This window comes from Nostoc sp. (assembly GCF_036917755.1).
In the GTDB taxonomy this organism is placed as follows: Bacteria; Cyanobacteriota; Cyanobacteriia; order Cyanobacteriales; family Nostocaceae; genus Nostoc.
Genome location: NZ_JBALFC010000036.1, coordinates 1 through 115,343, shown reverse-complemented (window position 1 = coordinate 115,343; position 115,343 = coordinate 1). Strand labels below are relative to the sequence as shown.

General features: G+C 42.3%; 114 protein-coding genes, 1 tRNA gene and 1 pseudogene (1 of these 116 running past the window's edge). 32 read left to right on the top strand and 84 right to left on the bottom strand.

Annotation, left to right across the window (positions count from 1 at the left end; translation table 11 throughout):
• Window positions 1–525 carry the 3' end of an ATP-binding sensor histidine kinase gene (locus V7L05_RS10085; protein WP_335164024.1) on the top strand. 5,118 nt of this gene lie to the left of the window's left edge, so only the last 525 of its 5,643 coding nucleotides appear in the window; its start codon lies off the left edge, out of view; its stop codon occupies window positions 523–525.
• A 192-nt stretch (window positions 526–717) separates the two neighbouring features.
• Here V7L05_RS10085 and V7L05_RS10080 read toward each other — a convergent pair whose 3' ends face one another.
• The 11 genes from V7L05_RS10080 to V7L05_RS10035 form a co-directional block, all read right to left on the bottom strand.
• Window positions 718–2,265 carry a flavin-containing monooxygenase gene (locus V7L05_RS10080; RefSeq protein WP_335164023.1) on the bottom strand — a complete coding sequence of 516 codons (1,548 nt, stop codon included), beginning with the start codon at window positions 2,263–2,265 and terminating at the stop codon, window positions 718–720.
• Window positions 2,266–2,281: 16 nt separating this feature from the next.
• On the bottom strand, window positions 2,282–3,922 hold the full coding sequence (locus tag V7L05_RS10075; RefSeq protein WP_335164022.1) for a tryptophan halogenase family protein: 1,641 nt from the start codon (window positions 3,920–3,922) through the stop codon (window positions 2,282–2,284).
• Window positions 3,923–3,989: 67 nt separating this feature from the next.
• Window positions 3,990–4,685: a hypothetical protein gene (locus V7L05_RS10070; protein WP_335164021.1), complete on the bottom strand. Its 696-nt coding sequence runs from the start codon at window positions 4,683–4,685 to the stop codon at window positions 3,990–3,992.
• A gap of 727 nt (window positions 4,686–5,412) precedes the next feature.
• Window positions 5,413–5,658, bottom strand: a complete 246-nt coding sequence (locus tag V7L05_RS34660) for a zinc ribbon domain-containing protein (protein ID WP_442937848.1) — start codon at window positions 5,656–5,658, stop codon at window positions 5,413–5,415.
• A gap of 101 nt (window positions 5,659–5,759) precedes the next feature.
• Window positions 5,760–6,446, bottom strand: a complete 687-nt coding sequence (locus tag V7L05_RS10065) for a PHP domain-containing protein (RefSeq protein ID WP_335164020.1) — start codon at window positions 6,444–6,446, stop codon at window positions 5,760–5,762.
• A gap of 496 nt (window positions 6,447–6,942) precedes the next feature.
• Window positions 6,943–8,079, bottom strand: a complete 1,137-nt coding sequence (locus V7L05_RS10060; RefSeq protein ID WP_335164019.1) for an AIR synthase related protein — start codon at window positions 8,077–8,079, stop codon at window positions 6,943–6,945.
• A 62-nt stretch (window positions 8,080–8,141) separates the two neighbouring features.
• Complete coding sequence (locus V7L05_RS10055; RefSeq protein WP_335164018.1) at window positions 8,142–8,369, bottom strand: hypothetical protein; 228 nt, start codon at window positions 8,367–8,369, stop codon at window positions 8,142–8,144.
• Window positions 8,370–8,593: 224 nt separating this feature from the next.
• Window positions 8,594–8,929 carry a hypothetical protein gene (locus V7L05_RS10050; protein ID WP_335164017.1) on the bottom strand — a complete coding sequence of 112 codons (336 nt, stop codon included), beginning with the start codon at window positions 8,927–8,929 and terminating at the stop codon, window positions 8,594–8,596.
• Between the two features lie 359 nt (window positions 8,930–9,288).
• A complete protein-coding gene (locus V7L05_RS10045) occupies window positions 9,289–9,891 on the bottom strand; it encodes a superoxide dismutase (RefSeq protein ID WP_335164016.1) in 603 nt (200 codons plus the stop codon).
• 651 nt (window positions 9,892–10,542) lie between these two features.
• Window positions 10,543–12,150, bottom strand: coding sequence for a bifunctional pantoate--beta-alanine ligase/(d)CMP kinase (locus tag V7L05_RS10040; RefSeq protein WP_335164015.1), 1,608 nt, complete (start codon window positions 12,148–12,150; stop codon window positions 10,543–10,545).
• A 315-nt stretch (window positions 12,151–12,465) separates the two neighbouring features.
• Window positions 12,466–13,554: a septal ring lytic transglycosylase RlpA family protein gene (locus V7L05_RS10035; RefSeq protein WP_335164014.1), complete on the bottom strand. Its 1,089-nt coding sequence runs from the start codon at window positions 13,552–13,554 to the stop codon at window positions 12,466–12,468.
• An 898-nt stretch (window positions 13,555–14,452) separates the two neighbouring features.
• Between V7L05_RS10035 and glsA the strand changes: the two genes are divergently transcribed.
• The gene (gene glsA / locus V7L05_RS10030; RefSeq protein WP_335164013.1) at window positions 14,453–15,418 is read left to right on the top strand and encodes a glutaminase A; all 966 of its coding nucleotides are present in this window, start codon (window positions 14,453–14,455) and stop codon (window positions 15,416–15,418) included.
• Between the two features lie 86 nt (window positions 15,419–15,504).
• On the opposite strand, the gene V7L05_RS10025 is transcribed toward glsA, so the two are convergent.
• The 5 genes from V7L05_RS10025 to V7L05_RS10005 form a co-directional block, all read right to left on the bottom strand.
• Complete coding sequence (locus V7L05_RS10025) at window positions 15,505–16,026, bottom strand: GNAT family N-acetyltransferase (RefSeq protein ID WP_335164012.1); 522 nt, start codon at window positions 16,024–16,026, stop codon at window positions 15,505–15,507.
• 43 nt (window positions 16,027–16,069) lie between these two features.
• A complete protein-coding gene (locus V7L05_RS10020; protein ID WP_335164011.1) occupies window positions 16,070–16,885 on the bottom strand; it encodes a DUF1838 domain-containing protein in 816 nt (271 codons plus the stop codon).
• 288 nt (window positions 16,886–17,173) lie between these two features.
• Window positions 17,174–18,358: an AbrB family transcriptional regulator gene (locus V7L05_RS10015; protein WP_335164010.1), complete on the bottom strand. Its 1,185-nt coding sequence runs from the start codon at window positions 18,356–18,358 to the stop codon at window positions 17,174–17,176.
• Between the two features lie 181 nt (window positions 18,359–18,539).
• A complete protein-coding gene (locus V7L05_RS10010; RefSeq protein WP_335164009.1) occupies window positions 18,540–18,878 on the bottom strand; it encodes a hypothetical protein in 339 nt (112 codons plus the stop codon).
• A gap of 108 nt (window positions 18,879–18,986) precedes the next feature.
• On the bottom strand, window positions 18,987–20,345 hold the full coding sequence (locus tag V7L05_RS10005; RefSeq protein WP_335164008.1) for an aromatic ring-hydroxylating dioxygenase subunit alpha: 1,359 nt from the start codon (window positions 20,343–20,345) through the stop codon (window positions 18,987–18,989).
• A gap of 362 nt (window positions 20,346–20,707) precedes the next feature.
• Between V7L05_RS10005 and V7L05_RS10000 the strand changes: the two genes are divergently transcribed.
• Window positions 20,708–21,373, top strand: a complete 666-nt coding sequence (locus V7L05_RS10000; protein ID WP_335164007.1) for a GUN4 domain-containing protein — start codon at window positions 20,708–20,710, stop codon at window positions 21,371–21,373.
• Here V7L05_RS10000 and V7L05_RS09995 read toward each other — a convergent pair.
• Complete coding sequence (locus V7L05_RS09995; protein WP_335164006.1) at window positions 21,370–22,173, bottom strand: SAM hydrolase/SAM-dependent halogenase family protein; 804 nt, start codon at window positions 22,171–22,173, stop codon at window positions 21,370–21,372. The genes V7L05_RS10000 and V7L05_RS09995 overlap by 4 nt on opposite strands.
• A gap of 115 nt (window positions 22,174–22,288) precedes the next feature.
• On the opposite strand from V7L05_RS09995, the gene pirA reads away from it, so the two are divergent.
• Entirely contained in the window at window positions 22,289–22,444 is a 156-nt protein-coding gene (gene pirA, locus V7L05_RS09990) for an arginine synthesis PII-interacting regulator PirA (protein WP_300423941.1), read from the top strand.
• Between the two features lie 71 nt (window positions 22,445–22,515).
• On the opposite strand, the gene V7L05_RS09985 is transcribed toward pirA, so the two are convergent.
• Both V7L05_RS09985 and V7L05_RS09980 read right to left on the bottom strand, forming a co-directional pair.
• Entirely contained in the window at window positions 22,516–23,286 is a 771-nt protein-coding gene (locus V7L05_RS09985; RefSeq protein WP_335164005.1) for a Uma2 family endonuclease, read from the bottom strand.
• A gap of 552 nt (window positions 23,287–23,838) precedes the next feature.
• Entirely contained in the window at window positions 23,839–24,300 is a 462-nt protein-coding gene (locus V7L05_RS09980; RefSeq protein WP_335164004.1) for a pentapeptide repeat-containing protein, read from the bottom strand.
• 570 nt (window positions 24,301–24,870) lie between these two features.
• Between V7L05_RS09980 and V7L05_RS09975 the strand changes: the two genes are divergently transcribed.
• Window positions 24,871–26,520 carry a metallophosphoesterase gene (locus V7L05_RS09975; protein ID WP_335164003.1) on the top strand — a complete coding sequence of 550 codons (1,650 nt, stop codon included), beginning with the start codon at window positions 24,871–24,873 and terminating at the stop codon, window positions 26,518–26,520.
• 381 nt (window positions 26,521–26,901) lie between these two features.
• Window positions 26,902–27,843: a glycosyltransferase family 2 protein gene (locus V7L05_RS09970; protein ID WP_335164035.1), complete on the top strand. Its 942-nt coding sequence runs from the start codon at window positions 26,902–26,904 to the stop codon at window positions 27,841–27,843.
• A 45-nt stretch (window positions 27,844–27,888) separates the two neighbouring features.
• On the opposite strand, the gene V7L05_RS09965 is transcribed toward V7L05_RS09970, so the two are convergent.
• The 8 genes from V7L05_RS09965 to V7L05_RS09930 form a co-directional block, all read right to left on the bottom strand.
• A complete protein-coding gene (locus V7L05_RS09965) occupies window positions 27,889–30,669 on the bottom strand; it encodes a ParA family protein (protein WP_335164002.1) in 2,781 nt (926 codons plus the stop codon).
• Window positions 30,666–31,130, bottom strand: coding sequence for a hypothetical protein (locus V7L05_RS09960; RefSeq protein ID WP_335164001.1), 465 nt, complete (start codon window positions 31,128–31,130; stop codon window positions 30,666–30,668). Before V7L05_RS09960 ends, V7L05_RS09965 begins: the two co-directional genes overlap by 4 nt.
• 44 nt (window positions 31,131–31,174) lie before the next feature.
• Window positions 31,175–33,661 (bottom strand): ATP-dependent DNA helicase RecG, encoded by a 2,487-nt coding sequence (gene recG / locus V7L05_RS09955; RefSeq protein ID WP_335164000.1) that lies wholly within the window; start codon window positions 33,659–33,661, stop codon window positions 31,175–31,177.
• A gap of 89 nt (window positions 33,662–33,750) precedes the next feature.
• On the bottom strand, window positions 33,751–34,611 hold the full coding sequence (locus V7L05_RS09950; protein ID WP_335164034.1) for a hypothetical protein: 861 nt from the start codon (window positions 34,609–34,611) through the stop codon (window positions 33,751–33,753).
• Window positions 34,612–34,844: 233 nt separating this feature from the next.
• Complete coding sequence (gene tsf, locus V7L05_RS09945; RefSeq protein ID WP_335163999.1) at window positions 34,845–35,789, bottom strand: translation elongation factor Ts; 945 nt, start codon at window positions 35,787–35,789, stop codon at window positions 34,845–34,847.
• Window positions 35,790–36,177: 388 nt separating this feature from the next.
• The gene (gene rpsB / locus V7L05_RS09940; RefSeq protein ID WP_300415762.1) at window positions 36,178–36,972 is read right to left on the bottom strand and encodes a 30S ribosomal protein S2; all 795 of its coding nucleotides are present in this window, start codon (window positions 36,970–36,972) and stop codon (window positions 36,178–36,180) included.
• A 337-nt stretch (window positions 36,973–37,309) separates the two neighbouring features.
• Window positions 37,310–38,071, bottom strand: coding sequence for a Uma2 family endonuclease (locus V7L05_RS09935; RefSeq protein ID WP_335163998.1), 762 nt, complete (start codon window positions 38,069–38,071; stop codon window positions 37,310–37,312).
• A 50-nt stretch (window positions 38,072–38,121) separates the two neighbouring features.
• Window positions 38,122–38,922, bottom strand: coding sequence for an HAD family hydrolase (locus V7L05_RS09930; protein WP_335163997.1), 801 nt, complete (start codon window positions 38,920–38,922; stop codon window positions 38,122–38,124).
• Between the two features lie 105 nt (window positions 38,923–39,027).
• On the opposite strand from V7L05_RS09930, the gene V7L05_RS09925 reads away from it, so the two are divergent.
• Window positions 39,028–39,846, top strand: a complete 819-nt coding sequence (locus tag V7L05_RS09925; protein WP_335163996.1) for a hypothetical protein — start codon at window positions 39,028–39,030, stop codon at window positions 39,844–39,846.
• A 160-nt stretch (window positions 39,847–40,006) separates the two neighbouring features.
• Here the strand turns inward: V7L05_RS09925 and V7L05_RS09920 are convergent, their stop codons facing one another.
• The 3 genes from V7L05_RS09920 to V7L05_RS09910 all read right to left on the bottom strand — a co-directional run bounded on the left by V7L05_RS09920 (window position 40,007) and on the right by V7L05_RS09910 (window position 43,531).
• Window positions 40,007–40,714: a DevA family ABC transporter ATP-binding protein gene (locus V7L05_RS09920; protein ID WP_335164033.1), complete on the bottom strand. Its 708-nt coding sequence runs from the start codon at window positions 40,712–40,714 to the stop codon at window positions 40,007–40,009.
• A gap of 121 nt (window positions 40,715–40,835) precedes the next feature.
• Entirely contained in the window at window positions 40,836–41,990 is a 1,155-nt protein-coding gene (gene devC / locus V7L05_RS09915) for an ABC transporter permease DevC (protein ID WP_335163995.1), read from the bottom strand.
• 116 nt (window positions 41,991–42,106) lie between these two features.
• Window positions 42,107–43,531 (bottom strand): HlyD family efflux transporter periplasmic adaptor subunit, encoded by a 1,425-nt coding sequence (locus tag V7L05_RS09910; RefSeq protein WP_335163994.1) that lies wholly within the window; start codon window positions 43,529–43,531, stop codon window positions 42,107–42,109.
• A 376-nt stretch (window positions 43,532–43,907) separates the two neighbouring features.
• On the opposite strand from V7L05_RS09910, the gene V7L05_RS09905 reads away from it, so the two are divergent.
• On the top strand, window positions 43,908–44,084 hold the full coding sequence (locus tag V7L05_RS09905) for a hypothetical protein (RefSeq protein WP_335163993.1): 177 nt from the start codon (window positions 43,908–43,910) through the stop codon (window positions 44,082–44,084).
• A 442-nt stretch (window positions 44,085–44,526) separates the two neighbouring features.
• Here the strand turns inward: V7L05_RS09905 and V7L05_RS09900 are convergent, their stop codons facing one another.
• From V7L05_RS09900 to psbP, 4 genes are all read right to left on the bottom strand, one after another.
• Window positions 44,527–45,264, bottom strand: coding sequence for a phycocyanobilin:ferredoxin oxidoreductase (locus V7L05_RS09900; protein ID WP_335163992.1), 738 nt, complete (start codon window positions 45,262–45,264; stop codon window positions 44,527–44,529).
• A gap of 151 nt (window positions 45,265–45,415) precedes the next feature.
• Window positions 45,416–46,009 carry a Maf family protein gene (locus tag V7L05_RS09895; protein ID WP_335163991.1) on the bottom strand — a complete coding sequence of 198 codons (594 nt, stop codon included), beginning with the start codon at window positions 46,007–46,009 and terminating at the stop codon, window positions 45,416–45,418.
• Window positions 45,936–46,154, bottom strand: coding sequence for a hypothetical protein (locus V7L05_RS09890; protein WP_335163990.1), 219 nt, complete (start codon window positions 46,152–46,154; stop codon window positions 45,936–45,938). The genes V7L05_RS09895 and V7L05_RS09890 overlap by 74 nt, the downstream gene beginning before the upstream one ends.
• Window positions 46,155–46,700 (bottom strand): photosystem II reaction center PsbP, encoded by a 546-nt coding sequence (gene psbP, locus V7L05_RS09885; RefSeq protein ID WP_335163989.1) that lies wholly within the window; start codon window positions 46,698–46,700, stop codon window positions 46,155–46,157.
• Window positions 46,701–47,384: 684 nt separating this feature from the next.
• Here psbP and V7L05_RS09880 point away from each other — a divergent pair.
• The 3 genes from V7L05_RS09880 (at window position 47,385) to V7L05_RS09870 (ending at window position 50,199) form a co-directional block, all read left to right on the top strand.
• Entirely contained in the window at window positions 47,385–48,539 is a 1,155-nt protein-coding gene (locus V7L05_RS09880; protein ID WP_335163988.1) for a transposase, read from the top strand.
• A gap of 104 nt (window positions 48,540–48,643) precedes the next feature.
• On the top strand, window positions 48,644–49,480 hold the full coding sequence (dapB, locus tag V7L05_RS09875; protein WP_335163987.1) for a 4-hydroxy-tetrahydrodipicolinate reductase: 837 nt from the start codon (window positions 48,644–48,646) through the stop codon (window positions 49,478–49,480).
• Window positions 49,481–49,512: 32 nt separating this feature from the next.
• On the top strand, window positions 49,513–50,199 hold the full coding sequence (locus tag V7L05_RS09870) for a phosphate ABC transporter permease (RefSeq protein ID WP_335163986.1): 687 nt from the start codon (window positions 49,513–49,515) through the stop codon (window positions 50,197–50,199).
• 203 nt (window positions 50,200–50,402) lie between these two features.
• On the opposite strand, the gene V7L05_RS09865 is transcribed toward V7L05_RS09870, so the two are convergent.
• The 3 genes from V7L05_RS09865 to V7L05_RS09855 form a co-directional block, all read right to left on the bottom strand.
• A complete protein-coding gene (locus tag V7L05_RS09865; RefSeq protein WP_335163985.1) occupies window positions 50,403–51,794 on the bottom strand; it encodes a right-handed parallel beta-helix repeat-containing protein in 1,392 nt (463 codons plus the stop codon).
• 100 nt (window positions 51,795–51,894) lie between these two features.
• Window positions 51,895–52,524: a precorrin-8X methylmutase gene (locus V7L05_RS09860; RefSeq protein WP_335163984.1), complete on the bottom strand. Its 630-nt coding sequence runs from the start codon at window positions 52,522–52,524 to the stop codon at window positions 51,895–51,897.
• A gap of 138 nt (window positions 52,525–52,662) precedes the next feature.
• Window positions 52,663–53,472, bottom strand: coding sequence for a TPM domain-containing protein (locus V7L05_RS09855; RefSeq protein WP_335163983.1), 810 nt, complete (start codon window positions 53,470–53,472; stop codon window positions 52,663–52,665).
• Between the two features lie 361 nt (window positions 53,473–53,833).
• On the opposite strand from V7L05_RS09855, the gene V7L05_RS09850 reads away from it, so the two are divergent.
• The 3 genes from V7L05_RS09850 (at window position 53,834) to V7L05_RS34655 (ending at window position 54,597) form a co-directional block, all read left to right on the top strand.
• Entirely contained in the window at window positions 53,834–54,154 is a 321-nt protein-coding gene (locus V7L05_RS09850) for a DUF2281 domain-containing protein (RefSeq protein ID WP_335163982.1), read from the top strand.
• Window positions 54,154–54,372, top strand: coding sequence for a type II toxin-antitoxin system VapC family toxin (locus V7L05_RS09845; RefSeq protein WP_335163981.1), 219 nt, complete (start codon window positions 54,154–54,156; stop codon window positions 54,370–54,372). Before V7L05_RS09850 ends, V7L05_RS09845 begins: the two co-directional genes overlap by 1 nt.
• A gap of 93 nt (window positions 54,373–54,465) precedes the next feature.
• Window positions 54,466–54,597, top strand: a complete 132-nt coding sequence (locus V7L05_RS34655; protein WP_442936976.1) for a PIN domain-containing protein — start codon at window positions 54,466–54,468, stop codon at window positions 54,595–54,597.
• 34 nt (window positions 54,598–54,631) lie between these two features.
• Here V7L05_RS34655 and V7L05_RS09835 read toward each other — a convergent pair whose 3' ends face one another.
• The 4 genes from V7L05_RS09835 to V7L05_RS09820 form a co-directional block, all read right to left on the bottom strand.
• Window positions 54,632–55,228, bottom strand: coding sequence for a hypothetical protein (locus tag V7L05_RS09835; RefSeq protein WP_335163980.1), 597 nt, complete (start codon window positions 55,226–55,228; stop codon window positions 54,632–54,634).
• Window positions 55,229–55,317: 89 nt separating this feature from the next.
• Complete coding sequence (locus tag V7L05_RS09830) at window positions 55,318–55,857, bottom strand: DUF948 domain-containing protein (protein WP_335163979.1); 540 nt, start codon at window positions 55,855–55,857, stop codon at window positions 55,318–55,320.
• A gap of 11 nt (window positions 55,858–55,868) precedes the next feature.
• Window positions 55,869–56,219 carry a YtxH domain-containing protein gene (locus V7L05_RS09825; RefSeq protein ID WP_335163978.1) on the bottom strand — a complete coding sequence of 117 codons (351 nt, stop codon included), beginning with the start codon at window positions 56,217–56,219 and terminating at the stop codon, window positions 55,869–55,871.
• A gap of 308 nt (window positions 56,220–56,527) precedes the next feature.
• Complete coding sequence (locus V7L05_RS09820) at window positions 56,528–56,863, bottom strand: hypothetical protein (protein ID WP_335163977.1); 336 nt, start codon at window positions 56,861–56,863, stop codon at window positions 56,528–56,530.
• Between the two features lie 731 nt (window positions 56,864–57,594).
• On the opposite strand from V7L05_RS09820, the gene V7L05_RS09815 reads away from it, so the two are divergent.
• Window positions 57,595–58,587 carry a metal ABC transporter solute-binding protein, Zn/Mn family gene (locus V7L05_RS09815; protein ID WP_335163976.1) on the top strand — a complete coding sequence of 331 codons (993 nt, stop codon included), beginning with the start codon at window positions 57,595–57,597 and terminating at the stop codon, window positions 58,585–58,587.
• 265 nt (window positions 58,588–58,852) lie between these two features.
• Here the strand turns inward: V7L05_RS09815 and V7L05_RS09810 are convergent, their stop codons facing one another.
• A complete protein-coding gene (locus V7L05_RS09810) occupies window positions 58,853–59,383 on the bottom strand; it encodes a DUF4330 domain-containing protein (protein WP_335163975.1) in 531 nt (176 codons plus the stop codon).
• A 397-nt stretch (window positions 59,384–59,780) separates the two neighbouring features.
• Between V7L05_RS09810 and V7L05_RS09805 the strand changes: the two genes are divergently transcribed.
• The gene (locus V7L05_RS09805) at window positions 59,781–60,644 is read left to right on the top strand and encodes a M48 family metallopeptidase (protein WP_335163974.1); all 864 of its coding nucleotides are present in this window, start codon (window positions 59,781–59,783) and stop codon (window positions 60,642–60,644) included.
• Between the two features lie 77 nt (window positions 60,645–60,721).
• Here the strand turns inward: V7L05_RS09805 and V7L05_RS09800 are convergent, their stop codons facing one another.
• On the bottom strand, window positions 60,722–61,477 hold the full coding sequence (locus V7L05_RS09800) for a metallophosphoesterase family protein (RefSeq protein ID WP_335163973.1): 756 nt from the start codon (window positions 61,475–61,477) through the stop codon (window positions 60,722–60,724).
• Between the two features lie 596 nt (window positions 61,478–62,073).
• Window positions 62,074–65,217 (bottom strand): plasmid replication protein, CyRepA1 family, encoded by a 3,144-nt coding sequence (locus V7L05_RS09795; RefSeq protein WP_335163972.1) that lies wholly within the window; start codon window positions 65,215–65,217, stop codon window positions 62,074–62,076.
• A gap of 411 nt (window positions 65,218–65,628) precedes the next feature.
• On the opposite strand from V7L05_RS09795, the gene V7L05_RS09790 reads away from it, so the two are divergent.
• From V7L05_RS09790 to V7L05_RS09780, 3 genes are read left to right on the top strand one after another with little or no spacing between them, the layout of a single operon-like run.
• Window positions 65,629–65,922, top strand: coding sequence for a DUF2281 domain-containing protein (locus V7L05_RS09790; RefSeq protein ID WP_335163971.1), 294 nt, complete (start codon window positions 65,629–65,631; stop codon window positions 65,920–65,922).
• Entirely contained in the window at window positions 65,919–66,293 is a 375-nt protein-coding gene (locus V7L05_RS09785) for a type II toxin-antitoxin system PemK/MazF family toxin (protein ID WP_335163970.1), read from the top strand. Before V7L05_RS09790 ends, V7L05_RS09785 begins: the two co-directional genes overlap by 4 nt.
• Window positions 66,294–66,353: 60 nt before the next feature.
• Window positions 66,354–66,566: a type II toxin-antitoxin system VapC family toxin gene (locus tag V7L05_RS09780; protein ID WP_335163969.1), complete on the top strand. Its 213-nt coding sequence runs from the start codon at window positions 66,354–66,356 to the stop codon at window positions 66,564–66,566.
• 179 nt (window positions 66,567–66,745) lie between these two features.
• On the opposite strand, the gene V7L05_RS09775 is transcribed toward V7L05_RS09780, so the two are convergent.
• From V7L05_RS09775 to rpmI, 10 genes are all read right to left on the bottom strand, one after another.
• A complete protein-coding gene (locus V7L05_RS09775; protein WP_335163968.1) occupies window positions 66,746–67,126 on the bottom strand; it encodes a hypothetical protein in 381 nt (126 codons plus the stop codon).
• On the bottom strand, window positions 67,104–67,355 hold the full coding sequence (locus tag V7L05_RS09770) for a hypothetical protein (protein WP_335163967.1): 252 nt from the start codon (window positions 67,353–67,355) through the stop codon (window positions 67,104–67,106). The genes V7L05_RS09775 and V7L05_RS09770 overlap by 23 nt, the downstream gene beginning before the upstream one ends.
• A 3-nt stretch (window positions 67,356–67,358) precedes the next feature.
• Window positions 67,359–67,694 carry a DUF6883 domain-containing protein gene (locus V7L05_RS09765; protein WP_335092080.1) on the bottom strand — a complete coding sequence of 112 codons (336 nt, stop codon included), beginning with the start codon at window positions 67,692–67,694 and terminating at the stop codon, window positions 67,359–67,361.
• Window positions 67,695–67,859: 165 nt separating this feature from the next.
• On the bottom strand, window positions 67,860–69,386 hold the full coding sequence (gene bchB / locus V7L05_RS09760) for a ferredoxin:protochlorophyllide reductase (ATP-dependent) subunit B (RefSeq protein ID WP_292760706.1): 1,527 nt from the start codon (window positions 69,384–69,386) through the stop codon (window positions 67,860–67,862).
• 475 nt (window positions 69,387–69,861) lie between these two features.
• Entirely contained in the window at window positions 69,862–70,431 is a 570-nt protein-coding gene (locus V7L05_RS09755; RefSeq protein ID WP_335163966.1) for a peptidylprolyl isomerase, read from the bottom strand.
• 120 nt (window positions 70,432–70,551) lie between these two features.
• A complete protein-coding gene (locus V7L05_RS09750) occupies window positions 70,552–72,534 on the bottom strand; it encodes a primary-amine oxidase (RefSeq protein ID WP_335163965.1) in 1,983 nt (660 codons plus the stop codon).
• Between the two features lie 249 nt (window positions 72,535–72,783).
• On the bottom strand, window positions 72,784–73,308 hold the full coding sequence (locus V7L05_RS09745) for a tetratricopeptide repeat protein (protein ID WP_335163964.1): 525 nt from the start codon (window positions 73,306–73,308) through the stop codon (window positions 72,784–72,786).
• A 124-nt stretch (window positions 73,309–73,432) separates the two neighbouring features.
• A complete protein-coding gene (locus tag V7L05_RS09740; protein WP_335163963.1) occupies window positions 73,433–74,248 on the bottom strand; it encodes a transporter substrate-binding domain-containing protein in 816 nt (271 codons plus the stop codon).
• Window positions 74,249–74,260: 12 nt separating this feature from the next.
• On the bottom strand, window positions 74,261–74,617 hold the full coding sequence (gene rplT / locus V7L05_RS09735) for a 50S ribosomal protein L20 (RefSeq protein ID WP_229545555.1): 357 nt from the start codon (window positions 74,615–74,617) through the stop codon (window positions 74,261–74,263).
• A gap of 19 nt (window positions 74,618–74,636) precedes the next feature.
• A complete protein-coding gene (rpmI, locus tag V7L05_RS09730) occupies window positions 74,637–74,834 on the bottom strand; it encodes a 50S ribosomal protein L35 (protein ID WP_292760699.1) in 198 nt (65 codons plus the stop codon).
• A 323-nt stretch (window positions 74,835–75,157) separates the two neighbouring features.
• Here rpmI and V7L05_RS09725 point away from each other — a divergent pair, with 323 nt between their 5' ends.
• The gene (locus V7L05_RS09725) at window positions 75,158–75,472 is read left to right on the top strand and encodes a thioredoxin family protein (RefSeq protein WP_335163962.1); all 315 of its coding nucleotides are present in this window, start codon (window positions 75,158–75,160) and stop codon (window positions 75,470–75,472) included.
• 153 nt (window positions 75,473–75,625) lie between these two features.
• On the opposite strand, the gene V7L05_RS09720 is transcribed toward V7L05_RS09725, so the two are convergent.
• Window positions 75,626–75,859, bottom strand: coding sequence for a hypothetical protein (locus V7L05_RS09720; protein ID WP_335163961.1), 234 nt, complete (start codon window positions 75,857–75,859; stop codon window positions 75,626–75,628).
• Between the two features lie 11 nt (window positions 75,860–75,870).
• Here V7L05_RS09720 and V7L05_RS09715 point away from each other — a divergent pair, with 11 nt between their 5' ends.
• Complete coding sequence (locus V7L05_RS09715; RefSeq protein WP_335163960.1) at window positions 75,871–76,047, top strand: hypothetical protein; 177 nt, start codon at window positions 75,871–75,873, stop codon at window positions 76,045–76,047.
• On the opposite strand, the gene V7L05_RS09710 is transcribed toward V7L05_RS09715, so the two are convergent.
• Window positions 75,999–77,849: a S8 family peptidase gene (locus V7L05_RS09710; protein WP_335163959.1), complete on the bottom strand. Its 1,851-nt coding sequence runs from the start codon at window positions 77,847–77,849 to the stop codon at window positions 75,999–76,001. The genes V7L05_RS09715 and V7L05_RS09710 overlap by 49 nt on opposite strands.
• Before the next feature lie 112 nt (window positions 77,850–77,961).
• Here V7L05_RS09710 and V7L05_RS09705 point away from each other — a divergent pair, with 112 nt between their 5' ends.
• The gene (locus tag V7L05_RS09705) at window positions 77,962–78,396 is read left to right on the top strand and encodes a hypothetical protein (RefSeq protein WP_335163958.1); all 435 of its coding nucleotides are present in this window, start codon (window positions 77,962–77,964) and stop codon (window positions 78,394–78,396) included.
• A gap of 161 nt (window positions 78,397–78,557) precedes the next feature.
• Here V7L05_RS09705 and V7L05_RS09700 read toward each other — a convergent pair whose 3' ends face one another.
• The 3 genes from V7L05_RS09700 to V7L05_RS09690 all read right to left on the bottom strand — a co-directional run bounded on the left by V7L05_RS09700 (window position 78,558) and on the right by V7L05_RS09690 (window position 85,791).
• Window positions 78,558–81,455 (bottom strand): choice-of-anchor D domain-containing protein, encoded by a 2,898-nt coding sequence (locus tag V7L05_RS09700; RefSeq protein ID WP_335163957.1) that lies wholly within the window; start codon window positions 81,453–81,455, stop codon window positions 78,558–78,560.
• A 1,594-nt stretch (window positions 81,456–83,049) separates the two neighbouring features.
• On the bottom strand, window positions 83,050–84,831 hold the full coding sequence (locus V7L05_RS09695) for a calcium-binding protein (protein WP_335163956.1): 1,782 nt from the start codon (window positions 84,829–84,831) through the stop codon (window positions 83,050–83,052).
• Between the two features lie 747 nt (window positions 84,832–85,578).
• A complete protein-coding gene (locus tag V7L05_RS09690) occupies window positions 85,579–85,791 on the bottom strand; it encodes a hypothetical protein (protein ID WP_335163955.1) in 213 nt (70 codons plus the stop codon).
• A 244-nt stretch (window positions 85,792–86,035) separates the two neighbouring features.
• Here V7L05_RS09690 and thiD point away from each other — a divergent pair, with 244 nt between their 5' ends.
• The 3 genes from thiD to V7L05_RS09675 all read left to right on the top strand — a co-directional run bounded on the left by thiD (window position 86,036) and on the right by V7L05_RS09675 (window position 88,451).
• Window positions 86,036–86,857 carry a bifunctional hydroxymethylpyrimidine kinase/phosphomethylpyrimidine kinase gene (gene thiD / locus V7L05_RS09685; RefSeq protein ID WP_335163954.1) on the top strand — a complete coding sequence of 274 codons (822 nt, stop codon included), beginning with the start codon at window positions 86,036–86,038 and terminating at the stop codon, window positions 86,855–86,857.
• Window positions 86,858–87,145: 288 nt separating this feature from the next.
• A complete protein-coding gene (locus V7L05_RS09680) occupies window positions 87,146–87,754 on the top strand; it encodes a hypothetical protein (protein WP_335163953.1) in 609 nt (202 codons plus the stop codon).
• Between the two features lie 358 nt (window positions 87,755–88,112).
• The gene (locus V7L05_RS09675) at window positions 88,113–88,451 is read left to right on the top strand and encodes a P-II family nitrogen regulator (protein WP_300418920.1); all 339 of its coding nucleotides are present in this window, start codon (window positions 88,113–88,115) and stop codon (window positions 88,449–88,451) included.
• A 183-nt stretch (window positions 88,452–88,634) separates the two neighbouring features.
• Here V7L05_RS09675 and rdgB read toward each other — a convergent pair whose 3' ends face one another.
• The 6 genes from rdgB to V7L05_RS09645 form a co-directional block, all read right to left on the bottom strand.
• Entirely contained in the window at window positions 88,635–89,213 is a 579-nt protein-coding gene (gene rdgB / locus V7L05_RS09670) for an RdgB/HAM1 family non-canonical purine NTP pyrophosphatase (protein ID WP_335163952.1), read from the bottom strand.
• A gap of 86 nt (window positions 89,214–89,299) precedes the next feature.
• Entirely contained in the window at window positions 89,300–90,739 is a 1,440-nt protein-coding gene (locus V7L05_RS09665) for a phosphoglucomutase/phosphomannomutase family protein (RefSeq protein WP_335163951.1), read from the bottom strand.
• A 451-nt stretch (window positions 90,740–91,190) separates the two neighbouring features.
• Window positions 91,191–91,670 (bottom strand): plasmid segregation centromere-binding protein ParR, encoded by a 480-nt coding sequence (locus V7L05_RS09660; protein ID WP_335163950.1) that lies wholly within the window; start codon window positions 91,668–91,670, stop codon window positions 91,191–91,193.
• Between the two features lie 5 nt (window positions 91,671–91,675).
• The gene (locus V7L05_RS09655; RefSeq protein ID WP_335163949.1) at window positions 91,676–92,824 is read right to left on the bottom strand and encodes a ParM/StbA family protein; all 1,149 of its coding nucleotides are present in this window, start codon (window positions 92,822–92,824) and stop codon (window positions 91,676–91,678) included.
• Between the two features lie 238 nt (window positions 92,825–93,062).
• Entirely contained in the window at window positions 93,063–93,686 is a 624-nt protein-coding gene (locus V7L05_RS09650) for a DedA family protein (RefSeq protein ID WP_335163948.1), read from the bottom strand.
• Window positions 93,687–94,402: 716 nt separating this feature from the next.
• Window positions 94,403–95,485: a Gfo/Idh/MocA family oxidoreductase gene (locus V7L05_RS09645; RefSeq protein WP_300418931.1), complete on the bottom strand. Its 1,083-nt coding sequence runs from the start codon at window positions 95,483–95,485 to the stop codon at window positions 94,403–94,405.
• Window positions 95,486–95,824: 339 nt separating this feature from the next.
• On the opposite strand from V7L05_RS09645, the gene queC reads away from it, so the two are divergent.
• A complete protein-coding gene (queC, locus tag V7L05_RS09640) occupies window positions 95,825–96,502 on the top strand; it encodes a 7-cyano-7-deazaguanine synthase QueC (RefSeq protein ID WP_335163947.1) in 678 nt (225 codons plus the stop codon).
• 395 nt (window positions 96,503–96,897) lie between these two features.
• Here the strand turns inward: queC and V7L05_RS09635 are convergent, their stop codons facing one another.
• Complete coding sequence (locus tag V7L05_RS09635) at window positions 96,898–98,292, bottom strand: hemolysin family protein (protein WP_335163946.1); 1,395 nt, start codon at window positions 98,290–98,292, stop codon at window positions 96,898–96,900.
• A 15-nt stretch (window positions 98,293–98,307) separates the two neighbouring features.
• Between V7L05_RS09635 and V7L05_RS09630 the strand changes: the two genes are divergently transcribed.
• The gene (locus V7L05_RS09630; protein WP_335163945.1) at window positions 98,308–98,493 is read left to right on the top strand and encodes a hypothetical protein; all 186 of its coding nucleotides are present in this window, start codon (window positions 98,308–98,310) and stop codon (window positions 98,491–98,493) included.
• On the opposite strand, the gene V7L05_RS09625 is transcribed toward V7L05_RS09630, so the two are convergent.
• Window positions 98,461–99,162 carry a hypothetical protein gene (locus V7L05_RS09625; RefSeq protein ID WP_335163944.1) on the bottom strand — a complete coding sequence of 234 codons (702 nt, stop codon included), beginning with the start codon at window positions 99,160–99,162 and terminating at the stop codon, window positions 98,461–98,463. The two genes, V7L05_RS09630 and V7L05_RS09625, sit on opposite strands and share 33 nt — an antisense overlap.
• A gap of 293 nt (window positions 99,163–99,455) precedes the next feature.
• Here V7L05_RS09625 and V7L05_RS09620 point away from each other — a divergent pair.
• Window positions 99,456–99,528: transfer RNA gene (locus V7L05_RS09620), tRNA-Ile, on the top strand.
• Window positions 99,529–99,632: 104 nt separating this feature from the next.
• Here V7L05_RS09620 and V7L05_RS09615 read toward each other — a convergent pair.
• Window positions 99,633–100,067: a hypothetical protein gene (locus tag V7L05_RS09615; protein ID WP_335163943.1), complete on the bottom strand. Its 435-nt coding sequence runs from the start codon at window positions 100,065–100,067 to the stop codon at window positions 99,633–99,635.
• Window positions 100,068–100,167: 100 nt separating this feature from the next.
• Between V7L05_RS09615 and pyrE the strand changes: the two genes are divergently transcribed.
• The gene (pyrE, locus tag V7L05_RS09610; RefSeq protein WP_335163942.1) at window positions 100,168–100,791 is read left to right on the top strand and encodes an orotate phosphoribosyltransferase; all 624 of its coding nucleotides are present in this window, start codon (window positions 100,168–100,170) and stop codon (window positions 100,789–100,791) included.
• A 342-nt stretch (window positions 100,792–101,133) separates the two neighbouring features.
• Here the strand turns inward: pyrE and V7L05_RS09605 are convergent, their stop codons facing one another.
• Complete coding sequence (locus V7L05_RS09605; RefSeq protein ID WP_335163941.1) at window positions 101,134–102,042, bottom strand: AAA family ATPase; 909 nt, start codon at window positions 102,040–102,042, stop codon at window positions 101,134–101,136.
• 19 nt (window positions 102,043–102,061) lie between these two features.
• Between V7L05_RS09605 and V7L05_RS09600 the strand changes: the two genes are divergently transcribed.
• A complete protein-coding gene (locus V7L05_RS09600) occupies window positions 102,062–102,235 on the top strand; it encodes a histidine kinase (protein ID WP_335163940.1) in 174 nt (57 codons plus the stop codon).
• Here V7L05_RS09600 and V7L05_RS09595 read toward each other — a convergent pair.
• The 3 genes from V7L05_RS09595 to surE all read right to left on the bottom strand — a co-directional run bounded on the left by V7L05_RS09595 (window position 102,232) and on the right by surE (window position 105,799).
• Window positions 102,232–103,290, bottom strand: a complete 1,059-nt coding sequence (locus tag V7L05_RS09595) for a bifunctional riboflavin kinase/FAD synthetase (RefSeq protein WP_335163939.1) — start codon at window positions 103,288–103,290, stop codon at window positions 102,232–102,234. The two genes, V7L05_RS09600 and V7L05_RS09595, sit on opposite strands and share 4 nt — an antisense overlap.
• A 528-nt stretch (window positions 103,291–103,818) precedes the next feature.
• Entirely contained in the window at window positions 103,819–104,715 is an 897-nt protein-coding gene (locus V7L05_RS09590; protein WP_335163938.1) for an MBL fold metallo-hydrolase, read from the bottom strand.
• Window positions 104,716–105,001: 286 nt separating this feature from the next.
• On the bottom strand, window positions 105,002–105,799 hold the full coding sequence (gene surE / locus V7L05_RS09585; protein ID WP_335163937.1) for a 5'/3'-nucleotidase SurE: 798 nt from the start codon (window positions 105,797–105,799) through the stop codon (window positions 105,002–105,004).
• A 351-nt stretch (window positions 105,800–106,150) separates the two neighbouring features.
• Here surE and V7L05_RS09580 point away from each other — a divergent pair, with 351 nt between their 5' ends.
• Window positions 106,151–106,396, top strand: coding sequence for a GUN4 domain-containing protein (locus tag V7L05_RS09580; protein ID WP_335163936.1), 246 nt, complete (start codon window positions 106,151–106,153; stop codon window positions 106,394–106,396).
• A 171-nt stretch (window positions 106,397–106,567) separates the two neighbouring features.
• On the opposite strand, the gene V7L05_RS09575 is transcribed toward V7L05_RS09580, so the two are convergent.
• From V7L05_RS09575 to V7L05_RS34645, 6 genes and pseudogenes are all read right to left on the bottom strand, one after another.
• Window positions 106,568–107,203, bottom strand: coding sequence for a restriction endonuclease subunit R (locus V7L05_RS09575; protein WP_335163935.1), 636 nt, complete (start codon window positions 107,201–107,203; stop codon window positions 106,568–106,570).
• Window positions 107,204–107,610: 407 nt separating this feature from the next.
• Window positions 107,611–108,111: a cupin domain-containing protein gene (locus tag V7L05_RS09570; protein WP_335163934.1), complete on the bottom strand. Its 501-nt coding sequence runs from the start codon at window positions 108,109–108,111 to the stop codon at window positions 107,611–107,613.
• Window positions 108,112–108,377: 266 nt separating this feature from the next.
• On the bottom strand, window positions 108,378–109,766 hold the full coding sequence (gene hisS / locus V7L05_RS09565) for a histidine--tRNA ligase (protein WP_335163933.1): 1,389 nt from the start codon (window positions 109,764–109,766) through the stop codon (window positions 108,378–108,380).
• A 113-nt stretch (window positions 109,767–109,879) separates the two neighbouring features.
• The gene (locus V7L05_RS09560) at window positions 109,880–110,326 is read right to left on the bottom strand and encodes a DUF3598 family protein (protein WP_335163932.1); all 447 of its coding nucleotides are present in this window, start codon (window positions 110,324–110,326) and stop codon (window positions 109,880–109,882) included.
• Between the two features lie 105 nt (window positions 110,327–110,431).
• Window positions 110,432–110,533, bottom strand: a complete 102-nt coding sequence (locus tag V7L05_RS34650; protein WP_442937849.1) for a hypothetical protein — start codon at window positions 110,531–110,533, stop codon at window positions 110,432–110,434.
• A 182-nt stretch (window positions 110,534–110,715) separates the two neighbouring features.
• Window positions 110,716–110,809: pseudogene (locus tag V7L05_RS34645) on the bottom strand (hypothetical protein); the annotation flags it as partial.
• Window positions 110,810–110,932: 123 nt separating this feature from the next.
• Here V7L05_RS34645 and V7L05_RS09545 point away from each other — a divergent pair.
• Entirely contained in the window at window positions 110,933–111,070 is a 138-nt protein-coding gene (locus V7L05_RS09545; protein WP_335163931.1) for a hypothetical protein, read from the top strand.
• 9 nt (window positions 111,071–111,079) lie between these two features.
• Here the strand turns inward: V7L05_RS09545 and V7L05_RS09540 are convergent, their stop codons facing one another.
• The 6 genes from V7L05_RS09540 to V7L05_RS09515 form a co-directional block, all read right to left on the bottom strand.
• The gene (locus V7L05_RS09540; RefSeq protein WP_104907658.1) at window positions 111,080–111,286 is read right to left on the bottom strand and encodes a hypothetical protein; all 207 of its coding nucleotides are present in this window, start codon (window positions 111,284–111,286) and stop codon (window positions 111,080–111,082) included.
• Window positions 111,287–111,293: 7 nt separating this feature from the next.
• Window positions 111,294–111,584, bottom strand: a complete 291-nt coding sequence (locus V7L05_RS09535) for a GIY-YIG nuclease family protein (protein ID WP_335163930.1) — start codon at window positions 111,582–111,584, stop codon at window positions 111,294–111,296.
• A 92-nt stretch (window positions 111,585–111,676) separates the two neighbouring features.
• Window positions 111,677–111,943, bottom strand: coding sequence for a type II toxin-antitoxin system RelE family toxin (locus V7L05_RS09530; protein ID WP_335163929.1), 267 nt, complete (start codon window positions 111,941–111,943; stop codon window positions 111,677–111,679).
• Entirely contained in the window at window positions 111,940–112,149 is a 210-nt protein-coding gene (locus tag V7L05_RS09525) for a hypothetical protein (RefSeq protein WP_335163928.1), read from the bottom strand. The genes V7L05_RS09530 and V7L05_RS09525 overlap by 4 nt, the downstream gene beginning before the upstream one ends.
• A 15-nt stretch (window positions 112,150–112,164) precedes the next feature.
• The gene (locus tag V7L05_RS09520) at window positions 112,165–114,426 is read right to left on the bottom strand and encodes an N-6 DNA methylase (RefSeq protein ID WP_335163927.1); all 2,262 of its coding nucleotides are present in this window, start codon (window positions 114,424–114,426) and stop codon (window positions 112,165–112,167) included.
• Window positions 114,401–114,715 carry a type I restriction enzyme HsdR N-terminal domain-containing protein gene (locus V7L05_RS09515; RefSeq protein WP_335163926.1) on the bottom strand — a complete coding sequence of 105 codons (315 nt, stop codon included), beginning with the start codon at window positions 114,713–114,715 and terminating at the stop codon, window positions 114,401–114,403. Before V7L05_RS09515 ends, V7L05_RS09520 begins: the two co-directional genes overlap by 26 nt.
• Between the last annotated feature and the right edge of the window lie 628 nt (window positions 114,716–115,343).

Genomic DNA, 115,343 nt, shown 5'->3' with positions numbered 1-115,343 from the left:
TCGGAAATGAAGCCTGTAAATATTCATGAAGGCATCGATAGTACCCTAATGATTTTGCAGCACCGACTCAAGGAAAAGAGCGTAGAGGCAAAGCGGCTTGTCGATAGACATCGCCCGGAAATTGAGGTCTTTAAAGAATACGCACAACTGCCGGATGTTATTTGCTATGCTGGTCAACTCAACCAAGTATTTATGAATATTTTAACTAATGCGATCGATGCTTTAGATGAGTACGATAATGAAGGAGATTCTCCAAGCAAAAATCCTCAGATTCATATTCGTACTGAACTAGGAGAATTAAACACGCTGAAGATTCGGATTGCTGATAACGGTCACGGCATGACTGCACAGGTGCAGGAGAAAATATTTAATCCTTTTTTTACCACTAAACCAATAGGAAGTGGTACGGGTTTGGGGTTGTCAATTAGCTATCAAGTAGTGGAGAAACACAAGGGTCAGTTAAGTTGTTATTCCACTCCTGGAAAGGGGACTGAGTTTGTGATTGAGATTCCAATGCAACAGTGAGACAAGCTGCCTATACTGGAAAATTTACAATCCGGTTTGGTTGAGAACTTCACCGAACCGGATTATACTATTTTAGATTTTAGATTTTAGATTTTAGATTTTGGATTGTGGAAGAGTCGCTGGTAATCGCTTTTTGACGCTCCATTTGTCGCAATCGTCGCAATCATTGTTCAAATTGGTATTAAAAAGATATCAACGATCGCTTCTCACCTCTGCACTTGCCGCGATCGCCGAATCATTGAGAGATGGATGTTGTTTTACCTGTAATTCTTGGCCCAGATGCTTGTAGGCAGATGGATCTATTGGCATTAGAAACTCCTCAAGCAAGTTCCCTGATTGACGCCGGGTTCTCAGACCCATATCCCGAAGCAACTCATCAATGTAATGGAATGTAAAAGGAATTATACATGCTCCACTAACGAAAGCATACGGCCTATCTTTCTTCCTCCATTCCAACTCTGCTGTTACATCCTCTAGCATCTGTTGCGGGGATGGTAAAGGTATACTTCCTTTGACATACTCTGATAACCACCTAGCACCAATTTCTGCTGATAACTGGGCACAGAAAGTATAGTTATAACCAACAAAACCCATCTGTGGAACATGAGGGTGAATCAGATGGCGGTAAAGATGGATAGTGCCTTGCTGATCAAATACGTGCTTGTGGTACTTCTCTTCTAAAAAGGGGATATCCTGAAGAAATCCTGTGCCAAAGATCACAATATCTGCCTGTACTTGCTCACCGTTATCCAATTCTACGCCACTAGCAAAAAACTTGTTGATCTTTGTCTTAACAGCACGAATTTTACCTGAGCGTACATACTCAAAAAAGCCTTTATGAACCAAGCCGATACTACAGCCGATCAATTTGTTCATCGGTTGTTTGGGTACCATCCCACAAGCATCAAGCGGAAATTGTAAGCGCAGGATAATCTCATTTAGTCGCCAGAATACCCACACAAGTGGCTTCCCAAAACTATGCAGCCACTTTTCCCATCCTCGAAGTTTATGATAGGGCATCCAAGTTTCTCCAAACCGAGTCAGGAAAACATACTTGATGTTTAACAGACCGAGAAAGAAGTTGGGAACTTTCCACAGCGCTTGACGGAACACAAGGGTACATTCTTTGGCCTTGCTAGCTGCGAGATTTGCAAGATCGGTGGCTGACTTGCCAAAACCGACAACAACCACTCGCTTGCCCTCAATTACAGAGCTGTCATTAAAGTCGTTAGTATGTATTATCTGACCTCCGGCGGCAATGAACTCTTCCATTCCCGGCAAGTTCGGAATGTAGGGAATATCACAAATGCCATTGCACACAATCACAAAGTCGAACTCGTAATTTTGTTTTCTGATCTCCTTACCATCTTCTTGAAAGCTAACACTAACGATCCATCCAGGAGTTTTTCCTGATTTACGCTCTACTTTAGTTACTTTCGCACCGAAGTGAATTTTTTCTGCTACGCCAAAGTATTGGGCATAGGATTCAAGGTAAGCGCATATTTGCTCTCCTGAAGGCCATTCTGGATAAGAGGCTGGCATCGGATAATCTGAGAAAGCATATGTGTCTCTGGGATTTTGGATCAACAGTCCTGGGTAAATCCTCGACTTTTCCCACACACCACCAAGTCCCTGCCGTTTCTCGAACAATGTAACTTCGTAACCTTCCTCAAGAAATGTCTTTGCTGAGACTAATCCGCTAACTCCAGATCCAATCACGCATACTTGTTTGACTGTCATCTTGGGTTGTCCTAAATTATGAAATTGGTACAGGAATCTGCTGTGGCTGATCGCTAACCACGCTTAGATACTCCGACTGTTCTTGTGACTTAATTATATGAGTTAAGTATTCATACTGAGACGGCAAGGTTGAAGTTAGGTAATTGGCTCTTTCCTTAATTTCCCTAAATGCAGCCTGGGCATTGTGATTTCCGATATGCTCTAAAATGGGAAGACTGCTTTCAGGCATATAGTTTAGCCCCATCAACATTACCGAATAAGAGTAAGACTCGAAGCCGTGGTATTTCGGGTTGATACTCTTATTGCTTGGCAGTCTATTTTTCCATAATCTTAATTTTTCCTGTAGTTCTTCTGAGACTTTGATATTGTTCTTAGTTGCTCTCCAAAACTCTGTGTCGGTGCGATCGCTAGCATAGTAATGAAGTGTCAAAAATTCTCGCACACCATCTATGCAGTTAGCGATAACTTTGTTATAGCTGTGAATTAGCTCTTCATTGAAAGATTTGCTGGGAAAGTGGTTAACTAACTCTTCAATTCCATGTTGAATAAAGAAGATGCCAGTAGATTCTAGTGGTTCCACAAATCCACTAGAAAGACCAATTGCTACACAGTTTTTCACCCATGAGTTTCTGTTACGTCCAATCCGCATCTTGATATGAGATGCCTTACGATTATCAGCAACGGCTCCTAAATGCTGGCGAAATTCCTGTTCTGCTTCCTCTGGAGAAATGAATGCGCTCGAATAAACATACCCTGTACCATTTCTGCCATACAAAGGTATATTCCAGACCCAACCAGACGAAAGTGCAGTTGCTGTGGTGTAAGGGTTGATGCCATCTTTTTTGAGATCAGTTGGTATCTGCATTGCGATCGCGCGATCGCACAACAGCGACTCTGAATAAGAAATGAATGGCTCACCAAGCGCTTTGTTGATTAAAAGACCACTGAAACCAGTACAATCAATGAAAAGGTCGCCACTGAGAATGCCATGCTCTTTGGTTGTGAGGCTATCTATACTCCCATCTTCAGTTAAATTGATATCCACCACATCATCAACAATTTGCTTCACTCCCCTTTCCATTGCATAATCTTTCATGAATTTTGCGAGTAGATTCGCGTCAAAATGATAGGCATAGGGGTACTGAATCTTTAAATTATCCAGGATGTTTTTCTTGACAAGATGCTCCTGAGAAAATTCATTTTGAACTTTGTTATCAAAGACTTTACCATCAAGATATTTAGGAGAACTTTGATGGTCACACAGCCAGGGAATTAGAAAGCAGGCATAATCAAATGCTTCTTGATCTTTCTTCATTTTCAGCCACCATTCAGAGAGATCAAAGCCGTCAATCACCTCATATCTCTGGAAAGGATGGTAGAAGTCTTGCCCTTTCGCATTCCAGTTGACAAACTTAATTGCCATCTTATATGTGGCATTACACTTTGGCATCCATTCATATTCTTGTAGTCCAAGAAAATCAAAGAATACTTTGATGGTACTAAAAGTTGCTTCTCCAACTCCAACTTTTGTGATGTTAGATGATTCCACCAGAGTAATATGAATATTTCTATCTAGTGCTTTACTCAAATAAGCTGCTGTCATCCAACCTGCTGATCCACCACCAACAATTACAACATTTTGTACATGCTTTGACATATCTAAAGTTCCCTTTTAAGTCTCAAATTAAGTATGGAAGTCAATTTCAAAAAGCTTGTTCAAGAATTTATGCAGCTTTCAATTCTTGCTCGATTTTATCGGTTTCAGCATATACCAAAAGGTCATTTGTAAATTGCGTGAAAGCTGTAAATAAGTTCTCAACCAATTCAAAAGCTTCTTGTCGAGTTACTTCTGATAGTTGAATATGTTGGACAATTTCTTCTATTCCAGATCCACCTGTCATATGACCAGTTTCAACATCCAGATGAAAATCGGCAAAATATCGGCATGGTTTTTGGGTAATTGCTTTAATTTCTTTGCCAATCTCTGCTGCCATTGAAAACATTATGTTACCCGTCGCTTCGGTAACTTCAATAACTATGATTTTCTGAATGGGAGTAGCTTGTGAACTATATCGATAGAGTTGATAATTTAACCAGCGAGCATTCTTAGTTTCTTCACTCCAAAGAAATTTTAATGCCTCACTAAATTTTAATGATTTATCAAGTTCTAGGTTCTTCAAATCTTCCAAAAACCACAGCCAATGATGGTCATCTTCATAAGTATGCTTGTTAATTAGTGTCTGAATTGGGTCACTAGTTGGTTCTACTCGCAAAAAATACTTATTCAGTTCTCCGAAATTCATAATAAAATGAGCAGCACATGGTGCCCAAGCTAACCTTTGTCTGGGATTTATAGTTTTGTTTTGCATAAAATTAAACAAGGGCAGTTGAGCATATTCTTGTTTTTTTTGTTGAATCAACGCTAGTACTTTTTGCATGTTTATTGCACTCAATTTCAATGTTTAATATTAGAGCGAAAGGAACTTTCCCACTTTGTTGCAGGGATATCAAAGTATTGAAAGCACAAATTCAATTGCCAACTAGCAACCAACTAATTCGGATCAGGGAAGATAAGAGGGGCGAGGGTAATTGTATTGATAGTCATTAGCTCAAAACCCACTACCTGAGTAGTAAATAATGTCTAATTTATTACATTCTATTGAAGCTAATGCTAGATTGTAACCAGCTAATATACTGTTATTTTTTGACTGCAACTATGACATTTCTATGTAATTTTTGCAGAGGAAACTTAGGTTTTTTGTTATTTACTCATATATACAAGCATTTCATCTGTCTTTATACTGAGAAACATAATTATCCAAAATGTAATAAACGTAACTAATAAATTACAGACAGGTGATTACTACCTACTGAGAAACGTCAATTATGTAACTTTGATTTTACGTTTAGTAATGGCACAACGCGATGGGCAAACTAGATGCTGCTGGAAAAGTGTGCGATCGCCACCATCAAAGAAATGGGCAAGTTTGATCTAGCCCAGAGCTGTACGGTCAGATTTCTGGCATTATGAAAAACCAGATTGATTGGATATTTTAGAAGTTTATTTTGCTATTGCGTGATAAAGCGGACTATCTGCTACATAAAAGCTAGACATTACTTGACGTTTCAACGGGAGCATGAGAGCGGTTATCCCTCAACGTCCAGACACGGTAAAGCCTTCCGTGCATATTTTTCTAAATTTTGAGATGCATTTAAATCTCGGTCGGCAATGTGCTGACATTTTTGACACACATAAATCCGCTCAGACAGACTAATTTCTTGCTCACAGACCGCTACAGTGAACGTAAGGAAAAAGCTGCCAAAGAGACAATCAGCGCAGAAGAATTTTGCGGAGCCGGAGACGCTCCACCTGTGGTCAATTAATTTGACCAAGCGATTTTTCTTGTTTGACCTTTAAGACGGGCTTAAACCCGATTCCCAAGCCTCGTAAATTGGCATTCGCGTAGCGTGTCCTTTTAGGACAAGGTATTGCTTTACAAGCGTTGTAGCAGGCTCAAACCGTGGGTATCAGTACCACAAGTATTGAAAAGAAAGTATTCATTAGCCAACTTTTGCACTTGTTCTGATTCCACTATGCTGGGTTTCCAAGGGTTAGGGTTATTGTAGGCGTAGAAAGTTTCCACGCCATCGATACCCTTTTGGGACGCAGCTGGAATTAAGTCGAAATGCGATCGCTTGTAACGAGCGGGATGAGCCAAAATCGCCAATCCCCCAGCTTCATGAATGGCGGCAATCACGTTACTTGCCTGATATTCTTGCCCTGTAGTCGCCCTTCTTTGCAGATAGGGTTTTATACTAGGGTGTTCTGTTTCAAAAGCGTAAGCCAAAATGTGAACTTCTATATCCAAAAGGTTGGCATTGATTTCCACGCCACTCCACAGGTGAGGAGTGCTTGCACCAGGATTACTCCACTTCCAATCTTCTAACCAAGCAAGTGCAGCTTGATAGCCGATAATACCATGATGATCGGTGATCGCTAACCCTTTTAGTCCAATCGCGATCGCCTGCTCCATCAATCCACTCGGCTGCAATCTCCCATCCGAGTAAACAGTGTGCATATGAAAGTTGAATAACCTTGGACAACTATGTGCATCAATGTTATGAAATACTTGCTTCAAAAGTTCTGCTGAAGCAGTAGTCTGGGCAAAATTTACAACCATAACCCCCTCGGAACAAAAATGTATATTTTAACACACTAAAACGCTACATCTACAGATAAGAAACACCCAACAATAAAAATTAGTGTTGGCTGCTACTTTCTCAGCTTTGTCAGCAAATTTTTCAATATGTTAAGACTACGTTAGCAAATCTTAATCTAAGTGGACATGAGTATTTTCGACTACTTTGTTTTTAAGTAGTAATAAATATTGCATCTAAAATTTCATAAATCCACTTGTAGGATCTGTGTTAAATTACTTAAATACTAAAGGCTTAGTAGAGTAATTATCTTTAATAAGTCGGAAATGCAACTCTATGTTTTGTGTAAAAAATATTATTTATCTCAATAATTTCACTAGTTTTATCTAACCAGTAATAACTTGTGCTGCATCTACGCCCGCCGCAGGCATCGCAAAAGTCAGAAAATCCTGTGAGTCTACAATAGCTCCCAGAAAACTGGCGATGTCTACGACGGGCTATGCCTACGCTTGCGGCTGATTATACCCCTCGTGTAATCCCAAAAGAATCTCCCTTCAAGGTGACTCCAAGCGGTTTTACCACCACCTCTCGGCTAAGGGATGCTTCAACCCTTCCGGCAATCACGGCCGAGAGCTGATGTTCTCTTGCCAATAGAACAATCCTCTCTGCATCCTGCTCCGACTCTGTATAAAATGCAAATCCTGCACCGTAATTGAACACAGAAAGCATCGTCGTTGCCCCGCCCTCAAGATGACCCTCAACAAACGTAAATATCTCCGGCACTGGCAGCATCGTTTCGATGACATACCGGAGCGGCTTCACCGAGCGCATCAGCTTTTGCCATCCATGACCAGTGATATTCTCCATCGCTGTGGGACGAATTCCCTCACCAAGTACCGCCTGTACAAGCGGCGTGTAGAGATATGATGCGGCATTCATTGCTTCCCAGAACTCCTGCCCACTCGGAAGTTTTGTTCTGTAGCCTTCAGGGAGCGACTGGGCAAGTTTTCGCAGTGGGGTAAAGCCGTTTTCGTGGGGTCCCGAACTCTCGACAAGAACAATGGTATTTCCGACATCCAGACGCGAGCTATCAATAGGAGCGACACCAACCGGCATAACCCCAAAAACCGAGCCGGCAATGTCGAGCCGGCCTGGAATCATCTTAGTTTTTAATTGAGGAGTTTCCCCTGAGAGATAGACACACCCGACTCGTTTGCACCCTTCAACTACTCCATCCAGAAACCCATCAAGGAAAGCGGGGGTAAAGATCGTTTCAGGAGTACTCGACGGCAGATAAAGACCCAGAAGTATAGTCTGCATCCCAGAAGTTGCCGCGTCGTTCGTAAGACACGAGATAATCTTGATACCGATGTTCCACCAGAATCGTCGAAGCTCCTCTTCAGAAAGGTCGTCAGGCCGGGTATCGTCTGCGGTGCCCAGTCCTTCGGGGACAAGTGTCATAGAAAGTTCTCTAGCCCCCGCCTCTAGAAACGGAGCGAGGTTAAAGCTGAAAGCGTTAGCGCTTGCTCCCAGACCCGACGCAGGCACGATGCCATAAGCGCTTGCAAAGCCAAGTGTGCGTTTTGCGGCATCGATGAAGCGTCGTTTTGCGGCATCGAGAGTATCGTAATCGACTTGATCGAGAGCTTGAGCCATCAGGTTGCGTTTTAAGTTAAAAGTTAGGAGTTAGGAGTTAGGAAAACTCATAACTCCTGAGTTTAAAATACCTCATCTTCAATACCACGCCACCATTCTCCCAAATTCATCAAGTCTTGGTAAATATCTTCTAATTCTTTGGTATAGACATCGTTTGTAAGGGTGGCTCGACGCTCTTGCAATTTTTTGAGGCGCAGTTGTACCAATAGCCAAGGTTTAGTGATGCTATTCGTTGCTTCGATGTATTGCGCTAGTTCTTTACTACTGTGCGATCGATCATTTTTTGACATTTGCTCGAATTTAATAAAATCTATATTTGATAAGGGTTTCAACTTTCCTAGATAATTTTTCATCTCCTTTTTTATTTGGAATTTATAGTTCAGATGAACTATTAAGTGGCGATGTCTACGATGGGCTACGCCGACGCTATTCTAGGAAAGCCTGAAACTCCAATTCTATCGTCAGTAAGAAAGAAACCTCTAAAAAAATTATTAGTTGAGTGCAGCTGCGATGTCTACGACAAGGCTTTCGCCAACGCATCCCCAAGTTTACGTAATGTTCTCTCTCGTGCAAAATCAGCCGCAGACCGTGCCGACTCTGCCAGAATTATGTCAGTGTTTGGCGTTAGCTTCAAAGCCCCACCTAAATAACCCAGTGCCTTAACATAATTATCAGATAAATTGGTCGAGGCTAACCGCTTTACAGTTTGGTAATCGCCATTTGCAAAGGCAGATAAAGCCTTGGCGTGTAAATCATTTCCGGGTTCGGGAACATCCAAAACATTCAGGATTGCCTCAATAGCTTTATTTACCTGTTCTAGTGTCAGTTCTTGTTGTACAGCTTGCACCATTGTTTTTACTCCTAAGTCCAGTTTTCAAAATTTTCAGATATAACCAGGACTTACGCAAACAATAGCTGAAAAGAATGATTTTTAGGTAGGGGCAATTCATGAATTGCCCCTGAGCGCGTGTAGTTTTGCGTAAGTCCTAATAACCTGGGGTAAATAGAGTGTGTCCAAGTTGCGATCCAAATGCTCTTTTACAATTCGTGACACAAAACCAACCAAAAACAGCCACGATACTAGTTCGTGACTGCTAACAAGATTGGTCAATTAACTGATTGTTTTTACTTTACATATCTGGCACAAGCCACGTAAACGCAAAGCAGGTTGCCAAAAAGCATTGCAACCAGTTCAAAATTGGCAATTGATTAAGCTTTCGCCAAATTTTCAGCAACAAAGTCCCAGTTCACCAAATTTTCTAGGAAATTCTTGATGAACGCTGGACGGGCATTTTTGTAGTCAATGTAGTAGGCGTGTTCCCAAACATCCAAAGTTAAGAGTGCCTTCTGCCCATGAGCTAGAGGGTTCTCTGCATTTGGTGTCTTAATCACCTTCAGCGTACCACCATCATCAATCAACCAAGACCATCCGCTCCCGAATTGAGTTGCGGCGGCGTTAGAGAACTCTTCCTTGAATTTATCGAAGCTACCAAAATCTTTATCAATCTTGGCTGCGACTTCACCTGTAGGTGCGCCGCCACCTGCGGGTTTCAAGGAATTCCAAAAGAAGGTGTGGTTCCAAACTTGAGCAGCGTTGTTAAAGATTCCCACTTTAGAGGAGTCTTTGAAGGAAATTTTGATCACCTCTTCCAGAGACTTATCGGCAAGTTCAGTACCTTCAGTGAGCTTGTTCAGGTTATCTACATAAGCTTTGTGATGCTTGCCATAGTGATACTCGAAAGTTTCAGCTTTCATGCCATATTGCTCTAAAGCATCCTTCTCAAAGGGTAGTGGTTCTTGTACAAATGCCATTGTGTGTAATCCTCTCTTTATGGGTTTTCAGTCTTAAACTATTGCAGAAGCTTAGGAAATTAACAGCTTTTGTTTCTGGCAGTTTTATGCCTTTAATGATGAAACATGAAACTTAACATCGTCATTCTACTACTAAAGTGAAGATCAAGTGAAGAGGGAAATAAAGTACTTAAATGATAAGTCAAATAGCTATGAATTCATGAATAGGAATAAAAATGGCTAATATTTCACCGCCAGAGACGGATAATTAATTAGCATTAAGGAATTAAAGCTTTCATACTTCTACCTTTAGTAGGATTAATTGCGATATGAAAAATCACTCGAAAGCAAGATGATTTAATACTTAAATAATCTAATATTTTTAGTACAAGGCTTGATTTTAAATAAAGATAGCCAATAGTAAAATTATCAGACAGAATTCAGGAGTTAGGAGTCAGAATTCAGAATTGAATTCTGTGTGGCTGGCAGATGAATAAACGGGTTTAATACCCCCACTAAATCGGAGATTTAGAGGTCTTGATTCTGGCTCCTGAATTCTGACTTCTGAATTCTTCTTCAAATGCAGTTTTGAGGATGGTAAGTGAATAATCACTCACCCACCACCCTTTGACCACCCTTTGAAACTAAAAAACTAACAGCAAATAGTGGTGATTACCACTGAGATAAACGCTGCTGGTAATAGTTAACGATTTGTGCCGTGACTTCAGACACGTCTAAACCATCGGTTTGAACTTCGATCGCATCTGCTGCTTTTTGTAAAGGCGAAACTTTGCGTGTACTATCTTTCCAGTCACGTTCGGCAATGTCCCGTTCTAGCTGCTCTAAACTCACTTCGGGTTGACCTTGTTTGTTAAAGTCTTGCTGGCGACGACGGGCGCGTTCACTTACAGAAGCGGTTAAGAAGATTTTCACTTCGGCATCGGGGAATACATGAGTACCGATATCCCGGCCTTCAGCTACTAAACCACCTCTTTTACCCCAGTTTTGCTGTTGTTTAACCAGTGCTTGACGTACAGCGCTTTGTGCCGCGATCGCCGATACTTGAGATGTTACCTCAATGGTGCGAATTACCTGGGTAATATCAGTACCGTTAATCCAAACCCGCACGCTCGATTGTAAATCGGGGTTAGGAGTAAGTTCAATTTTACACTGGTTAGTTAATTCGGCGATCGCACACTCATCATCAATAGCAATCTCCTTTTGCAGTACTAGCCAAGTAACAGCACGGTACATCGCTCCTGTATCTAAATACACTAAACCCAGGCTTGCTGCCACTTGACGCGCCACTGTAGATTTACCAGCACCGGCTGGGCCATCAATGGCGATAATGGGTTGGCGATCGCGCAATATGGTATTGTCAATCAAGCGTGTAGCACCAACACGAGCTGCGATCGCCAACATTCCTTCCTCCTCAACTTTTTCTAAAGACATCAACGTAGTCGGTTCAACCAATTCAATATATTCCACTAAAACCGTGCTGACCATTGCCACTTCTTGCTGTACCACTGCTATCAACTTGCTGCTATTGCGATCGCCTGCTTTAAACGCAGCTTCAGCCCGTCGCAAGCCGCGATATAATACCACTGCTTGCTCTTTTGCCGTTGCAGTCAAATATTGATTACGAGAACTGAAGGCAAGACCCGAAGCTTCCCGCACTGTTGGACAGGCAACAATTTCTACTGGCAAATTTAAGTCAGCTACTAAGCGTTTAATAATTGCCAGTTGCTGACCATCCTTTTGACCAAAGTAGGCACGGTCAGGCTGTACCAAGTTGAAAAGTTTGGTCACAATCGTAGCGACACCCTGAAAGTGACCTAGCCGAGAACGACCACACAAGCCTGTTATCATAGCAGATGGTGGGATAACTTGTGTAACCCTTGATTCTTCTATACTTTTCTGGGGAACTGCCATTTCTTCAGGAGTCGGTGCAAAAATGGCATCTACCCCAGCTTGTTCGCAAAATTGTTGGTCTTGCTCGAAAGTGCGGGGGTAGCGTTGATAATCTTCATTGGGAGCAAATTGCAGGGGATTGACGAAAATACTCACAATCACCGTAGAATTTTCTTGCCGCGCCCGTTGAATTAAGCTTAAATGACCTTGATGCAAATTTCCCATCGTTGGCACCAGACCGACTGCCGTCTGATACCATCCAGTCATCTCATCTAGTCTCAGATCCTCAGTAACTGCAATCAGCTTGTTTTCTGAGCAGCGTTTAGTTAAATAGCAGCGTAAAGCTGCGACTGTTGTCAGCAGGCGCACAAAAATACCCCTAGTTCTTATCGATCCCTCCCCCGTTAGTGTATATCTGAAATACAAGGAAGAGATGATTGAGCTAGGGGAATTGTTATGGGGAGTGGGGAGTGGGGAGTGGGGAGTGGGGATGAGGGGGATGAGGGAGATGAGAGGGATGAGGGGGATGAGGGGGATGAGGGGGATGAGGGAGATAGATAACTCTTAACTCCTAACTCCTAACTCCTAACTCCTAACTTTCCACTCCCTACTCCCTACTCCCTACTTCCTACTCCCTACTTCCTACTCCCTACTCCCTACTCCCTAATAACTACTCCCTAATAACTACTTTAAGACCTCAATATGTACTGGTGCTACGCCACTACCCATCATTCCCAAAATCCGAGCCGCGCCAGCAGACAGATCAAGGATTCGACCCCGAACATATGGACCCCGGTCATTAATCCGCACCACTACAGAACGACCATTGCGGGTGTTGGTTACACGAACTTTTGTACCAAAGGGTAAGCTACGATGGGCGGCAGTCATGCCTTCTGGATTGAACCTCTGACCGCTAGCAGTACTATTACCAGAACCATCATACCCGTAATAGGAAGCTATGCCTCCAAAAGAGATTCGCACTCCGCCGATGGAAATCTGTTGTGGCAATTTGGGTATTGATACTGGTAAATTCGCAATTTCTTTTAAGGGAGATGCATTGCCTAGTAGTCTTCGCAGACGATTGGTTGCTTGCAATGCATCTTGCGCCAGATTGTTAGTGGTACCTGCTAATCGCGTACCTTCGTTGATTTCGACCAATTCTTCGCCATTAATTTTGATTATATAGCGATCGCCATTTTGCTGGAGGGGGGCGCTTTTGTTTTGCGCTTGATTGGCAGTAGATTTTTCCCCTGCTTTCCAACTTACGGTAATCTTAGTTGCATCGACATTTTCCCGATTCAACTGGTTGATCTTAGCTGCTATAACACCAGCTATCTGAACTGGGTCATTGTCAACAGAGCTAATCTGGTTACTCACATCTGTTACGTTCCCAGTATTCACTGCCTTTAGTGAATTGCTAGCAATAAGGGCATACGATTGTATGCCCTCAGAATTTCCAATTGTACCAACTTTTTTAGTTTCAGGACTCGCATTTGATACGGAACTCAAAAAGGTGAGAACAGGAATATTTTTGATAAAAAGGGTTGCTGCCTTACGTCCTCCGATGTTGTGAGAATGAATTTCTGTAATCACAGCATCCAAGATTTGTTTCCCTGCTGTTGATTGATACTCTCCCACCTTCACTACATCAGGGGCAGGTGATTTTTGGGAAGCTAGCGGATTTCCCTTGGTCGTTTGAGTGCAACCGACTGTGGGTATTCCCAAAACAGTCATAAACAGGGCAACAATAGTCCACAAATGTCTTTGATTCATGCGTTCGTTTTTAAAGCGACTGTAGAACTTTAGTTTTATGATTCGTGGGATTTCTCACTTTGTAAAAGTGATTTCCCTTCTGAAAAACTCGAACTCGTTCCGCTTTCACTTTTGTTATTTATAACTGCAACAGACTAACATGAACCTTTTGGCTTGGGGATCAGGGTTTTAGCGTAATTTTAGGCCACCTCCTGAAATTATAATTCCAATTTTAAGGGCGAAACCTTTTTCAAATGGGGACTTTGGCTATGTAACGCTTTTTTCGGCAAGTCAAAAATTTCTTAAAAAAAGTTTACGCTGATTGCACACCAAAGTGACATACCCTATTGACGTCAGTTATAAAGGCTCGCACCTACCCGTGTATTCTAGATAACATCTATTTTGGTATTTCCTCTAAAGACATAATATAACTTTAATTAAATATCATCGGCATAAATACTTAAAATCCCTTATTTAATGAAATATTTTGATTTGACTATGAATAAGTCGTCATCGGAGTTACATCTGAGATAATTATCCAAATTAGTTTCAGCGTAATATTTTTTTTCCAAGTTTTTTCTACTTAGATTAATCATGACTTTTATTCTCCATAACTAGACTGAAACTAGTGATGAATGTAACTTGGCATGACAGTAGTGCTGAGTATAAAAAAAGAACAATACTCAACTTCATATTTTTTGTGATTAATAATGAAAAAATTAGGAAATCTTCGCGATCGCTTGGAGATAACAATTTAGACGTATCAAAAAATACGGTATATTTTTTTCATTCTAAGTAATTGCTCAAGGATGATTTTTGAAAGCAAGCTATCTTTTCAAAAATATTTGCAACTGTAGGGATGTAAAGATGTAGATTCCTACTATATATAGTAGGAATTTTGGGAAATGCGATCAGCCTAATGACAAACCAAGCAAATCAAGGAGATTTAGAAATAAATCCATCGCCATTATTGGCTGTTCTCAACGAATTGCATTCGCAGTACAAATCAGTGCAGCAGGGTGCAGTAGCGAAATACATTCCCGAACTGGCAAAGGTAAACCCGGACTTGTTCAGCATTTGTATTGTGACAGTAGATGGTCAGGTTTACAAAGTTGGGGACTGGGAACAACTCTTTACGATTCAGTCAATTTCCAAGGTGTTTGCTTATGGACTTGCCTTAGAAGATCATGGGCTGGATTACGTTTTGACTAGAGTTGGCGTGGAACCGACAGGGGATGCATTCAACGCGATTATTTTGGATGAGCAATCGAAGCGACCTTATAATCCGATGGTAAATGCAGGTGCGATCGCAACCACCAGCTTAATTAAAGGTTCCGGGCCAACGGAACGCCTCAACCGAATGCTGGATATGTTCCAGCGATATATTGGCCGCGACGTGTTCGTTGACATTTCCGTTTTTACCTCAGAACGGAGTACAGGGCATCGCAACCGCGCAATGGCGCATCTGATGCTCAACTTTGGCATGATTGACCGCAACATTGAAGAGTCGCTGGATCTTTATTTCCAGCAGTGTGCTGTGATGGTGAATTGCCAAGACTTAGCGGTGATGGCGGCTACCCTTGCTAACAGAGGTATTAACCCGATTACAAAAGAACAGGCGGTGGATAAGCGTTACATCAAAGATATTCTGAGTGTGATGTATACCTGTGGGATGTACAACTTTGCAGGTGAATGGGCTTATAAAATTGGGATTCCGGCGAAAAGCGGTATTTGTGGCGGGATTATCGCCGTTGTACCCAATAAGATGGGCATTGGAGTTTTTTCGCCCCTGCTGGATGTGCGTGGTAACAGTGTGCGGGGGGTCAAGGTGTGTGAAGAACTTTCCCAACGGTTAGGTTTACATCTATTTGATTGTTCAGGTTAAGAGGGCATTGGGCATTGGGCATTGGGCATTGGAAAACTCTTCCCCAGTCCCCAGTCCGCAATCTCCAATTTAGCGATCGCCAAATTTTAAATTATCCCTTTTCGCGTGTCCGTCCAACCGTATGCAACCTCAACCAGCTGCACTGTGCCAATTTCTATTTGCTTTTCGTTCACCTGCTGACCACCAAGGCTTTGATAGAAATCGACTGCGGGGTTATCAGCCAAAACCCACACTAACATTGAACTAATATCTGATTGAAGCAGCCTTGTTGCTACGCTGGAAACTAGGCGATGCCCTAAACCTTGGCGCTGGTACTTCTCCAGAATATAGATAGCATACAACTCACCTTGATAAAGGCGATCGCTTGTCCGTTCTTGACCTCCATTGGCAAAACCAACTATTTGCCCAATTTCATCCTCAGCAACATAGGTGAAATTATCCTGAGCTATATTGCTCAAAATTTTTACCCATTTTGTCTCTCGTTCTTTATAGGATAAATCTGCCAGAAACTTTGCTGGCATTAAGTTGCTGTAGGTTGTCCGCCAAGCGTCTACATGCACTTTGGCGATCGCCCATGCATCGGTTAAGTTTGCTTCTCGGATCACCATCAGCGATCTCCTGGCAAGAGTTCGATATTTCTTTTCAGCTAGTTTACAACTCTTCTGCTTGGGGAAGCGGGAAGATTTCACCAGCCAAGTAAGCCTCAAAGTGTTTTTGGAAGTATAACCAGGAAGTCATATCTTCCCCATCTGTCAATGCTTTTGGGGCTTGTTTATATAAAGGAATACGGTTATTAATTTCGTCTTGCAGCAGTGGGGGCAGTTCTGTTAAACCATTGACTTTGCTACCAACAGCACTGTAGATCAGTTGACCGGGGCGATCGCTCATTTTCATCCAGGGAAGCCATTGACCAATTCTATCCCAACTCAGTTTGAGTTCAGAAACTGATTTAAGTGCTGGGTTGAATAAATCTGCGGTTGGCACTGTTAATTTAAACAATTCGGCTGCCTGATAAATTGGATTTGGGCTGTATTCGGCAAATTTGCGATCGTCTGCTAACGGATTGGGGTAATAGGGAAATATATCAAAAACGAAAGTTGTGCTGTCACCATCTACTTGGGCGGGGAAATTTCCCTCAAACTTACCCTGCACAGGATTATTAGCAACGTGAATTACTGGAACTGTCTCGCCTGTCCAAGGATTCTCCCATTTGGGTAAGACTTCATCTGTTTTTGGGTTGAGATAGTAAGTCAGTTCCCTAGAAGTAAAATCCCAGCTACCTTCTGCTGTGGGAATACATCGGCTAAGGCTCAATCCCAGGATCTTAAACAGGAGTTGTCTTTTTTCACCGGGGATAAAAGCGTAAATTTTACCTTTCCAAATTAGGAAAGTGGATTCGCTAGGGTCGAGGGAAGAACGAGTTTTAACCCAGTGCTGGGCTTCAAGTTCTTGAATTTGGGCAACCATCTAAAGTATCCTTTGTATTTGAAAGGGAGTTGGGAGTTAGGAGTTGGGAGTAGAGACGCGATTAATCGCGTCTGTTGGGAGTGGGGAATTGGGAATTGGGAGTTAGGAGTTAGGAGTTAGGAGTTAGGAGTGGGGAGTTGGGAGTTAGGAGTTTTATCTCCGGTTATCTAAAAGTCCTTAAAACCTCACCCTCTCCTAACGGACATCCCTCTCCTTACTAAGGAGAGGGACAGGTTTTGCGTAGCATAACCAGGGTGAGGTTTTCTTGGGCTATTCGATCAACCATAATTAAACTGGTTCAGAAAATTTCTCATCCAGACGCCGAAACAAAAACACCCAAAACGGTAGGGAACTATTAATCGCAATTAGTCGCACTAAATGACCAGTTGTGACAATTTCAACATTATGATTCAATGCCAGAGAAACCAGGATCATTTCTGCTGATCCTCCTGGTGCTGTGACTAGCAGGCAAGTTAACCAGTCCCAAGAGGTTAATTGCATCGCAAGTATAGCAGCGATCGCTCCGGCTATGAGAGTCATCGCCACAGACATCAAGGCATAGCCGATAGTCCGCTTCCTAAAGTTGGGTTTGTCTCCCCAATATTCACCAATAGTAATTCCCAGGAGCATTTGACCCAATAAGTTAATTAAAGGCGGCGGACTAAAACTAATATCACCCATAAAAGGCAGCAAATGTAGCAAAGGATTAAACCCGATACCAATCAACAATGCACCAAAGAAATCGCCAGCAGGAATTTTAAATAATATCGCTGGATAAACTACTAATCCAGTGATTAGCAGTACTAACAAGAGTAATCCTAGTTGAGATGGATCCAAATTGAGCCAAGCACCGTTGATTGGCAGGGTTTGGGGATAGTAATTACCAGCTGATGTCCTAGCGATGAGGGGAATTAGAAAAACTACTGAGGTGACGCGAATCGCCTGAACTAGAGCAACCAAGCTAACATTTTTATTGTAATCGGCGGCGATCGCTGCCATAATTCCTACACCGCCGGGAACTGTAGCCAGCATTGCTGTCATTAGGTTAGTTTTGCTGACGCGGGAGTAAATGTAACCAATACAGCTTCCACTCAGCAGCATAAACAAAGTCAGAAAAATAAAAATAGGAATACCAGAAGCAACACTAGCTAGATTAGCGTGGGCATTGGAAGCGCCGACAGTTAAGCCTACAAGTGCCATTCCCACTTTTCTAGCAGTGCGGTTAGGTTGCGGGAAATATTTATAAAAAATTCCACACCCTTGAAGAACCAGTGTACCAGCTGCAATCCCGCCAAATATCCAGGCAATCCTGCCAATTTGGAATTTTGCCAGGACTAAACCCAGAGGTAATGCCAGAAGCATTTCCAAGACAAGGACAATTAGTTGTTTTACAAATAGCTGTTGTTTGGTAACAACAGGATTTTCATGAGTGTGTTCTTCCAAGTTGGGAGCAACACTTACACTTTGATTCATCGATACAAGCTTTTTTATTAATTTAACTTATGTACTCAAACTAATGCGATCGCCCAAGATAACTAAGTCTAAATTTACCGCGTGTTGTATTCCAACAAAAATGCCTATAGAGAGAGGATAGGGGCACAATAATCACTGCGCCCCGACAAATAATTTGTATTCCTTTCAATCATTCAGCCGTTTAATCTTCGTCAAGGGCTGGGAAAGCTTCCTCAATCTGCCACAACCGATCTTTATTTTCAACAAACCAAATACGAGTTTCTGGAGTTAATTTACTCCAAATGTCTTCAACAGGGATGTGAGGAGATGCATATTGGTACTGCTGACCAAGTGATTTGAGATTATCCGCCACATCATGGGGAATTCCAAATTGTTCCCAGTCAACTGTGATACTTCTTCCCGAAACTCCGGCTGTGGGGTCAAAAACCAATTGTGCTGATCTGACTAAATCAGCAAAGTGTTTCGGTTTGAGTTTGGTGATCTCCTGAATTTGGAGTGATTCGTTATGCTCTTGAGACATGATCGCCGCAGTGGTAAGGATTAGGGGTATATTGAACTTACTGCCAGAGATTTTTATCCCAATATTTTTACTTTAGCGCAGAGCCGCTAACTTGATCATGACTAAATTTTAGTGCCGAGTGTAGGAACGCACAAAGTGAGTTTTGAGTGTCTGAGCGATCGCGGACATTACAACTGCTACTATAGAAACCGATATTGCTGCTATTCGGATTCTAGAATTATCTGCAAGTATTGCTACAAAAGCTAGAGCGATCGCTATCCCTATACAACTTTGTTTGACCGTATTTGTAACTTGATAAGCTCGATTGCAAGAACTACAAAGAAGTGTATGTTGCGAGAATCGGTCTAACGTGATCAACTTTTGAGTAAACTCGCTACTACCGACATTTTTACAGGTAGAATAACCTTGATAAAACGGCAAAGATGACCCAAATTTATCTAGCCACTTGCGATACTCAACCACCAAAGTATCAGATGTTTTGAGCGGTAAATACACTTCTTTAAGATTTTGTCCCAAACGTTCAATTTGTGCCTTTTGTTCAACGACTAATTGCAAATCACCTTCCAAGATTTTGTTTCGGATCAAGATGTGATCTAACCAGCGAGGCATCAGCTTTATTTTTGGGGGAAAAAAGTTACCATAATTTCTGAGTAGAATCCGACATCTATCCTTACCTAGTGGAATTGAATATAAGGCTGTGCCTCCAAACCTACCTTGCTGTTCATTACCCAATCTTTTGTAGAGAATCAAATTAGGAGCAATGAAATCTAATGAAATCCAAGGTTGATTAGGTGTGCGTGTATACCGCCACCTTCCCTTAATTCCCTGAATGTTGCTGTCAATGACTTCTATTTCCAGCGCTTGGGCATCTTTTCGACTTCCCAAGAGGCCATCATGGCTGATTGGAACGTGAGCTGGGTCAATAACGTTTTCAATAAAATAGCTTTGGTCGTAAGGTAGGTCACGTACATAATCTAAGCTGAAGCATTCCGGCTTTTCCCAATTTGGTAGAGATGGAATTAGCTCATCAATAGCTGTTTCGGCTTCCCCTGCCCACATCCAAATAATACCTTGAAGTTCCAAGACTTTAAAGGATGAAACGCAAGCATTTACCGGAATTTTCGCATCGGTTGGTAACTGAGGAATATGCAGACATTGACCATTATCGCCAAACTGCCAACCGTGGTATAAGCACTCTATTTTACCGTCAATAATTTGTCCATCAGAAAGTCTAGCTGCACGGTGGGGACAACGATCTGTTAAACAGATAAACTGTCCATTTTGGTCTTTGAACAAAACCAAGGGTTCATCGTACAAGGAAAAGCTATAAGGGCGGTTAGCTGGCAAGTCTTTCACGAAGGCGACGGGATACCAGCATTGTCTCCAGTTAAATTCTTGCTTCTCCTCAAGTGTCTCTAAGGTAGAAGTTGGTGTTGTCGCCTGTAGTGTCTTTGTTTCTAATGACATAGTTTTCTCCAGGTTTCTATGATTTTATATCTTTGGATTAGAAAATGCTTAGTCCCAGAGATATAAGACTCACTCAGAAACAGTTTTCACTCTAAATATAGAAGCTATCGTTACTAAACTTGCGATTTTCCCCTAAATGCAGAATTTTTTCTCTTAAAATCACGATTTTTTCGTTAAAGTCGTGATTTTTTTCTTAAAGTCGTGATTAGGAGTCACTGAGAAGCCCACACTCCTAAGAGTGAGTGTGGGTATGTCACAAGTCCCGAATGCGATCGCTGACAAAAAGGTAAGATATACATCTATGTGGTAGCGGTTAGACTAAATTCGATCTGGGGCGTTCAAAGTAATCAGAAGCATCCAAAATGGCAAAGAATAATCAGACTGTTCTGGCACTAACCTTATTAATCACAGCAAGTCTTATAGGTATATTTGCTGTTTTAAGCTGGATTGGATATTCCTTAACGCGGTCTAAGTCCGAGATTAAAAGCCCAGGAAGCACTGATTTAGTTAACACAACTACTAAGCCTAGCTCATTAAAGCAAGTAGAAATTACCACAGCCCGCAATGTCGATTACAGCCAGTTGCAGAAATATTTGCAAAGTAAAGATTGGCAAGAGGCTAACCGAGAAACTTACCTGAGAATGCTAGATGTTGCAGGGACTAGGGCACAAGCCGAGGGTGCTATTGCCAAAGACGAAATGAATGCACTTTCGTGTGTTGATTTAAAAACCATTGACAGGCTTTGGAGTACAGCCAGTGATGGTAAGTTGGGCTTTAGCGCTCAAGAAAAGATTTTGAGGGAACAAAAAAACGACTATCGCAAGATGTATGACGCGGTTGGATGGCAAACGTTAACAGGTGAGTGGCTGATTCAGTGGAATTATAATCAGCAAACTAAAAGATATGAGTATAAACCTGGTAAGGAACCAAACTTTAAAACTTTCCCCCCAGGACATCTGCCAACTGTGGAAAGAGGATATAATTTTGATGTTTCTCTTGATGCGCCACTCACAAGATGCGGTATTTAAGTTAGCACAACTTGAAGTGTTTCTTGCCAATCTAACTGCAATTGAGAGTGAGCATTGCCGCTATTAATGGCAATTTCTACCCAGCCGTGACTGCCAACTAAAGCGATCGCCTCTCCAACCTCAACATCACTATAAGTTTCACAGCCTGGTATACTCAAAAGTGTGGCTTGCACATACCAAGTTTTGCCTTGGACATAACTCCCTGGAATGTTGCTCACTAAGTTACCAAAGTGATCAATATATTGAATGCAACCTACTACACCAGTGGTTGTCTGTTTGCACTCGCCTACATCCAGTTTTACCAAACTTGCTGGATCTATTTCTTGTCCTAGCTGTTTGAGAAGAACACCACTAGCAAGACTAGCTCCCACTGGTGCAAAGATATCCCTACCGTGAAAAGTCTTGCTTGGTTGAGGAGTTCGCCAATAATTAAAATTTGTGAGTTCGACGGCTGCGATCGCTGGACTTTGACTGAGTACGCCACTGAATATACCATTATCTGGGCCTACTAGAAATCCTTGAGCAAATTCTACTGCGATCGCTCGTCGCTTGCTTCCCACACCCGGATCTACTATTGCCAGATGCACTGTCCCAACTGGGAAGTAGGGATAAGCATTCATCAGGCAAAACCTGGCTGCGGCAATGTCTTGCGGCGGAATTTGGTGTGTTAAGTCTACCACCGTCAGTCTAGGGTTAATTTGGGCTATGACTCCCTTCATTATGCCGACATAAACATTGCGATCGCTAAAATCGCTCAGTAAAGTCACGAGTGGTTGTTGATTTATCTGATTCTTGTACATAATTCTTAATCAAATTAATTCTATAAAAAAATACTTTTCTGTAACAACAGCTACAAAATATGTGTTATGTTATGAATACAAGACATAAAGTGAAAAATTAAAAAAGGTAATCACTATGAGTCAAAATAGACTACAAAGTGTGAGCAAAGGACAAGAAGCTCACAGAGCGAATATTCAAAAAAGCCTAGAGCATCGCTTGGAAGTAGCCAGAGCAAAGGGCGACGAACAACTGATTCGTCAACTAGAAGCTGAGATGAGGTATTCCAGCTAAATCAAGTTTTCAATGTTCATAGTTTTGTTGTGTAACCCGCTACGGCGGGTTTTTTATTTTTAGGGGTTTCCTCACACTTCCGGCTCAACACCCAATGCTCGTAACTGTGCTGCCAAGCGTTCAGCCCGTTGCAGGGCAGTTTCTTTGGCTTCTCGCTCTTGTTCGGCTCGTGAGCGTTCTTGTTCAGCTCGTAAGCGTTCTTGTTCGGCTCGTTCTGCACCAGTAGGAATCATATTCCCTGTGGCGTCACACCACCTCAGCCAAATATCCCGCTTACCTTCATACGCGCCTTCCCACAAACATAAACCTAGCTCAACTTCAGTTAGCCATTGCTCACTCATGGGTATGTATTGCCGCCCTTGCAACTCATACATCTGTAGAACTTCACCACCAAGTTGCCGAGTTGGGTCAAAGATAATGTAGTACATTACCCGCATCCTGGCATACTCTAAGATTTTCCGTCCTGTTTCATTGCCTTCTCGATTTGAAACAATTTCAATCACCACCTCTGGCGGTTTACCAAAGTCCCAGAAGAAATAAGAGCGATGCCGTTTTTCCCACCAGTTTTCAGCTACTTGTACATCCAGGCTCAAGAATACATCAGGCACAATCGGCAGTTGCTTGTTACTGGGAAACAACCCCACATTGGCGGCCACGAGAAACCCTTGGGCATTACTTGCCCCGTTCCAAGAACTGTAAAGGGTTTCTGTAAGTAATCTTTGTTGTTTTTCAGATGGTAGATTATCCAAGGGTTCATCGTCCTCTGTCACCAGATGACTAACATCTGGTAACAAATCTTCTGGTAATAAGCCAGCGTCTGTCAAGGTGATAGATTCACTCATAAGGAATTCTGGAGTAGCGGCTTAATTCTATTGTGGCAGCAACATCAATTTCCTTCACCTTAGCAGTAGATTTTCTACACCTACTGTTGTCGTCGTAGTTGCTACCTGGATAATCCTACTGTATTGACATCTGCAATTCCATACAGATTAGGAAGAGGATGATTTTGGCGTGAATATCGGCTCAATCCCCATAAGAAACCCCCTCTGCTTTCGTCATAGTAAAGTGATTACAAGCCAGAGAGGGTTCATTTTTTATTCTTGTATAGGCAGATTTTAAGGATAATGCTGGCAAAAAACCAGTTTCTCTGATTTAAAACTTGCAAAAACCTATGTTGTGTTTATCGAAACAGAATTTAGGAGTCAGTCGTCAGAATTCAGAATGAATTTTGACCGAAAAAGCGGATGAATAGACTCTTTTTAGACCCCCACCAAATCGTAGATTTGGTGGTCAACTTTCGTAGTGGCGGGTCCCAATCCCCGACTGATTGATTCTGATTCCTGAATTCTGACTTCTGAATTCTTCTTCAATTTAACCTGCCTACTCAGTTTAGCCTATTTCCAATCGGGAATCACGGCACCTTCTCCTTCTCCACCAATACCGATTCCAGTGTTAAATATTTTTGCATCAGTCAGATTGAGATCATTCATTGATGCTTGATAAACATTAGAATCGTTAATCGTAGCGCGAGTAAAATTTACCCCGTTGAGATTGGTTTGCTTCAAATTCACATTGGTTACATAAGCGGATGTTAAGTTAGCACCTGCCAAGTTTGCACCAGTTAAGTCAGCACCTTCGAGGTTAGCCCCTACAAGGTTGGCTCCTTGGAGCTTCGAGCCTCTCAAATCAGCACCAATTAAATGAGCGCCACTGAGGTTAGCTCCCGCTAAATCACACTTAATACATTCCCCAGTTGAAAGCAGCTTTTGTAAGTCCTGCGGATTCCCGGCTCTAACCGAGCTAGTGAACAATAGGGGAGTTGCTAAGGCCATGGCCGCTAATAGCTGGAGTTTCATAATTTTCCCCCTTAATAATCAAGTTGCGTCCGTTCTGTCCCTCACAACTCTATTATCTCACTAAACTTCGTGAGGTCAATCTATCTATCTCCTCAGAAGTTGGTTGTGATCTGAAACAGCGATGATAGCGAGGAATAAAATGCTATTTATGCTCTTTTTGTCCGATTTTTAGTTGATAAACCTTAAAAAACGCCAGTGTTAAATCACTGTTAAATCTTTTTAAAAGTTTGCACTACTCGCCATAAACGGGCTATTTTGATAAGTATTTATACTTTATCCAAATAGAATTCAGTTGGGTATTCTGACTCCTGAATTCTGTTTAGATAAAAACTGGAAAAGCCTACAGATGAAGCCTAATGCTGAAACTAGAGGCTTGATGGAGAAAAAAATTTTAACCCTGCCCGTAAAAAGGCTAATAATAAAATTGCGTTAAGTCACGGACACCTAAAAAATTTTGGGATGTTACTTATGCTCAGACGCTTAAGCCGCCCTAAAATATCCTTGGTGGCTATGCTTGTGCTTGTTATATGCTTTACTCTGGTAAGTGTGCGTTCACTTGGGCAAACAATTATGACATCAGCACCCCAACTACTCACCGATCCATTTTTGCAACTGCCAACTGAAACCTCAGTGCGAGTAGTTTGGTTTACTGAGTTTGCTGGTGTTAATCACACAGTAACCTACGGGGAAAATCTCAAACACACTGCTAAGGCAGATACTACTAAACTCAGTCGCACGCGTGAAGACCAAGAGTCAAAAGTTGCAAACCAAACCAAAGACGGTCAAGTTTATCAAAAACCCGTCCAGCGTGATATTTGGCGACATGAAACTGAGGTGACTGGATTAACTCCTGGTTTGCGGGTAAACTATCTTGTCACGAGTGTGCGAGAAGACGGCGAGAGTGTTAGCAGTGATGTTTTTAGCCTCGCAGCTACTCCAAAACCGGATACACCATTAAAAATTCTGCTGACCTCTGACCATCAATTAAAGCCAATGACATCGGCAAATCTGCAAAAGGTGGTAGAAACGGTTGGACGAGTTGATGGGGTGTGGTTTGCCGGTGATTTGGTCAATGTTAGCGATCGCGCCTCAGAATGGTTTGATGATCATAGTGGTGGGGCGTTGTTTCCCGGTTTACAAGGTCGTGCCAAATATGAAATGACGCACGACGGTGTTAAGACAACCTACACTGGTGGAGAAATAATTCAACACGCACCCATGTTTACTTGCATTGGCAATCATGAAGTTATGGGGCGCTTTGCTAGGACGGGAAGTTTAAATGGTGAATTTGATGATACGATTCCGCGTGTCGTTGCTCAAAAAATCTACCAAGACAAATCTTTAATAGATAATTCTTTTAATACTAATACCTACGAAGAGATTTTCTCTTTACCAAAAAGTAAAGAGGGTGGAAAAAGGTATTATGCAGTTACTTTTGGTGATGTGCGTTTGGTCGTGCTGTACGCTACGAATATGTGGCGCACTCCCAACTTAGATGGAAAGCGTAAGGGTAGATATCAAGAAGCAGAAAAGGATTTAAATAATCCTGAAAATTGGGGTTATGGACAGTTGATTTATGAGCCAATTGCTAAAGGCAGCAAGCAGTACAATTGGTTGGAGGCAGAACTGAACAGCCCTGAGTTTAAAGAAGCAAAATACAAAGTTGTGATGTTTCATCATCCGCCTCATACTCTGGGTGATAATATAGTTCCGGCTTATACAGAACCAGTACAGATAATTGAACGGGATAACAGCAATATCAAAGCAGTGCGTTACGAGTACCCCAAAGACGCAGATTATATTATCCGCGATGTTGTCCCAATACTTGAAGCAGCTAATGTGCAATTGGTATTCTATGGACATTCCCATTTGTGGAACCGCTTTGTTAGTTCCAGTGGAATGCACTTTCTGGAAACATCTAATGTGGGCAATACTTACGGTGCTGCTTGGGGTGACAGAAAGCGAGAAGTGCCAATTGGATATCAAGAGGATTATGTTAAGGTTGGTGATCCCAATGGTTTAGAACCGATAGTGCCAACAATTTCTCCCTTGCTGGGTGAAGATGGCAAGCCAATGCCTTATATTACGAGTAATGATATTACGGTTTTCAGTATTTTTGATACGGGGACAGGTACAATAAGTAGTTATCGCTTTGATACCCGCAAGCCTGATTCGGAAGTGTTGAAGTTTGATGAATTTAAGTTGAATCTTCAAAAGTAACGCGATCGCTGGTCAACATGAGCGATAAATTTTTGATATCCAAAGAAGACTACATAGTTAACTCTCTAGCTCATCATTATCATCAATGAGGTTGTAGCTATTTAGGACTTACGCAAAATATCTCTGAAACTCTGATTTCCAGCGAATTTCAGATGCCTGCGGCGGGCTGCGCCAACGACGGAAGCCGCCGCTCCGACAACTCTTGTGTGTACTCTGCGCCTCTGCGGTTCGTTATTCCCTAACTCATGTATAAGTCCTATATTTATAAAATTGCATCATCGGCAGATTCACCATTTCTGTAACCAGAATCAAGTAAGGAACAGTGTCAGTGTCCTATCTGTCCTATCCTGGAGATGGATAAATAGTGTTGTGGGTGATAGTGTGTTTTTCAGCGTTGTGATACCGACTTATAATCGCCAACCAATTTTAGAAAAGTGCCTCCGCGCCTTAGAGATGCAGGAGTTAAGTCAGCCAAGTTCGATTACTAATTACGAGATTGTTTTGGTGGATGATGGTTCTACCGATCGCACATTGGATTGGTTGACAGAACACAAAGAGGAGTTTCCCCATGTACGCTGGTTTCAACAAGACCATGCTGGCCCAGCTGCGGCTCGAAATTTGGGGGTAGAACAGGCGCAGGGAGATACAATTATCTTTATTGATAGCGATCTAATAGTGCTGCAAAATTTCCTGCAAGCCCATGCGGATGCACTAATGCAGGGACAGGAGAAATTGAGGAGCGATCGCCTTTTCACTTACGGAGCAGTTATTAATACTTGTAATTTCAATAACCCAACTGCTGAACCGTACAAAGTCACAGATTTTTCAGCAGCTTTTTTTGCTACGGGAAATGTAGCAATACCTAGACATTGGCTAGAGAAAGCCGGGCTTTTTGACACCAGTTTCCAACTCTATGGCTGGGAAGATTTAGAATTAGGTGTGAGGCTAAAAAAACTAGGTTTGACACTAATTAAATGTCCAGAAGCGGTAGGATATCACTGGCATCCACCATTTAACTTAGAGCAAATTCCCCGATTGATTGACCAAGAAATTCAACGCGGACGTATGGGAGTTTTATTTTATCAAAAGCATCCCATACGGGAAGTGCGAATGATGATTCAAATGACTTGGCTGCATCGCTTACTTTGGGGTATTCTTTCGCTCAATGGTGCGCTAAATGAAAGAACAATGGCTCCATTTTTGCAATGGCTAATTAATTTAGGTAAACCGCAATTAGCGTTAGAAATCGCCCGAATTTTTCTCAATTGGTACAACGTGAACAGTGTTTATCAAGCTTATGCCGAAATGCAGCAAGTATCGTGATTCAAAAGTAAGGAGTACAGAGTTAGGTATAACACACAAGTAAAATTACAAAATCCCTTTTCCTAATACCTTACGCTTCAAAACCAGTATCCGAGGTCTTGCTCCTGTACCTGAAAAACCTAAACCTTCGCGGAAGATTTCTGGCATATAAAATCGTGCCTCGCTATCCTTTTCCTTATCTTCGTAAATAACCCCCATTTCCTCTAGCATTCTTACTGTCGGCTGATCCATTTCAAACTGTTCTACTCCAAAAGGAATTTTTCGTTCAGAAGGGGGATATTTAGGTAGTGTTACCTCAACCCAAGTTTTGAAAGATGGATATTCTTCCTTGGCTTCTTCCACCTTCTTTTCACTACATGGCTTAAGAGCGCGGCGAATAGCTTGAGGAGGTAAAATACGACTCGTAGACCACTTTTCAAATTGTACTTCTTTAGTTCTTTCTACAGTAATATCGGCTGCGTGGTACAATAAACGAACAATATCTCTGGCCTGAAGCCTACCATTAAAATCTGTCAAAGCTGCAAATATCCAGGAAGCTGTATATGCTTCTTTAGAGTTATCTGAACCTAGCCTTTTACCCCATAATTTTTCTAATCGCTCTATAATATTCTGTTTATTTAAACTGCTAATCTCTGCTAGCGAGGCATCTATTACTTGAGACTGGCTACATATCCAAAAGACTAAACGCAGAAAAGAATCTTGATCCCAAGATAGATCATAAGAAAGGTAAAGATTTTCAAACTGTTTTAAGTTTTGAGTAATTGTATAACGCAGGAAATCACGGCGCAGAAAAATTATTATCCCAAGATTAGACTGCCTAATTTCCGATAACCTCTTTGGCAAATCATCAATCAGAGCTTTTAAAGCAATTTTTTCTTGATTGCTGGATGCAATGTTTGGGAATATATCCTCTAATCCATCAAACAGAAAGATAATACGTAAGCCTCTATCTTTCAAATCACGATTTATGATGCTAAGAATATTAGGACTATGTGTTTCAGGATTCACACCTATAGCTTTTGCAATTTGACCAATCCAGAATTCCGTCCATTCTGGTTCACTCCAGTTTTCAGCGGCAATTGCTCTTTTAATTCTATCCACATATTCTGAAGGTAGAAACTCAGGAACAGTGTCTCCCAAAGCTAATCTTGCCTCGTTTCTAGCTTCGTTAATCACACTTTTTGCATTATCTTTAATATTACTTGATTCCAGGAAAGGGAAGATATATGTTTTTAGCTGTGATTCCTGAATTGTATTATCTATACGATTCAAAAAACTTTCCCAGTATTTAAAACGTGACAACTGTATATAGTTAAACGTTTTTCCTGCACCTTTAGCTCCAATTGATACAACATGAGGTAATTCATCTCGAAAATTAGTCGCTAAATTCTTCAATGGTTCTGTTACTAATAAATCTTCTCCCCGCCCTTGTTCAGCATACTCATATTGCTGACATAAATCTCTGAGCCTACAAACCTCAACAATTCCCTGATGCTCTTTTATAGATTTTGACTTCAATTCCTGATCATTGGTTATAAACAACTGTTCTTTAGCCCACTCCTTTGCTATATTCATCACTGAAGTTGGACTTAGTTTTAAACGCGCATCTTCCCAATTATTAATGTATAGTAATTCTTGGGAAAAATAGGTTTCTTTGATATCCAATCTTGTAGCATATAAATTATCTTCTTCTGACTGTAAATAAGCAGATTGCAATCGCACCAATGCATCTTCAACCGCAGGTAATAATCTCAATTCTGGCGTTAGCATACTAATGATCAAAGACGGATCGTAATATCTTTCATCATTTACACTTGCCTCTGACGGTGCTACTCTAGCAATTTGTTCCAGAACAAGACTTGTACCTCTCACTGATTGATCGTTGATTGTGGTGATCAGAAAACGTTGAATTCTTGGATCAAAAATAATAGGACTTGATATTTCACTTAAACCCGCTCTCAAATCAATTAATACATAGTCAGCACCAACAGCCTTACCTAAACTATGAATAGCATTACCACATTCCCAAGCTCCATCTGGACTTCTTACCAAGTGTTCAGGCAGAATAGGTGTATCTAATAGTTCTTTATCTTCAAGACAAGCAGGTAGAAAATAAACTGTTGCTTTACCTTCGTACTTAGCAGATTTTTTAACTTCCCGTGCAAATAATGAAAGTGCTTGTTCTCTTTCGATAGGAGAATAGTGGTAAACTTCGAGGAAATCAATGAAAGAAACTGCTGGTTGTTGTTTTTCAAAAGCGTTCCAATAAGTAAGACCAGGAGCTTCTAAATCAGCATCAATAACTAATACAGTTGTAGACTTATCTATTTCTTTAGCTCTATCTAGTAAAGCAAAAAGATGTGCTGCTAAATTCAATGTTCTACCAACACCACCTTTAAAGGAATAGAAGGCTATTAAAGTAGGTTTTTCAATATATGCTTCTGGAAGTTTAACTGGTTTGACTATTACCATTTCTGCTTCTGATTCACTATCTAAATAAGCAATTTCTTCCCAGAATGGACGCACATCAATATCACTTTTGTAAACTTCTTCCCCAGAAAAAAATTCTACCGATAATGTGGCATCACCAAGGGTAAAATAAATAATAGATGACTCTTGTTGATACCAATCTTTGAACCATCCTTTTAAAGCATTCTCAGCATTTTCTCTGTTTTGATCACTAATAAGATATATTTCTAAAGCATCTGAGTAACAGCGAATTTTTACTACCCCTTCTGGTAATTTAGTACCATAGTTAGTTTTATGTCCAATAGTTCTCCTTACATCAAGCCATGTGAGTAATTTTGGCGATTTTGGTGCATTCATAGTCTTTCAATTTCTCCCGCAATCCATTTTGATATTGCTAGTAATTTATTCTCTATATCTTCATCGCTTGCTTTTTGTTTTTGACTAACTATAGAAATTACTTTTCCTCCGTACCGCCACATTTGGTTGATCTGTCCACTATTTAATTTTCTCTCTTCTTTATTATTCCTAGTATCGAATACTTCACTAATAAATATTTCAGGTATATTTAAAGACCCTCCTGCACCTAAACAGTCTAATAACTTATTTATATTATGTTGACATTCAGCAATATCTGTACACGAATCACTACGCTTATGCCCTTTCCTCTTCATTAAAATTGTCTTAAGACCACATTCAACGGCATAAAATAAGAGTAATCGATGGGCATTAGTTCGAGATGTTTCCTGAGAATTTTTATAAGCACACAGATTTTGATACCATGCTTTTTCCATTTCCCGATCTGTAAAAGGTATTGCCATTAAGCTATTTTTACTTCGGTTAAATACGAATTTACTCACTTATATTATGTCAAAATCGCCCCACCCATCAATCGCTCATACCGATATTTCAACTCTTCTTTCATCAAATACCAACGCTCTAAAGTTGCATCCATTTCTATAATTTTCTCGGCTGCTTGCCGTGCTAAAAGTAAAACTTCTTCATCCTCAACCAAACTTGCTAAGGTAAAATCTGGCACTCCAGATTGACGAGTTCCCAGTACTTGCCCTGGCCCACGAAAACGCATATCCATCTCAGAAATGAAAAAACCATCCTGAGATTGTTCCAACACTTTCAGCCGTTGTTGTGCATCAGGACTTCTGGAACTGCTCATCAACAAACAGTAGGACTGAGCCGCGCCACGACCGACACGCCCTCGCAGTTGGTGCAGTTGCGATAAACCAAACCGCTCTGCATTTTCAATGAGCATTACTGTAGCATTAGGTACGTCTACACCAACCTCAATAACGGTAGTAGAAACCAAAATTTGCGTTTGATTATCACGGAATTTGGTAATAGCCTTATCCTTCTCGGCTGAACTCATGCGACCGTGTAGCAACCCCACTTGAAAGTCGGGAAAAACGCTTTCTTGTAACTTTTGATGCTCCTCTACAGCCGATCGCAGATCCAGTTTTTCTGATTCTTCCACTAACGGCAAAACCACGTAAACTTGTCTACCTTGGGCAATTTCTCGGCGGATCAAGTCGTAAGCATGGTTGCGTTGCTGACCCGATAGCACTGTTGTCTGAATCTTTTGCCGTCCTGGTGGTAACTCATCAATTTGGCTGACATCCAAATCCCCGTGTATCGTCAGTGCTAAGGTTCGGGGAATCGGGGTAGCTGTCATAGTTAACACATGGGGTTGCTCACCTTTTTGCTGTAAACGCGCCCGTTGTTCTACACCAAAGCGATGCTGTTCATCTATCACCACTAACCCTAGTTGCTGGAAGTTTACGGGGTCTTGAATCAAGGCATGGGTTCCCACTAACAGAGGTAATTCACCAGTTGCTAACTGAGAATGTATTTGTCTTCGTTTAGCAGTTTTGGTGGAACCTGTCAGTAATTCCACTGGTAAATGCAGTAAGTTAAACCAACTAACTAACTTGCGATAATGTTGTTCTGCCAAAACTTCTGTGGGAGCCATCAGCGCTGCTTGATAGCCTGATTGAATTGCTGCGAGGATAGCTAGCACCGCAACAACCGTTTTACCGGAACCGACATCACCTTGCACCAAACGATTCATTGGCACAGGTTTTTGTAAATCGTTGAGAATATCATTGAGAACTCGTTGCTGTGCGCCAGTGAGTTGAAAAGGCAGTATTTCGTGAAATTTCTCTACAAGTTGACCGCGTGGAACAAGGATGGCGCTAGTTTGAATCGCCCTTGCTTGCTGCTGACGTTGCAATAACCCAAGTTGCAGGTAGAAAAATTCATCAAAAACTAGACGACGACGGGCAACTTGCAGGGCGGCGCTATCGCTGGGAAAATGGATATTAGCGATCGCATCTTTCAATTCCATCAAACCATACTTCTGTCGCAAACCACTTGGCAGAGGGTCTTTCATCTGAGCCGCAGCTGGTAAAGCCGCAATTACCGCCTGTCGCACTGTATTCGCCACCACGCCCTCAGTCAGTCCATAAATTGGCACCACCCGCCCAATATTCAGCGACTCAATCGAATCTCCTGGATTTGCCAAAACCTCTAGTTCTGGATTATCCAGTGTCAAGCCGTATTTACTTTCTTTCACCAACCCACACGCCGCCAGAATACTACCTACTGGATAACGGCGTTTTAAACTTTCTTGCCAAGCGCGACTGCTAAAGCGCGTACCTGCGTAAAAACGACCAATTTTGATTTGACCACTGTTATCTTTGACGATTAGTTCTAAAATTGATAATTTCTGATTTTTGGGACTACTAAAGCAGTTGCAACGCTTCACTGTAGCGACTATTGTCACCGTTTCACCCGCCTGTAACTCGCGGATATTTACCTGACGTGCATAATCAATGTGGTCACGGGGATAGTAGAAAAGCAAGTCGCGGACGGTGTGTAAACCAAGCCGTGCCAAATTATCAGCTTTTTTAAAGCCTATTTCTGGTAAATCACTGAGTTTTTGATCAATTTTCGGTGCAAGCCTCCGACTAACCTCAGAGATGATTTTAGATTTTGGATTTTGGATTTTGGATTGATAAATTCTCCCCTGCTCTTCTGCTCCTCTGCTCCCCTGCTCCCCCTGCTCCTCTTGCTGTAGTTGGGAGAGATACCTGCGAGTCTCTGCTACTAAGTGTTGTCTTTGTTCCAGTGCTAGATGTGGATAACTAGCAAATTGCACCGCTAGTCCTTGCCAACGGCGGCGTTCAGTTTGGGGTAAGCCTGTTGGGAATTTGCCCAAAGTTAGGCTCAGAAATTCACTGAAGCGGTACTGTCTGCCCACCAAGTCTGTAAAGCCATGTTCGGCTTCTATTGCCAAGGCTTTGTGCAATCTTATCCAGTCTGGTTTTTCATTAGTCATTAGTCATTGGTCATTAGTCATTGGTCATTAGTCATTGGTCATTGGTCATTGGTCATTTGACTCTGGACAATTGGACTTTGGACAAATGACTAATCCTCAAACCAACTAGCACGCCATGCAGCTTCAGCTTCAGCGATCGCTCTTTCCCGATGTTTCTTTTGATACTCTCGTCCTAGCTTGTTTAGCTGAAGTAAAATACTGCGGATTTGTCTGCGCTCAGACGAGAGTGTTACATCAGCAAATTCAATTTCCCCTAGCCGCAGGTTAATAGCCATGATTTGCGTCAGTCCAGAATCTTCTGACTGCTGCTCATTTTCAATTTCAATTACTAAGTTTAATAAGTTGGGTGGCCCTGGCATTACCTCGCCAGACGCTTCTGATGCCGCCGCCGCCGCTGCTAAAATCGGTTCTGGCAATTTTTTGGGCAATATCCCAGCTTTTTGTAATAAAAGATTAGCATCATGGGAAAGTTTTTTCAGTATCTCTTGCGTGACCTCTTCTAAGTTCTGTTGCCATTTTGCCAGTTCTATAGGATTAGAGGTGTCGGCGATAAGAGGCTCAGGAATAGATGTGCCCAAAATCACAGGAGTTTCTCCCTCATTTCCCCCATCTCCCTCATCCCCCTCATCTCCCTCATCCCCCTCATCCCCCTCATCTCCCCCTATTTCCTCACTTTTAATATAAGTGAGCAATTCCTCAGCTGCCAGTTGACCCAACTTGCGGATGGCTTGTTGCAATTGTTGACGCTGATTCAATGATAAATGCAGGAAGTTTTCGGGATACCCTTGAGTACAAAGGTGGTAACTCGCCAAAATCAACTGTTTTCGTACAGCTAGCCCCAAGGTGTTTAGATAACTAGCATAAGCGGTTTGTAGTTCTACTGCGATCGCCCGAATCGCTTCTTTGAGTGCTGCAATATCCCGTTCAATTCGCTCGATTGCTCTTGCCATATCTTTTCGTTCTTGCCCATGTGAACTCTTACATAGTACAAATGTACGAATTTCTTTTAGTATAACTTTCCAGAGGATTTTAGATTTTAAATTAAATGCGATATTTGGCGTCTTTCCTAATAAAATACAGGTCAGGCTATTTGCTTGACCTGTTTGGTAAAGAGTCATTAGTCATTAGTCCTTTGTCCTTGGTAAAGACTAATGACAAATGACCAATGACCAATGACTAAATATTACTTACTGCCCATTTGTGCAGCGACTTCATCAGCAAAGCTAATTTCTTGCTTTTCAATGCCTTCGCCCAGTACATAGCGGACAAAGCGACTAATTTGAATGTCTTCGCCTAATTGCGCCTTCACTTGCTTCACCAAGTCTTCCACAGAAATACTTTGATCGCGAATGTAAGGCTGATCTAGCAAAGCCAATTCTTTCAGGCGTTTTTCAATCCGTCCCTGAACAATCTTTTCTTTGATGTTATCTGGCTTGTTCGCCAAATCATCCTTGCCCATTTCAATGTCTTTTTCCTTTTGGGCAATTTCGCTAGGGATTTGGTCTACACTCACATACTCGACGTTTGGGCAAGCTGCAACTTGCATTGCAGTGTTCCGTGCCAAGCTTTGGAACTCTGAATTAGCAGCCGCTCCCTCAGTTTGGGAACCCAGTTCTACCAATACACCAACTCGGCCACCAGTGTGAATGTAGCTGTCTACTATACCTTGTGTGCCCTCTGCTATTGCAAAATTGACAAAGCGACGCACTTGGATATTTTCACCAAGAGTGGCAATAGTTTGCTTGATGAATTCTTCTACAGTCCCACTTTCATGATCAATATAGGGTTGAGCCAACAAAGACTCAACGCTATCAGCTGTCGCTGCTTGCTTTGCTAGGTTCTTAACTAAGGCTTTAAAAGCCTCGTTACGAGCAACAAAGTCAGTTTGGCAGTTGACTTCTATGAGTACACCCACCCGACCAGCAGGCTGAATGTAGGTGTCCACTAGACCTTCTGCCGCAATGCGATCGCTTTTTTTTCCCGCCGTAGAGATGCCCTTTTTCCGTAGCCAGTCTACGGCTTCTTCTATGTTGCCATCAGTCTCTTTCAGAGCATTTTTGCAGTCCATCATGCCCGCACCAGTTTTTTGGCGTAGCTCTTGGACGAGTTTTGCAGATATTTCCGCCATGTTGCCTCAATTCCTAACTTGACCTCGAGTTTTAATCGCTCACCGAATTTTAGATTTTAAATTTTGGATTTTGGATTGAAGATTCAAAATTAAAAAAGTCTGAAGCCCCCGAAATTTAAACGCGAGAATAAATCTAAAATCCAAAATTAAATGACAGAGCAACTGACTTAATTGCTGGGGTCAATCTAAAATCTAAAATCCAAAATTGTCTCACGGGTGTTGAGTATTTCTATCTTACTCAGGGCTGGGGGAGAAAAAATAATGAAATTATAAGGTATGAGTTTTTTCGCCTCTACCTTAGCCTACGAGTTGCCGCAGGCTAGGGCGGCTTGCTGCTATTATGCCAGCCACCGCCCTCCTTCGGACATTTGCTTCACCCCTACTTTACTTATTCCTCAACTTCCTCGTCGGGAATTACGGCATCAGTATATTCGCTTTCTTCGTAGTCTTCGTCATACTCACCGCCTTCGTAATCTTCGTCATACTCTTCAGCATCCAGCTGACCGTGACGACCTTCATAAATGGCATCCGCCAATTTTCCGACTATCAGCTTAATTGACCTGATAGCATCGTCGTTTGCTGGGATGGGGATATCTACTACATCTGGGTCACAGTTTGTATCCAGCATAGACACAATCGGAATATTCAGCTTTTGGCATTCTTGAACTGCGTTATATTCCCGGCGTTGGTCTACAATTACCACGATATCGGGCACTTTCCGCATTGTTTTAATGCCGCCCAAGTATTTCTGAAGCTTGGTCATTTCCCGACGCAGCATTGAGGCTTCTTTCTTCGGTAATAAATCTAGTGCGCCAGTTTCCTCACGGCGTTCTAAATCTTTCAGGCGGTCTACCCGTGTTTTGATGGTTGCCCAGTTGGTCAACATTCCGCCCAACCAGCGTTGGTTAATGTAGTGGGAACCGCAACGGGTGGCTTCTTGGGCAATAATTCCAGCTGCTTGCCGCTTGGTGCCGACGAAAAGAAATTTCTTCCCTTGTTCTGCGTGCGATCGCATATAGTTGTAGGCATTATCCATCAACTGGGCAGTTTGCACCAAGTCGATAATATGTACACCATTGCGGGAAGTGTAAATGTAAGGAGACATTTTTGGGTTCCAACGCCGGGTCTGATGCCCAAAGTGAACCCCCGACTCCATCATTTGAGCCAATGAAACGACTGGCATATATTTTTTAACTCCGATTCGGGTTAAACCTCCATCCAAGTGCATTTCCCAACTGGAAACACCCGAATTCTTAGATGTGCGAGATTAGTTAACCATACTAGGTTAACATACTATGTTGACATATAAGGTTGACCTATTAGGAAGAGTTGTTGTTGGTTGACAGAGTGAGGGCGAGAAAATAGCGTTGCCCACTCAACAATTGAGCAGCGCTATGGTTATAGTAATGAAAATCTTGCTGTTTTAAACGCCTTCAGCAGCGATCGCCACGCTCATTTATAGTAAAAAATACTCACTATAAAAAGCTTTCCCCTTTCCCCTTCTTTTTCATACGCTGGCGTTACTGAATATTATCGGGGTCTACATTGAGCGATCGCAATCTTGCCTTTAACTGTTCTATCTGCAATTCTGCCTGTTCTGCGCGTTGGCGTTCCTGTTCTGCTCGTTGGTGTTCTTGTTCTGCTCGTTGGCGTTCCTGTTCTACCAGTTCTTCTGCCTGCTGTCTTGCTAAAACTTCCTGCCCTAAAGCCTCTGCCAGTTCATCAGGGATCAGTAATTTTTCCCCTGTATCCTCTCGATAAAACCCAATTAGCCTTCCCTCAACCACCAAACGCAGTTGTAACGGTTCACTACGTCCATCTTGTATGGGTTCGTAGATATCTCCCCGCAGGCGATAGCCACGTAACTGTTGTTCTACCCACTCGCCTTTCGGGTCAAATAGCCAGTATTCTTTGACACCTAGCTGCTCATAGAGGGTCTTTTTGAAGATTTCGTCTTGTCCCTTAGTACCAAAGGATGTCATTTCAAAAATAACTGTAGGTACTTGACCCTCTTCCCAGATTTTATAGTTGTCCCGACCGCCGGGTGCAACATCAAAAATCACCATCACATCTGGAGCTACCCGCAACTTGGGAAAGCCTTGTGCATAGTAAAGAAATTGATTTCCCAATACTGTTGCCTGACGATTTGCCACATACTGTTTCAGGACTTCCAAGGTAGTTAGCAAGGCATAAAGGTGATCGTAGGTTTCTGCCACTGGTTGACCATCAGCACTGGGGTAGAAAATTTCTGATTCGACACTAACAGGTAGAGTAGCCGTCATGGTTGTAAAATCAGTGCTACGAGATTATTGTAGAACAAATGTACCTCTCCCTAACTTGAAATGTGCAAGCTTTTCAAAATATAACTAGATAACTCACAAAATCCTTCCCCTTCGGCAGCAGTGGTAATATAAGCAGGCTGATATTTTAACTGATTCATATATTCCAGCACGTTTGCCACGCCTACAGAAATAGGAAAATAACGCCGATCAAATAAACTTTCATCATTGGGGCTATCGCCAACAGTGACAATTTCTTCTGGTGAATACTGGGGCAAATATTCGCGCAATACCTGCAACAATCCCACAGCTTTATCTTGCCCTTGGGGTTTAATGTGACACTGGACGTTGCTATAGGTAAATCCCCAGCCCATTTGTTGACAGAGATTGTCTAGGGTTTGTAGTTGGTCTTGACGCAAACCAGCTACATCAAAAGTCCAGTCGGTGATGCGAAAGCGATTATCAGCAGATTCTTGGATTTGGGGAAATTTAGTTTGTAAATTCTCAAAAGTCGTAGCCAAGTGCTGGCGATGTTGAGCTAAATCAGGAATGGGTGTTAAGACTACTGGTTTCTGGTTCCCCCCAAGTGGAAAGTACAAACCGCCATTTTCTGCGATCGCACCGGCGACTGGCATAATTGCACTCAATCCACTCACCCACCCAGCAGAACGTCCTGTGACAATCAACACCTTAATGTCAGCTGTTGCTAAATCCTCTAAAGCTTGCAGCAGTGCGGGAGTAAATTTTCCTCGCGTAGTTAGGGTGCCATCCATATCTGTGGCTATCAGCCGAATATTGCTCAGGCTAGTAGATGAAATCTCAGACAGGGCAGGGAGGCTCTGGTGTCTGGACATACGCGGTTTGTAAAAGGCTGTAAAGAATATTAATCATACAGCAAGATGGCATTGAAGATTTGGGCATCCTAAACATCAGGAGTCAAGTTTTTCAGTTTTCCAACCATGCCCACTTCGATCTTTCTTGCCCTACCCTCCGGGACAAAGACTAAAAAGCCATCCCAGGAAGTGCCAGCAAGTAATCCTCAAATACTACCAATAATGGTAGTAACCTCTGGAGTACTGGCTTTAGCCGTGATTGCTTTGATTGTGTATAGTAAGCTCCAGATCAATAAGCTGGAGAAAAAACTTAAGTTTGAACAATTCCGTGCGCGAGAACTAGAGAAAAAATTTAAGCTGGCGCTGGAAACAATTCGCAAAATGGAAACTAATCCCGATTTGGTCAACTCACGGGACTTTAACCTAGATTATCTGCGAATGCGGATGGCAGAGGAGGTCTTTCATTTTACAATCCTTAATCAAGTGAAGATTCAGATCAAAGAGAAAATTACTCAAGCCCTGCGTCCAAATCAAGCACAACTTGGATCAGTCGGAATTGCTAATAGCGCTGGACGGCAAGTAGATGAAATTTTTGATGTCGAGTATGAGACTGGTAGTGCAGGTAACTCTGCCAAGCGAGTGCTGTTTCGCATTCAAGTCCGGTTAACGAAGTTACCGACACAAGCAACTTCTGCGACTATTAGTCAAATTATTGACTGTATAGAAACTTACCTAAGCCCGATAGAAAACGAAGATAGTTGGCAACCAATAATTCAAGGTCGGATTGCTACCATGCATTGGGATCAAAAGGCTAAACCTACGCCTCTATTGGTGCTGGAACAATCGAATGAAGGGGTGAATGTGACTTTTCGTACTAGTCGCCAACCAAATGCCCCAACTCCGCCAAATCCAACTGGAATGAAAAAATCAGGCTCGACTAAATAATAATTATGGCTGTCATTAGTCGTTAGTCATTTGTCCTTTGTAGATACAAATGACCAATGACATAGAAGCTTTGTGCAAGGTAGGATAACCCTTATGAGTAAATAGACTATGTTTATTTGCGTCACAGCTTAGTTATGAGTTATGATTCCTCACTTTGGAATCATGACTGAATAGCTGTATTTGGGGAATTACGGGTTAAAAGACCATCTTCCATTTCTACGATGCGATCGGCTATGTCTAAAATGCGGTTGTCGTGTGTCACTAATAAGATAGTAGTTCCCTGATTTTTGGCTAGACTCTGCATTATTTCCACAACATCGCGTCCTGATTGTTTATCTAATGCTGCTGTTGGTTCGTCTGCTAGCACTAGTGGGGGACGATTCACTAGGGCGCGAGCGATCGCAATTCTTTGTTTTTGTCCACCAGAAAGATTGTCTGGGTAGTAATCTACTCGTTCTTCTAGACCAACTGACCCCAGCATGGCTTTTGATTTAGCCACTGCTTCTGTTTGAGAAATATGATCATTCAATTCTACCGCCATTTGCACATTTTGCTTCGCTGTCAAGAACCCTAGCAAATTGTGAGCTTGGAAAATATAACCAATGTTGCGTCGCATCTGCACTAGTTTGCTTTGACTGACGCCAACGAGTTCTTCACCTAAAAATTTTAAACTTCCTTCTTGTACAGATCGTAAACCACCAATTAAGCTCAGTAATGTTGTTTTACCTGAACCTGATGGCCCGGTCATAATTACAATTTCACCAGGATAAATTTCTAGGTTGATGTCAAATAATATCTGTTTTCTCAGTGCGCCTTTGCCATAGTAGTGATTGAGATTTTTAATGGCAATTACAGGTTCTTGTTTCATCATAAATTTGTTAGTTATAAGTTAGTATTTCCGACACTGGAGTGACTGCAAAAAAAAAATCAATTTTCCTTAATTGTAAGCTCTGGTTATTAACAATATCTTTTAATTAATATTCAATTAATTAAAAGATATCTGCTGGATCGGCAGAGCGTAATTTTCGGACTGCGATCGCACCAGAAATAATACACATCATCATAGTCAAAAACAACACCATTACGGCGCGATCAAAACTCATAAAAACTGGTAGAAGTGTTGCTTTTCTGGCACTATCATACATAAAAAAAGCAAATATTATTCCAGGAAAATAGCCTAAAACTGCTAATAGTAAAGCCTCTTGAAGAATGACTGTCAATAAATAGTTTTGTGTATAGCCTATTGCCTTGAGAGTAGCGTATTCAGCTAAGTGATCTGCAACTTCTGTATAAAGGATTTGATAAACAATCACAGTCCCTACAATGAAACCCATGACAGTCCCTAATGTGAAAATAAACCCAATAGCTGTACTATTTGCCCAATAATTCCGCTCAAAATCAATAAATTCTTGCTTAGTTAAAACATTTACTTCGCTAGGTAAATATTTTCGTAATTCTTGGGCGACAACTTTAGCATCTGCTCCCGGCTTTAATCTAATCAGCCCAATATCAATTAATCCTTGCTGACGATTGGGAAATATCCGCATAAAGTTAATATCACTCGTAATTAAATTACCATCTGCGCCAAATGATGCACCTAATGTAAATAGTCCCCCTACTTTAATTCGTCGCCTTCGCACTTCTGCTGTTACAGTCTTTCCTTGCTCATAATTAGCAGCAATTGGCCCATACTCCACCCTAGAAGAACGGTCAAATAGAACTACATCAGGTAGTTTAAGTTTATCTAAATTCTCCTGAACTCCAGGTAAGTTAACTAGGTTAGTTTCTGGGTTCATTCCAAAGACAAGGATACTACGAGGACGGCCTGTTACAGGATTTTTCCAAATTGTAAAGTCCAAATATATCGGATGTACTGATTGGACTGCGGGTAACTCTAAAGCTTTATATAATCGACGTTGAGAAAAGCTTCTCATCGCCAGTACAGCGCTAGATTGACTGTTAATTAAAACAATATCGCCTTGCAAGCTGTTATGAAATCGAACGTTACTATAATACAGAGCATCCCGGAAACCGAGTTGCATAAACATTAAAATATCAGCAAAAGCAATTCCTGCCAAAGCGACAGCTAGGCGAGTTTTTTCCCTTGTCAGTTGTAGCCACGACAGAGGTATTTTTTGATTCATTTTTTAGGCATCCAAGCACAGTTAAGATAATTCGTAATTCGTAATTCGTAATTAAGAACATTCTCAATCCAAAATAGCAAATCACAAATTGGTATTACTGCTCATCAATAACTGAATTAGTTATTGATGTCGACAACAACTTTAGCGTAAGTTAAACCAGAAACTTTCTGGCTATCTGCTGGAGGTAGAGCAATTTTCACTTCTACAACTCTGGCATCCACATCTGCTGCCGGATCTGTATTCAGCACATCTTTTTTACCAATTTTTCTGCCGATTTCAGTGACAGTTCCCTTTAATTCGCCGCTAAATGCTCCATTATCGCTGGTGATAGTAGCATTTTGACCAATACGCACTTTACCAATGCTGTCTTCGGCGACTTCAGCAATCACAAACATTTGGCTGGTTTGGCCAATTTCAGCAATCCCATTTGCACCGATCGCTTCGCCTGATTTGGTGTAAACTTTTAAAATCTCTCCAGCGATTGGTGCTTGAACGTAGCTCAATCTCAGTTCTGCTTCGGCTTTTCTGACATTTGCGATCGCATTACTAACTTGAGCTTGCGCTACTTGCACATCGGTAGGACTAACATCTAAAATTTTGCTCAGTTTGGCCTTTTCTTCATCGATTTGTCTTTGCAAAGTTGCTAAAGTTTTATCACGGTTAACTTTCGCTTCGATTAGCTGTTGTTGCAAAGTTGCTAAATTTTGGATTTGGTTAGCTCTAGCCTCAGCAAGTTGCTGTCGTAGAGTTGCCAATGTCTGCTTGAGAGTAGCTTGGCTTTCAGCAACCTGCTGATTAGAAGTTATTGCACTCAAGCGTCTTCTGTCCCGCTCTTGCTGAGAAATCGCACCTTCTTTGTATAAAAAATCATAGCGTCCGGCATCGACTTGGGCATTGCGCTGTTCGGCTCGGACACGTCCAATTGTCGCTCTGAGGACATCTCTTTGGCCACTAAGTTCAGCTTCTAGGCGATTCACGGTTGCTTGTTGGACGAGTTTACCACCACTTAACTGAGCTGCAATCCGCGCGATCGTTGCTTGTTGAGCATCCCTTTCCCCAAGTAACTGCGCTTGTAGGCGAGCAATAACTGCTCTTTGGGCTTGAATATCTCTTGGAGATCCGGCTCTGACTTGCGCTAAATTCGCACGGGATTCTTGCACTTTGGCTTTTGCCTCTTCTAGTCCGGCTATTTGGGTATCGCGGTTGTCCAAAATTGCCACAATTTGACCTTGCTTTACCTGTTCACCTTCTTTCACCAGAAGTTGCTGAATTCGTGACGATGGTGCTAATCCTGATGATGGGGCAGACAATTTAACAACTTCACCTCGCGGTTCCAAACGCCCCACAGCACTAATGCTATTAGTAGATGGCATTATGGGTACGGATGTAGTTAGTTTTCTCAGCTGCTCGATTTTGGCTGTACCTAGTATCCCAGCCGCGATTACCACTGGCACAGCAACAGCGATACCCCACCAAATCTTAGGTTGTTCATGATTAAGTGGCTGCTCACTTGGCTTTGGCTTTTCAGTCACCCTTGACATAGTATGTTGCTCGTTTATCTGAATTGTGCTGATGGAAGTAAAAATAAAAGGGTTTTTAATAATCAACAGCCAGCCCTCTAGGACAAACAACAGTGGTTTAAAGCTGGGTATGGCTTAAAATCCATTGTGTGATGAACGCTCAACACTATGGCTTTGCCAAATGGTGTTTATTTGTATGCAATACACTTTGACCTCTTTCTAAATCTCTCTCCTAAAAAGAGAGAAACTTTGAATTTTCCCCCTTCCCGACACGGGAAGGAGTTAGGGGCTTAGGTCTGTATTGAAACCCAGAAACGCTATAATAGCTGGCTATTCAATAACTCTGAGTATGATTGAGACATGAGTGCAATGGGAGCTAGCAGAATTCACAAGCAGTATGAATCTAGATGTCGAGATGCGATATATTACGTCTCTACACAAAATCCTAAATTGGTATGATGCGGTACTTTACTGCCAATACGGTTCGGTTAAGGCAAGAGACGCGATAAATCGCCGTCTCTACAAAGGACTGATTATTGTAAAGACGGCGATTTATCGCGTCTTTGCGATCTAGGGCGTGTCATCAAAAAACCTTATCCGAACCGTATTGACTTTACTGCTACATTCACTACAGCTATAGTTATTCACAAAATTGAAAAGAAACATCAAAAATAGACTGTTGCCTTTGTGGGATACAATCTTGCTACAAAAGTGAGTCTTCCTTAAGTCAATCAACAATTAACTAACTAAAAAATATCTATCAACTTGAGCATTTCTAACATTAGAGTTTCCTTAACTTTCTGGTCAATGAGTTAGCTGTCTCTAGTTACTTACACCTATCAAGACAACAAACCATTTTGTGATATTCGCTTCAAAGACCTTACTATTCTCCCTGGTGCTGTTTTGGGACTCCATTAAACTCTCGTTGAATGAATTCTACATTTATCCGTTATCGGAAAACGTAACAGAGCCTACAGATGGGGGAGATGGGGAAGATGAGGGAGATGGGGGGATGATTAATTTGGGAGGTCGAATAAAACTGTGGTCATGTAATGTTCTGCCCAAGCTGGGCCAAAGGCTTTTTCTAGTACGCGGCGGGTTTTATCATTTTGCTGCTGTTTGGTGCAGTAGTTGTGTTGTCCGGCGAGATTTTGTGTGACTTGTTCAACTGAAACAGGATGTGAAGCGATCGCTTGGGTGCAATGAATGTCTAAAAATTCTCGCACCCGCGCGAGAAACATTGTTTCTTCTTCTGGGGAACTGGGGCGCACAAAGATGCAAAAATCCGAAAAAATATTTCCCCATTCAGGTAATTCACGAGGTTGGGAAAAGTTAAGCACTGTTAACTGTGTCAGTGCAGAAGTATAAGCTTCTGGTAAGGTACGCTCTAATTGAATCGGTGAAAGGTCGGCGATCGCAGCACTAATTTGACCTCTACCTCCAACTAAATCGCAACCAAACATCGGCAGGTTGTATTCTGGACGGGGAAACATGACACAGTGCAGAATATCCAGCATATTTCCGATTTTTGCCAGTTCCAAGTGCATTTTCCGAAACTGGGGCGTTTGATAGCAGCGATTTTCAATCGTCAGTTTTTCGCCTTCTAGTCTACCTTCCACATACCCCAACTCATCAGGCAAATGGTAGGGCGATAGATCCAGGTGCTGATGCCAAACTGCCTCAATACAATCAGCTAGCTGACGAATTAGGGGATGTTGTTGCTCACGCAGCGAGGGCATAGAAGTAAATGACATATTCTAGTTGGGAATGCGATCTAGTGGCCAGTCTACAACCTGTCGTGCCATACCTGTTATGGACTGCAATATAAGCAAACACTTTAGGGGATTGGGCATTGGGGATTGGGCATGGGGCATTGGGCATTTACTAATGACTAATGACTAATGACTATTGCCACAAATCAGTGACATCGTATCCCAATTCGTCTAGCATGTGCCGCAGCAGGGGTAAACTCAGTCCAATTACATTGCTGTGACAGCCTTCGATTTTTTCCACGAAGAAACTACCAAAACCCTCAATGGCAAAGGCACCAGCACACTTGAGGGGTTCACCTGTCGCAACATAGGCTTGAATGGCGCGATCGCTCATTTGAGCAAAGTAAACTCTTGTGACTTGAGACTTGACTAAAGTGCGATTTTGGTCTAAGTCAATTAAGGCATGACCTGTGTACAAATCGCCAAAGTTACCTTGCATTATCTGCCACCGGGCGATCGCTTCCGAGATGTCTGGTGGTTTACCGTAAATTTCACCATTGATGGACAAAACTGAATCACAACCTATAATCAAAGCCGATTCAAACTGCGGGGCTACAGTTTCCGCCTTATATTGTGCAAGAGTTTTGACCAATTCTGCTGGTTCACTTAGTTCAATTTGCGACTCATCAAACTCACTGGGTTTAACTATTGCTTCAATACCAACAGTTTGCAGCAAGCGGCGACGGGCTGGGGAAGCTGAGGCAAGTACAAAAGGTGGAATTTTCATGATCTGAAAAACTTGGTAACTGGACATTGGGCATGGGGCATGGGGCATGGGGCATTGGGCATTGCTTATTTCTCTTCATCTCCCTCATCTCCCTCATCTCCCTCATCTCCCTCATCTCCCTCACTCCCCACTCCCCACTCCCCAATTAATAAACAGAAAAAGAATTGACAACCTCATCAATCATTCGTTTAACTCTCTGCCAGCGTTTTTCAGGAATTGAGGCGTTGAAGGTAAAAAGTTTACCACGGCTAACAGCGACGCTGGCGATGTTGTGTCGTTGCTGTTGATTGGGGAGTTTAACCTCATACTCTAAAAGGTAGTATATTTTACCGTCTACTTCTCGCTGTGCGGCATTGATTAATTCAGCCGAACGACCAGAGTCAGGAGGCGCGAGAGCAGCTTTTCCTAATTTATATCCTACTTCTGTTGGGGTTCCCAACTCTGACAAAGTTTTGCCTTCTGGAACTGGGCTAATCACAACGGAAACATTTTCCGACACCTCAATCAAATCGTGGAAAACCACATCTGGCCCGTTGGCAACTTTAACTGGCAGCCAGCCGTTAGGATATAAAAACTGATAGCCATCACTACTGTCTACAAAGCTTTTGAGTCCAGCCGCAGCCGCTACACCAGAATTACTCAGGCTGAAGCTCAACACCAATAGCAAAATTAATACAATTCGTTTCCACATTTCTACAGATTCCTTTGGGCTGGAGATAACACAAGGCTTGCATCATTTCTCGTCCTTATTCTCCCACCAACCGGGACGCTTCGGATGACCGATTAATTGATGGAGACCGATCAATGCCCAAATGTCGGCAAATGCTCTCTAGTGTATCGCCTTACTGATCAAGTAGTGTCAAATGCATCAGCGTAACTTGTCGTAGACATCGCTTACCCGCCTCAGAATGAATTCCCAGGCTAATAGCGAAAGTCATCTCAAAGATGATTAAATACAGCAGAATTCAGCAGCGGAGCCGGAGACGCTCCGCCGAGGCATCAGAATGGGCTACGCCCCCCTGCGCTAACAGGAGAACAGGCTTTATACCTGACTTTGAGAGGAATCGTTGTGTACTTCACTTTCCTTGAAAACCTCTGTAAATAGTAACTACTAAAAAAACGTGATCTCGACAAGCCTTATTTGACCTCTCAAGAGCAGCCCCTCTCCGACGCCCAGAGGGGAGCAAAAAGCTGAATTTTTCGTTGCTCCTCCCTTTCTGCTTGCCTAACGGCAGGCTGACGCCAACGGAGAGGTTCATCGAAAAAGTCTTTACGAGTCGTGAAGCGTAAAGCCCCCGTGTTTTTAACCGGGGGATATAAGCGAACAGGATAAATTTATTTATCCATATCTTACCTAATACTGTAAGATAAGTTTATGGCAAAACTAGCACTAACACTAAAACTTTCTTTTTACCGACTAAACCAAATAAAAGCACTTGAGTTTGAACGTATGACAATGGTTAACACTCAAGTTGCTAACAATTTGTTATTAGTCGATAAAAAAGAACGTAAAAAGTTAACTAGTTCTGCTTTTCGTCATATAGAAATTGGTTCAGCCTGGATTAATCAAACAATCCGCAACACTAATGCTAAAACGAAAGTAAAGCATTTTAAGCGGATGTGGCTAGAAGTGAATAACCAAAACTTTGAAATATCCAAGCAAGGCAAATTCTACACCGTTGCTTTTAACTTGTTAAGAGGGCGGAAAGGGCGAATACCTCTTGATATTCATTCAGCTTCGCATACGGATACATTAGATAAGATTATTTCTGGAGCCGCTAAACTTGGTTCGCTGAAATTATGTAAATCTAAAAAGGGTATCTGGTATGCACTGATATCTGTATCGATGGATGTTCCCAATGCAGGTGAAGTTAAAGGTTGGATTGGAGTAGATAGAGGTCAAAATAATATTGCTGTTGCTGCATTACCCAAAGGGTTTGGTAGGTTTTGGAAGGGTGGTCGAGTTAAGGAATTGAGACGGCAGTTTCAACGCACTCGGCGCAAACTACAAAATGCTAAACAACTTAAGGAAGTAAAGCGACTAGAGCAACGTGAAAGACGTATCATGACCCATGTTAACCATGTCATTTCAAAGCAATTGGTACAGTTTGCCCAAGACTTTGGAATGGGATTGCGGTTTGAAGATTTGTCTGGTTGCCGTCAGACAATGAAGCAAAAGAAAAAAACAAAATCTGATGCTGCCAATAACCGTGATAGTTGGGCATTCTATCAGCTTGAATTATTTACCAGATACAAAGCGATTCGTGCAGGTATATCAGTTGAGTCTATACCAGCCCCATATACCAGTAAATCTGATCACCGTAATGGTGTATTAGGAGTACGGAATGGAGATTGGTTTCGGGGCTTTGATGGGTATAGGTGCAATGCTGATTGGAATGCTAGTCAAAATATTGGTCAATGGTTAGGTTTTTCATGCCCTCTGAGTCTTCAGAAAGCTGTAGTTGCAATAGCTACAGTTGATGTAGAGGGTGCGGTCAATGACAGTCCGTTAACAAGTGTTGCGTCTTAGCGGGTGGATTTATCCCCCGCTAAGACAACCGCTAGAATCGCCGTCAATAAATTGGCGGCGAGTGTCAAAATTCCCTTGTTGACTCAAAAAGTATTTCTCAACCTATGACGAATCAATCTCCTATCCCGGTTATTGTCAACGGTGCTGCTGGTAAAATGGGACGTGAGGTGGTTAAGGCGGTGGCGCAAGCACCTGACTTAAACCTCGTGGGTGCAATTGACCACAGTCCCGAACATCAAGATAAAGACGCTGGAGAGTTGGCGGGTTTAAGCGAACCCCTGGAAGTGCCAATTACCAATCAATTAGAACCGATGTTAGGGTATGTGGCTGGCGATAGACAGTCTCCTCCAGGTGTGATTGTAGACTTTACCCATCCCGATTCAGTTTATGACAATATTCGTAGTGCGATCGCCTACGGGATTCGTCCTGTAGTCGGCACCACTGGGTTAAGTCCAGAACAAATTCAAGACTTGGCAGACTTTGCCGACAAAGCTAGCACTGGTTGTCTAATTATTCCTAACTTCTCCATTGGGATGGTGCTGTTGCAACAAGCCGCAATCATCGCCTCCAAATATTTTGACCATGTGGAAATTATCGAACTGCATCACAACCAAAAAGCTGATGCCCCCAGTGGTACTGCCATTCAAACGGCGCAGTTACTAGGAGAATTGGGTAAAACTTTTAACCCGGCTCTTGTAAAAGAAACGGAGAAATTACCAGGAGCCAGAGGCAGTATAGCAGAGGAAGGGATTAGAATTCATAGCATTCGCTTGCCAGGATTGATTGCCCATCAGGAAGTTATTTTTGGCGCACCGGGACAGATTTATACTTTACGACATGATACCAGCGATCGCGCTTGTTATATGCCAGGAGTGCTATTAGCGATTCGCAAAGTCTTAGCGCTAAAGTCGTTAGTATATGGATTAGAAAAGATACTTTAAACCAATTCTTCAGCATTCATCACTCAGCACTCATGTTAGTACCACTGACTCGCCAGAAATTTGAACAAGTTGTCCCCCTAATTGCCACTGGTTTGCAGTACAAGTACTACTGGGGGAAGTTCTCAAATTTTTTGCAACGGCTGTTAATTTCTGTAGTTGCCGTAGTTGCTATTTTGCTTGTAACATTCGTTTTCAAACTTGAGTTTGCTTCAATAGTATTTGTGCTAGGGGTAGTTAGCGCTTTTTTTTGGCTGTGGTATCCAGTGTTTCAAGCAAGTATGCGGAATTTGCAATGCCGCCGTTATAAATACGGCGGCTTTTTCCGTGGTCGAGTGCTAGATTGGTGGATTACAGACCAGTTGATGGGTAAAACCGAAACAGTCAACAACAAAGGCGAATTGGTAATTGTAGAAAACCGAGAAAAACAGATTAACTTAGAGGTGGGTGATGACACAGGATTTAGGATTGAGTTTGTAGCACCATTACGTTCTGCCCACAAAGTTATTAATCGCGGCCAAATTGCAGAAATGGTAGTGATGTCAAATCGCCCAGATTTGAGCAGTATTGAAGAATTCAGCGATATATACTTTCCCACTCGTAACCTCTGGGTCAGCGATTATCCTTATCTGCGACGAGATTTCTTTAATGAAATCGGTCAGCGCTTGCGTGAAGACCAAGAACAAAAGTCGCGTCGGCGGCGTGGTAGACTAGAGGATTGAAGAAGTGAAGCAGGCAGCAGGATGTAATCAGTATGGGCTGGGAGCATCTCAGTGAAAGCAAATATACCAGATGAGAAAAAAGATTCTTGCTCCCTCTCCTTAGTAAGGAGAGGGTTGGGGTGAGGTTTTACAAGGCTTTTTACACTCATTGAGATGCTCCCGTATGGGCTTCTCTTTTCTGCCCTATACTTCCTGCCTTTTTGCTAACGAGAACATCCCACTTTGATGAGTTTTCCTTCCAAACGATAAGTTACTGTTCCACAAACAAAACCTGCCGACTTAGACTCTACATAAGTCTGCCTTGGCGGATTTTGTTTATCTAGCCGCGATTTCCAATCGCCAGATATTTTTTCTAGAGTGGGATGCTTACTTAAAAACTCTGAGTCTGCAACAATATCGTGAGGACCCTTAACACTTATCTTAGAACTATTAATGTAGATATTATAATCATAAATAACGTTTTGATTTCTAATGTTAATATTAATATCCTTGCCCGGAAAAGCATAGAGAATATTATTTAAAATTTTGACATCAGATGACGTATGAGCATATATTTGCGCGCCTTTAATTTCTGGACTCTGATTATTTAAAACAGCAGTGTTATTTACAATATCAACATGCTCACTTAAAAATGCATGAATACCTGAACCACCATTATTAAATGTCAGATTGTTTTTAACTAAAGTACGTCCTGTATATGCAGCCAAGTTGGGGTTATGATCATTTCTGGAACTATCGATAATAATGCCATTACCGTCTGTGATCTTTCCCACTGCAATCCAAGGGATGTACATACGATTGTTGTAGCTCTTGTTGTTAGTTACAAACATCTTGTACCCCCGGTTGTTGTCATAATTCCAATTGCTCAACATCGAAATACCACTATTACCATAAACTGAGTACCAGGCATTATTGAACACAGTGTTATTATCCACCTTCACATAATCAGCCTCGATTACTGTAATACCTGCTCCTCCACAGTCATGCACTTTGTTGTTCAGAATACGGATGTGATGAACATAACCATTGGTTCGTCCATCAATGGTTATGCAATTTCCGCTCGTCAGTGGGTTTTGTTTGTTAGTCTTCTGACTCATCGCATAATTAAGGGTTACATTGGCATTGTTCCCAATGACCTCTAGCCCATTTATTTCGATATATGAAGCTCCATTTGAAACCAGGATACCGTTCCATGTATTGTGCTGAATTTTTGGGAAATGCCCAGGATATGCTTTATACCTAATCCATGCTTTGGCATTTCCAGAACGTTTAATATTTACTACACTCCCAGCTTTGGGTAAATTTGTGTATACTCCGTTCATAATCAATACTGTGTCGCCAGGGTTAGTCATATCTGCCGCCTTTTGAATTGTCCTAAAGGCGGATGAAGAAGAAACTCCACTATTTTTGTCGTTTCCAGCACCACTAACATAGTATGTTTTCGGAGTCGCGTTAGTGCTGATTAGTTCGCGGCTGGTAGTGGATACCTGACGGGCGTTTTCAAAATGTACTTTTATCCATTCTCCCCCAGCCAAAAGACTTAATATCACGGGAATTGCCAGATATACTTTTAAACTGAAACCTTGAATTACCACAAGAAAAGGCTCCTTTCTCGGCACTACTTAACAAAAATATCAGGATATTCAATACTTTTAAATAGTATTTGGCATAAAAGGTACGATCAAGCCGACTTTTCTAACTCCCCCGATTTCCATCTTGCCCATAGGCTTGCCATGCCAAGTCTACCAATCCATCAACGATCGCAGCTGCTACAACTGCATTACCTTTGCGACTGTCAATTGTAATGTGAGGCACTAAAGAATCTCGTAAGCGCTCCTTCGCTTCATCAACATTTACAAATCCCACTGGAGTCGCAATTATCAAAGCAGGTCTAATTTCCTCAGCTTCAATTAAATCCACCAGTGCTGTTAGTGCTGTTTGGGCTTGACCCACCACAAAAATGCCCTCTGGATAACGCTTTGCTAAGGTTTCTATTCCCCATGCGGCGCGAGTTTTTTCTTTTTGAGGGCGTGTCAGAGCTTCCATACTGCAATACACCGGATTGGCAAAGGTATTTTGAATCTCAGAGGCAATACCTACTTGTACCATCGGCACATCGACCACAATCGTGGTACGCGCGGCTAGCGCTGCGGCTCCAGCTTGCAAGGCACGCTCAGAAAAGCGAATCAAAGACTTATACTCAAAGTCAGCCGTGGCGTAGATTACCCGACGGACAATCTCATACTCTGCGGGTGAAAATACATGATTATCAATTTCGCTATCAATAATTGCTAAACTTTGAGCATCAGTTACGTGCCATTCCATTTTTGTTGAGCTTCTCAAATATTAGCTTTCAGCTTATCAGCTTCAGAGAGTTAGGAGTTAAGAGTTATAAATTTTGAATTAACTCATAACTCAGCGAGAAGTTTGAGCGGCCTAAGCCGCAGCACAAATCTTCGATAGTCATAACTCATTACTAGAAGAAGGCCGACTGAAAATAGGTGATAAGTAGGCAACCAAGACGCCGATGAGAAACCCAGAGATATTGCGAACTAGAGGTACCCAGTCGCTTGTGCGTGTCACTACTGGCCCAATACCAAAGGCAATGAACAAGATTCCCCACAAAGGTGAGAATATTAAAGCCCATTGCCAAGCGAAAGCTTGCCCTTTATCGCGGGGTTGACCTGCAAATCCACAAATCACCCCACCAATAACTGAGCTAATCAACGTGAGAATCCATTGCTCTCGTGGCAGTCCGGGGACAACATTGCAACCACCCTTGAGCAAACAGCCTTTAACCGATTCTAAGGCTTGCAGAATGGCTTGGTCTTCGCCTTGTTCGCGGACAAAGAACAAATTACCGAAGCGGGTTTGCAGTTCTATCCAGAACGTCCGGGGTAAAAGTTCATAAACAGCATCGCCGACGCTAAAACTGAGGATGTTACCGCCACGAGAATCGGCAACTAGTAGAATGCTTTTGTCATCCAAACCCCAATATTTTATGACTGCCCGACCTGGGGTGCGGTCATACTGAGTCAATACTCGCAGTTTCCAGCCTGTATCGGTTTCAAACTGCTCTAATTCTTTGACAAGCTTTTCTTCTTGCAGCACAGGAAGAGATTTTGCTAAGTCTACAACTGGGGTAAAGGTGTTAGGGAGTAAATCGGGATTGTCATAAGCCAGTGCTGGGGGAGAATGCATGACCCAAATTGACCCAGCCAGGAAAAATACTGCAATAGATACCAGAATTCGTCGCCAAAAACAAGATTGCATAGACGTTTTTATACAAATATCAACGGTAAAAGTAAACAAGTTGTTTTAAAAGAGTACTGGAAAAGTGATAGTTCTTTACACTTGTTTACTTTACTCTAATCTAAGGGATCAACGCAAAGGGTTTTTGGGGAGTTGGGAGTTGGGAGTGGGGAGTGGTAAATAAAGATAAAGCCTATTTTGTCAATGAGTTAAAATACTCAAAATATCCTTAATAAAAATGATAATCGTGGCTGGGGAGAGGGGTAGAAGGCGAACGACGCTTACCTCCTATCATTATCGTCAAAGTTTTTAACAACTCAAAATTGACTAAGCCATAGCGGAGTTCCCCATACAATAAAAGGGGAATGATTAGAGGTAAGAAATGACTAACAAAGAATTATTAATCCAAGAAATAGAAACTTTACCGCCGGAGTTGCTAACAGAAGTACTCGGTTTGATACGTTCTATTAAGGTTAACTATATAAAAAAGGAGTTGGAACGAGGTAAGCTTGAACCTATCCCTTTAAGCGATTCTACAGAAACTTCTAGCGATCAAGAGCAACTTACATACCGTCCTGCTTCGGGACGCTCCATCCTTCGACACGCTGGTACTTGGGAAGGTGACGACTTTGAAGAATGCCTTCAAGCAGTATATGCTACCCGTAGTCAAGCTAAATTTGATGACGAAAACCTATTTGAATAATGTATTTACTTGATACAAATCATTGTAGTGCCATTATTTTAGGTGAGCCAAATGTTATCCGTCGCGTGAATGAAGTTGGAGAAAATAACATTGCCACTTGCGTAATTGTCCAGGGGAAACTGACATTCATGATGGAAAAATCCCAACGCAAGGAAAATAATCTGGCTCGCTTGACAGAATTTTTAGAAGATATTCGGATATACCATATAATAGAATAAACAGCAACAATTTACGGTCAAATTAAAGCAGCTTTATTCAATCAATTTGCACCCAAAGATAGAAATAAGCGGCGAAAAACTAAAATTGTTGATTTGGGTTTTGATGAAAATGACATTTGGATAGCTGCTATTGCACTGCAAAATAATTTAACTGTCGTTTCCAGTGATAGTGACTTTTTGCGAATTCAACAGGTGAGAAACTTCTCGCTGTCATCTTGGGTTTGATTTGCAGCATAGAGCTATAGCAGCATGATTAACTTTACAGTACCCATCGTTTAGCTATAGTTAAAATACAGCTATCTCCAATTAAAATATATGGTGCAAAGGCTGTGTTCTCGTTCATGTCATTAACAAGAGAATAAAAAGTAATTTCATGATTAGATTTGAGAAACAATTTTTGTATTATTGTCTCAAAGAAAATTTTAAAATCAGGCTCATTCCTAAACTTATAATTTATGAACTTCTCAAATTTATCTTGACTAAAATATTCTGCTCGACGATAAATGTCTAATTCATCCCAATAATGTCTATCCAGTATATTTCTTACCTCTGGATATAAATCTTTGCCAAAGTCACACAAATTGACAACATTACGAGTGCGAATGCAGCCTTTATCAAAATGGCGATATCCACTAGGTTTTGCAAATACAAATAAATTTCCTCCTGAACTATCCCAAGATTCATATTGGCTATTCATGCTATTCACGCTATTTACAAATTTGCAAACAACCTCATATGTACTTGGTTCATGACAGAAATTTGGGAACAAGCACATTTCTCCTAAAAAGACAGCTTCATTAAAATATGCTTCACCCGTTTTACCAAATTGCCGAATACAATGCCAAAGTTTATCCATAAATAAAAATCGCTTTTTTTAAGCTGATAAAATAGTACCTTTTGACACCCAACAAGGAAGATAAGCAATGCCCAATGCCCTTTTTTTGGTCAATCTTCGTCATCGAAATTGGTTTCCCAGCTAGCAGCGTCGTTGTAATCGTCATTAGCACGGTATACTTCTGCTTTGATCCGGTGATTTTCTGGCCTCAGCACTTCTCGTTCTCGCAACGTGAGTGGTAGTTTTTCATTGCTTGGGGTGCGATCGCTTATTCGCCTCGCGGGTTTTTGGCGCGTGAAGTTTCTCCAAGCAGCTTTCGCGCCAACAAAGATGCTGCGCGTACCTACTTGCAGATTCTGAGCTTGAATTCTTGCACTATCAAGACTTTGATCAACTTGTTTCACGACTTGACTGGCACTTTTTACACCTTCACTGACATCATCAGTTAAGTCAGTGATTTCCAAACCAGTCACGCGGATCGCTTCTAGAGTCGGCGGTAACTCCCGTGAGAGGGTATCAAATAGCTTTTCTGCACTGTGAGCTGCGCGTGCTAACTCCTGCAAAGCAGGTATTGCCGCCACTAAAACCGCAGTCAAACTTGTGGCGACTAAAAGTAAGGAAAGTCCCAACCAGAACAGGGGTTCAATCACGGTTGTGTCATTTATGAGCGTTCTAATTCCTGGGGAAGAGAATCTGAGTCTTCAACAGATGTTTGTCGGTTTAAGACTTGGCTTTCTCGCTGACTGGCATCTACACCTGCTGCGATCGCTTCCTGTAATCTATCTAAAGTCTCATCCCAATTTCGTAGTGCGATCGCAGAGAGACGATCTGCCTGGATTTGCACACTAGTTGATAAATCTTCTGCCAATTCTGGGATAGCATTGGCAGATTTTTTCAAAATTTTACGGGTTTCGCGCCCTGTGCGCGGAGCCACGAGCAAACCAGTCAAAGCACCGATGGTAGCTCCCAGCATAAAACCGCCAATAAATACTCCAGAACGGTTATTAGACATCTTGTTGTTCCTCTCCTTACACCCATTTTAGGTGGGTTTTCTCTCCTTGTAAGACTCCACTGATTTTATTCAGTTAATCTATCGTGACAAAGTATCAGCCAGAAATGTTGCTTTTATTCATTAAATATTAAAAACATTAATTACTTATAATTCAAAACTCCCCGTGTTTGTCAAAGTTTTTATGCCTCCGGTAAGCCTTCTGACGGGCTTCTGTGCCCCAAATTGGCGCTTAGACTTCTGTTTGTGTCACCACATCTTGGTGTCGTCGCATCAGCCCTAATTATAAATGTTCATGAACCTGACATAAATCATTTTGCAACAGTTCTTTTCCCAGATGTTAACTCTAGCCTCCGAAAATAACGCTGCCAGATTTGCCGTCCTAGCAAAAGTAGACTGATAATTTGCCGGACTTGTTGGATTTGCATTTGTAGCGCTTGATTTTTCTGCCGTAAGTTATAAATATTTTCCTGGCTGAGATAAATATTTTCGGGTGCTTTATTCAGTGCTGCGTGGGTACAACTTTCATAGACGGTTAACCTATCTGCTATGTATGCTAGCTGCTGCTTGAGTTGCCACACCCGCCAAGCCACATAGAGTAGTATCAGCGAAATCAGGGTGTTAACGAGGATAACTAAAATTATCATTGTTTATCTTCACCAATATCAGCTTTGAGGAATTGTTCTATATACTTGACTTGGCTCTTATTTAATGATGAAGAAACTAAAGGATAAAAATTATGGCAGAAAGTACAGCTGGGATTATGGCAATATAGAGCAGTTAGATGATGCTCGCGATCGCTATTGAAAGGCTTTACTAGATGAAAATTAGTGTAACAAAGGCTGATGGCTAAAAAATCGCCAATTCGCCAATTCTGTAACAACTATATGCCCACACCTCGCAAAACCACAGCTACAATTGCCTTAGATTCACGACTCGGTTTGCGAAATCAACCCGTATGCTCAATAAGCCCCAGCATTGCTACGTTCCACATCTTAACGTGATAATCCTAGTTAATTTGCGACTTTTGTGGCATATAAGCACAATGGCATAGCCCCTTCAACAGACGATGAGAGAACTACACTACACTCCTTATCGGAGGCTCCCCAGCATCGCCTTTATTATTGTGCTTCTACCTCTACCAGTTTTCGAGTCTGTCGCGTGAAGTTAACTAACATTTTGCCTGCAAAAATCTCACTAGTGGTTCACTAAGCAAAAATTGCTGGATGTGGGCTGGGGAAAGTGGGAAAGGAGAGAGTCTATTAATTCCTCTTCCCTTAACTTTTAGACTTTTCCCAGCCGAAGGCTTCGCCCTGCTATTTCACTAATCCGTTACTGATAATGATTATTTTTTCAATACATCCAGTAGGAGTTGAGGATGTCAAAAAAATTACCATCAAATAATTCCTTCCGAGCTATTCTTGTTGCCTTAACGATTGGATTTGTTGGGTGTGGAAATCAAGCTGCAAGAACCGCATTCACTCAGACTACCACCCAGGTAAATGAGAATCTTCCCCAAGTCGTAGCGACTACAAGCGTGCTATGTGACTTAACCAGACAGGTTGCCGGGAATACAGTTAACCTTACCTGCTTAATTTCCCCTACAGCCAACCCCCAATTTTATAAACCAAAACCGGAAGATCGTAAAGCCATTGAACAAGCTAATCTTATTCTTTATACTGGTTACAATTTTGAACCAAATCTGATCAAATTAATTAAAGCCACTAAAAACACTGCACCGAAAATAGCCGTCGGGCAACTTGCGGTGTCTAAGCCACAAAAATTTCAGAAAGGCGGCAAGAATGTAACCGATCCTCATCTTTGGCACAATACCAAAAATGCGATCAGAATGGTGGAGGTAATTAATAGTAACCTGAGAAAATTAGAATCTAGTGATGCAGAAGTTTATACCAGCAATACCAAAAAAATCACAAATGAACTCACTCAACTAGATCGCTGGATTAAGTCAAGAATTGCCAGTATTCCTGCCAAAGAACGCAAGTTAGTTACAACCTCTGATGCACTGAGTTATTACGCCAAAGCATACGGTCTTTCATTAGCAGGGGGATTGCAAGGTATTAGTACTGACAAAAACCTCACGGCTGCACAAGTGACAAATTTGGTGACAAATATAAAACGGGCTAAAGTGTCAACAATTTTTACTGAGGCGACAATTAACCCTAATTTGCTTCAATCTCTAGCAAGAGTTGCTGAAGTGAAAATTTCTGACAGGAAGTTGTATGCTAAGGGACTTGGTGAACCAGGAAGCGAAGGGGACACTTATCAGAAAATGATGATTGCCAATACACGCACAATTGTAGAAGGGTTGGGAGGAACGTATTTAATGTTTGAAGCGAAAGCTGCGAAGTAGTTATAACCTCAATTGAGTAATCTGTTGAAGAAGAATTCAGGAGTCAGAATCAATCACTGGGGCATTCAGACGCGACGCTCGAATACTCGCTACTGCTGCGCTATCTGCTTTTTCGGTCAAAATTCATTCTGAATTCTGACGACTGACGCCTTTATTCTGTATTGATAAACCGAGCTTTTTTTAGATTACAGAAAACTCGGTTTATCAGCCTCTTTGTTGCTTCTGCTGTCAGAAACGGGGAAATATATCAAAGAAAATGTCAATGCTATTTCTCGAATCTGATATCAATAACAGTTGCATTGAAGTTGTAGTTAAAGCCTTCTAACTCAAATGGCATACCAATTTTCACTTTACTGCTACCTAAAACTAGTCCGCTTTCAGTGCGTTTGGCTTTACCTTCTAAGGTTAAAATCATATCTGTACTAAAATTGTTAGTCTTTGGATCTGGCAATTCTTTAACAGTGCCATCAGGTTGGAAAACATTGACTGTTCTAGGTAGCTGTTGAATAGATTTAATCCCAATCTCTCCATAGGGTTGATTGCGGATAATTACATCAGTTTTCCCGCCTTTTTTTAAGCCATTGTTAAATAATTGCTCAGGATCACGTACATTCAAACCACGAACTACTAAGTCTACTTCTATGGGTACTATTTTCTCACCAATTTGGGCAAGACCAAAGCTAGACAAGATGGTAGACAAGATGACAAATATAACTAGCAGAGTTACCAGCGCAGCACCTAAATCTAGGAGGTTGATTTTGCCGAACAAACGACCTTTTGAATCTAAAATAGCCATAAAAAATTTTCCGAGGTAATAGCGAAGTAATTGATTGTAGCAAGAAAGTTTTCGATGGGAATAGCAATTTTCCCTATTTGGTAATAACTCAAAGCGGCTAGGAGTTGCGGTTATGCGACAGTTTATCACGAGTTCGTAAGTTCGGAGTGGCGGCAGATGACTCTCAAACTTTTGGCTGTTAAGACTGACGCATCCAGAAAGTAAAATCTAGTGTTTAAGCCTATCCCTAGAGGGAATCTCTAGCCTCCCACAATTCAGTAGATTTGCGTAAGCATTGGCTGTATAACAACCCCTTTGGTCTTGAGTTAAGAATGCAACTTAGAATGATCTAAAACCGTCTCATAATTTGTTCCATCATTTTATTTATGTTCTCCGAAAATTATCTTCAGTGCAGATTATGTTGAATTGGAAAGGTTTTGTGACAAATTCCCGTATGTGGCCGCGTCGCTGGTTTTATCCTTTAATTTCGGTGGTAGTCGCCCTGAGCCTGTGTCTGAGTACACCCTTGCCTGGAAGAACTTTAGACTTCTTGCCTCTTCTACTCCAAGGATTTCAGGCATTTCAACTTTCTAATATATCCCCTAACCAAGAAGTTGATCTTGGTAAGCAGATTAATCAGGAATTAGTCGGTAGTCAAGTCCGGCTTAACCGCAATCCCGAAGTTAATCGCTATGTGCAACAAGTTGGTCGGCGTTTAGCAGCTAATAGCGATCGCCCCGATCTTCCCTATACCTTCCAAGTAGTTCAGGATGACACTATTAATGCTTTTGCTACCTTGGGTGGCTATGTATATGTCCACACCGGTTTGCTGAAAACCGCAGACAATGAAGCGCAATTAGCAAGTGTACTCGCCCATGAAATTGGTCACATTGGCGGGAAACACGTAGTCAAACAGATGCAGCAAAAAGCGCTCGAAAGTGGCCTATTAACAGCTGCTGGCTTAGACCGGAGTACGGCGGTGCAAATTGGTGTACAGTTAGCGCGAGACTTACCACGCAGTCGTAAAAATGAATTTGAGGCTGATCAAAGAGGATTAAGAACTTTGACACGTACTGGTTATGCTCAGTCTGCAATGGTTTCCTTTATGCAAAAGCTGCTGAAAAAGGGTGGTTCTGCTCCGACATTTTTAAGTACGCACCCTGGAACGAGCGATCGCATTGATGCCCTTAGACTTGCAATTGACTCTCAACCTAGTAATGGAAATTATGGCTTGGATAATGCTAGTTATAAAGCTAATATTCGACCATTAGCGAAGTCTTGAGGCTATTGGCCATTGGTCAAGAGTCATTTCTCCCTCATCTCCCTCATCTCCCCCATCTCCCTCATCTCGAATATTGCTCAATTCTTATTGCGGCGATCGACTTTGATTTTGGCTGGATCAACTCTGATCACTACATCTTGTAAGGGCAGGACACGGAGATAATTTTTAAAAATGTTAACTTGATAAACTAAGTTATTCGTCACATCCAATCCAGTCAACCAGCCACTCTTGGGATGATAAGCACCTGTATCTATGTCTAGCCATCCCTGTCCTTGTGCCAATTTACCAGGAGAAACACCCGGCAGAGTAAAAGTAATGGTGTGGCCGATGATAATTTGCTTATCTGGGAAGTAGGGTTTTTCAATACTATGAAATTCCTCTCGTATCCAACAAAGTTGATCGGCAGTTTGTTCTGTCACCGACTTGGAAGGGTCAACACCAGCATGAGCTAACCAAATATCCCCCAAGTCGAGATATGTAGGCAAACTCTTGAACCAATCCAGATGGTCGTCGGGGATTGTGGCCTGGTGGTAACTGGCTATGGTAGCTTGCCCTCCACCATACAGCCATGCTTGCATCGTCGGAGAGGAGGTTCTTTGATTGGTCAGAATGTTTAATAACATCTGCTCATGATTTCCCAGCAAACATGGGTAGTTATTTCGCTTGACAAAATTAACTACTTGTGCGCTATGAGGTCCACGATCAATTAAGTCTCCCAGAAAATAGACTTGATCCTCTGAGGTGGGGGCGATCGCCTCCAACAATGTCATCAAACCTTCATAGTGACCATGCACATCCCCAATTACAATTCGTCTGGGGCTAATTTCGCTCATTGTCTCTTAGCTTCAATAGTTTTGGCTAATACTTCTGCTACAGTTTAAGCTTTCTGGTTTCCGCAATGAAAGGTAAAAATACTGAACAAGTTTTATTTTAATTTAATTATTCTCCCAGTAATAAAATTAATCTATGATGCTAAGGGGGTAAAATATATAGTTTTGAGTGGTAAGGAATAAGAATTAAATAACATACAATTTATGTCCCTGGCTTACCTCACCCTCAATCCCTCTCCGATATATTGGAGAGGGAAGCTAGAGACAGGATAAAGTTTTGCATTTTATTTAACAAAGTATGTTCAGTTTAATTCCCCAGCAAGACAGGCAGCACGAATTGAACGCCTAATTGAAATCCCCGTCACAAAACTTAATTACGAACGCGAGTGCGTGCCGGAGGCTCTATTACGAATTACGAATTATTTTAACCTGTTACTGTGAGGTAAGCGCAAAAGGACGCAGAGAATTCGCTACGAATTTAGGACTTACGCAAAATATCTCTCAAACTCTGATTTCTCTGTGCCCTCTGCGCCTCTGCGGTTCGTTAAACAAAATGATCTAAATACTGCATTTTAGAAGTATGACAGCATCATTAGATATTAGGGTAGGATATTGACCACTGCGGCATAAGGCTTGGTTTGGATAATTTCAAGCTTCCAGTCTGAAGAATAATCAGGCAACTCATAGCCAACACTCTTAACATGAGCCAACATCAACTCATCTCGTTGATGCCAAACTGCAAATATTCTCTCCCTACCATCATCAAGCGTTTCTAGGTCGATTTGATAAACCTCATTTACCCGCTTTAGTTTCAAGCCCAACAAATTTAGCAGTCGGCTGAGTATTTTTATTGCCGAAACTTGCTCTTTCTCCCCGACTAAGTTAATACCAAGCGCTCTTTTAATATGCTTACTATGCTGAAAAACAACATTTTTAAGCAATATCAAATCTGTATGACTCTCGCTAAATTCTCGTTCTGCTTCGAGAAACTGAAGCATTCCCAAGGCTCTCATCGCCTCAACTTTGAGCGTGTAAGTTTTTAAATCTGGTAGAAAAACTTTCCCTTCACCCCAAGACAATTGCTGATGCCATTCTTGCTCATCTCTAAGGTGAAAATACTCGCTTTCGTGAGTTAGATAATAATGAATTAACAGTTGACAATAATATCCGTGGTCATCCTGCAATTTTAGCCAAGGAGTAACTTCTACACCATACCTTTGTCTGAGAACATATTTATTGATTTGGTTGCGTTCTCCATCAGTCAGGGAATGCTTCACTAATAGCTGCTCATATTCTACATAATCGATATCTTGAGCATTAGCGACAGCAGTTGCTAGCGAGAGTTGATTTTGCTGCTTAATATCTTTAATTTTGCGTTTGATTTCTTTAGCTTTTTGACGCCTTTGCACCCAATCTTTTTGAACTTTAACAATTTCTAAAACTAATCTTCTGCGGGTAGCTAAATCATCAGCGTCAGTTGCCAAAAAGGCCAGACGTAAATCTCGAATAATATTATTGTGGACAGCATTACTCCGCAGCTGAATTTGATGACCATCAGCAATCAAACCATCTTGCATCGATTGACGGTAGAGGCGGATAGAAGCATTTACGCGTGCAGATAATTTAGCCCAAGTTCGCAAATGAATCGGGTCATGAACTAAAGGTAAATCCACGTCTATTTTATGTAGTGGACTCAGCAAAGCTAAGTTTTCTTTTTGATTTTCTTGATACCAATCAGATAGCAAGCGATAATTGGTACTACCACTACCAATTAAGCCAATACCTCGTTTAGCGCACCAGACAACACGCGGAACATCATCCCGCACTCTCGCTAATGCTTGTCTTGCTTCCGAGTCAGGAATTACCCCTTGAAAAATGCCATAAACTCGGTCGAAATGCTGGACATCAATACTAATTCCTGTACCAAGACTAGGGGTAACAAAAACGCCGTCATATTCAGAGATTTTTTGATTGATAGCTGCGATAAAATCAACCGCTTCGTGTCCAGGTGTGTTTGTAGTGTGGCTACTAACTACCAAGGTTTTGGGAAATTGCCGTCGTAATTTTTGTAACCGTTCTTTCAAATAACGTTCAATTGTTTCACAACTGTAACGCCCAGCACGACTATCGGTAGTAACGTAACATTTACGTCCAGCAAGTAAATCCAATTCTAGTTGGTGAATTAGCGGTGTTGGGTTCGGCGAATCATAAAAAGTTACGTCCCAACCATGCTGAGGTTTCCATTGGTTGAGAACTACCCAAGGTGTTAATTTAATTCCTGCCAATCCCTGTAAATATTCAAGTGACACATCTGATAAATCAGCATCTTGGGCAATTATTAACCCCCCAGTTGTTAAAACTGTGGAAATTAGTTGCTGGAATAATTTTAATATTTTTACACGCTTGTGTTTACAAGTATTACTGTTTAATAGATGCCACAATGATTGCTCTACTTCATCTAAAATTACTATTGCCCCCCGCCAATTTTCTGGGTTAAGTTTCCAAATCGAATCAACACACAATCCGAGGGATTGCTGAGGAAAGAGAGAGCGGAGAATGGGAGGAGCCGGAGTAAGTGTTTTATCAATCCTTTTCTCGCCATCTTCTTTATGTGTTCCCCATTGAATACCAATTTTTTCACACAAAAATCGTCCTAGTAAAATTCTGTGAGTAATTAACAAAACGGGTTGATTTCTGCTTTTTGCTTGCTGAACAACGGTTTGTAGTGCTGTAGTTTTACCCGTTCCTTTTGCTGATTTGACTCCTACTAATCCAGAGGTGGGGAAAGGTATTTCACTTATATAAGGGCGATTCAAGGTGAGTGCAGCAGGAATGCTTAACTCGGTGTGGGGTTTGGTTTGAGCAAGATAAATTTCTAAATCAAGACTTTGACGATAAACTTTATCGAAACTACTTGCACCTTTCGCAACGATAAACTCATCAACTCCTTTTTCAACTCCTGGAAGTTCAATGACTTTAACAGTGCAATTTTTTTGCTGAAATAAACAACCAAGTTGAGAAATAGCATGATTTACAGCAGAAATTGTCTTAGGTTGAGTTTCAAAATCAAAGCAAATGTAAAAGCTGCGCTTTGTAATCGCAAACACGCCTAAATCGGGAATTAGCTGACGACGAGTAACTTTGCCAAATTCATCTTTAACAACCCGATAACCACTGGTAATTCCGGGAATGGCAATAGCTACATATCCTTGCGTCAACAGTGTGGCTGCTTTCTTCACACCCTCGCAGATAACCAGGGGGATGTTCTGTTGCATCACCCATTGCCAAAAGCCTTCAGCTTCACCATCAGGAGTAATGGTAATATTGTCAGGCATGACCAGGTTGTAACGTCCAGCGACTTGCTGCCACACTTGCAGCGTTACCCGCAAACAAAATACTCGCGTTGGCGTGCTGGGGGGATGCTCGTATTTGATGGACTTACCATTGTGATTTTGTCGGGGTTGGTTTGGCTTAAAGCATCCCCATTCCATCATTTGCCAATTATTCAAAGGGTCTAACCCCGAACACCACCAACCACCTTCAGTGATATGAGCATAACGCTGCAACCATCCACTTTTCACCATTCCGGCATTGGTGCGGGGGAGTAGCTCAGAAATCAATAGGTACTCATAAGCTGTTACGCCTTGGAGTGACCTAAAATTGAGTTGCACTAAGTGTAAGTCTATACCACTGCTCTTGACTAATTCTTCAAGGTGTTGGGGGTGTAAATAGTGCAGATGCATAGGGAAAGACGCTAAGGGAAAGTCAATGAGATTAAAACATTAACACGCATCTGCTTTTTTTATATAAGAGATATTGCGAGGCTTTAATGATGTTTTTTTTACTTCGTTACAGGAGACACATCGGTTAAGACTCTAGTGGGTTATTCTGCCTATTAGATCCCCAAAGTAATAATTTTGTATTGTGATATTTATTCGATTTTAATTTTTATTTATCAGTAAATTTATTGGTTAAGGAATGCGATCGCTAGAGGGGTTGCAGCAGCGATCGCTATAGGGTAACATTTTGCAAGACAAGGTTTGTCACGAATCGTAGATGCATAGCAGCTGTCAAACATTACTTCTGGGATAAAAGCTTATCATTTGGATAGAGACTATGAGTTACACTGTTCAATAAAGATAGTGTCTGCAAGTATGGATTCTCTCAAAGAAAAGATTTTGGAAAAACTAGAAAGCCTTCCAGAAAATGCACAGCAGGAAGTTCTAGATTTTGTACAGTTTCTAGAGTGGCGAAAGGAGAATCGTCAAGAATCTCAGTTATCTATAATCAGTGAAGAATTAGATGAAGAATCTGATGCGGGATGGCTAGAGACTGACTTATCAAATTTGGGTAGCTATGAACCTTATGATTGGCAACCCGGCGAACTAGAGAAGGGTTCGCCTGTTAAGTATGTTCCTGGAATGGGAGTAGTAATTGTTCAAGAATGACAACTCGTTCTTTACAGCTTGGGGATGTTGTAACAGCACGTTTTCCTCAACAAAACCCTCAAGGTCGTGAGCAAGAAGGTTATAGACCTGCAATTGTTGTCGGGTTCCCAAACCGCTTAGGGACACTCCGCTTTTCGTTAATAGTTGTAATTCCCATGACTACTGATAGAGGGCAAATGTGGGCAATCGCTTCACCAGATTTATATCCACGTTTCGCAGCAGGAGTTGCTGGATTAAGTTCGCCATCTATTGCTTTATTAGATCAGGTTAGGGTTTTAGATGTTAACCGTATTATTGATTATCGAGGGAGTTTGACACCTGAAAAGTATGAGCCTATTTTGATTGGACTTCAACGTATGATGAGTCCATAGTTTTATAGGATAACGATAATCACCCATGAGTTTGATTCTTTGTGTCTTAAACTGTCTGTCTTGTATCATGTTCAATATATCAACTTGATTTATATTGAACCAACAATAGATTCAGCAGCTTGGGAACTACTCAAAACTAGAGAAGATAAAGCTTGGTCTTTGGTGGATAGCACTTCTTTTATAGTCATGCAACAGCTTGGCATTAAAGTGGCATTAACCACAGATCACCACTTTGAACAAGCTGGCTTTATTCGTCTACTAAAATCAGAATAAGTAATAATAAAAGGCATTCCTTAAGATATGCCCTTTATTATTAAAAATCGCTAACCCGTTAACCTACGCCCCGACAGCTTCCTTGGCGGCGTACAAAACCTCAGCATTGATTTCCTTGAAACCGCGATCGCAATTAAATTTATTAGTGCTGCACTAGATTTATATTCTGTTAGGTGAAATCATTGTTGAATAGCACGTAAAACTTCTAATTCACTAGGATGAGTTAAAACCTTGCCTAATAGCTCACTGAAATAAACAACTTGATAATTAGGCGCAAGTTCTGTTTGCAGTTGCTTCCACAGGCTGATTCCTTCTTCTTCAAAAGTCGTTTCAGCTTCTTCACTAAGGAAACCTGATGAGTTAGCAGGATCTTCCCAGTTCAACTTTGCATTATAAATTTCTTCCCATTTTTCTAGACGTTTGATTGTTTCTTGACTTAATGGCAATGTCTCTGGGTCAATGTTGCCAATTTTATCAGAACTCACCCACCATAGAGGATAGCATCCATAGTCAGCCATGAGTTTCATTTTTTCTGCTTTAAACTGTCTGTTTTGTATCATGTTCAATACTTCCCCAGGTTTCAGGTAGAGGGTTGACCCAGGAAATAGGCACAGAAACAACATCTAGAGTTTCACTGTCTTTAAAGATTTCTAAAATATATCCTGGCTCTTGCTGAGTTTTAGTAGGACGCAGATGATCCAACACAACCCCTCTATCGCCAGCTTTTACAGGACTATTAGGAACATTGTGCTTCAGTTCTACCCACTGAAATAAACTAGCTGTTGTCATCGTTTAAGTCTCCTGTGATTTATCAGGATATAGTGTTATAAATCTAACAAATTCTGTTTCTTCATCTTGTTGCCAGATAGTAATTACCTTAATTAATTGACCATTAGGCCCAGTCCACTCGCTTTTAACCTCAAACTGAGTCCCCCAATCACTAGGGGTAACTTTTGCAATTTCAGAACCTTCTACAGCATTTATTATATCGTTCTTAAGAAGTTCCCAGTTATCAAGATTATATCCTGCTAAAGCTAGATATCTTGATTTATCACTTTTAGGTTGATAAACAAGTAGGTATTTAGTGATTTTTTCATCTTGAATTACTAAACCTGATGGTATTTTCATTATATTTAATTTGGTTATTTTAAATAGTTATTGAGAGAAATATATAAGAATTAATATTACATCTATGATATCTCATAATTTAATTATTATCACTAAAGCAAAAAAAATGGGGGTAAAGAGTATACATAACTCCTCACCCCTCAATATTCTCAATTAAACTCTAATCTAAGCTCCAACAGCTTCCTTCGCAGCGTACAACACCTCAGCATTGATTTCCTTGAAACCACGATCGCGGGCAAATTTCTCAGTATTACGCTTCACTTTCCCACGCACAAATCCCGGAATCTTATTCAATTCTGCTTGACCATCTTTTGTCCAATTCAAATCAGAATCAGCAGAAATTCCCCTAGTAATTACTTCTTTGGTATCGTGACCACCGAAGATTTCTAATAGGTGATCTTCCATTCCCAAAGTGAAGGAATTGTAGATCAAATCTGTAATCTGATTCGTGCCTTCGTAACCCATAAATGGTTTGTAACCAATGGGGAAGTTTTGGACGTGGATTGGTGCTGCAATTACACCGCAGGGAATATCCAAACGTTTACCAACATGGCGTTCCATTTGGGTGCCGAAAATGGCAGAGGGTTCGACACGAGCGATCGCATCCCCAATTGCACCATGATCTTCGGAAATTAGCACTTCATCGCAATACTCGCTAACCTGTTCGCGGAACCAGTCTGCATCATATTTACAGTAGGTTCCAGCCCAAACAACATGAATCCCCATCTCTCGCGCCAGAATTTTAGTAATGGCCGCGGCGTGGGTGTTGTCACCAAAGACCACAGCTTTTTTGCCAGTCAAGTTTTGACAGTCAATTGAACGGGAGAACCAAGCAGCCTGAGATACATGCAGGGTTTGCTCATTGATGAAGTTTTCGTAGTCAACTTCTGCGCCTTGAGCGTTAATTACCTGCTGAATCTTGCGAATACAACGGGCAGTTTCCACTACACCCATTGGAGTAATGTCTATATAAGGTGTGCCAAATTGTTCTTCCAGGTAACGAGCTGTGGTTAAACCGAGTTCACGGTAAGGCACCAGGTTAAACCAGGCTTGGGACATCTTTTTCAAGTCGTTCACCGAAGCACCTTCGGGAATTAAGGTATTCACCTCAATTCCCAAGTCAGCCATTAGCCGTTTCAGTTCGGTGCAGTCGTGATTGTTGTGGAAACCAAGGGTAGTAGTACCGATAATGTTAACTGAGGGCTTCGCAGTTTTGCCCTCTGGCAATTCGCCCCGCTTCCGGGCTTTTTCAATGTAGTATTGAACGATTTGATCGAGAGTGCGATCGGCGGCTTGTAGTTCGTTGTAGCGGTAGTGGTTCACATCCGCCAGCATTACGTCTCCTTTTGCTTCCAACTGCGATCGCTCGACAAAGTTGTGCAAATCTTCTTGTAAAATGCTGGAGGTGCAGGTGGGAGTTAACACAATCAAATCTGGGTGTTCCTCGGCATCCTTGCGGATGATGTTATCTACCACCTTCTCTTGAGAACCGCGTGCCAAAACGTTGCGATCGACGACACTGGTTGTCACTGGGGTAAAATCCCTCTCCCGCGATAACATGGAGCGCATGACGTTAAAGTAGTCATCGCCAATGGGGGCGTGCATGATCGCATGAACATTTTTAAAAGAACTAGCGATTCGCAGAGTGCCGATGTGGGCTGGGCCTGCATACATCCAGTAAGCCAATTTCATGTTTGTGTTCTCCCTTTTCAACAGAAATAACCCGGAGTCCGATAAGAGTGGACTATAAGTGCTTGATTATTATTAAATCGTTTCTGATTGTCTCAAAAGTTGTATCCCTGATGAAGTGAAGACTTGTAAGGGTTTTAGCTGCGGTGTGTAGGCGTAGGCATCGCTCAAACCTTGTTCCTGATTGGAATCTAGCTTCTAACTTTAATAATATTACTGTTGCTTTTTTAAAATAAATCTTAATTTTTCGGCAAATTTGTTTTCAATTTGGGGCGGTGTGTTAACCATCACCAATAAATTTAGAAACTTTATGTACAACTTCTCCAAAAATACAAACATCCTCTGAGAGGATGTTTGTAAAAAATCAGGTTGTATCAATATCCCCCCTAACCCTCCTTAAACAAAGAAAAAATGGGGGAATAACACTAGCGCAATTTGTTCATTCGAGGCAGTAGAAATTAACCTAGAGAGGTGTTAGTTACTGCCGAAAAATCTCTACTTTTTCTAACACTACATCTTGATTTGGACGATCTCTAGTCGTAGGCACATTGGCGATGCGGTTCACTATATCCATACCTTCGATAACTTTACCAAAAACACTGTGTTTGTTGTTAAGGTGAGGCGTTGGCCCTTCTGTAATGAACCATTGCGAACCATTAGTATTGCGTCCTGAATTTGCCATTGAGAGGATACCCGCACTAGAGTGTTTCAATTCAGGATGAAACTCATCTTCAAATTGATATCCCGGCCCACCAGTACCCCACCGGTTGGCCATATCTGGATAACGAGCCAGGGGATCTCCACACTGAATCATAAAATCAGGGATGACTCGGTGAAAGCGAATCCCATCGTAGGCAGGAGTCCCCTTCAGAGATTGATTTGTTTTAGGGTCTTTCCAGTCGATTGTGCCGGTTGCTAAACCTACAAAATTTTTGACGGTGTTGGGTGTTTTGTCTTCCTCCAAACGAACTATAATTTCACCCAAGGAAGTAGTTAAACGAGCGTGCAGTGCGCCATCACCGGGAATATTAATTTCTGGAAAATTCATAAGGTATCCTATTTTCAAAACTGGCAGTAATTTGACCTACGATAAGCTTATCAGCATTCAAGTTATAGGTTTACAGATTACCAAAAAACTGAACGAAGGAAACTTTAGAAAACGAATATTTTACTCTGGTAAATTAATCGCTGGATTACGGCTAAAGAATCCTCTAGGGACTAGCTTAAAGCCTACTCGGTGAACAGGCATCACAGGCCAATCTTCCGATCGCGGAATATGAGTGACACCCATTGTGTACCACAGTACGATATCTTCACCCATCAAGGATTCATCGTCTGCAATATATTTTGGCAAACCCTGTCCAGGTTGAGTCTGGTTGGGATAATCGCCGCCAGCATAAAGTTCAGCAGGTTTATATTTTGTTACCCAGACGTGATGAGTCGCAAATTCTGCCCGTTGACGGATTTTTGAGCCTTCCACAGGGAAAAATACAGAGTTTCCTCCCGGCATCAGCATATATCCAGGTGCAGCACCTAGAGGATTCTTTTTGTCTGCACTAACAATCATCCATTCCCGACTGTGTTTTATGTCTAAATCGCGGACAGCAGCTGTTTCTTTTGTTAGCGGGGTTTCTGTAACTGCGATCGCATTTCCTAATGGATTTTTCTCATCTATCGGCAAAGCTTTGACATTCATTTCCATCACGGAATTAGCTTGACCATCGACATCGAAATCTAGGCGATAGTTGAAAAAGTGTTGGTGATTTACTCCGAAGATATTCTTAGCAATTAACTGACCATAGGAATTATCCTCAGACTGTTTTTCGGCAGCCGTTCCCTGTGCCAGTACAATACCCGTTAATTCATTTTGAACTTCTAAAATTCCATCTTGGTGAAAAATCCAATTAATGCTGTAATCATAGTTGTCAATAGCCGCAGTCATCGTCATTACTAATTCTCGACTGCGACGGACATCATTGCGCTGAGTATTATACTCATAGTGCTTCCACAGGATTCCGTTATCGCGCTCGTAAATACCAATAACCCCTGGTATTTTATCAGGTTCTCCCTGCTCATTAGCAAATACAGCATTTAGCAACAGGCCGTTTTCGGGAATTTCCTTACCTAACTCCATCGTATTTGCTAACAAACCAAGGTTATATTCTCCAACATCAAAGGCATTCCTAAATGACCAAGTAGGCTGAGGATCGCCATAAGGTACTACCATTTCTGATAAGCTAGCGCGGTATAAAACTGGTCGAATATTTTCCCCGTCCTTGTGCGTCACTTGGTATAGCATTAATCCATTACGAGGATGCATTAAATAGCGAAATTTCCAACCTTGCCAGCTAATTTCATTGTTTTTAATCTGGAAAGTTGCACCATTTTGTTGCAGAATCTTTAATGCTTTAAGTGGTGAAAGTAATTTGCCCAAAGATTTGATATCGTAGTTCCAGTTTTCCTTAGAGAAAGGTACGTTTCCTGTGTCAACAAAACTGGCGATTTTACCCGTGTTCAAATTAACTGTTGCTACGACTCCTTCAATCGGACTACCGTAATAGTTCCAGCCTTTGCCTTTATAGTAAGATAAGCTCCTACAGAGACGATTACCTGTTGCTTCTTCCTGTTGACTCAGGATTCCTGGTGTCGACGAACTGATTTTGACTTGATCGAAATCGGTAATTCCCCGCCTTTGCATCGCTTTTTGCCATCGAGGATCGGCTTTGACTATCTGAGTTGCTAGTTCATATTCGGAACTAACGATCGCAGGTTGAACAGAGGGTATCTCTTTCCAAGAACTTAAGGTTTTGCTTGTCAGATCCACGATTCCTTCATAGGTTTTGTTTTGCGATCGCTCAGAGATTACCAAAAAAGCTTTTCGCTGCAAGACTTTACCCGGTGTAAAATTCAGAACTTCTTTTTTATCTGGTTCTTGTAAAGCAATCAGTGGAAAAGCTGCCATTTCGCTCAAAGTTTTTTCTCTTTTGATCACCGAAACAGCTGTACTAATTTCTGCCTCTGTTAGCGAAGTGAGAGGATGGGAAATCGAAAGCTGTTGAGCCGTTAATATTCCCATTAATCCGAGTGAGATAGAAATGACGACAATGATGGCAATAGCTAGCCATAAAAAACGCTTTAACCGCTTAATCATCTTTTACATTTTTACAAAAGACTTATAGTTATCTATTTCCAAGCCTAAGATTGAAAACCGATAAATTAAGAGGCTAAAGCCAAATTAATTTGTTAATAGTTGGGGAGTGGGGAGTGGGGAGTGGGGGAGATGAGGGGGATGAGGGAGTAAGAATTTTAGATTTTAGATTTTAGATTAAAGAATTGAAATTTAATCCCAAATCGTCAATCCAAAATCCAAAATTGAATTGCCCCATGCCTAATGCGCTATTTATGCAGAAACCAAACGGCGTAAAGATTCAGCACGACGTTTAGCAGTAGAGTTATTTGGAGAAAATTTTAGTGCTTCTTCGTAACTTTGTAATGCCTGAGTAGTTAATTTTTTCTTTTCGTAGGCGTGACCGAGATTATTCAACCCTGTCACGTAGTCTGGTTTAGATTTCAGGGCTTCTTTATACTGACGAATTGCTAGGTCATATTGCTCTTGGGAAAAATAAACATAACCCAGCCCGTTATAAATGCGGGCGATATCTTCTTCTCCCTCTTCTTCGGCAGCTTTGAGAGCTTTTTGAAATAGCGCGATCGCTTGGGAATACATTTTTTTTTCGGAATAAATACTGGCTAACTCATAATATTCTTGAGTCGTACCCTTTTCTTTCTCTAACTTCTTTCGCAATCTTGCAAAGGAGCCTTCAATCTTGCGAGTTTTGAAAATCTGGCGAAGAACACCCACGGCTGCAATTGTGAGCAAACCTACCAAAATTGAGAGATAAACAACGGCTAGACTGTTATCCATTGCTGCAAATATAAATATTAAAAGTTGCTTCTGTATCTATTATCAGCCTATAGCGGATGAGGGAGATCAGGATAATTATCTTAATTTCTAACTCCAAACTCCTAACTCCAAACTCCTAACTCCCTTACGGTAAACCCCAATATTGAGAGCGTTGCTGGAGCCAACCTTCTGCTAAGTAACGAGCGATCGCTCCATTCACATTTCGTCTTAACTCATCGTACTGCAATCCCTTGGGCATGACTACAGCTAAGGGTTCAGTTGATAGCTTGGTTGGTAGTAGCCGATATTGGGGATATTGTTGCACCCAACCGCTCAAAACGCTAGCATCTCCGGCAAAGGCTACGGCAGTATTACTTTCTATTTCCTCTCGCGCTTCCTGATAGGAATTCACTCCTACTAACTCGGCGCTTGGCAGATAGTACCCCACTTTCGCAATGGTACTGGAGTTATTTAGTACAGCAATTTTTTGTTTTGCCAAATCACTCAACTGCTGCACAGAGGCATCTTTTGTAACTAATACAGTGCTATCCAAATAGTAGGGAACACTGAAACTAACTATCCGGGCGCGTGACTCAGTTGCTGTCACCCTAGCGATCGCAAAATCAACTTTCTGGTCTAAGACTACAGACAGGCGATCGCGATTCGCTACTGGTTTAAACTTGACAGCCTTGGCTTTCCCAACCAAATCAACTGTCAAGCGCTGTGCTAAGTCAATTTCCAAGCCCTGCAAATTGCCATTAGCATCTCTAAATCCCAACGGACGCAAGTTATCCTTAACGGCAACAGTTAGATAGCCTCGCTGCTGAATTTCTGGCATTTCGGCAGCAGATGCAGTTAATCCTGTTCCCACTATGGAAAAGCAAAAAATCCAAAAAATAGTGGCGGATAATACCAGATGTAACCGAGTAATTACTTCCCATCTGCTACATCCGTTATACATCCGTTGCCACCTTTATCCTTTAGCTTGATTTGCCAATTCCGCAACTTTGCCGAAGCTAGCTGGATCGAGGACTGCCAATTGCGCTAACATCTTGCGATTTAGTAGGATATCAGCTTTTTTCAGATTCCCGATCAACTGGCTGTAACTCAAGCCATGTTGCCTTGCAGCAGCGTTGATCCGGGTGATCCAGAGGCGACGGAAATCGCGCTTTTTCTTTTTGCGATCGCGGTAGGCACTCCGTAATGCCTTCATCACTTGTTGGTTGGCGGTTCTAAACAGAGTTGAATGGGAACCGCGAAAACCTTTAGCTAGTTTGAGAATTTTATTGCGGCGCTTCCGAGCTACATTACCGCGTTTTACCCGTGTCATAACTTATTTCCTGAAATACTTACAAATATGGGAGCATCAAACGCACGTTAAGTTCATCGCGTTCATGTACAAGTGTACTCTGGCGCAGGCTACGCTTCTTGTTGGAAGATTTGTGCTCTAAAAGGTGGCTTTTGAACGCTTTACGACGGACGATTTTGCCGGTGCCGGTGGCACGGAATCGCTTCGCTGCGGCTTTACGAGTCTTTAGTTTAGGCATGGTTTAGCTTTAATTCGACACGATCCATAATTATATACTAATAAAATTGCTTGAATTGCAATTAAATAGAGGATTTAATCAACCACGACCGATGTAGATCAAATTAACTTCACCTATCGCTCAAATAAATATAGTCGAATATGATCCATGTTGGCAGACTTTGTTTAGAGAACCAGTGAGGGCAAGGGCTGTATCTTAACTTAGTGCCATTCGATACTGGATCAGGGTTTCAGTGTTAAGTTGACACTAATGACCAGCTATATGCTAATATTTCATGGCATTATGTTAAAAAACTTTGCCTAAAATCAAAGAGTCGCCAACCCATGAGTTTAGCTGTAATTAAGTTCTCTTCAGAAGAGTGCGGCATTTGCCACAAAATGTCTTTTTATGACAAAAAGGTGGCTGAAGAACTGGGTTTAGAATTTATCGATGTCAAAATGCAGGATACGGCTGCTTACCGCAAGTATCGCAAGATTTTATTAAGTCACTATCCCGATAAATCAGAAATGGGATGGCCTACTTACATTCTCTGCAATTCTCCAGAAGGGGAATTTCAGATTGTGGGTGAAGTAAAAGGAGGTCATCCCAAAGGGGAGTTTAGAAGCCGTCTTCAAGAGCTTGTCCTAAGCCGCCAATAACGTAGACAAACCTAGACTTCTATAGTCAATTAAACTGCCTACTATTGGATGGGTGAAAACCTACGAAGGCTTACCACACACCACATGTAAATCAATTACTAGTAAATGTCTAGACAAGTCTAGTATTTATATAGCAGGTTCTGAATTCCACAACTAATCAGAACTAATTACGTCAAAAGATTTGACCTCCAGGACAGGGCCAATCATGGCAGTTGTCATGACATCCTCACGCACCTGTCCTTTAACTTTTGCTTTTTGTCCAGCTTTGAGTAAGTCTTTGTCAGCCCCTCTGAGGATTTCGTAAGTAACGCCCTCTTCTGTGACTAACGCCCATGCGCCTGTGCCAATATCACGGCGTTCGATTGTACCTGTAAGTGTAATGCTCATAACAGTTCTGAGTGTTGAGTGCTGAGTGGGGGAGTAAGGAGTTGGGAGAGACGCGATTAATCGCGTCTGTACAGGAGTTTGGAGTTATAAAAATTCATGCCCCATGCCCCATGCCCCATGCCCCATGCCCCATGCGAATTTACGCTATTTTTTCTTCGTTTTTCAATGCTAAACGAGCAAGCCCATAACAGATTAGGGCATTGGCGATCAGGAATAGGCGTGCTAAGTAATCACTTCCCAAACCCCAAACTGTCGGGTTGAAAAACGCACTTACTGTCAAGCACGCTGCTACACCTAAAGTTGAACCAATGGCAAACCATTTCCAACTAGGATGTCCCAGCAGCAATGCCATTAAGACAATGGGAATCAGTACGCTAGCAAACAGGGGATTCAACGCATCAGTTCCCTGGAGGGTACTGCCCAGTTCGGGAATTGAACTGCCCAAAACCCGGAAAGGCCATTGGGGAAGATCAAAAATATAGATTCCCTTGAGGAAGAATAACCCAGAACTACCAGCAATTAAGCCACTGGATAAAGACCAACTCCAAGTAAAGGGGAAGTAAACCCGTAAAAACCAAGCTAGCAGATAGGAACCAACTATCATTAAAATCTTGGGTAACAGTGCGATCGCACCACCATCAATCCAAAAGCCGGGGTTAAGATAGCCATTATCCCGTAACCACCGGAAGAAATCTGTGAAACTGATTTGCCCCGCAAAGGCTAGTTTTACAGCTGCTTCTGCATTCAGGTGTCCAGCGCCATAATAGTTCAAACCATCATCCTGGATAACTCGTGCTGACTGCTTCAGGACTTTTAAAACTTCATCTGGTTCTTTGATGCCAGCAGCTTTGATTAATGCCGCAACACCAGCAACGTGGGGAGAAGCCATGCTTGTACCCTGGAAGCCCAGAAATACGCCTTCGCCCTTTTCGTCGATAGTTTCTTGGAGAATCTTACCAGCTTCACTACCACCAGGAGCCGAGATATCTACCCCTGCACCAAAGTTAGAATAAGGCGCTCTTTCGCCATCTGGGCCAATTGCCGAAACGCCGATGACGTAGGGATAGCGGGCTGGATAGCTGGCCCCATTAGTGTTTTCATTCCCGGCGGCGGCAATAATAACTACACCTTTTCTATGGGCATACTCGATCGCTTCTTTCATCAATTTGCTTTCACCACCACCGCCTAAGCTCATATTAATTACATTTGCGCCTTTATCAGCAGCAAATTTAATCGCTTCGGCAATATCGGCAACAGTACCGCCACCATATGCACTTAGTACTTTCAGGGGCATCAGACTGGCTTCATAGGCAATTCCAGCGACACCATATTTGTTATTTGTGGCTTGGGCAATAGTTCCGGCAACATGAGTACCGTGGCCGTTATCGTCTGTGGCTTCTTCTCGATCGCTAACAAAATCATAGCCTTTGACGAATTTTGTCTCATACAAGTCCCGCACTTTGGTAATCCCGGTGTCAATCACCGCAACTGTGATACCGCTACCTTTGGTTTGACTCCATGCGCCTTCAATGCCGATTTGGTGCAAGTTCCACTGCTTGCTGTAATATTGGTCATTGGGGCCAGTTAATGAAGGACTTGCTTCTTCATCTTCTTGGGGTCTTAAAAATTCTCCCAGCCAAGCTGCTTTACCTGGTTGTGGAATCGTCCTGTAGATATAATTCGGTTCAATGAATTCTGTAGCTTGGGCAAATTGTGATTTTTTCAGTTCTTGGAGTCGCTGGCGATCGCCTTTGACAATATACACATGATCTTTTTGGGAAAACTTGTTGTCTAATTGGGGTGTAACGTTGTATTGTTTGGCGATCGCTTGCAAATCCTGTTCCACCACAATTGATGGAATATCTTCCCGAAAATCAAGCAAAATCGTCTCAAACTCTCCTTTAGCTGCCAGTCCCTGAAAATTCAGGAAACCAAATATGGCAGATCCCAGCCCAATGACAAACAAGCACAATAATATAAGCTTTCTCATATTAACTCATCACCGCTTTTTGCCAGATTGCTCACTACCATAACTTATCTGCATCCTTTATTGGAAGATTTTGCACTTTTAGTTACAAGTTTCACTCAGGACTTTTTTAACGATGGAACGTGGTCTTTTGTGGTTGCCCCTATTAGTAATGTTTTTCTGGTTGGCTTGGCAAGGCTCGAAAGAGTATCAAAAAGTTGAAGCCTATCGCGCTTGGGCAGAGCAATTTGAACGAGCTAAGTACGATATTTATTCAGTATTAGGTCAAAAAGGCAACAATCTAACTTGGGGAAAACCCACGACTAAAGGGCCTATTCAACTAGAAACATTCTCTTTGCTTGATGTTAAGCAAATTTATCTTTTAGTAGATGATAAACAAGTAGATTTGGAAAGTATACCGGAGAAAGGTCGTTCTATAGAGTTAGAATTTTTATTTTCCGAATCTCCTAACTCAGTGCGGGTTCCGTTTACAGAAATCCCCTTGGCAGCAGAATGGGGTAAGTTTTTGCAGGGGGTATTACAAGACTTGCGATCGCAACCACAGCAGTAGTTATACTTAAACTACCAGTTTTAGATAATACGGCGATTTCTGATCAAAAAGTAGGGGCACAAATATATTGCGCCCCGATGTGTGTGATCTATTTAATTGAAAACCGGATTGAAAATCGATTCATCTTTGGATTACACTTGGACTCAGTTCACCCGACGCAACTATGCTTGAACGATGAAGTCGGAAGCAGTAAGAGTGGGCGCACCGGTAAGTTGTGCAAATTGACCGCCAGTGCCGAAACCAGCAGCACTACCATTTTGATTGTATGATAACTGCCCAGTCAGAGGGTCGTAGACAATTGCAGCATTGCTAGCTGCCCCTAAACTGGTGATTTGAAAATCACTGGCGTTACTAAAACCCGTTCCGCCAACAGAAGCAATGGCACTAAAGGTGGTCTTACTCAGGACAATCTTATCACCTTGAGAGTGATTGAAGTCAGCGATCGTATCAATACCCACAGTAGCGGTAGTAAAGTCAGTATTGGTGTCGTAGAGGAAAGAGTCAGCACCTATACCACCGACAAGAAGATCATTGCCTTGTCCACCGACAAGAGTATCATTACCTTGTCCACCAATGAGAAGGTCATCACCAGCACCACCCCGCAGCAGGTCGTCACCACCGCTGCCATCGATGGTGTCATTACCCCCTAGACCATTAATCACATCGTTGGAAGTGTACAAACCGCTGATGTTATTGTTCGAGTCATTGAGAAACGTGACGGTGTTTGCGGTGGAAATATACGTTTGAGTGGAGTTGGCATTAATCACATCAATGCTTTTGGTAACACTGGCTTCTCCGTCAAATAGGATATTACCGATGGCAGGTCTTGTTGTCGATGCGGCTAAGTTGTCTAGGTTTTCTAAGTTAAAGTTTTGCAGAGTGACTTTGGTATTGGCCACATCTTCAAAGGTGACTTCTAAATCGTTGCCATTTTGAGTTAATTGCAGATTTTTCGCAGTCAAGCCAGCCCCAACAAATTGCAAGGTGTCTATTTTGGCAATCACCGCAGCCGAAGGGTTTGAGCTAGTACCTACACCGCCAAAGTCCGTGATGATGTAATTGCTATTGCCTCCTTGGGCAATAAAGGTGTCATTGCCGGCTGTGCCATTGATAACTTGAATTTTAGGTTTAACTGTGCCACTAATTGCAAAGTCAAAGGGGCTTTCATTACTATCATTGTTGTTTAAAATCAGAGTGCCACTATAACTGCCTGGTGTAGTGGTGTTGAGTCCCACCGATATAGTGGTGGAAGCATTAGCAGCCACACTCGTCGGAAGAGTACCGACCAAACTAAATCCGTCGGGAAGTTTCAGATTAGTCAGGTTGAGTGCAGCTGTACCGGTGTTCTGAATCGTAAAGGTTTTGGTCAGGGTGTTACCAACAGTGACATCGCCAAAGTTAATCGCAGTAGTGCTGCCATCTGCAATATCAATGGTGCCATTGAGAACTTGAATTTCTGGGGATAAAACGGGTTTAACTGTGCCACTAATTGCAAAGTCAAAGGGGCTTTCATTACTATCATTGTTGTTTAAAATCAGAGTGCCACTATAACTGCCTGGTGTAGTGGTGTTGAGTGCCACCGATATGGTGGTAGAAGCATTGGTAGCCACGCTCGTTGGAAGAGTACCGACCAAACTAAATCCGTCAGGAAGTTTCAGATTACTCAGGTTGAGTGTAGCTGTACCGATGTTCTGAATCGTAAAGGTTTTAATCAGGGTGCTACCAACAGTGACATCGCCAAAGTTAATCGCAGTAGTGCTGCCATCTGCAATGTCAACGGTGCCATTGAGAACTTGAATTTCCGGGACGGTAATGCGGGGGGCTTCGTATGCACCAATATCAATTACTGCGGTGCCATTACCATCGCCATCCTGGGGAATGTTGTTAGTGATGCTATTGAAGGCATTGGAACCAGCATCGATCGCAGCACTTCCAGTTTTGAGCGCAAAATTATCGTGGGCCGCATCAACAAATTGGGGATCTTGACCCAAAATATTCTGCAATCCTGTGGCATTTAGATTATCTGAAGCTTGGAATACATTCGAGTTATAAACAAGGTTGTGGTCAAAGTTGACATTTGTAGAATATTTCAGAACATTAGCCACTTGATTGTCGCTGGCATACATTATATTGTTATCGACTCTAACATTATCAGAGTAATTAACTTTAATCTCTCCGGTATTAGCGATATTAAGGCTATTTTGGTAAACTGTGTTGTTGATAATATCGACATTTTTAGCTTGGAAAGCGTTAATACCAGAGTTACCATTGTTGTAGACTATGTTATTAGCAACTAAGGTTTTCCCTAAGTAAGGTGTTCCATCTTTACTCTGATTAATAGTATCAAGCATTAGCCCATGCCCTTCAGTAATCTGACCAGCTTGTTTCCAGGGAACCAAACTTTGATTATCAAAAACAATATTGTCTCGATAAATTATTTTGTAATCAGTAGTATTGTTATCAGAATTGGTGGCATAAAGTGTAGTGATACCCTGACCACCATACGGCGTGTACCAAGCGTTTCCAGATACAATATTTTTCTCAACTGTGATGTAGTCGGAATTACTGGATTCAATGCCTCCCCCTGGAAAGTTACTAACTGTGTTATCAGAGATGACAATGTGATGAGGATCACTACCGCCCACTCCTTGGCTATTTTTCCAGGCTTTGATACTAATTCCAGTGGAATTGGTTAAGGGATTATTGAGATTATCCTTCTGTTCTAAGGCATATTCTAGAGTGATGTTTTCCCGATTGCCTTCTAGATCAAGTCCTTCAATCCGCACGTAGGATGAACTAAATATATTAATCCCACTTCCTATTGTTTTGATTATAGGCGTAGCCCCTGGATAAGCTTTGATTGTTGTCCAGTTATTTGCTGAACCATTAAAGTTAAAAAGCGTAGCGCCTTTGTCATAAGTTCCATTCATGACGTAGAGTGTGTCACCTGTTTGCATCTGATACACGGCTCTACCCAAGCTGCGAAACGCACTTCCTTCGATTAAGCCATTATTGTTATCATTGCCTGTTCCAGAAACGTAGTATGTTTTGCCAGCCATAGTTTTAGTCCGAATGTGTGTAAGGTGAATTGGAGTTATTTGAATAGATGATTTGTCTGGACTTTTCAGGACAGTCACAGTTATCCGATCGCGACTTGAAATCGCATCGGTTGTAAAAAGGTTGTTGTCAAACTGAAAAATTTTTCTCCTGTCAACCGTTGAGGCTTAAACCAGGGATATCGATACCGTTAATCGTCAGGATTTTCTTGAGAGCGATCGGACGATTAGCGTGTGGACGCTTCGCCTCCGGGCTTGTCCTGAAAAACTACGGCTAGATGGAGTCGAATTGAATCGTATCTTCATCTGTAGCAACCGCGACGCCGAATAGCCCGTCGTAGACATCGCTGCTCTTTTTGAGCTAGCTTTCCTATCTGCTATATTCGATACGGTGATTATATTCGGCATCGGAATTCCTCTGAACTTTATCCGTTGTCTGAGGTTAGGAGGTTGCCAAATCAGTATGGTAAAATCCACCCCTCGATAATAACTAGGGACTTAAAATTGCAGTGGTAAAAGTTAAATTGGTTGAAACTTTAGTCGGTTGACCCCTTAACTTAAGGGAACTAATGTAAGAACTTAGTCGAACCTGTTGTAAGCGATGTAACTGAGCCTTGTGGACTTATGTATTAAAACTAACCTTTACAAATGGCACTTGATATCAGTAAATACTCTGAATTTGGTTACTAATATTACAGGAAAAGTGAAAATTTTACTTAAGCATCGTGGTAAGCCCTGTTAATTTCCAGTGTGATATGGGAATGGAGAGCGCTTTGTGCAAGGATTTGATGAAGTTTCTCTAAATATTTTTAAAGAAGCGATGCCTTCTTTACCAAACGCTGCGCGTAGCAAGATCCCGTTCGCCCTTGCCGTCCTGTAGGGAAGGGTACGGCGGGCTACGCCCAATACGGTAGCTTGTATTTTTTCAATCACGCACTGTTGCAAAACCCACTACTACAACTCATTCGTTGGTTAGTAGAGCATCAACCTTCTATGGGACTGGTTAAGGCAGTGCGTCAATGACACCGAGGCAACGCCTCAAGGTCGCTTGACATCTGTGCATCGACCTTAACTTGACACCAATGGTGTCTCGCCCACTCTACAATAATTGAGTATTTTGTTACTCAGCACGGGCTAAACCTTAGCTATCCGCTAACAGCACTTTCAAGTCAGTTTGTCGTTGCGATCAAGTACGAGGGAAGAGGGTTTTAGCCGAATGGCACTAAGTTAAAATACAGCCCATGCTGGGAGGACTGCCGCCTCCTCTTTTGACGAGAGGTAGAACCTCTGGGAATACATTCCCAGCCTGGAGGCTTTTAACGAGGCAACACAAGCCTTTGGGCTTTTCTTAGTGCCATTCGGTTTTAGCCTAGTTGATCAATTTTTGAGATAGTTTGGTTTGATTGCGCTCTTCCTTACTTAATCTTCACAATATGAACACTGAAATAAACTCCACAATATCTATTGCTTTAACCATTGCAAAATTGTAGGGGCACAAGATATTTGTGCCCCTATGTGTGTGATCTATTTAATTGAAAACCGCTTTGAAAGTCAATTCATATTTGGATTAGACTTCCACTCAGTTGATCCGACGCAACTATGCTTGAACGATGAAGTCGGAAGCATTAAGAGTCGGCGCACCAGTAAGTTGTGCAAATTGACCGCCGGTGCCGAAACCAGCAGCACTACCATTTTGGTTGTATAGTAACTGCCCAGACATAGGGTTGTAGACAATTGCAGCTTTGCTAGCTGCCCCTAAACTGGTGATTTGAAAATCACTGGCGTTACTAAAACCCGTTCCCACAGCAGAAGTAATGGCATTAAAGGTGGTCTTATCCAGAACAATTTTGTCACCTTGAGAGTGATTGAAGTCAGCGATCGTATCAATACCCACAGCAGCCCTAGTAAAGGCAGCATTGGTGTTGTAGAGGAAAGAGTCAGCACCCATACCACCGATGAGAAGATCATTGCCTTGTCCACCAATGAGAAGATCATTGCCAGTACCTCCACGTAGTTGGTCGTTACTACCGTAACCATTGATAGTGTCATTACCCCCTAGACCATTAATCACATCGTTGGAACTGTCAAAACCGACAATGTTGTTGTTCAAGTCATTAGGGAAGCTGAGGCTGGTGTGGCGGGCTTCGTATGCACCAATATCAATCACTGCGGTGCCATTACCATCGCCATCCTGGGGAATGTTCTTAGTGATGCTATTGAAGGCATTGGAACCAGCATCGATCGCAGCACTTCCAGGTTTGAGCGCAAAATTCCTGTGGGCAGCATCAACAAATTGGGGATCTTTACCCAAAATATTCTGCAATCCTATGGCATTTAGATTATCTGAAGCTTGAAATTGAGAAGAGTTATAAACAAGGTTATGGTTAAAGTTGACATTTTTAGAATATTTCAGAACATTAGCCACTTGATTGTTGCTGGCATACATTATATTGTTATCGACTCTAACATTTTCTGAGTAATTGACTTTAATCTCACCGGTATTAGCGACATTACGGCTATTTTGGTAAACTGTATTATTGATAATATCAACATTTTTAGCTTGGAAAGCGTCAATACCAGAGTTACCATTGTTGTAGACTATGTTATTAGCAATTAAAGTTTTGCCAAGATAAGGTGTTCCATTTCTACTCTGATTAGTACTATCAAGCATTAGCCCATGCCCTTCACTAATCTTACCAACTTGTTTCCAGGGAACCAAACTTTGATTATCAAAAACAATATTGTCCCGATAAATTATTTTGTAATCAGTAGTGTTGTGATCGGAATTGGTGGCAAAAAGTGTTGTAATACCCTGACCACCATACGGCGTGTACCAAGCGTTTCCAGATACAATATTTTTCTCAACTGTGATGTAGTCGGAATCACTTGATTCAATGCCTCCACCTGGAAAGTTACTAACTGTGTTATCAGAGATGACAATGTGATGAGGATTACTACCGCCCACTCCTTGGCTATTTTTCCAGGCTTTGATATTAATTCCAGTGGAATTGGTTAAGGGATTGTTGAGATTATTCTTCTGTTGTAAGGCATATGCTAGAGTGATGTTTTTCCGATTGCCTTCTAGATCAAGTCCTTCAATCCGCACGTAGGATGAACTAAATATATTAATCCCACTTCCCGTTGTTTTGATTATAGGCGTAGCCCCTGGATAAGCTTTGATTGTTGTCCAGTTATTTGCTGAACCATTAAAGTTAAAAAGTGTAGTGCCTTTGTCATAAGTTCCGTTCATGACGTAGAGCGTGTCACCTGTTTTCATCTGATACACGGCTCTACCCAAGCTGCGAAATGCACTTCCTTCCTTTAAGCCATTATTCTTATCATTGCCTGTTCCAGAAACGTAGTATGTTTTGCCAGCCATAGTTTTAGTCCGAATGTGTGTAAGGTGAATTGGAGTTATTTGAATAGATGATTTGTCTGGACTTTTCAGGACAGTCACAGTTGTCCGATCGCGATTTGAAATCGCATCGGTTGTAAAAAGGTTGTTGTCAAACTGAAAAATTTTTCTCCTGTCAACCGTTGATGGTTAAACCAGGGATATCGATACCGTTAATCGTCAGGATTTTCTTGAGAGCGATCGGACGATTAGCGTGTGGACGCTTCGCCTCCGGGCTTGTCGTCAGATATCGTCTGAAAAACTACGGCTAGATGGAGTCGAATTGAATCGTATCTTCATCTGTAGCAACCGCGATGCCGAATAGCCCGTCGTAGACATCGCTGCTCTTTTTGAGCTAGCTTTCTTATCTGCTATATTCGATACGGTGATCATATTCGGCATCGGAATTCCTCTGAACTTTATCCGTTGTCTGAGGTTAGAAAGTTGCTAAATCAGCATGCTAAAATCCACCCCTGGATAATAACTAGGGACTTAAAGTTACAGTGGTAAAAGTTAAATTGGTTGAAAGTTTAGTCGGTTGACCCCTTGACTTAAGGGAACTAATGTAAGAACTTAGTCGAACTTGTTGTAAGCGGTGTAACTGAGCCTTGTGGACTTATGTATTGAAACTAACCTTTACAAATAGCACTTGATATCAGCAAATACGCTGAATCTAGTTATTAATTTTACAAAAAAAACGATATTTTTACCTAAAACTCGTGGTAAGCCCTGTTAATTTCCAGTGTGATATGGGAATGGAGAGCGATTTGTGCAAGGATTTGATGAAGTTTGTATAAATATTTTTAAAGAAGCGATGCCTTCTCTACCAGACGCGATGATCCGAACTTCTCCCTTCGCGTCGCGTCTGGTAGAGAAGGGGAGCCACTGCGTTGCGGTGAATCCAGCGCTGTAGTGAGGCAGTCGCTCAGAGGGGGTCTCCCCCATAAGGAACTGCCGAAAGGGTTTCCGGCCGTAGGCGACTGGTGAACCCGAAGGGGGGTTCGCCCGTTGTAGCAACTGGCGTGAGATGCCAAAGGCGAACGGTGACTCAGCACTTTCAAGTCAGGTTTCGGTAAATGTTTGTGGTTTCGATCAGGCAAAGGCAGGAGGGAAGAGGATTTTAGCCTAGTTGATCAATTTTTGAGATAGTTTGGTTTGATTGCGCTCTTCCTTACTTAATCTTCATAATATGAACACTGAAATAAACTCCAGAATACCTATTGCTTTAACCATTGCTGGTTCCGATAGCGGTGGCGGTGCAGGAATTCAAGCTGATTTACGCACCTTTGCTTTTCACTGTGTCCACGGTACTAGCGCTATAACCTGCGTCACGGCACAAAACACTCTAGGAGTGAGGAGGGTTGATGCCATGCCAAGAGAGGCTGTTGTGGCGCAAATTCAGGCAGTAGTTGAGGATATTGGCGTACAAGCTGCCAAAACGGGAATGTTGCTCAATCAGGAAATTATCTTTGCTGTTGCCCAGCAGGTAGAAGCTTTACAAATCCCTAATCTAGTAGTTGATCCAGTAATGGTGTCACGTACAGGAGCACAACTGATTGATGATGATGCTGTGAAGACTCTGTGCCATGCCCTGATTCCCAAGGCGGTTATCATTACGCCGAATCGCTACGAAGCCCAGATTTTGAGTGGTTTACAAATTAATTCCTTGGAGGATATGCAAGCTGCTGCTGAAATTATTCACAAGACTTTACGCACGAAGGCTGTTTTAGTCAAGGGCGGAGGTATGCAGGGAGATATGCGTGGCGTTGATATCTGGTTTGATGGCGACAAGTTGGAAGTTTTGACTTGCCAGCAAGTAGAGACGAAAAATACCCACGGTACTGGTTGTACACTATCGGCTGCGATCGCTGCTAATCTGGCTAAAGGAAAAGACTTGTGGCAGGCAGTGCAACAGGCAAAGGAGTATGTGACTACTGCACTCACTTACGCCCTAGATATTGGCCAAGGGCAAGGCCCTGTAGGACACTTTTTCCCATTGTTACGAAATTAAGCTTTTGGGAGCATGGGGATTGGGATCTGGGGCATTGGGATGGGAGCATGGGGAGATGAGGGAGATGAGGAGGAGTGAGAATTTTGGATTTTAGATTGAAATTTAATCCAAAATCTAAAATCCAAAATCCAAAATCCAAAATTGAATTGCCCAATACTCAATGCTCCATAATAAATCTTTGCTCTTTCGGCATTTTTCTATTATTCTTGGGCATAGTTTCAGGGCTGACTATCTCTGTTAGCATCTCTGTACGATCTAATTACCTTGATTTCTAATACCAAGTCCCCGATGCGAACAACCATAGGTTCTGTTCACAGGAATTCGCCAACACCAACTACTCAAGCCTACCCTCCCTCTGTACCATTATCTGTATACAGGGAATTGTCAACAGAGTTGCAAGCAACACAGGCGAGGCTAAATGCACTCAGTACCCAAAATCAGCAATTAGCACAAGAAAATCAACTACTACGCAAAGAGATTATCAAAGTTGTTGAGTCTTTTTCTCACTTGCAAAAGTTTGTGGATTCCCATGCTACGCCTAGTTATCACCAAGCTACCCAAGCTTCTGGCGACGTTAAAAGTGCCACCAAACAGCCAGTAACACAAGCGCGTCCACGTCAACAGGTTTCTGGTTCGCGCCCACCCGTTGTGCCCAAAGCCTCACCCGAAAAAAGCCGCCGCCAAGACTTTTCTACACCTGTAATGGAAATAAATTTCCCGATACCAGAACCAGTTTTTATAGAAGAGCAACAAGTAAGTTATTACTCCACTACTGACCCAGATATCAAGGGACTCAATGGCTGGTGGTTAATTATCACCATCTTGTTAATCATGCTGACTGCCTTTAGTGCTGGATATTTCGTTGTGCGTCCTTTGTTTGAACATCAGAAACGTTAGTTGACACTCCCACAGTCAGCAGCAGCAGGCTTTCGGGCTACTGTGCAATTTGTCTACAGTCACTATCTAAATATCCGAACAAATCTGCTAAATGGCGGAGTTGATCTATTTTTAGGTTATAAAAGCTACATAAAATGCTAAATTGACAGCAACTTCTTTATGTTAGAACCTCAAAAATTATCCAATTAATAAATCCTTGCTGGTTCTCATGTCCCAAACCCTCAAGCAAAGCATCTACACTTTAAAAAAAGTGGTAATTATTACATATGTTTTAGGAAAAGCACTGCTAGTTACAGCTTCAGACAACGGATCTGGTTAGATATATAAACGAAGCTAGTAGAAGTCAGGAGTCAAGAAGATGAAAAAAGTGGAAGCGATTATCCGGCCATTTAAGCTAGATGAGGTGAAAATTGCCTTAGTTAACGCTGGTATTGTTGGGATGACTGTTTCTGAAGTCCGGGGGTTCGGACGTCAGAAAGGTCAAACTGAACGGTATCGCGGTTCTGAGTATACCGTTGAGTTTCTGCAAAAACTCAAAGTGGAAATCGTCGTTGACGATAATCAGGTTGATATGGTGGTGGACAAAGTTATTGCTGCTGCCCGCACTGGTGAAATCGGCGATGGTAAAATTTTCATCTCGCCTGTTGAGCAAGTGATTCGGATTCGCACTGGCGAAAAGAACACAGAAGCAGTTTAAAGAAGTTATGAGTTAAGAGTTAAAAGTTATGAGTTGTGAGTCAGGAATAATGAATGAAGATTTAGCATAAATCCTAACTTCCAACTCCTAACAGACGCGATTAATCGCGTCTCTCCTAACTCCTAACGTACAGACGCGATTAATCGCGTCTCCTAATCCTTCGGTAGGCTCAGGGCATCGCTCCTAACTCCTAACTCTCTCCAGTTGCGGAAGTAAAGCTGTAAAAGCCTTGCCTCGATGGCTAATTGAACCCTTCAACTCCCGTGTCATCTCAGCAAAGGTCAATTGCAACTCTTGCACATAAAAAATTGGGTCGTAGCCGAAACCATCATTACCACGAGGTGTGTGGAGAATTTCGCCACGACAAATACCTTCAGATTCTAATACGATCGCACCATCAGGACGAGCGATCGCTACTGCACAAACAAATTGAGCTTGCCGATTTACTTCGTTGCCTAATTCTTTCAATACCCTAGCAATGCGTTCTGAGTCGGTTTTGGCATAACGTGCAGAATACACCCCTGGTGCGCCATTTAGGGCATCTACTTGCAAGCCAGAATCATCAGCAATTGCCCAGTTTCCTGTGGCTTTAGCAATTTGTGACGCTTTCAGACAAGCGTTCGCAGCAAAAGTTTCACCCGTCTCTTCAATTTCTAATTCTTCAGGTTTGAGGGTTAATTCCCAACCAGAATTTTCCAGGTAAGCTTGCATTTCCCGCAACTTACCTGGATTTCCTGTAGCTACTACGAGTAATTTGGTCATTAGTCATTGGTCATTAATCATTGGTCATTAGTCATTGGTCATTTACCAAGGACAAAGGACAAAGGACTAATGACTAATAATTAATTTTACTCCGCCCAGTGTTTCGCCCAAGCAAGAGTTTGATGTACTTGCTCAATTGTCGGGGCTTCGCAGTACAGGCGTAAAACTGGCTCAGTACCGCTAAACCGAATCATTAACCAGCTTTTATCAGCTAGGCGATATTTGTAGCCGTCAATTGTCTGGCAATCAATTACTGCTAACCCAGCAATTTCCGTTAAGGGTTGACTTTGCAGTTGTTGCAAAAGACGCGATCGCACTTCCATACTTGCTAAGGGTAAATCAATGCGATCGTATGCTGAGGTAAACCCTGTTTGTTTCTGCAACTGGCGATAATACTCACCTAAATCCAAACCAGATTCTACAATCGCCTCTAGGACGTATAACGCTGACAGCAGTGCATCACGTTCGGGAATATGGCTGCCATAGCCAATTCCTCCCGACTCTTCGCCACCCAGCAACACTTTTGCTGCTAACATTCTGTCAGCGATGTATTTATAACCAACTGCTGTCTCAAAGACTGAGAGGTTATGTAGTGCTGCGACAAGGGGCATCAAGTCGGAACCACTGACAGTTTTGACTATTTCACCCGTAAAGCCGCGCCGTAGGGTTAAGTGGTCGATTAATATCGGGATTAATACTTGGGAACTTAGGAAGTTGGCTTCTCCATCCACTGCTGCAATGCGATCGCAGTCTCCATCAAATACCAACCCCACCGTTAAACCTGATTTATCGGTTTCTCGGTGAGTCTTGATGACTTCAAATAGCTTTGAAAGGTATTTAGGCAAGGGTTCCGGCGCACCGCCACCAAATAGGGGGTCGCGTTCTGAGTTGATTTCTTTGACCTGATTGCCTAGTAGTCTCGCCAATCCGCCAGCAGCAGCGCCATGCATGACATCGGCAAATAACGTCAATTTGCCAGAGGCGATCGCTTCTCGAATTTTGACGATATCAACTTTACCCTCTAGCGCTTGGGTATAACTGGGCCAAGGATCGAATTTCTCTTGCTTGCCTGGGGTAGCTGCTACTGGTACTACTCCAACGGACAATTTTTCTTCTATCTCTTTTGTGACTTCTGGCGGTACTGACCCACCAAAATAGCCCTTGACTTTTAAACCCAAATATGTACCAGGATTATGGCTGGCTGTAATTACCAGCGCCCCTAAAGCATTGAGTTGTTTTGCTGCCCAGCTATAAGCTGGGGTTGGAGCATAGCCATCGCTCAACAGCACATCAAATCCAATAGCGGTGACAGTATCGGCAACAGCACGAGCAAAGTCTTCGGCCATGAATCGGCGATCGTAACCGACAATTATTGTCCGGCTACCCACCGTAGAAAAATATGTATCATATAATACTTTTGCGGCAACTGGCGCGACCAAGGCTAGGCGTTCAAAGGTGAACTCGTCACCAATAACGCCCCGCCAGCCGTCTGTACCAAACTTGATTGAGTTAGCTACAACTGGCATCTAGGTATCCTAACTGTCTACTTGAGGATTCTAGCATTCATACAGTGTATAAAGTAAAAAAAGAATCTAGTAAAAATATGTACTAATAATATTCAAGATAAAAGTTAGCAAATTTGCGTATTATAGCTGCTGGGGAAGCTTGGGCTGTGGGGAAATAAAACTTCTTGATTTTGTCGTTTGACAATAATATTAGTGTAAGAATTAGCCATTATGTTATCTAATCAAGAGTTAGCCCAAAATTTGTTTGTAAATTAGGCTTTGGCATCAAATAAGAAGAATACTAGAATAGTTCAACTAGGATTATCCTGATGATTTGCTATTATGTGCGATCGCCCCATCTACGTAAATCTCAATAATGCCAATATTCTCTATATAATTAATAATCCTTAATAGTTAATACTATTAAGGATTGTTGAGAGGAGCAAAAACTGCTCACAAAGCTGATTGTTCCTTAAAAATCATCGAGAAATTGACTAAGGCGACTGATTACGGGGTCAACCTCTTGAGGAGGGGTAGCAACAGTATAAGAAGTATTATTTACTACTTCTAATTGACTTGGAGACGGAATGAATGATCGATCATTGACTATGAGCGCCAGTTGTGCAACTTGTTGAGAAAGTTGCAGTAGATGATGTTCCATCGCCTCCAAACGATTAGATCCCTTGGCAAAAAAACGTTCCTCAAGTCCAGCCACTTGACGTTGCAGTTCACCAATTTGTTGATCAATCGGTGTTGTTGCTGCTGTTTGTGGAGCAGGTTGTACAGATTCCGGTACACATAAAGACTGCCACAAGGCTTCTTTACAGAGGTCACTGAAAGTCTTGTCTGGTTGTTTTTCCAAATAACTTTCTACTTGCGCTAACAAGCTTTCATCAGCAAGCTCTGGGTTGAACGTGACGGATTTAACTACCTTTTTTGACCATTGGAACATCAGATTTATGCCCTAGCAGCGCGATTGGAGGATAATTGTGCCTCTCCATAAATATACTGCCCCAAAGCATTCGCCTGTCGTGAAGGTGCTGCTAAATGAGCATTAATCTTTGCTTCTTTGAGCAGACGTTGAACGTCGTCCCAGAAGAACTCACCACCCCCGCCAGTGAGAATCACATCAGTGACGCGTTCTGGCAACCAGGCTAGCACACGGCTACAGATTTCGCGAGAAAACATCTCCGTGAGGTTGGGAAGAAAATCATCTAGGTTGGTGGGCTTGCTAGCGCCTTTAGGACGGTAATAGCGTTCACCTCTGGGTTTGTTAACAGCAGAAATCAGCGCTAGAGATTGACTATCTGCTCCCTCAATTTCGGCAGATACCAATTCATAAAACTTATTCATACCAAAGTCTTCGCTCTTAGAAGCACCTCTGGCAAAACGGAAGTTATCTACCATCAAAAGATCGACGGTTTGATGTCCAATATCGACGATCGCCACCGATATTTTTGTAAAATCGGGACTGCCAGGACTTTTCTTCGGTTGAGCTTCAGACCACAGTAGGCTACCGTAGCCCTCTGGCATTACCCAAACCTTACTGACGTTCAGCGATACAGATTCGCCTCGGAAGTTCAACACATGAGGGCCACCTACTTGGCTAATCAACTGTGCTTTTTCCTTTTCAAATTGCTCTAAGGAAAGAAAAGGCAGACCCAGTACGACTGAGATATCATTTTTGAGTTTGAAGTAGCCAGCACTTGCTAACACTTTTACCAGTGCAGCTTCTACCTTAGATTGGCCGACTCCTAAATTTGCCCCAAAATCTGCTGCTAGTTGACCAACAGCATATCCATTTCCTTGATACTCCAGCCATAAATCCATTAAGGGATCAGTAGCCCTGGCTTCAAAAACACCACCGCGTACTTGTTCTATTGACATCTGCTTCACGTTGGCAGGTACGAACACCACATTGTTCGGTTCGCGACTCACACAAGTTTTTGTAGAAGTTCTGCCTAAATCAACACTGAGAATAGTTTTTCCACCAGCGACTGGGATGGCAGCAGGATTAACAGCATTGATCGGGGTCGATGCTGACACTCTATTCATCGGTATAGCAGCGGCATTCATTGGGGTAGCGGCGGAAGGTTGGTCTGTCATCAAAGCTCCTAGTTCAAACTTAACTGTAAAAAGTTGTCATGCTCATCTTACAAAAATGCGAGCAACCAGAAATTCTAGGTTGCGTCAAGTGTAGCTAGAAATACGCCAAAAATTAATTCCGGCGATACCTCCGGTGGACTTTGCCAACGTATATTTAGTATTATTTGGCATAGTGTAGGCGAATTTTGGCCAGATGTAACCCCTGCTTTCACTACTTTCAAACCAAAAGCGGCGTGTTTCACCTTCTGGTGCGTCTTAACTGGCGCTTGAGTACCCAGAAAACAAATGCTAAAACCAAACCACCAAGTACGATTTTGGATACAGGAGCAAGGTACTTGTCCACAAGTTCATACTGACTACCCAACGCGTATCCTGAGTATGTTAGCAAACCCACCCAAGCAGCGCTACCTAATGTTGTGTAAAACAGAAATGCTAGCAAGGGCATATTGGTGATTCCTGCGGGAACAGAAATCAAGGTACGGATTCCTGGCACAAGGCGACCAATCAAAACTGCTTTGTTACCTTGAGAGTCAAACCAGCGCGTTGCCTTATCGATATCTTTGCTGGATATTGCCAGCCACTTACCATACTTGTCAGCTATAGCTTTCAAGCGCCTTTCACTTAAGAACTTACCAGGGTAATACCAAATAAGTGCGCCTAATACAGAACCCAAAAGTCCTGCAAAAAACACACCAATGATATTCAGCTTTGCCCCTCCTGGTTGATATGGACTTGCTGTAAATCCAGCCAATGGCATGATCAATTCTGAAGGAATGGGGGGAAAAAGGTTCTCTAAGAACATTAGTAGGGCGATTCCCCAATAACCAAAATAGTTGATAGTATTAGTTATCCATTCAAGCATTGAGTCAATTCCTGAAATTACTGCACTAGCCTTGTTACTAAATTCAGCCTTAGCTTTTTTAAAAGGTAAAAGTTGGCATCGCAACTGAGAAACAGAGTCAGACAAGTGGAAGCTAGGGGGTCTGTTTGATTAATTTCGAGGGTTATAAAAGTTCGTAAGAAATAAGAATTAAATAACATACAATTTATGTCCCAATACGCTTGGGTTAAGGCTAAAACTCTTTGTAAAAGTCATTTTTTTTAACGAACTGCAAAGGACGCAAAGGAGAGGCAGCGCGTTGCGGGGGTTCCCCCCGTTGTAGCGACTGCCGTCGCAAAGAAGAGAAGGAAGAAATGCTTAACTGAACTGTATTGATTTATGTCCCGGACTTACCTCACCCTCAATCCCTCTCCGATATATTGGAGAGGGAAGCTAGATACAGGATGAAGTTTTGCATTTTATTTAATCCACCTTCCTAAGTAGCTCTAGACCTTGAAATTGAGTGATAAATCCCTGCCTACGAACCTCAGAAAATTAATGAAATGAACCACTAGGTTTTGTTGTCTAATTATTTAGATCCCCCTTAGTCGGTTTTTTAAAAGGGCTAGGGAGGATCTAAAGATTTGATGACAAATTTAAAAACATACTCTAGGGTTTTCTTCTGAGGTTGATGCTGTGGGGGAGATGAGGAAGAAAATTTTACCTTGTCCCCCTCATCCCCCTCTGCCCCTCTTCTTCTAGGCTGTCGGGGTCAATGATTGTACTCTTGGTTCCGATTGCCAGTCTAAGGGATTCCAAACTCGATCTTCCAGCGCCATTTGCTCAATCAAACTTGCCAGTCTTAGGGCTTTGAGAGCTTGTTCACCACCTACTGAGGGTTGATTGCCGCCATGCACACAGTTGACAAAATGTTCTAATTCTGCACTCAATGGTTGAATGTTGCTGGTGTAGACTTTTTCAATTACACCATCTTGCCTGTAAAGTACTTGTCGGTGGTCGGTGAGAGAATTAGCAGTCGTTTGTCGGTGAATCAAAATTTCATTCTTGAGAAAATCTGCCTCAGTAAATGAATTTTTGCAATGGGCGACAATCCGGCGAATTTTGCGGTGGGTGACTTTACTGGCAGTCAGAGTAGCAACAATACCATTGGCAAACCCTAATGTCGCGGTTACGTAATCTAAATAACCAGAGTCTAGGGCGCGACTCCCACTAGCAGTCAATTTTGTGACTGGGGAAGCAGCTAATTCCAAAAGTAGGTCAATGTCATGGATCATTAAATCCAGCACCACCGAAACATCGTTTGCCCGATCTGAGTAAGGACTCATCCTATGGGCTTCTAGCGCCAGCAATTCCTCTGTTTTCAGAACTTGGCTCAGTTCTTTAAAAGCTGGATTGAAACGCTCAATATGACCTACTTGCAGGATACACCCAGACTCTGCTGCGGCATTTACTAGGGACTCTGCCTCAGAAATACTGGCTGCGATCGGTTTTTCAATCAAAACATGAATTCCCGCTAACAGACAGTTGATACCCACGGCATAGTGCAAGCGGGTGGGAACAGCGACACAAACTGCTTCCACAAGGGGTAGCAGATCACAGTAATCTTCAAAAAAACGCACCTTGTACTTGCTGGCAGTTTCTAATCCTCGCTCAACGTTAATATCTGCCACTCCGACTAGTTCAACATCTTTCATTGAACTCAGCACGCGAGCATGGTGCTGTCCCATGTTACCCACTCCAATCACGCCTATGCGGATCGGTCGTGGCTGGTTGCGCTGTGTATATGGATTCGGTTCTGCCACTGACATGCTATTTTGCACTATTATTCTCTCCTCAACCACCAAATTTAGAGACGCTACGGCCGTTGGCGTTTATACTCGAAAGCCAGTTACGATCCGTCTAAAACCATCCAGATGGTAACATAGAGCCTATGTTTATGAAGAATTTCAAAGTTTGTGATCGGTTCCCGTAATCCAGATATCTTTTGTATAGATAGTTCGGGTTTGCTTTGGATTTTGCACTTTCTCCAAAAAATATATGTCTTTTTATTAACTTTAAAAAATTCAGTAAGACCTAAATGTAAATTCTCCTTGGCATTGCTTCCTGGCATCTTGTTAAGGTCTGATTTGGCGATTTGAAATCCAAAATCTGCAACTGAGATGAAAGCTGTAATTCTGTTATCTGGGGGATTAGACTCTTCCACAATTCTGTACAAAGCTCAGGCTGATGGCTGTGAATGTCATGCTATTTCCTTTGATTACCAGCAGCGACACCGACGAGAGTTACAGTCAGCCCTCACCGTCGCTCAAAAAGCTGCGATCGCAAAACATCAGGTGGTAAATTTTGACTTACGACAATGGGGCGGTTCAGCACTTACTGATGATGCCATTGATTTACCCCAGGAGCGATCGCTGGATGAAATGTCTCAAAATATTCCTGTCACCTATGTTCCGGCTCGTAATACCATCTTCTTAAGCTTTGCTCTTGGTTATGCCGAAGCGATCGCAGCAGAGCGTGTCTATATCGGCGTCAATGCCTTAGATTATTCAGGATATCCTGACTGTCGCCCTGACTATATCCAGGCAATGCAGGAAGTTTTTCGCCTGGGAACCAAACAAGGGCGTGAGGGACAACCAATTAATATTGTCGCACCCCTAATCAACTTGAAAAAAACTGAAATCATCCAACTGGGGAATCAATTGGGAGTTCCTTGGGAGCTAACTTGGTCTTGCTATGCCGGTGGTGATGTTGCTTGCGGGGTTTGTGATTCTTGTCGGTTGCGGCTAGCAGCTTTTGCCGAATTGGGACTCGTTGATCCAGTGGCGTATGCTTCTTGAGTGGGGAGTGGGGAGTGGGGAGTGGGGAGTTAGGAGTTAAAATTCCTAGCTCACGCCGTGTGCAACTTTCTCTCAAACCTAACCCCCAACCCCAACCCTTGTAGGATACTGTTGGCGAATTGATAGGGGGTCTAACCCATCAGCCCCAATCCATCTTAATTTCTTTAATTTCAGTGCGTTTCAACGTACTTTAGCTATTAGCCCGCAATTTATTGCAGGGCGGGAAAGCAACCCAAAGCCGAGGTTTTAGGGCTGGGGGGTTTAACCCCTCAGATATTCGCCAACAGTATCCTACAAGGGTTGGGGAGCAAGAATCAAAGCCTCTCGACCTTTGTCTTAGAGGAATGTAAGCGGGGTTTTAAGAATAAGTCGCACATTGCGTTAACTCCTAACTCCTAACTCTCAACTCCTAACTCTTCTAACCGTTGCAGTTGAATTTGATGCAGGCGTGGGCCAACGATTGACACCACAGTGAATTCGAGATTTTGATAACAGAGGGTTTCGCCTTTGGCAGGAATTTTCTGTAATTGATACAGCAAAAAGCCTCCCAGTGTTTGGTATTCTCTAGTCAAGGGCAAATTGAGATGTAAAATCTCGTTGAGGTCTTCGAGGTTGATCTGTGCCTGCACCAAAAATTTCTGCTCATCTAACATCTGAATCAGTAAGTCGTCGCTGTTTTCAGGTTCGCTGGCGTCGCCAATGATTTCGGCAATGACATCTTTGATTGTCACTAGTCCTACGATACCGCCAAATTCATTCACTACCATGACCATAGCTGGTTTCTCTTGCTGCATCATTGGCAAAAGTTCACTCAAGGATGTATGTTCTGGAACAAACCGGGCGGGACGCATCCAAGGTTGGATCTGTGTCTCTAAACTTAGCTTTCCGACAGCTAAAGGTTGTGCCAAATCTTTAAAATAAACAATGCCGCGAACATCGTCCAAAGATTCACCAATTATGGGATAGCGAGAGTAACCACTAGAAGCCATTTCCCTGAGTAATGTCTGGAAGGTAGCATCTTTTGGCAACGCAACAATACTGGTGCGGGGGATCATTACATCTTGGGCTATGATCCCCCCAAACTCAAAGACATTATTGAGCAATTCTCGCTCTGCACGCTGTAAACCAGTAGAACCCCATTCTGTAGAGATAATCAGTTGCAATTCTTCGGGAGTTACAGGCGGCCTCCAGCCTTGACCTGTGTATTGGATACCAAAAATCCGCAATAAGCAACGAGTTGATTGGTTGAGAATCCAGATGAAGGGGCCAAAAAAACGCACGATCGCTTTTACCGAAGGCCCCAAAAACCTTGCTAGCTGTTCTGAGTACAGCATAGCTAAGGATTTGGGACATAGTTCTCCGATCACTATTTGCAAATAGGCAATCAAGAAAAAGGCGATGGGAATTGATAGGGAATGGGCTAGGAAGGTAGTCATCCCAATCGGTAAAGGCCAGGATCTTAACCAAGCATTCACCAGCACGACAATCGTACTTTCTCCAATCCATCCCAGTGCCAAACTAGAAAGGGTAATGCCTAACTGAGTGGTAGATAGCAGTCGGTCAATACTACGTTGTAGCATTTCCACTGCGATCGCCGGAATATCCCCAGCCTTAACTAGCTGGTGAATACGCGATCGCCGCACGCTCACCATCGAAAATTCCGCCGTCACAAAAAAGGCATTTATGGCAATCAGCAGTAGCACTGACAACAACCGCAGCGCTACATCTGTCCAAATTAAATTAGGAAAACCACTCACCGCCAAAGCTCGTGTAAAACTCACGCCCTCCATTTAGGGGAATAGGGAATGGGGAGTGGGGAGTGGGGGAAGATGAGGGGGATAAGGGAGAATTTACTCCCTCTCTCCCTTGTCTCTTCTGTATTCCCAATGCCCAATGCCCAATGCCCCATGCCCAATGCCCAATGCCCCATGCCCAATGCCCAATGCCCAATGCCCAATCTATCTTTCTACAGGAATATTCGATGCTTCTAGCTTCAATTGTTGAGCGGGATAATCAGTGAGAGCCAGTGATATCTTCTTGACATCATCAAGTAAAGCTGTAGGAATGCTCACTGTACCGGAAAATGTTGGACCATTTGCAGGCAATTCTGTTGGTAAACCCTCTGTACTAGCACTCAGGGTTCGCCCTTTATCATCGGTAACATCTAAAAAACTATACAGGAAGCGCACAGAATCCTTACCTTTGTTCTGCATTTGCACTTTCAGTAGCAAATCACCACCAGAGTAGCGGACAGATTGCACAGACATGGTTACACCCTCACTCTGGGCAGTAACCGGAAAACCTGGCTGGAGTTTTTCTTCAACCACTTGTGGGCGTTTTTCCTCTGGTTTCTGCTTGCTGCTATTGGTTTCTTCATCATCTTCCTCTAGCTTCTCCGATTTAGCCGCCTTGGTCTTACCCTCAATTCGCGCCTTGACAATTTTCAGGATTTCTTCCTCTTTTAATAGCACTAGCCCTGTCTGTTGGGAGCTATTTGTCTTACTGCTGGCAAATTTGGTTGTGGGACGCCCATCGGGTGTGGTAACGCCTTTAAGTGCTGAACTCCCTAGTTCAAACCCCAAAAACGCGCTCACAGAACCTGCTCCCAACATCAGGATTAACAAAATCAAAGTAAGAAGTACAGTAGAATTTATTTTCATCGCTGACAAGCTATCACAAAAGAATGCTGGTCTATTTAAGAATAGTGAAGCTTTTGACCTCAATCCTTAAAGGAACTTAATCAATATTAGTTTGCACTATTTCATGATTAAACTATGTAGTATAAAAATCTGGTAAATTATCGCCGAGTATTCACAGGCGGGAAATTTGTGCTATAATTACAGAATTGGCTAAACGCAGTGGATGAGATATCTTCCTCACCCTAAAATTAACAAATCAGGTTGACCTAAGAGTTGAAGTAATTGACTCGTAGGAACCCGAAACCCAAAAACAAGCGCCTTTGGCCGATTGGGGAGGCAGCGAACTCATAATTCGCCTTCAGGCTGGTTCGATTCCAGCAGGGCGCACTGAATCATCAAAAAGCAGTAATAGAGGGGCATTGGGCATTGGTTATTAATTCATCTCCCTCACTCCCTCATCTCCCCCCACTCCCCACTCCCACTCCCAAATCTTACCGAGGTGGCAAAGTTTCAAACCTAAATTCAGTTCCGACTTTGAGTTTGTTGCTATTCATACGGGGAGACATGATCAGCGACGTGTCATAAGGATTTGGTAAATCAGGAGTGCGAATATAAGGATCGTTGCCAACTTGCTGAGTCAGGACATCATGATATAAAGTGTTAACCAACTCAGCATCGTGGGCAATTTCATTTTCTGGGAAGGAACCACCGAAACTGGAACCAGATCCGAGAAATGAGTCTAGCTGACGCTTGAAGCTGGCATTTTCGTAGAAATTGCGATCGTGACGAAAAAAAGCTCGTTCAAATACATCATTCGTAGTTTCATAATTGGGTGTTTGGGTTTGGGCAGATGCAACAGAGGGAAAAGCAATACCAGCAGCAAGCAGCACCAATAAACTACCAAGGGTTTTTAATTTTATACGCACCTTTCTGACTCCTCAATTTTTAGGCAATCTTAATTTATGCTTAAGTTCAGAACTCTGATCAGTTCAACCTTTGGTGTAGCACAACTTTTAATGTTTTGTAATGACGTATCCTACTGAAACTCTTACCCACTCAGATATTTGGGCAACCACTGCTGATTTGACCACCTTGCGCCACAAGCTACTAGATTTATTTTGCCAACTTGCTTATCAAGAAGGTGATTTCGTTCTCGCTTCTGGGCTACGTAGTTCTTATTATGTGAATAAGATGCAGGTAACACTCCATCCTCAAGGTGCTTTGGCAGTTGGACGGTTACTGTTTCCCTTATTACCTGTAGATACACAGGCTGTAGGTGGTTTAACATTGGGGGCTGACCCAATTGTGACAGCAGTGAGTGTAGTTTCTGTTTATGAAAACCGACCGATACCAGCGCTGATTATTCGCAAGGAAGCCAAGGGTTATGGGACGAGAGCTTGTATAGAAGGCCCCAATTTACCAGAAGGTGCAAAAGTAGTAGTTTTGGAAGATGTGGTAACAACTGGGCAATCTGCTCTGAAAGCGGTTGAGCGTCTTAAAGAAGCAGGTTATACCGTAAATCAAGTAATTTCACTGGTAGACCGCGAGCAAGGAGGAGGGGAGTTGTACCAGTCAACTGGGTTAAAGTTTGAAACTTTGTTTTCGATTCAGGAAGTTCAGCAACGCTTCCGACAACTTGCGAATTCATGAACAATAGGACTTATAGCATTCCCCAAATCTGTATAATTTCTGGCACTGATAGTAATCCAATTTGATTTTTGAAACAATCTAACCCTCATTTGTCACTTTGGGAGAATCCAATCGCTCAAATAGTTACGGGGCTTTAGTTTTCACTTTTTGTCTATAAATTTTAGTTTCTGTTAGGAAATAAAGCCTCAAACCTGGATTAAATCAAAGTCTCAGAATTTGGCTGAGATTATTGTTTTCCGAGAGTGACAAAACAGGGCTAAGTATATGTAGGGTGTGTTATCACATAGCGTAACGCACCCTTGTATCTTAGAAATCAAATATGAGTCCTATATCTTTTTTACTTTAAGGAATAGAAACCGATCGCAATAATCGCTCAACAACAGTTCTAGCGTTGCGTCCTCCTCTAGGAATAAGGCGATGGCAAAAAACGTGAGGGACGAGAAATTTCACATCATCGGGGATGGTATAATCACGCCCTAATAGAAAAGCTAACGCTTTGGCAGCTCGTTGTAATGCTAATGTGCCACGCGGACTGATGCCAAGGGCGATTTCTTCATCTTGGCGTGTTGCCCGCACCAATTCAAGGATGTACTGTTGCAAGGAAGTTGCCACTTTTATTTGAGAACAGAGGTAACGCAATTCCTCTACTTCTGCCAAGGTAATACAAGGCTGCAAATCAGCAATCTTCACACCATTTTGGAGATTTTGCAGCATAAGGAGTTCTTCTGCCTCAGAAGGATAGCCCAAACTCAGTGACAACATAAACCGATCCATTTGCGCTTCCGGCAGGGGAAAAGTACCTTGATACTCGATTGGGTTTTGAGTGGCAATGACAAAGAAGGGCTGGGGAACTGCACGAGAGACACCATCGACTGTTACCTGATGCTCTTCCATAACTTCCAGTAAAGCTGACTGAGTGCGGGGTGTAGCGCGGTTGATTTCGTCAGTTAACAGTACATTAGCAAAGACTGGCCCAGGAAGAAAAGTAAATTCGCCGCTTTTTGGGTTCCAAATGTTGGTGCCAGTGATGTCAGTTGGTAGTAAATCGGGGGTGCATTGTAGCCGTTGAAACTTGCCATCCACTGAACGAGCTAGAGATTTAGCGAGCAAGGTTTTACCAACACCAGGGACATCTTCTAGGAGGGCATGACCACCACCAAGCAATGCTACTAGCACTAAGCGTATTGCCTCGCTTTTGCCAACGATGGTAAGAGCTAGATTTTGTGTTAAAGCTTCAATTTTTTCTCTCATGCGGTGCGGGGAGTGGGGAGTGGGGAGTGGGGAGTGGGGGAGTGAGGGGGATGAGGGAGATGAGGGAGATGAGGGGGATGAGGGAGACAAGGGAAGAGTTTTCCCAATGCCCAATGCCCAATGCCCAATGCCCAATGCCCAATGCCCCATGCCCAATGCCCCAGCCCCATGTCCTATCTATTGTTCCCACTAAACACTCAAAACTTCTCTAGCAACAACGCAGTCAAGTTGAATTTGTGTTTTCAGGGCTTCTAGAGAAGGAAATTTTTGTTCAGGGCGCAAAAATTTAACTAGCTGCACAACTAGTTTTTTGCCATACAAATCACCAGACCAATCGAGCAGATGTACTTCCGCAGATGAATAAGTACCATTTACAGTTGGGCGATTACCGATATTCATTACGCCCAAGCTCGTGACATCTGATGTTTCACTGAGATTGAAAACGCGGACAGCGTAAACTCCTTGGCGGGGCAAAAACTTTTCTTTTGGTAGTTGGAGGTTGGCGGTGGGAAAGCCAATCGTTCTGCCCAATTGTTGACCTTGAACGACATCACCAATTAGGGTGTAGGGGCGTCCTAGTAGGAGATTTGCGTTTTCGATGTCGCCGGACTCAAGGGTTTGGCGGATTAATGAAGTGCTAATACGGGCATCCTGAGTCGGAGTCGTACTGACGCAATTGCTTTCGGTGGGCGAGTTACCTGTATAAGTTTGTAAGGGAACGATCGCAACGGGGATATTGTGCTTGGCGGCGAGTAATTGCAAATCTTTGGCAGTACCACTGCGCTTTTCGCCAAAACAAAAATCCTGCCCGATGCTAATTCGCTGGCATCGCAGTTGTTGCACAAGAATTTTTTCGACGAATTCTTCGGGGGTCAAAGCAGATAATTCTTTGTCAAAGGGTAGTAGTACCAGTTGTTCTACCCCAAGCGATCGCAATTGTTGGACTTTTTCATCCAGTGGCGTTAACAATGTCCGGGGTTGCCCCGTAAAAAACTCGTGTGGATGGGGGTCAAAGGTGACAACTGTTGAATAGGTATATTCTCTATTTGTTAGTTGTTCATTTTCATTTGACTGCGGACTACTGGCTACTGACAAGTGACCACCAGCGTGCAAGACTGGTTCAATTACCCTTTGATGACCAAGATGAACACCATCAAACTTGCCAAGGGCAACAGCAGTCGGCGTTAGCAGCTCTTCGCTTGAAGAAGCAAGCCACACAGAACACCCATTTTGAGACAAATTTAGCACGTGGATTCTGAGATTTTAGGTTTGTTTTAGCTATCAGCAGGAAGCTACCTGATGGTAAACGGCCTTGAGGAGTACAGCTTTTGTAGACGGTCTGAACTTTCACCAACTGCCCATGAGGTCTTGTGCGATCAGCCAGGGTGTTGATCCCACCCCTTTTAGCTATCAGCCAAAAGCCTAACCCACGGGAAGTCGCCCAAGATGGTTTCTTGTGCAATTAGCTGTCAAGCTAATTGCTAAGTCCAGATAACCCCAAATACCAGAGCTAAAAAGGCTCTAGTTTCGTGCTGAGACTGCAACGAGGTTTTACCCCCGACCCATCAGCCGCAATCTTAGGGGATCTGTGGGTGTCTGGGCTGTGTTGGTGAATCTATAAAGTGTGTCCTCCTGTTGTCGCCCTGATCCTGTGGTCGGCGCTCTGACAACTTTGGGCAACGCTGTCTCACCGTGCAGCCAACAGGTATGCTCTCATGCTGAAAGCTTCTGATCACCAATCTAATCTAAAATCTCCAATTCCTGCGATCGCAATCTTTAAACAGAAGACTTCCTAACAGGAAAAGATTCTGATAAGGAAACTGAGGTGGGAACCTGGAGTACCATTCCTTCCCGTGCCATGATCGCCCCAGGAAATTTCTCAGATGCTTGTACCCCGACACGATCTAAAAAGTCGTCATCGTGTGCGGGGTCGTGGTGGTAAATCACTAGAGTTTTGACATTAGCAGCTTTCGCCACCTTTACAGCTTCTTGCCAAGTGGAATGTCCCCAGCCAATTTTCGGGGATGTTGGGGAGTGGTATTCTTCGTCTGTGTAGGTAGAATCGTAAATCAGAATGTCGGCATTACGAGCTAGCCACAGCACATTCTCATCGAGTCGGTCGGGAAAATGTTCGGTATCAGTTATATAAGCAGCAGCACCACCACGCCAGTTGACGCGGTATCCTACGGCTTCACCTGGATGATTTAAAGGTGCTGTTTCCAGGGTAAGGTCATCAATGTGTATTGGTTGCCCCGGTCGAATGTCGTAGAAATTTAAATTGGCTTGCATAATCTGCAAGGGTACGGGAAAATTCGGGTGCAACATTTGATCGTTGAGGCGCTGTTCTATGGTAGAACCATCAGGTGCGATCGCGCCGTAGATATGAAAGTCATTCCCCTTGACAAATCCTGGAGTAAAAAAGGGAAAACCCTGCATATGATCCCAGTGAGAGTGGGTAAAAAATATGTGAGCTTCTAACGGCATTTGGCGCAACAAAGATTGCCCCAAAACGTGTAGTCCCGTGCCAGCATCGAAAATTAGGCGTTTATCGCCCGCTTGCATTGATATGCAAGGGGTATTACCGCCATAACGAACGGTGTTTGGCCCTGGAGTGGGGATGCTGCCGCGAACGCCCCAAAATTGTACGGTAAATTGGTTCTCTATCCTAGACATAGGTGTTGCTTGCTGGACTGAGCGGGCGATAATTGGAAAAATTGTTACTTATTTTGTCTAAGTTTATGCTCTCTAACCGATTTTGGTAGAGGGAGGATTTCTTGGTAAAACAGCATACCCTGTTTCTGGCTGATTGTGTAAATGCGGATGAGATACTCTCAGGTAGAATTTTCCAGTTTTTGGGATGGATCTGTATCATTTATTTCAGGAATGTCCCTACGTTATAGCCTACTTTTTCTGTGATGCATTTGAATCACCCCAGTTTTTTCCTGATAAATCAAATGATTCATGGAAAATTGAATTCCCACTCAGACAATTTATCTAGTCCATTTGCGTCGGTAAGATCGTATTGTAACGGCGTTATACTGATGTAGTTTTTACGTATAACATGCACGTCTATCGGTACATTTTGAGGCAGATTTAATCCGGTTGAGGGTTCCACATCCTCAATTACCTCTCCGGTTAACCAGTAGTACGTTTTTCCACGAGGATCAACTCGTTTATCAAACACATCAATGTAATGCCGCACTCCTTGACGGGTGAGAGTAACTCCGGCAATTTCTTCCCATTTGACCGCAGGAATATTGACGTTGAGTAACATTAAATCTGGTAGCGGTCTTTGGGCTAACTGGTCTACGAGAATTTTGGCAAACTTAGCAGCAGGTTGAAAGTCTTTAGATGTGTGACTACTAAGACTCAGCGCTACACTGGGGATACCTTCAATTAGACCTTCCATTGCCGCAGAAACAGTGCCGGAATACAAAATTTCAGTTCCCAAATTCGCACCTTGATTAATGCCAGAGAGAACCAAATCGGGGGGAGTCGAGAGCAAAGCCCACAGCGCCAATTTAACGCAATCTGAAGGGGTACCATCGCAAGCCCAAGCTTTGACAGCCGGATGAAAAATCTCTTCAATAATTTCAGCGCGAATTGGTTGGTGTAAAGTTAACCCGTGTCCAGTTGCCGATCGCTCTCGATCTGGGCAAACTACACTCACATCATGACCTGCTTCTGCCAAGTAGTTGGCTAGGGTACGAATCCCCAAGGCAGAAATGCCGTCATCGTTGCTAATTAGTAATTTCATAGTCATTGATCATTGGTCATTAGTTATTTGTTATTTGTTATTTGTTATTTGTCAATGTCGTAGGTCACAAACAGCAAAAAAACATATATACTCACTAGTACCGCAAGGCGGAAGTTTGCCTACCTTTAACAAGAGGCTTGAGCAACTTGTCTGACGCCAAGTCTTGTTAATTGAGATGTTAGCTGGATTTATGCCAAGCTGTACTAACCCAAGTTGCGTGTTAGGCGACTCCGGGTGCTTCGCACCCGGAGAGTCATGCGATGCCTGGGGCGGGCTACGCCTACGCACAAAAACTCTCGGTTACGTTAGCCCATAACCGAGAGATAGATTTTTCACTACTTTGGGTTTAGTGTGCAAAAGCGGATTTGGGAAAGCGTTGGAAAAGACTACGAAAAGTTTGGCGATCGCGTCGGATGGCGAAATGAAAGCTGGCTACCTTACTCAGACCTGAAGTTGACCTCAAATTCTCCGCAGGGACATTTGCCTGTGACCCATCAGGTGGTTGGATCAGGTGGTTTGTTTTCAGTGTGGGTTATGTTTCGGGTTTATATTAGGGGACGGAGGGTAGAGTGTCTTCTCTCGCGTGGAGACTTGTAAACTTTCGGGGTTTGCGGGAGATGAGCAAAAAGCGAATATCAAATATATTTAAATTGTTAATCTAGAATAAAGGTGATGAAAATTAAAGGTATTTTGTCAGTAAAATCATGACTTAATAAATATTGTAATATTCAAATATTAATATCCTTAAATGTATATTTAAATTACTTGTTAAAGCTGACAAATTGTTTTTAGAACTTGTAGCAACTGACTTGAACGCTCTCTTTCCATTAAATTTAATTCTGGCAACAGGTAATAAATCGGGGAATTTCCTTGTTCGATATAGACAAACTGATAACTTCTACCATTAGTCGCTAATCCCCAAACTGATTTTTGATTATCCAAATTTTTATAAGAGTATGTGAGTAGCTGAGGTAAACCTGTTGATATATCAATCTGACTATTTTTAGATTCAATTAACAGTACCCAAAAATATCTTTGAGGTTTTGTATGTTGAGCTTTACTGACAGCTAAAATATCAAATCTTCCTTTAATTTTGATATCTTCATCTTCAACTTCAATCTCAGCAATATTCTCCTCCAAAAGAATCTCGATAGGATAGCGATAAAAACCAGCTAATCTTAATAAAGGGGCAACTGCAAGAAACTTTACCTGACCTTCAGAAACTTTGCCTGCTGTCAGGTATCTATCAAAGTCATGCTGAATTTGTTTGAGTTCCTGCTGTTCTGCTTCCGTGAGAGGTTCCAGAGATAAGTAGTTAGAAAATGAGTCACTGTACTGTTTTTGAAAGCCAAACAGACGATGAACTTCTTCTAAGGATAAATTACGAGTGTTGAGAATTGTCATATTGTCATATATATATTTTTGCCTGATTAAGGTGAAACCCAATCCAAATTCTTTACATAAAACCTATCTTAACCCCAGGTTGACTGACTAACGGGACTTAAACATTTTTTCGGGATAAACAAGCCTCAAACCCATGCAGGGTAAGGGAAATACACCAAATGCTCAAAAACGGCTCAAACCCAGATATATCAATCAACCAAGTAAAACGATGTCAAAGTCCCTCTGTATATAGATTTGAGGCTTTTTTATGGGTGTTTTTTGTCTAAGTCCCAGTAACTTCGTTAGGCTGCAACGAAAAAGATTTGTCAGTTAATCAAATATTTACCTACAGTAAAATCTGTAAACTGTCTTTTATAAGGCAATACGCTTGGGTTAAGGCTCAAACTCTTTGTCAAAGTCAATGTTTGCTAGTCGAGATAGTCCGGCGGGAATAATTTCTGACCATACTTTTCGGCGATGCCCTGCAACCGTTGCTGATCTTCCTGACTCATAACCGGGGGAGGCAGAAAGGTGCCGGCTGGCACGGGTGTGCCTATTTCCTTAAAGAAGTCCTCTAGTCCGGCAGGAACTACCACGCACAACAGGTGTGCTATTGTATCCGTCTTATTTTTAAAACAATGCACTACCCCACCCAAGGGTATGTTGATAAATGAACCCTTCCGGGCTGTATAAGTTTGAGATTTAGTTTTAACCTCAACTTCCCCTTCCAGTACATAAAAAGCTTCTTGAAAGCGGGCGTGCGCGTGGGGACCAGGCCCGCCTTGCGGCGGCACCAGCATATCAATGACAGCGTAAGCCCCTCTGGTTTGTTCACCGGTAATAACTAGGCGGTAGGTATCACCTACCACCGACAGAATCTGGCCGTCCTGAGCATTTACGGTTGTAAGATCATTGATTGGATTTTCCATGATGTTAAATTTGATTGATCCCTTTTTTAAGATTTCCTAAGTTGCCTTGTTTCAGTCTACGGTCAATGCGTCGCACTGAGCGCCCGAACCGTGAAAAGAAGTTTGTTATGTGTAGCCGCGTAAAGCCTTCGGCATAGCTTCGCTTAGCGCGTCAGCGTGCCGGAGGCTCTATTCCATTCGCTGGAGCTTAAGTTGACTGTGCCCCTACGATAGATGTGGTTGAAATAAATGAAAACTGGTGGAAAATTTAGAACTTTCGTAGTTTATTAGGCAAGCCTTCTTTTAACTTCCTCAGCCAAATCTACTAGTAGTACTTCTACTTGCTCACCTGTTTTTAAATCTTTGAGCGAAGACTTTTGCGTTGCTGCTTCCTCAGAACCAATAATTACACAAAATCGAATTCCTTGTTTGTCAGCTAATTGAAATTGTTTACCCAAGGGGCGCTTATCAAAGTTAGTTATCACATTAATTCCAGCCTGACGCAGATGTTGAGAAACTTTTAAATAAGTTGGCATTAAATCATCTTGCATATTCACTACCATCACCTGGGCTGGTGTCGCAGCTAAGGTACTAAGAATACCAGCTTTTAGTAAACGACTAATTAAGCGAGTTAAGCCGATAGAAATACCTACACCAGGCATTTTTTCGCCCAAAAATACCCCGACTAATTCTTCATATCTACCGCCAGAACAAATACTACCTAATGCTTCATGTCCTAATAAGGTTGTTTCGTAAACAGTGCCTGTATAGTAATCAAGACCACGGGCAATGGATAAATCAATACAGAAACGATTTTCGGCAACTCCGAGATTACGCACGCCTGCAATTACAGTTTCTAATTCGGTAACTCCCAAGATCAATTGCTCAGTTTCTGACAGATTTTCTGCGAGGTGCTTAAGTTTATCTAATACTTGATCAACCGAACCATCAATTTTAATAAAATCAATAATATTTTGAGCCTGTTCTGCTAAAATACCCTCTTTTTCTAAATCTTGCTTTACTTTAGTTTCACCAATTTTTTCTAAAGTATCAACGATGCCAATACAGGATTTAATTTGGTTTTCAGCAATTCCCACTGACTTAAAGAAACCAGTCAGAACTTTGCGATTATTGATGCGAATCAGAAAATCACCAATATTAATTGCTTCAAATATCTCAGTGATAATTGCAGGCATCTGAGCATCATAGAGCAAGCTGAGTTCACGACGAGCAACTACATCAATATCGCACTGACGAAACTGACGGAAACGCCCATCTTTCGCCCGTTCTCCCCGAAAAACTACATCCATTTGATAGCGGGCAAAGGGAAAGGTTAACTCATTCAGGTGACGGGCAATATAAGCCGCCAAAGGAACCGTTTGATCAAACTTTAAAGCTCTTGCTTCCGAACCAGTTTCGCCCGATTTATCTCTCTCGGCTTGTCGATTTGGTGGCAGGATGGGATCAATGCCATAAATGATATTGTCGCCTTGATTCCCTTTAGCTTGCAGTACTTCTAAACGTTCTACAGCAGGTGTTTCAATGGGCGTAAATCCATAGCTTTCAAAAACCCTACGGATGATATCTAGCAAATATAATTCTAGACGCTTTTCGCTAGGCAGAAACTCTGGGAAACCGCTAGGAGTAGAAAAGTTTATTTTGTCACCTTTGGCCATGCGTGTACCTTACTAAGTTGAGATTTGAGATGAAAGTCATAGGGAATCCGCCTGCATAACCCACGCAGGCGGACTGGAGAATAATTAGTGGTTATCTCTGAGGGAAGAAATTACTATTTTAGCCGTTCTTCTTGAATTAGGGTGCGTTGAAAGATTTGATTATTCTTAAACCAATGCCAAGTGCGGGCACGATTGTTATTGTCAGGACTAATGTAGATCATTTCATATATGGTCATTTCTGGGTTTGTCTTATAAGCAAACCACAAAATAATAACTGAATCATCAACTTCCCAAGCTTTTCCTTGTATGCGATCGGTGTCAAACCAGAGCTTATTATCTTTATAGCTTCCTGGAAATTCATACTCTTCTTGTTTACCATCAGACCACTTGTAGCGATTTATTTGGTAGTAGGGATGAAGGCCATTTTCTGGAAACTGACAAGTTAAGTGAGATTCATACTTGTCGAGAATCTTTCCGGCTGTATCAATTACTGTATAAGTTCCTACCCAATCTCCTTCATGACGGATAAGTACAGGCATTCCTTCTCGAATATTTGACATTGCAATTCACCTTTTATTGTTCTAACATCTGGAAAAATCGAGTAAAGTAATCGGGAAAAGTTTTCGCTGTACAACCAGAGTCTTTTATTACAATGCCTGGAACCTTTAAGCCAGTGACAGTAAATGCCAGTCTTCACTAAATAAGGCATTTTCTAAAATCGAGTCACTTGGCGCTAAGGCCGCAACAAGTAATGCCCGATTGGTAATACTTTTAGAAACAGGAATCTCTACCGTGGCATCTACTAGGCGATTCAGAACAGGGATTGCAATGGTATCTATTTTAAACCTCTGTGTAGGTAGTCAGCTACAACTTTATTATGTTCGCATATTATGAGTAGGGAAGGTATCAAAGACGGCTTTAATCATCGCTGGCGTAAATTCTTTAGAAGATAAACTGGCAAAACCAGTACCACGCGCTGCCATGATATCGCTGTGGCCGCCAAAAATTGAGAGGGCTGGCGCGGCTAACGATCGCCTTATAATCTGCCCAGTTGAGCAAATTCATCCTGACTGAAAATTCTGCAATGCAAAGAGTCTGCGAAAAGTTGGGCTTCTGTATTCATCCCACTGCTGAGACTTCAGTCGTGACAGAAATTATAACTTGACGTGAAGCATAACGAATTCCGTTTTTCTTCTAAGCGATCGCGTTTATCGTCAGCTTTTAATGTTCCGGTTGAGCTGCTGCAAGTAACCTGTTTATCCACACCAATATCTTTCGCCAGTTCCGCCGCCTGCGATCGCTAGTTGACGGTTTTATTGTCCACGCCCTGGCTTACAATCTGCAAAACCCAATGCCTCTGTGTCAAGAAAACTCGCAATTGCCATCTCAATAACTGCTTCGATTGGATATTCAATTTCAGTAGCACGAGCAATTAGAGCAGCGCGAATTCGTTCAGGTAAGCATCCTAAAATAACTTCGGCATCATTGGGGGAAAGTTGCTCTTGGAGTTTGGCTTGCATCGCTTTACTACTTTTCGGTTGGAATTTGGACGTTGTAAGGGGGTTCTGTGGCTCTTAAAATAATGGCTTCTAGCTCCAATAGTAACGTAGGGTTTTCCCAATGTGAAATTAATTGCACTGCGATCCGCACATCTTCATCGTTATATTTATCGAGCCACGCCCACAAAAAAGCTTTGTGCCCACCACTGAAACGCCCCCGCAAGCTCTTGGTTTTACCGATGTAGAGCAATCCGTCAGTCCTGTGCCTGATTGCATAGATGCCAGGACGAGCCGGAATGGTCGCAAAATCACGGGTCAAGAGTTGGCATTGTTCAAAGGGAATAAAGGCGATCGCATCCAGAATTCTCCGAGCTTGAGCTTGAAGTTCAGAATCATAGCAACCACCTTTAGCTACGGGAAATATCGATACATTTCTTTGCGATGCAGTACGCGAATAAAGGTAATCACACCTTCATCCTCGGTAAAGCCAACTCGATAGTTACCAACTCGGATACGGTAGTAATTTCCTTCTGCTTTGAGCTTTTTGGTGTTGTTTAGATCCAGTAGAATTTCTGCATTTTCAACTTCTTCAATCACGGCTTTTATTTTTGCTAGCAAATCGCCATCCCGAATTTTTTCAAGATCCTTTTCAAAGCTTTTCCTAAACTCGACTTTCACGCTTTCGGCTCCAAAAGTTGAAAGATGGACTCACGGCTAACCAGTTCAGTTGTTTCACCTTCAGCGATCGCTTGCTCCATTGCCACGTCTTCAATAATTTCTGCCAGAAATTCAGAGACTTCTTTTCGATTGTCACGAATTAATTCGACGATCGCGCTTTTCAAGATTTCCTTAAGTTGATCTGGGTTTATAGTAATCTCAGACATTGTGCCTCCATTAGGTTAGTTTGAGTTTGATAGATTGATTCCTAACGCTTCAAGTTGCTGATTGATCCAAGTCGTTGCTGTCGCCTCGTCGGTTTCGATCGCTCTTTCTACTCCTGTTTTAGCAATTTCTAGCAGTTGCTTAGATTGCTCCCGTGCTTTGCGAGATTCTCTGACCTTTTCTGTGATTTTTTGACGAGTAGATTCTTTCGGTAGAGTGATTGGAATCTTTAATAAACCCTCAGTTGAGATTGCTGGGTACATACTGGCAGTCGTATGAAGATCCAGAATTTCGCATAGAATGGGCGATCGCAAATAAAGCAGTAAAACTTCTGGCTCAATTTTGGTTGGTTTGAGAACAGCAAAACCAGACGAGCAAATGTAGTTATTTTGCTCGGATTCAATTAAGGCTGAAAGTCTGCGGATAGGGCGAACTGTTGACGTAATTACATCGTTAGGTTTCACAAACCATTGCGCTCGGCTAGGGGCTTCTTCCATCGCCACCACTTCACTATTAGCAAAGCCTTCTCCGCTGAGATTGCCAATTTCGATATAGTTAAATGTACCTTGTTTTTCGGGCTGAAACTTGCGCTTTGCTAGTGAGACAACATCCCCAATGCAAAGACCAGACTGATGCATGATTGTCATTACTTTTTGCTGTTTTGGCTGATAATACTCAGCGTCGAGGCGATTGGAGGACAAAAACGACTCAGAAAAACTCTTGACGGCAACGGTTTCTTCCGTGGGTTGCCAGTCTTTCAAGCCAAGCTCCGACAAAAGCAAATCCTCAGCTTGTTGATAAGTTAAATCTGCTTGATCTAGAAGCAGCTTTGAGTAATTTATGATATCAGTGATAAGTTTTTTAAAATTTTCATTTAGGACAGGAACTATAATTTGATCCATATCCTCTAAAAGTAGTCCCATTTGCACAGCACAGCGAGTAAAACGATCAATCTGGCTCTGTCCAAATTCTGAGTTCAAAAAAGTTGCAATAAATTCAGATTTTTGATTTTTAGGTCTAAGAATAGCTAACTTACAGTTACAAGTGGCAGGCTGATTAGTAGAAACTAGCGAAACTGCACCAATAGTTCCAATTATAGATAACAGTATGTCTCCCATACGAAGATGCGATCTGATCATAAATGACTGATTATAAGCTTCTTCATCTATAAAAATTGGATTTGATCTTTCGATGAAAAATGTATGAATATCTTGTCCTCTATAGTATGGAATTCCTTCATCTGAGAAACTATCACTAATTTTTAGATGATTTCCATCAGAAACATAAACAAATTTAGTAAGTGCTTCAGTTTCCTTATTACCTAGTAAATTTGCCAGTTTAATATGATATTTCTTGAAGAACTCAGAATCGATTCGGGTAGTTCTTTCTAATTGACTAAAACAAGATTCAACTGCTTCCAGCCCATCCATTAACCGCCGATACCTCACAGCATCAAACGGTGTCACAGATGGGCTGGGTTCAAAAAAACTGAGGTTCTCCTTTTTGGCAAACTCAATAAACGCTTCCGCAATGCCGTCTTCCGTCAGTCCTTCGTGGTTATACAAATCATGATCCACCACTAAATGACCGTGAACATCTTGCAAAAAATCGCCCTCTACCCCCACCACTCGCTGCATCGGAGAAGGCGGCATCAATTCGCTAAGTTCATCAGGCGGTGAAGTAAACGATGAAATTTTCCGCCACATCTTCTCCCCAGAATTATCCTTCCCTGATTTCCGCATCGTCGCAAAAAAGATATTGTAGTCATCCTGTCGTGGGCAGAGTGCGCCCACCTTCGGATCGTCATTCCACTTCTGCACAAACAGCACCGAAGTCTTCGTACCCGTGTGCGGCTTAAACGTATTGCCATGCAGCCCCACTACCGCCAAAATCCGGCAGCGTTCGGCAATGAAATCTCGAATATTCTTATCCGATGAATTGTTAAACCGTCCTTGGGGCAACACGATCGCCATTCTACCCCCCGGTTTCAAAAAGTTCAAATTGCGCTCAATAAACAAAATATCTCGCCCCACCTTGGTTTGCCACTTACCATCCGGCTTCTTTGCCAAATCATAGCGGGCAATCATGCGCGGTTCCTTGATATCTCCGGCAAAGGGCGGATTTGCCATCAACACATCAAACTGAAACTCTCGAAAATCTTTACTTCCTTTTGGTCGCAACCGTTTCAGCCCTTTGAACCCAGCATTATAAATGTTATCCCATTCTTCTTGTTCGGTTACTTCATCCCACAGTTCATAGTCCAGCGTGTTCAGGTGCAATACATTTGTCTGCCCGTTTCACCTCCCGCCCAAAGTTCACCCCATACTCGACTTGAATGCGACTGAGGGGATAGTGGAGGCGTTTATTCAAAACCTGTAAATATAGCTGCCGAATTGCTTCCTCTGGCGTCAGCTTAATTGCCTTCTGACGCACCAAACAAACGATATAAGGCACTTCGCCACTTTTGGTTGCTTTAAGATTAATGCTCTGCTCTAACTGCTTAATTTCCGCCTCAGTAAACTGCGACAGTTTGTAGTTTGAGTCTTTGAGGATATCGGCTAGGTTCATCAGGCGCTACAGAATCTACATAAAGGCTTAGTCCGTTATAGAGTGTAACGCTATTGTAGAAACCGACCTATAGGTTTTCTTAATAGTTTGAACTTTTTTTGCGTGACATAAAACAGGAGTCAGAATACAGAATTCAGAATTGGTGAATACACTACCCATAAAGAGATAGAGTTTTAAGGTGAGAATATTTTAATTTTTTTCGCTTAACCCTTCGGCCACGCTACGGGCATCGCCAGGGGCGAGGTTTTAACCAATATTTATCACCCACTCGTACAGAATTCATACTGAATTCTGACTCCTGAGTTCTGAATTCTTCTTATCAATGCACACCTTTGACTAAACTTATCTTTCTAGGGTGTCTCAAAGACTTATGCAGGACTTACGCACTCAAAACCTGAAACCTAGATCCCCCCTAACCCCCCGATAAATTGGGGGGAACCTTAAAAGCCCCCTTTTTAAGGGGGTTGGGGGATCTCTTGTGCGTAAGTCCTATTATGTTCTGAACGAATGGACTTGTGTTCTGAACGAATAGCCTTGTGTTCTGAACGAATAGCCTTGTGTTCTGAACGAATAGCCTTGTGTTCTGAACGAATAGCCTTGTGTTCTGAACGAATAGCCTTGTGTTCTG

What these genes read in the sequence shown, in the direction of transcription:
- V7L05_RS10080 (WP_335164023.1), bottom strand. Translation starts at nt 2,265, where the DNA reads ATGACAGTCAAACAAGTATGCGTGATTGGATCTGGAGTTAGCGGATTA.
- V7L05_RS10075 (WP_335164022.1), bottom strand. Translation starts at nt 3,922, where the DNA reads ATGTCAAAGCATGTACAAAATGTTGTAATTGTTGGTGGTGGATCAGCA.
- V7L05_RS10065 (WP_335164020.1), bottom strand. Translation starts at nt 6,446, where the DNA reads ATGGTTGTAAATTTTGCCCAGACTACTGCTTCAGCAGAACTTTTGAAG.
- V7L05_RS10060 (WP_335164019.1), bottom strand. Translation starts at nt 8,079, where the DNA reads ATGGCTCAAGCTCTCGATCAAGTCGATTACGATACTCTCGATGCCGCA.
- V7L05_RS10055 (WP_335164018.1), bottom strand. Translation starts at nt 8,369, where the DNA reads ATGTCAAAAAATGATCGATCGCACAGTAGTAAAGAACTAGCGCAATAC.
- V7L05_RS10050 (WP_335164017.1), bottom strand. Translation starts at nt 8,929, where the DNA reads ATGGTGCAAGCTGTACAACAAGAACTGACACTAGAACAGGTAAATAAA.
- V7L05_RS10045 (WP_335164016.1), bottom strand. Translation starts at nt 9,891, where the DNA reads ATGGCATTTGTACAAGAACCACTACCCTTTGAGAAGGATGCTTTAGAG.
- V7L05_RS10035 (WP_335164014.1), bottom strand. Translation starts at nt 13,554, where the DNA reads ATGAATCAAAGACATTTGTGGACTATTGTTGCCCTGTTTATGACTGTT.
- glsA (WP_335164013.1), top strand. Translation starts at nt 14,453, where the DNA reads ATGACAAACCAAGCAAATCAAGGAGATTTAGAAATAAATCCATCGCCA.
- V7L05_RS10025 (WP_335164012.1), bottom strand. Translation starts at nt 16,026, where the DNA reads ATGGTGATCCGAGAAGCAAACTTAACCGATGCATGGGCGATCGCCAAA.
- V7L05_RS10020 (WP_335164011.1), bottom strand. Translation starts at nt 16,885, where the DNA reads ATGGTTGCCCAAATTCAAGAACTTGAAGCCCAGCACTGGGTTAAAACT.
- V7L05_RS10015 (WP_335164010.1), bottom strand. Translation starts at nt 18,358, where the DNA reads ATGAATCAAAGTGTAAGTGTTGCTCCCAACTTGGAAGAACACACTCAT.
- V7L05_RS10010 (WP_335164009.1), bottom strand. Translation starts at nt 18,878, where the DNA reads ATGTCTCAAGAGCATAACGAATCACTCCAAATTCAGGAGATCACCAAA.
- V7L05_RS10005 (WP_335164008.1), bottom strand. Translation starts at nt 20,345, where the DNA reads ATGTCATTAGAAACAAAGACACTACAGGCGACAACACCAACTTCTACC.
- V7L05_RS10000 (WP_335164007.1), top strand. Translation starts at nt 20,708, where the DNA reads ATGGCAAAGAATAATCAGACTGTTCTGGCACTAACCTTATTAATCACA.
- V7L05_RS09995 (WP_335164006.1), bottom strand. Translation starts at nt 22,173, where the DNA reads ATGTACAAGAATCAGATAAATCAACAACCACTCGTGACTTTACTGAGC.
- pirA (WP_300423941.1), top strand. Translation starts at nt 22,289, where the DNA reads ATGAGTCAAAATAGACTACAAAGTGTGAGCAAAGGACAAGAAGCTCAC.
- V7L05_RS09985 (WP_335164005.1), bottom strand. Translation starts at nt 23,286, where the DNA reads ATGAGTGAATCTATCACCTTGACAGACGCTGGCTTATTACCAGAAGAT.
- V7L05_RS09980 (WP_335164004.1), bottom strand. Translation starts at nt 24,300, where the DNA reads ATGAAACTCCAGCTATTAGCGGCCATGGCCTTAGCAACTCCCCTATTG.
- V7L05_RS09975 (WP_335164003.1), top strand. Translation starts at nt 24,871, where the DNA reads ATGACATCAGCACCCCAACTACTCACCGATCCATTTTTGCAACTGCCA.
- V7L05_RS09965 (WP_335164002.1), bottom strand. Translation starts at nt 30,669, where the DNA reads ATGAATGCACCAAAATCGCCAAAATTACTCACATGGCTTGATGTAAGG.
- V7L05_RS09960 (WP_335164001.1), bottom strand. Translation starts at nt 31,130, where the DNA reads ATGGCAATACCTTTTACAGATCGGGAAATGGAAAAAGCATGGTATCAA.
- recG (WP_335164000.1), bottom strand. Translation starts at nt 33,661, where the DNA reads ATGACTAATGAAAAACCAGACTGGATAAGATTGCACAAAGCCTTGGCA.
- V7L05_RS09950 (WP_335164034.1), bottom strand. Translation starts at nt 34,611, where the DNA reads ATGGCAAGAGCAATCGAGCGAATTGAACGGGATATTGCAGCACTCAAA.
- tsf (WP_335163999.1), bottom strand. Translation starts at nt 35,789, where the DNA reads ATGGCGGAAATATCTGCAAAACTCGTCCAAGAGCTACGCCAAAAAACT.
- rpsB (WP_300415762.1), bottom strand. Translation starts at nt 36,972, where the DNA reads ATGCCAGTCGTTTCATTGGCTCAAATGATGGAGTCGGGGGTTCACTTT.
- V7L05_RS09935 (WP_335163998.1), bottom strand. Translation starts at nt 38,071, where the DNA reads ATGACGGCTACTCTACCTGTTAGTGTCGAATCAGAAATTTTCTACCCC.
- V7L05_RS09930 (WP_335163997.1), bottom strand. Translation starts at nt 38,922, where the DNA reads ATGTCCAGACACCAGAGCCTCCCTGCCCTGTCTGAGATTTCATCTACT.
- V7L05_RS09925 (WP_335163996.1), top strand. Translation starts at nt 39,028, where the DNA reads ATGCCCACTTCGATCTTTCTTGCCCTACCCTCCGGGACAAAGACTAAA.
- V7L05_RS09920 (WP_335164033.1), bottom strand. Translation starts at nt 40,714, where the DNA reads ATGAAACAAGAACCTGTAATTGCCATTAAAAATCTCAATCACTACTAT.
- devC (WP_335163995.1), bottom strand. Translation starts at nt 41,990, where the DNA reads ATGAATCAAAAAATACCTCTGTCGTGGCTACAACTGACAAGGGAAAAA.
- V7L05_RS09910 (WP_335163994.1), bottom strand. Translation starts at nt 43,531, where the DNA reads ATGTCAAGGGTGACTGAAAAGCCAAAGCCAAGTGAGCAGCCACTTAAT.
- V7L05_RS09905 (WP_335163993.1), top strand. Translation starts at nt 43,908, where the DNA reads ATGAATCTAGATGTCGAGATGCGATATATTACGTCTCTACACAAAATC.
- V7L05_RS09900 (WP_335163992.1), bottom strand. Translation starts at nt 45,264, where the DNA reads ATGTCATTTACTTCTATGCCCTCGCTGCGTGAGCAACAACATCCCCTA.
- V7L05_RS09895 (WP_335163991.1), bottom strand. Translation starts at nt 46,009, where the DNA reads ATGAAAATTCCACCTTTTGTACTTGCCTCAGCTTCCCCAGCCCGTCGC.
- psbP (WP_335163989.1), bottom strand. Translation starts at nt 46,700, where the DNA reads ATGTGGAAACGAATTGTATTAATTTTGCTATTGGTGTTGAGCTTCAGC.
- V7L05_RS09880 (WP_335163988.1), top strand. Translation starts at nt 47,385, where the DNA reads ATGGCAAAACTAGCACTAACACTAAAACTTTCTTTTTACCGACTAAAC.
- dapB (WP_335163987.1), top strand. Translation starts at nt 48,644, where the DNA reads ATGACGAATCAATCTCCTATCCCGGTTATTGTCAACGGTGCTGCTGGT.
- V7L05_RS09870 (WP_335163986.1), top strand. Translation starts at nt 49,513, where the DNA reads ATGTTAGTACCACTGACTCGCCAGAAATTTGAACAAGTTGTCCCCCTA.
- V7L05_RS09860 (WP_335163984.1), bottom strand. Translation starts at nt 52,524, where the DNA reads ATGGAATGGCACGTAACTGATGCTCAAAGTTTAGCAATTATTGATAGC.
- V7L05_RS09855 (WP_335163983.1), bottom strand. Translation starts at nt 53,472, where the DNA reads ATGCAATCTTGTTTTTGGCGACGAATTCTGGTATCTATTGCAGTATTT.
- V7L05_RS09850 (WP_335163982.1), top strand. Translation starts at nt 53,834, where the DNA reads ATGACTAACAAAGAATTATTAATCCAAGAAATAGAAACTTTACCGCCG.
- V7L05_RS09845 (WP_335163981.1), top strand. Translation starts at nt 54,154, where the DNA reads ATGTATTTACTTGATACAAATCATTGTAGTGCCATTATTTTAGGTGAG.
- V7L05_RS09835 (WP_335163980.1), bottom strand. Translation starts at nt 55,228, where the DNA reads ATGGATAAACTTTGGCATTGTATTCGGCAATTTGGTAAAACGGGTGAA.
- V7L05_RS09825 (WP_335163978.1), bottom strand. Translation starts at nt 56,219, where the DNA reads ATGTCTAATAACCGTTCTGGAGTATTTATTGGCGGTTTTATGCTGGGA.
- V7L05_RS09820 (WP_335163977.1), bottom strand. Translation starts at nt 56,863, where the DNA reads ATGATAATTTTAGTTATCCTCGTTAACACCCTGATTTCGCTGATACTA.
- V7L05_RS09815 (WP_335163976.1), top strand. Translation starts at nt 57,595, where the DNA reads ATGTCAAAAAAATTACCATCAAATAATTCCTTCCGAGCTATTCTTGTT.
- V7L05_RS09810 (WP_335163975.1), bottom strand. Translation starts at nt 59,383, where the DNA reads ATGGCTATTTTAGATTCAAAAGGTCGTTTGTTCGGCAAAATCAACCTC.
- V7L05_RS09805 (WP_335163974.1), top strand. Translation starts at nt 59,781, where the DNA reads ATGTTGAATTGGAAAGGTTTTGTGACAAATTCCCGTATGTGGCCGCGT.
- V7L05_RS09800 (WP_335163973.1), bottom strand. Translation starts at nt 61,477, where the DNA reads ATGAGCGAAATTAGCCCCAGACGAATTGTAATTGGGGATGTGCATGGT.
- V7L05_RS09795 (WP_335163972.1), bottom strand. Translation starts at nt 65,217, where the DNA reads ATGCATCTGCACTATTTACACCCCCAACACCTTGAAGAATTAGTCAAG.
- V7L05_RS09790 (WP_335163971.1), top strand. Translation starts at nt 65,629, where the DNA reads ATGGATTCTCTCAAAGAAAAGATTTTGGAAAAACTAGAAAGCCTTCCA.
- V7L05_RS09785 (WP_335163970.1), top strand. Translation starts at nt 65,919, where the DNA reads ATGACAACTCGTTCTTTACAGCTTGGGGATGTTGTAACAGCACGTTTT.
- V7L05_RS09775 (WP_335163968.1), bottom strand. Translation starts at nt 67,126, where the DNA reads ATGATACAAAACAGACAGTTTAAAGCAGAAAAAATGAAACTCATGGCT.
- V7L05_RS09770 (WP_335163967.1), bottom strand. Translation starts at nt 67,355, where the DNA reads ATGACAACAGCTAGTTTATTTCAGTGGGTAGAACTGAAGCACAATGTT.
- V7L05_RS09765 (WP_335092080.1), bottom strand. Translation starts at nt 67,694, where the DNA reads ATGAAAATACCATCAGGTTTAGTAATTCAAGATGAAAAAATCACTAAA.
- bchB (WP_292760706.1), bottom strand. Translation starts at nt 69,386, where the DNA reads ATGAAATTGGCTTACTGGATGTATGCAGGCCCAGCCCACATCGGCACT.
- V7L05_RS09755 (WP_335163966.1), bottom strand. Translation starts at nt 70,431, where the DNA reads ATGAATTTTCCAGAAATTAATATTCCCGGTGATGGCGCACTGCACGCT.
- V7L05_RS09750 (WP_335163965.1), bottom strand. Translation starts at nt 72,534, where the DNA reads ATGATTAAGCGGTTAAAGCGTTTTTTATGGCTAGCTATTGCCATCATT.
- V7L05_RS09745 (WP_335163964.1), bottom strand. Translation starts at nt 73,308, where the DNA reads ATGGATAACAGTCTAGCCGTTGTTTATCTCTCAATTTTGGTAGGTTTG.
- V7L05_RS09740 (WP_335163963.1), bottom strand. Translation starts at nt 74,248, where the DNA reads ATGTATAACGGATGTAGCAGATGGGAAGTAATTACTCGGTTACATCTG.
- rplT (WP_229545555.1), bottom strand. Translation starts at nt 74,617, where the DNA reads ATGACACGGGTAAAACGCGGTAATGTAGCTCGGAAGCGCCGCAATAAA.
- rpmI (WP_292760699.1), bottom strand. Translation starts at nt 74,834, where the DNA reads ATGCCTAAACTAAAGACTCGTAAAGCCGCAGCGAAGCGATTCCGTGCC.
- V7L05_RS09725 (WP_335163962.1), top strand. Translation starts at nt 75,158, where the DNA reads ATGAGTTTAGCTGTAATTAAGTTCTCTTCAGAAGAGTGCGGCATTTGC.
- V7L05_RS09720 (WP_335163961.1), bottom strand. Translation starts at nt 75,859, where the DNA reads ATGAGCATTACACTTACAGGTACAATCGAACGCCGTGATATTGGCACA.
- V7L05_RS09710 (WP_335163959.1), bottom strand. Translation starts at nt 77,849, where the DNA reads ATGAGAAAGCTTATATTATTGTGCTTGTTTGTCATTGGGCTGGGATCT.
- V7L05_RS09705 (WP_335163958.1), top strand. Translation starts at nt 77,962, where the DNA reads ATGGAACGTGGTCTTTTGTGGTTGCCCCTATTAGTAATGTTTTTCTGG.
- V7L05_RS09700 (WP_335163957.1), bottom strand. Translation starts at nt 81,455, where the DNA reads ATGGCTGGCAAAACATACTACGTTTCTGGAACAGGCAATGATAACAAT.
- V7L05_RS09695 (WP_335163956.1), bottom strand. Translation starts at nt 84,831, where the DNA reads ATGGCTGGCAAAACATACTACGTTTCTGGAACAGGCAATGATAAGAAT.
- V7L05_RS09690 (WP_335163955.1), bottom strand. Translation starts at nt 85,791, where the DNA reads ATGGGGGAGACCCCCTCTGAGCGACTGCCTCACTACAGCGCTGGATTC.
- thiD (WP_335163954.1), top strand. Translation starts at nt 86,036, where the DNA reads ATGAACACTGAAATAAACTCCAGAATACCTATTGCTTTAACCATTGCT.
- V7L05_RS09680 (WP_335163953.1), top strand. Translation starts at nt 87,146, where the DNA reads ATGCGAACAACCATAGGTTCTGTTCACAGGAATTCGCCAACACCAACT.
- V7L05_RS09675 (WP_300418920.1), top strand. Translation starts at nt 88,113, where the DNA reads ATGAAAAAAGTGGAAGCGATTATCCGGCCATTTAAGCTAGATGAGGTG.
- rdgB (WP_335163952.1), bottom strand. Translation starts at nt 89,213, where the DNA reads ATGACCAAATTACTCGTAGTAGCTACAGGAAATCCAGGTAAGTTGCGG.
- V7L05_RS09665 (WP_335163951.1), bottom strand. Translation starts at nt 90,739, where the DNA reads ATGCCAGTTGTAGCTAACTCAATCAAGTTTGGTACAGACGGCTGGCGG.
- V7L05_RS09660 (WP_335163950.1), bottom strand. Translation starts at nt 91,670, where the DNA reads ATGTTCCAATGGTCAAAAAAGGTAGTTAAATCCGTCACGTTCAACCCA.
- V7L05_RS09655 (WP_335163949.1), bottom strand. Translation starts at nt 92,824, where the DNA reads ATGACAGACCAACCTTCCGCCGCTACCCCAATGAATGCCGCTGCTATA.
- V7L05_RS09650 (WP_335163948.1), bottom strand. Translation starts at nt 93,686, where the DNA reads ATGCTTGAATGGATAACTAATACTATCAACTATTTTGGTTATTGGGGA.
- queC (WP_335163947.1), top strand. Translation starts at nt 95,825, where the DNA reads ATGAAAGCTGTAATTCTGTTATCTGGGGGATTAGACTCTTCCACAATT.
- V7L05_RS09635 (WP_335163946.1), bottom strand. Translation starts at nt 98,292, where the DNA reads ATGGAGGGCGTGAGTTTTACACGAGCTTTGGCGGTGAGTGGTTTTCCT.
- V7L05_RS09630 (WP_335163945.1), top strand. Translation starts at nt 98,308, where the DNA reads ATGGGGAGTGGGGAGTGGGGGAAGATGAGGGGGATAAGGGAGAATTTA.
- V7L05_RS09625 (WP_335163944.1), bottom strand. Translation starts at nt 99,162, where the DNA reads ATGAAAATAAATTCTACTGTACTTCTTACTTTGATTTTGTTAATCCTG.
- pyrE (WP_335163942.1), top strand. Translation starts at nt 100,168, where the DNA reads ATGACGTATCCTACTGAAACTCTTACCCACTCAGATATTTGGGCAACC.
- V7L05_RS09605 (WP_335163941.1), bottom strand. Translation starts at nt 102,042, where the DNA reads ATGAGAGAAAAAATTGAAGCTTTAACACAAAATCTAGCTCTTACCATC.
- V7L05_RS09590 (WP_335163938.1), bottom strand. Translation starts at nt 104,715, where the DNA reads ATGTCTAGGATAGAGAACCAATTTACCGTACAATTTTGGGGCGTTCGC.
- surE (WP_335163937.1), bottom strand. Translation starts at nt 105,799, where the DNA reads ATGAAATTACTAATTAGCAACGATGACGGCATTTCTGCCTTGGGGATT.
- V7L05_RS09575 (WP_335163935.1), bottom strand. Translation starts at nt 107,203, where the DNA reads ATGACAATTCTCAACACTCGTAATTTATCCTTAGAAGAAGTTCATCGT.
- V7L05_RS09570 (WP_335163934.1), bottom strand. Translation starts at nt 108,111, where the DNA reads ATGGAAAATCCAATCAATGATCTTACAACCGTAAATGCTCAGGACGGC.
- hisS (WP_335163933.1), bottom strand. Translation starts at nt 109,766, where the DNA reads ATGGCCAAAGGTGACAAAATAAACTTTTCTACTCCTAGCGGTTTCCCA.
- V7L05_RS09560 (WP_335163932.1), bottom strand. Translation starts at nt 110,326, where the DNA reads ATGTCAAATATTCGAGAAGGAATGCCTGTACTTATCCGTCATGAAGGA.
- V7L05_RS09540 (WP_104907658.1), bottom strand. Translation starts at nt 111,286, where the DNA reads ATGCAAGCCAAACTCCAAGAGCAACTTTCCCCCAATGATGCCGAAGTT.
- V7L05_RS09525 (WP_335163928.1), bottom strand. Translation starts at nt 112,149, where the DNA reads ATGTCTGAGATTACTATAAACCCAGATCAACTTAAGGAAATCTTGAAA.
- V7L05_RS09515 (WP_335163926.1), bottom strand. Translation starts at nt 114,715, where the DNA reads ATGAACCTAGCCGATATCCTCAAAGACTCAAACTACAAACTGTCGCAG.